Origin of the sequence: Mangrovihabitans endophyticus (assembly GCF_014646155.1) — a bacterium.
GTDB classification, from domain to species: domain Bacteria; phylum Actinomycetota; class Actinomycetes; order Mycobacteriales; family Micromonosporaceae; genus Actinoplanes; species Actinoplanes endophyticus.
The window spans coordinates 695,363-810,705 of sequence record NZ_BMMX01000001.1 but is presented as its reverse complement, the minus strand read 5'-3'; the positions used below and the strand labels follow the sequence as shown (position 1 = coordinate 810,705).

Annotated in this window: 66 protein-coding genes (2 of these 66 running past the window's edge); 15 read left to right on the top strand and 51 right to left on the bottom strand. The window is 73.2% G+C overall.

The genetic code is table 11. From position 1 onward, the window contains the following. Nucleotides 1-837, bottom strand: partial view of a tetratricopeptide repeat protein gene (locus tag IEY73_RS03195; RefSeq protein WP_189077445.1) — the 5' end (the start) only. It extends 1,776 nt beyond the left edge of the window; the window shows 837 of its 2,613 coding nt (coding positions 1-837); the start codon lies at nt 835-837; the stop codon falls past the left edge of the window. A 139-nt stretch (nt 838-976) separates the two neighbouring features. Between IEY73_RS03195 and IEY73_RS03190 the strand changes: the two genes are divergently transcribed. After that, nucleotides 977-2,398: a sulfatase family protein gene (locus tag IEY73_RS03190; protein ID WP_189077444.1), complete on the top strand. Its 1,422-nt coding sequence runs from the start codon at nt 977-979 to the stop codon at nt 2,396-2,398. Here the strand turns inward: IEY73_RS03190 and IEY73_RS03185 are convergent. Then, complete coding sequence (locus IEY73_RS03185; RefSeq protein ID WP_229715523.1) at nt 2,383-3,606, bottom strand: FAD-dependent oxidoreductase; 1,224 nt, start codon at nt 3,604-3,606, stop codon at nt 2,383-2,385. The genes IEY73_RS03190 and IEY73_RS03185 overlap by 16 nt on opposite strands. Before the next feature lie 117 nt (nt 3,607-3,723). Between IEY73_RS03185 and IEY73_RS03180 the strand changes: the two genes are divergently transcribed. Continuing rightward, nucleotides 3,724-4,305, top strand: a complete 582-nt coding sequence (locus tag IEY73_RS03180) for a TetR/AcrR family transcriptional regulator (protein WP_189077442.1) — start codon at nt 3,724-3,726, stop codon at nt 4,303-4,305. A gap of 134 nt (nt 4,306-4,439) precedes the next feature. On the opposite strand, the gene IEY73_RS03175 is transcribed toward IEY73_RS03180, so the two are convergent. Beyond that, nucleotides 4,440-5,387, bottom strand: coding sequence for an SDR family oxidoreductase (locus tag IEY73_RS03175; RefSeq protein ID WP_189077441.1), 948 nt, complete (start codon nt 5,385-5,387; stop codon nt 4,440-4,442). Between the two features lie 106 nt (nt 5,388-5,493). Between IEY73_RS03175 and IEY73_RS03170 the strand changes: the two genes are divergently transcribed. Continuing rightward, entirely contained in the window at nt 5,494-6,069 is a 576-nt protein-coding gene (locus tag IEY73_RS03170) for a TetR/AcrR family transcriptional regulator (RefSeq protein ID WP_189077440.1), read from the top strand. A 60-nt stretch (nt 6,070-6,129) separates the two neighbouring features. Here the strand turns inward: IEY73_RS03170 and IEY73_RS03165 are convergent, their stop codons facing one another. Further along, nucleotides 6,130-6,708 (bottom strand): TetR/AcrR family transcriptional regulator, encoded by a 579-nt coding sequence (locus tag IEY73_RS03165; RefSeq protein WP_189077439.1) that lies wholly within the window; start codon nt 6,706-6,708, stop codon nt 6,130-6,132. A gap of 89 nt (nt 6,709-6,797) precedes the next feature. Here IEY73_RS03165 and IEY73_RS03160 point away from each other — a divergent pair, with 89 nt between their 5' ends. Then, a complete protein-coding gene (locus tag IEY73_RS03160) occupies nt 6,798-7,679 on the top strand; it encodes an SDR family oxidoreductase (protein WP_189077438.1) in 882 nt (293 codons plus the stop codon). 22 nt (nt 7,680-7,701) lie between these two features. Here IEY73_RS03160 and IEY73_RS03155 read toward each other — a convergent pair whose 3' ends face one another. From IEY73_RS03155 to IEY73_RS03135, 5 genes are all read right to left on the bottom strand, one after another. After that, the gene (locus IEY73_RS03155) at nt 7,702-8,892 is read right to left on the bottom strand and encodes an RNA polymerase sigma factor (RefSeq protein ID WP_229715423.1); all 1,191 of its coding nucleotides are present in this window, start codon (nt 8,890-8,892) and stop codon (nt 7,702-7,704) included. Continuing rightward, nucleotides 8,889-9,266 carry a YciI family protein gene (locus IEY73_RS03150; protein WP_189077818.1) on the bottom strand — a complete coding sequence of 126 codons (378 nt, stop codon included), beginning with the start codon at nt 9,264-9,266 and terminating at the stop codon, nt 8,889-8,891. Before IEY73_RS03150 ends, IEY73_RS03155 begins: the two co-directional genes overlap by 4 nt. Before the next feature lie 105 nt (nt 9,267-9,371). Next, nucleotides 9,372-10,436, bottom strand: coding sequence for a hypothetical protein (locus tag IEY73_RS03145; RefSeq protein WP_189077437.1), 1,065 nt, complete (start codon nt 10,434-10,436; stop codon nt 9,372-9,374). 53 nt (nt 10,437-10,489) lie between these two features. After that, on the bottom strand, nt 10,490-10,864 hold the full coding sequence (locus IEY73_RS03140) for a cupin domain-containing protein (RefSeq protein WP_189077436.1): 375 nt from the start codon (nt 10,862-10,864) through the stop codon (nt 10,490-10,492). Further along, nucleotides 10,861-11,385: a YbaK/EbsC family protein gene (locus IEY73_RS03135; RefSeq protein WP_189077435.1), complete on the bottom strand. Its 525-nt coding sequence runs from the start codon at nt 11,383-11,385 to the stop codon at nt 10,861-10,863. Before IEY73_RS03135 ends, IEY73_RS03140 begins: the two co-directional genes overlap by 4 nt. A gap of 81 nt (nt 11,386-11,466) precedes the next feature. Between IEY73_RS03135 and IEY73_RS03130 the strand changes: the two genes are divergently transcribed. From IEY73_RS03130 to IEY73_RS03105, 6 genes are read left to right on the top strand one after another with little or no spacing between them, the layout of a single operon-like run. Beyond that, nucleotides 11,467-12,375, top strand: a complete 909-nt coding sequence (locus IEY73_RS03130; protein ID WP_189077434.1) for a LysR family transcriptional regulator — start codon at nt 11,467-11,469, stop codon at nt 12,373-12,375. Between the two features lie 56 nt (nt 12,376-12,431). Then, nucleotides 12,432-13,346, top strand: coding sequence for a 3-hydroxyacyl-CoA dehydrogenase family protein (locus tag IEY73_RS03125; RefSeq protein ID WP_229715421.1), 915 nt, complete (start codon nt 12,432-12,434; stop codon nt 13,344-13,346). Continuing rightward, complete coding sequence (locus tag IEY73_RS03120; RefSeq protein ID WP_189077433.1) at nt 13,343-13,612, top strand: acyl carrier protein; 270 nt, start codon at nt 13,343-13,345, stop codon at nt 13,610-13,612. Before IEY73_RS03125 ends, IEY73_RS03120 begins: the two co-directional genes overlap by 4 nt. Then, nucleotides 13,605-14,726 (top strand): acyl-CoA dehydrogenase family protein, encoded by a 1,122-nt coding sequence (locus IEY73_RS03115; RefSeq protein WP_189077432.1) that lies wholly within the window; start codon nt 13,605-13,607, stop codon nt 14,724-14,726. The genes IEY73_RS03120 and IEY73_RS03115 overlap by 8 nt, the downstream gene beginning before the upstream one ends. Continuing rightward, nucleotides 14,723-15,832 carry an HAD-IIIC family phosphatase gene (locus IEY73_RS03110; RefSeq protein ID WP_189077431.1) on the top strand — a complete coding sequence of 370 codons (1,110 nt, stop codon included), beginning with the start codon at nt 14,723-14,725 and terminating at the stop codon, nt 15,830-15,832. Before IEY73_RS03115 ends, IEY73_RS03110 begins: the two co-directional genes overlap by 4 nt. Further along, nucleotides 15,817-16,482 carry an O-methyltransferase gene (locus tag IEY73_RS03105; protein WP_189077430.1) on the top strand — a complete coding sequence of 222 codons (666 nt, stop codon included), beginning with the start codon at nt 15,817-15,819 and terminating at the stop codon, nt 16,480-16,482. The genes IEY73_RS03110 and IEY73_RS03105 overlap by 16 nt, the downstream gene beginning before the upstream one ends. A gap of 76 nt (nt 16,483-16,558) precedes the next feature. Here IEY73_RS03105 and IEY73_RS33305 read toward each other — a convergent pair whose 3' ends face one another. The 12 genes from IEY73_RS33305 to IEY73_RS02890 form a co-directional block, all read right to left on the bottom strand. Beyond that, on the bottom strand, nt 16,559-57,787 hold the full coding sequence (locus tag IEY73_RS33305; protein WP_229715420.1) for a type I polyketide synthase: 41,229 nt from the start codon (nt 57,785-57,787) through the stop codon (nt 16,559-16,561). A 92-nt stretch (nt 57,788-57,879) separates the two neighbouring features. Continuing rightward, complete coding sequence (locus IEY73_RS02940) at nt 57,880-59,478, bottom strand: ArnT family glycosyltransferase (RefSeq protein WP_189077429.1); 1,599 nt, start codon at nt 59,476-59,478, stop codon at nt 57,880-57,882. Nucleotides 59,479-59,482: 4 nt separating this feature from the next. Then, on the bottom strand, nt 59,483-61,117 hold the full coding sequence (locus IEY73_RS02935) for a fatty acyl-AMP ligase (RefSeq protein WP_189077428.1): 1,635 nt from the start codon (nt 61,115-61,117) through the stop codon (nt 59,483-59,485). After that, nucleotides 61,114-61,965, bottom strand: a complete 852-nt coding sequence (locus IEY73_RS02930) for an SDR family NAD(P)-dependent oxidoreductase (RefSeq protein WP_189077427.1) — start codon at nt 61,963-61,965, stop codon at nt 61,114-61,116. The genes IEY73_RS02935 and IEY73_RS02930 overlap by 4 nt, the downstream gene beginning before the upstream one ends. Continuing rightward, nucleotides 61,962-62,549 (bottom strand): methyltransferase family protein, encoded by a 588-nt coding sequence (locus tag IEY73_RS02925; protein WP_189077426.1) that lies wholly within the window; start codon nt 62,547-62,549, stop codon nt 61,962-61,964. The genes IEY73_RS02930 and IEY73_RS02925 overlap by 4 nt, the downstream gene beginning before the upstream one ends. Next, entirely contained in the window at nt 62,542-63,426 is an 885-nt protein-coding gene (locus tag IEY73_RS02920; RefSeq protein WP_189077425.1) for a phosphopantetheine-binding protein, read from the bottom strand. Before IEY73_RS02920 ends, IEY73_RS02925 begins: the two co-directional genes overlap by 8 nt. Continuing rightward, nucleotides 63,423-64,010: a ferritin-like domain-containing protein gene (locus tag IEY73_RS02915; RefSeq protein ID WP_189077424.1), complete on the bottom strand. Its 588-nt coding sequence runs from the start codon at nt 64,008-64,010 to the stop codon at nt 63,423-63,425. Before IEY73_RS02915 ends, IEY73_RS02920 begins: the two co-directional genes overlap by 4 nt. Continuing rightward, nucleotides 63,994-65,121 carry an SDR family oxidoreductase gene (locus IEY73_RS02910; protein ID WP_189077423.1) on the bottom strand — a complete coding sequence of 376 codons (1,128 nt, stop codon included), beginning with the start codon at nt 65,119-65,121 and terminating at the stop codon, nt 63,994-63,996. Before IEY73_RS02910 ends, IEY73_RS02915 begins: the two co-directional genes overlap by 17 nt. Beyond that, nucleotides 65,118-65,990 carry an aminoacyl--tRNA ligase-related protein gene (locus tag IEY73_RS02905; RefSeq protein ID WP_189077422.1) on the bottom strand — a complete coding sequence of 291 codons (873 nt, stop codon included), beginning with the start codon at nt 65,988-65,990 and terminating at the stop codon, nt 65,118-65,120. The genes IEY73_RS02910 and IEY73_RS02905 overlap by 4 nt, the downstream gene beginning before the upstream one ends. Then, nucleotides 65,987-66,244 carry a hypothetical protein gene (locus IEY73_RS02900; protein ID WP_189077421.1) on the bottom strand — a complete coding sequence of 86 codons (258 nt, stop codon included), beginning with the start codon at nt 66,242-66,244 and terminating at the stop codon, nt 65,987-65,989. Before IEY73_RS02900 ends, IEY73_RS02905 begins: the two co-directional genes overlap by 4 nt. After that, nucleotides 66,234-67,148, bottom strand: a complete 915-nt coding sequence (locus tag IEY73_RS02895) for a diiron oxygenase (RefSeq protein WP_189077420.1) — start codon at nt 67,146-67,148, stop codon at nt 66,234-66,236. Before IEY73_RS02895 ends, IEY73_RS02900 begins: the two co-directional genes overlap by 11 nt. Next, nucleotides 67,145-68,104: a 3-oxoacyl-[acyl-carrier-protein] synthase III C-terminal domain-containing protein gene (locus IEY73_RS02890; protein WP_189077419.1), complete on the bottom strand. Its 960-nt coding sequence runs from the start codon at nt 68,102-68,104 to the stop codon at nt 67,145-67,147. Before IEY73_RS02890 ends, IEY73_RS02895 begins: the two co-directional genes overlap by 4 nt. Nucleotides 68,105-68,330: 226 nt before the next feature. Here IEY73_RS02890 and IEY73_RS02885 point away from each other — a divergent pair, with 226 nt between their 5' ends. Then, nucleotides 68,331-71,183, top strand: coding sequence for an AfsR/SARP family transcriptional regulator (locus IEY73_RS02885; protein ID WP_229715418.1), 2,853 nt, complete (start codon nt 68,331-68,333; stop codon nt 71,181-71,183). 34 nt (nt 71,184-71,217) lie between these two features. On the opposite strand, the gene IEY73_RS02880 is transcribed toward IEY73_RS02885, so the two are convergent. The 13 genes from IEY73_RS02880 to IEY73_RS02825 form a co-directional block, all read right to left on the bottom strand. Next, a complete protein-coding gene (locus IEY73_RS02880; protein WP_189077418.1) occupies nt 71,218-72,168 on the bottom strand; it encodes a hypothetical protein in 951 nt (316 codons plus the stop codon). 133 nt (nt 72,169-72,301) lie between these two features. Further along, a complete protein-coding gene (locus IEY73_RS02875; protein WP_189077417.1) occupies nt 72,302-73,999 on the bottom strand; it encodes an ABC transporter substrate-binding protein in 1,698 nt (565 codons plus the stop codon). Nucleotides 74,000-74,033: 34 nt separating this feature from the next. Continuing rightward, the gene (locus tag IEY73_RS02870; RefSeq protein ID WP_229715417.1) at nt 74,034-74,948 is read right to left on the bottom strand and encodes an ABC transporter permease; all 915 of its coding nucleotides are present in this window, start codon (nt 74,946-74,948) and stop codon (nt 74,034-74,036) included. A gap of 9 nt (nt 74,949-74,957) precedes the next feature. Next, nucleotides 74,958-75,908 carry an ABC transporter permease gene (locus tag IEY73_RS02865; RefSeq protein ID WP_189077416.1) on the bottom strand — a complete coding sequence of 317 codons (951 nt, stop codon included), beginning with the start codon at nt 75,906-75,908 and terminating at the stop codon, nt 74,958-74,960. Continuing rightward, complete coding sequence (locus IEY73_RS02860) at nt 75,901-76,950, bottom strand: ABC transporter ATP-binding protein (RefSeq protein WP_229715415.1); 1,050 nt, start codon at nt 76,948-76,950, stop codon at nt 75,901-75,903. Before IEY73_RS02860 ends, IEY73_RS02865 begins: the two co-directional genes overlap by 8 nt. Next, nucleotides 76,947-77,996: an ABC transporter ATP-binding protein gene (locus IEY73_RS33300; protein ID WP_229715413.1), complete on the bottom strand. Its 1,050-nt coding sequence runs from the start codon at nt 77,994-77,996 to the stop codon at nt 76,947-76,949. The genes IEY73_RS02860 and IEY73_RS33300 overlap by 4 nt, the downstream gene beginning before the upstream one ends. Before the next feature lie 242 nt (nt 77,997-78,238). Then, complete coding sequence (locus IEY73_RS02855) at nt 78,239-79,006, bottom strand: MBL fold metallo-hydrolase (protein WP_229715411.1); 768 nt, start codon at nt 79,004-79,006, stop codon at nt 78,239-78,241. A gap of 16 nt (nt 79,007-79,022) precedes the next feature. Further along, nucleotides 79,023-79,835 (bottom strand): SDR family NAD(P)-dependent oxidoreductase, encoded by an 813-nt coding sequence (locus tag IEY73_RS02850; protein ID WP_229715409.1) that lies wholly within the window; start codon nt 79,833-79,835, stop codon nt 79,023-79,025. Nucleotides 79,836-79,837: 2 nt separating this feature from the next. Then, entirely contained in the window at nt 79,838-81,358 is a 1,521-nt protein-coding gene (locus IEY73_RS02845) for an MFS transporter (protein WP_229715408.1), read from the bottom strand. 6 nt (nt 81,359-81,364) lie between these two features. Further along, a complete protein-coding gene (locus tag IEY73_RS02840; RefSeq protein WP_189077413.1) occupies nt 81,365-82,480 on the bottom strand; it encodes an acyl-CoA dehydrogenase family protein in 1,116 nt (371 codons plus the stop codon). A 15-nt stretch (nt 82,481-82,495) separates the two neighbouring features. Next, nucleotides 82,496-83,383: an SDR family NAD(P)-dependent oxidoreductase gene (locus IEY73_RS02835; RefSeq protein ID WP_189077412.1), complete on the bottom strand. Its 888-nt coding sequence runs from the start codon at nt 83,381-83,383 to the stop codon at nt 82,496-82,498. Then, nucleotides 83,380-84,609, bottom strand: a complete 1,230-nt coding sequence (locus IEY73_RS02830) for an acyl-CoA dehydrogenase family protein (RefSeq protein WP_189077411.1) — start codon at nt 84,607-84,609, stop codon at nt 83,380-83,382. The genes IEY73_RS02835 and IEY73_RS02830 overlap by 4 nt, the downstream gene beginning before the upstream one ends. A 100-nt stretch (nt 84,610-84,709) precedes the next feature. Further along, nucleotides 84,710-86,917, bottom strand: a complete 2,208-nt coding sequence (locus tag IEY73_RS02825) for an acetate--CoA ligase family protein (protein ID WP_189077410.1) — start codon at nt 86,915-86,917, stop codon at nt 84,710-84,712. A gap of 176 nt (nt 86,918-87,093) precedes the next feature. Between IEY73_RS02825 and IEY73_RS02820 the strand changes: the two genes are divergently transcribed. The 4 genes from IEY73_RS02820 (at nt 87,094) to IEY73_RS02805 (ending at nt 90,370) form a co-directional block, all read left to right on the top strand. Further along, complete coding sequence (locus tag IEY73_RS02820; protein WP_189077409.1) at nt 87,094-87,945, top strand: MaoC family dehydratase; 852 nt, start codon at nt 87,094-87,096, stop codon at nt 87,943-87,945. Between the two features lie 20 nt (nt 87,946-87,965). Then, nucleotides 87,966-89,153: a thiolase C-terminal domain-containing protein gene (locus tag IEY73_RS02815; protein ID WP_189077408.1), complete on the top strand. Its 1,188-nt coding sequence runs from the start codon at nt 87,966-87,968 to the stop codon at nt 89,151-89,153. Between the two features lie 4 nt (nt 89,154-89,157). Further along, on the top strand, nt 89,158-89,577 hold the full coding sequence (locus IEY73_RS02810) for a Zn-ribbon domain-containing OB-fold protein (RefSeq protein ID WP_189077407.1): 420 nt from the start codon (nt 89,158-89,160) through the stop codon (nt 89,575-89,577). Between the two features lie 109 nt (nt 89,578-89,686). Continuing rightward, nucleotides 89,687-90,370 (top strand): TetR/AcrR family transcriptional regulator, encoded by a 684-nt coding sequence (locus IEY73_RS02805; RefSeq protein WP_189077406.1) that lies wholly within the window; start codon nt 89,687-89,689, stop codon nt 90,368-90,370. 9 nt (nt 90,371-90,379) lie between these two features. Here the strand turns inward: IEY73_RS02805 and IEY73_RS02800 are convergent, their stop codons facing one another. The 17 genes in view from IEY73_RS02800 to IEY73_RS02720 are tightly spaced (at most 36 nt apart) and all read right to left on the bottom strand, a layout consistent with a single transcriptional unit that may run on beyond the window. Next, nucleotides 90,380-91,693 carry a DUF6519 domain-containing protein gene (locus IEY73_RS02800; protein WP_189077405.1) on the bottom strand — a complete coding sequence of 438 codons (1,314 nt, stop codon included), beginning with the start codon at nt 91,691-91,693 and terminating at the stop codon, nt 90,380-90,382. 30 nt (nt 91,694-91,723) lie between these two features. After that, nucleotides 91,724-93,874 carry a hypothetical protein gene (locus IEY73_RS02795; protein ID WP_189077404.1) on the bottom strand — a complete coding sequence of 717 codons (2,151 nt, stop codon included), beginning with the start codon at nt 93,872-93,874 and terminating at the stop codon, nt 91,724-91,726. Beyond that, nucleotides 93,871-97,521, bottom strand: a complete 3,651-nt coding sequence (locus IEY73_RS02790) for a putative baseplate assembly protein (protein WP_189077403.1) — start codon at nt 97,519-97,521, stop codon at nt 93,871-93,873. The genes IEY73_RS02795 and IEY73_RS02790 overlap by 4 nt, the downstream gene beginning before the upstream one ends. Then, entirely contained in the window at nt 97,518-100,352 is a 2,835-nt protein-coding gene (locus IEY73_RS02785; protein ID WP_189077402.1) for a putative baseplate assembly protein, read from the bottom strand. Before IEY73_RS02785 ends, IEY73_RS02790 begins: the two co-directional genes overlap by 4 nt. Continuing rightward, nucleotides 100,349-100,723, bottom strand: a complete 375-nt coding sequence (locus tag IEY73_RS02780) for a GPW/gp25 family protein (RefSeq protein ID WP_229715406.1) — start codon at nt 100,721-100,723, stop codon at nt 100,349-100,351. The genes IEY73_RS02785 and IEY73_RS02780 overlap by 4 nt, the downstream gene beginning before the upstream one ends. Continuing rightward, nucleotides 100,720-101,052 carry a hypothetical protein gene (locus IEY73_RS02775; RefSeq protein WP_189077400.1) on the bottom strand — a complete coding sequence of 111 codons (333 nt, stop codon included), beginning with the start codon at nt 101,050-101,052 and terminating at the stop codon, nt 100,720-100,722. Before IEY73_RS02775 ends, IEY73_RS02780 begins: the two co-directional genes overlap by 4 nt. 8 nt (nt 101,053-101,060) lie before the next feature. After that, the gene (locus IEY73_RS02770) at nt 101,061-101,567 is read right to left on the bottom strand and encodes a phage baseplate assembly protein V (RefSeq protein WP_189077399.1); all 507 of its coding nucleotides are present in this window, start codon (nt 101,565-101,567) and stop codon (nt 101,061-101,063) included. A 36-nt stretch (nt 101,568-101,603) separates the two neighbouring features. Beyond that, nucleotides 101,604-102,731: a hypothetical protein gene (locus IEY73_RS02765; protein ID WP_229715404.1), complete on the bottom strand. Its 1,128-nt coding sequence runs from the start codon at nt 102,729-102,731 to the stop codon at nt 101,604-101,606. Continuing rightward, nucleotides 102,724-103,041, bottom strand: coding sequence for a LysM domain-containing protein (locus tag IEY73_RS02760; RefSeq protein WP_189077398.1), 318 nt, complete (start codon nt 103,039-103,041; stop codon nt 102,724-102,726). Before IEY73_RS02760 ends, IEY73_RS02765 begins: the two co-directional genes overlap by 8 nt. Before the next feature lie 14 nt (nt 103,042-103,055). Next, complete coding sequence (locus tag IEY73_RS02755) at nt 103,056-103,700, bottom strand: CIS tube protein (protein ID WP_189077397.1); 645 nt, start codon at nt 103,698-103,700, stop codon at nt 103,056-103,058. Then, entirely contained in the window at nt 103,697-104,296 is a 600-nt protein-coding gene (locus IEY73_RS02750) for a hypothetical protein (protein WP_194505927.1), read from the bottom strand. The genes IEY73_RS02755 and IEY73_RS02750 overlap by 4 nt, the downstream gene beginning before the upstream one ends. Before the next feature lie 17 nt (nt 104,297-104,313). Beyond that, entirely contained in the window at nt 104,314-110,484 is a 6,171-nt protein-coding gene (locus IEY73_RS02745; RefSeq protein ID WP_189077395.1) for an eCIS core domain-containing protein, read from the bottom strand. Further along, nucleotides 110,481-110,807 carry a hypothetical protein gene (locus IEY73_RS02740; RefSeq protein ID WP_189077394.1) on the bottom strand — a complete coding sequence of 109 codons (327 nt, stop codon included), beginning with the start codon at nt 110,805-110,807 and terminating at the stop codon, nt 110,481-110,483. Before IEY73_RS02740 ends, IEY73_RS02745 begins: the two co-directional genes overlap by 4 nt. Further along, on the bottom strand, nt 110,798-112,747 hold the full coding sequence (locus tag IEY73_RS02735) for an ATP-binding protein (RefSeq protein WP_189077393.1): 1,950 nt from the start codon (nt 112,745-112,747) through the stop codon (nt 110,798-110,800). The genes IEY73_RS02740 and IEY73_RS02735 overlap by 10 nt, the downstream gene beginning before the upstream one ends. Nucleotides 112,748-112,750: 3 nt before the next feature. After that, nucleotides 112,751-113,995, bottom strand: coding sequence for a Pvc16 family protein (locus IEY73_RS02730; protein WP_189077392.1), 1,245 nt, complete (start codon nt 113,993-113,995; stop codon nt 112,751-112,753). Further along, complete coding sequence (locus tag IEY73_RS02725; protein WP_189077391.1) at nt 113,992-114,681, bottom strand: hypothetical protein; 690 nt, start codon at nt 114,679-114,681, stop codon at nt 113,992-113,994. Before IEY73_RS02725 ends, IEY73_RS02730 begins: the two co-directional genes overlap by 4 nt. Then, nucleotides 114,674-115,343, bottom strand: partial view of a T4 family baseplate hub assembly chaperone gene (locus IEY73_RS02720; RefSeq protein WP_189077390.1) — the 3' portion only. The gene runs 56 nt beyond the window's last position; only the last 670 of its 726 coding nucleotides appear in the window; the start codon falls outside the window, past its right edge; the stop codon is at nt 114,674-114,676. Before IEY73_RS02720 ends, IEY73_RS02725 begins: the two co-directional genes overlap by 8 nt.

Genomic DNA, 115,343 nt, shown 5'->3' with positions numbered 1-115,343 from the left:
GCCGGTGCTCCGGCAATAGGCCGCCGCCTGTTCCAGGGCCAGGGGCAGGCCGCCCAATTCCTGAGCCAGCTCGGTCGCGGCGCCGACATCCTGGCCACCGGTGCGTTCCATGAGGAGACGAGCCGCCGAGTCATCGTCCAGCGGCTGCACCTCGATCGCGGTGCCCAACCGGCCGAGATTCGGGTCGCGGGACGTGATCAGCACCTGTCCCGATCCCGCGGGAATCAGGTGGGAGACATCCTTCTCCCGGATCACGTCGTCGAAGACCAGCAGCCACCGGCCACGGCGGCCGAGTTCGTGCATGGCTCGCAAGGCCGCGATCTCCTGGTCCCCATCGCTCACCCCGAGGCGATCCGCTAGCTGTGCGAGGCTGGCAAGCACGGCGAGGCGACTGTCCGCAGCCACCCACCAGCCGATGTCGTACGACCCGCGACGGGCAGCCGCATGCGCGCACGCCAGCTCCGTCTTTCCCACACCTGCCAGCCCCGTGAGCACGGCGATGCCCGGTTCCGGGCGCATAGACAGGATGTGCAGTTCATGCAACGCCTGGACGCGGCCCGTGAACGACGGCACCCCGCCGGGGATGTTCCACGCCGTGCCGTCTCGCGCGGCGGCGGGCACGACGCGCCCGGCCGCCCGGCCGCGCATCGGCCAGCGGTGCCGCAGCTCGGCGATCACGACCAGCGCGCACAGCAGCGCCGCCGCAGGCCAGGACAGCCAGAGGTACGGCTGCCAGGCCACTGGCAGGGTTCCCGTCGCGACGTTCGTGGCCATCGGCAGGAGCAGGGCAGCCGTCACGGAGAGGAGCAACGTCACCGACCGCGACGCTTTGCGCATGCGAACCCCCGCTCCTCCATGAGCCCCGCCACCTGAGGATATCGACTTAGGGCAACCGGATGCGCACGCTGAGTCCGCTTGCCAAACCCTTACCTTCGCCGAACGACTTGCCGTGGGCGGCCGCCCTAGCGTCCGCGTCATGATTCGTCGATTCCTCGCCGCCGCACTCACCGTGCCGCTGCTCGGCGCCTGCACGATCATGGCGGGCTCCGCCGGGGATGCCCCGGACCGTACGAACATCGTCTTCGTGCTGACCGATGACCTGTCGATGAACCTCGTGCCGTACATGCCGCACGTGCGAGCGCTGGCCAAGGCGGGGACCACCTTCGCGAACTACACGGTGACCGACTCGCTGTGCTGCCCGTCCCGATCCTCGATCTTCACCGGCAAGTTCCCGCACGACACGGGTGTCTTCACCAACCGCGGCCGGGACGGCGGGTACGCCACCTTCAATCGCCGCGGCAATCCGGCGTCGACGTTCGCCACCGACCTGCAGAAGGCCGGCTACCGCACCGCGATGATGGGCAAGTATCTCAACGGCTATCAGCCCACGGACATGACGGTGCCGCCGGGCTGGACCGAATGGGATGTGGCCGGCAACGCGTACGCCGAATACAACTACAACCTGCTGGAGAATAATCAGGTCAAGCACTACGGGAAGGCGCCCGGCGACTATCTGACCGATGTGGTCAGCGGCAAGGCGTCCGCCTTCATCACCGCCTCCGTGGCCGCCAAGAAGCCGTTCCTGGTGGAGGTCGCGACGTTCGCGCCGCACGGCCCGTACACCCCGGCCGCCCGGGACAAGTCGGCGTTTCCCGGCCTGACGGCACCGCGGACCGCCGCGTATGACACCCTGCCGTCCGCCGCGCCCGCCTGGCTTGCCGCGCGTGAGCCGCTCACCGACGCCGAGAAGAAGGCGATCGACCGCGACTTCCGCAAGCGGGCCCAGGCGGTCCAGTCGGTGGACCGCATGATCGGCTCGCTGCAGCAGACCTTGGACAAGGCCGGCGTCGCCGACCGTACGGTCGTGGTCTTCAGCTCCGACAACGGCTACCACATGGGTGAGCACCGGCTGAATCCCGGAAAGCAGACGGCCTTCGACACCGACGTGCACGTGCCGCTGGTGATGGCCGGCCCGGGGGTGCGCGCCGGCGCGACGGTGACCCAGCCGGCCGAGAACATCGACCTGCGCGCGACCTTCGCCGACCTGGCCGGTCTCGGCACCCCGGCCGGGGTGGACGGCCGCAGCCTGCGTCCCTTCCTGACCGGCCGGCCGCCGGCGACCTGGCGCAGCGCTGCCCTGGTCGAGCACCACGGCCCGGACACCGACCCGTCGGACCCCGACTATCCGGCCAAGAACAGCGGCAACCCGCCCACCTACACGGCGATCCGGACGCCGGACTACACCTATGTCGAGTACGCCGACGGCGCCAAGGAGTACTACGACCACCGGACCGACCCGGATCAGCTACACAACACCGCCGCGCAGCTACCCGAGTCCGAGGCCGCCGCCATGCACCGGACACTGACCACCTTGGTCGCCTGTCACCGCGCCTGCTGACGATTCGCCGGCGCCTGCCCGACTGTCGCCTCGACCGAGGAGGCGGTCCGCGGAACCGGCAGCGGATCGAGGTCCTTGGCGCGCAGGAACGCCTCGACGCCGGACATCATCTTCTCGTCGTCGCTGTTGGCGAGCAGGGCCTCAGCCTCCGCCCGCGGCAGCATGCCCTTCTCGTACGCGGCGACGGCGTCGTCGATGCCGGCATGCGTGTCGCCGGTGAGCGCCTCCACGAGTTCCACCGCGTCCAGGAGGCCGTGGTTGACGCCCTGGCCGGTGAACGGCGGCATGACGTGGGCGGCGTCGCCGACCAGGGTCACACCACGGTGGTCGTGCCAGATCTGGCGCGGTGGAAGCGTGTAGATCGGCCAGTACTCGAAGTCACCGGTGACCGCGTCGATGACGCCGGTCAGTTCAGGGGCCCATGTCGCGTACGTGCGGTGCAGCTCGGCGACGATGCTGCCGCGGTCCGCGATCGCACCTCGGCCGGGCAGATCGGTGGCCGGCTTCTGCACCATGAAGTAGACGCGGACGGTGCCGTCGCTGTGGCGTTGCAAGCCCATGCTGCGCCCGTCGCCGATCGCGAAGGCCGTGCCGTGCCGCACCAGCCGGGACACGTAGCCGTCGGGGTCCGGTCCTTCGATGTCGCCGTGCACGAAGGTGATCCCGATGTACTCCGGAACGTGACCGGTGACCAGGGACCGGGCGCGTGACCAGATGCCGTCGCAGGCGATCACCAGGTCGGCGGCGAGTGTTGCCCGCGCCCCGTCCGACGTGCGGACATCGACCTGGTGGCCGGTGCGAGAGGGCCGCACGGCCAGCACCTGGTGTCCCCATCGGACCGTGCCGCCGGGAAGGGCGTCGAGCAGCATGCGCCGCAGGTCGGCGCGATCGATCTCCGGCCGCGCCGTGCCCATCGACTCGGCGGTCATCTCGACGAGGATTCTCGCGCCGGAGTCGAGGATCCGGCCCTGCTGCCCTTCCGGGCGTGCCACCTCATCGAATCGCGACTGCAATCCCATGGCCTCGATCGCCCGCAGGCCGCGGCCCTCGGTGAGGTCGAGGCTGCCGCCTTGGGTACGCGCGTGCGGTCCGGCATCGCGTTCCAGAACCGTGGTCCGCACGCCCCGCTGGGCCATGAGTCGCGCGACAGCGAGCCCGGTCGGGCCCGCCCCGAGGACCACGATCGTCGTGCCGCTCAGATCCGGCATGGTCACCACCTACACCCTCAAATTTTGGCAGTTGAATGTCAAATGGCAGACTACTGCCATAAGGCATGATGGTGTCAAGATGGCTTGGTACTGTCAGCGAATGAGGACGGCAACCCGGTGAGCGTCGGCCCGGAGGGCCTGCGCGTGGCCAAGAAGCGCCAGGCTCGTGTGGCGATTCGTCGTGAGGCGCTGCGGCTGTTCCTGGCGCAGGGCTTCGCCGCGACCACGGTGGATCAGATCGCCCGGGCGGCGAACGTCTCACCGCGGACACTCTTCCGCTACTTCCCCACCAAGCAGGCGATCGTCCTGGCCGATTCCGGCGGCGACCAGTTCGCGCAGGCGGTACGGCACCAACCGGCCGGTCTCAGCCGCATCGAAGCCCTGCGGGGCGCCGTGCATGAGCTCTTCGGGGCGCAGAGCCCCGATGAGCAGTGGGAAGATCTCGCCCAGGAGCGGCTCGTCACCAGCACCCCCGAGCTGGCGGCAGTCGCCCTCACCCAGGTCCGCACCAACATCGACGCCCTGACCGAAGCCCTGACCGACAGGGCACCCACGCAGCCGCACACCAACAGACAACTCGCCGGCGCCCTGGTCGGGCTCCTCCTCGCCCTGGACGTGCCGGACCAGCCCACCGGCACCGCCTTCGCGGCGCGCGTCGACAACGCCCTCGACGTCCTCCGGCCGTCCTTCCCCGAGTGACAGCATTATTTCCACGACACCGCGCGGCAGGATGCCCGCCGCTCTGCCCGACAGGACGACTCCTCGCGCTCCCCGGCGCCACACATGACCACAATCGCCACGGCCGGGGCGGGAGGGGTCGCGGGACGGGCGGGTCACCCGCGGCGCGGGGCCCAGATCTCCTCGGCGCGGATGCTGGCCTGCGGCGTGAAGTAGTCGCCGGATTCCAGGTCCGCCAGCAACGTCGGGTGCCGCGGCCGCCAGCCCAGCAGCTCCTGCGTGTGCTCGCTGGACACCGGCACGTCCAGGGAGAAGAACGTTGCCAGGAAAGGGTTTCCGAGATGCTCGCGAGCCTGATCCAGGGTCAGTGACGCGACCGGGATGCCGAGGATCCGCCCGATCCGCTCCGCGACGGCCCCGATCGGCACGGCACCCTCCGCGGCGCCGTGCAACACGCTGCCGGCTGGGGCCTTCTCCAGGGCCAGCCGGAAGAGCGCGGCGGCGTCGAAACGGTGGACCGCCGGCCAGCGGTTGGCGCCGTCGCCGATATACGCCGAGACGCCCACCCGTCGGGCGGCCGCGATGAGGGCCGGGACGAACCCGTAATCACCGGGGCCGTGCACGGTCGGCGCGAGCCGCACCACGCTGCACCGGACTCCCCGGTCGGCGAAGCGCAGGCATTCCCGTTCGCCTGGGATCCGGAACGCGGCGACCGAGCCGGGGTCCGCCGCGTCCCGCTCGGTGCTGACCCGGCCGGCCCTCGTCACCAGGGTGCCGGAGGTGCTGACGAGCGGTTTGCCGGATCCGGCCAAGGCGTCCCCGAGCGCCGCGATCGCCGCACAGTCGCGGCGGATGAGGTCGTCCGGATCGGCGAAGTCACCGCCGAACGCCATGTGCACGACGCCGTCGGCGTGCGCGGCACCGGCCCGCAGGCTGTCCAGATCCTCCGTCGAGCCGCGCAGCACCGTCGCGCCGAAAGCACGCAGGCGCGCCGCCGAGGCGTCGGAGCGCGCCAGGCCGGTGACCCGGTGCCCGGCCTCGATCAGCTCCCTGACGATGGCAGGCCCGGTCTGGCCGGTGCCGCCGGTGACAAAGACATGCATGACTTCTCTCCTTTATCGCACACCGTCGTAGTGTCACAATGTGACACTACGATAGTGTCATAGACTGACACTACGCAAGCGATACCCGAGGACCCGAGGAGAACGAATGCCCCGCAGCGGCGCCGCGGCGCGCGACCGGCTGGAGCGCGCCGCCCTGGAGCTCTACCGCGAGCGCGGCTACGACCAGACCACCATCGCGGAGATCGCCGCCCGCGCCGGCGTCACCCAGCGCACCTTCTTCCGGCACTTCGGCGACAAGCGCGAAGTGCTGTTCCACATCGAGCTCCGGCAGCAGCGAGCGCTGGCCGCGGCCCTCGCCGACGTGCCCGCCGCCGCGCCACCGCTGACCGCGGTGCTGCTGGCGTTCCGCTCGATGGCGCCCGGCATGGAGATCAACCGCGCCCTCGCCGAGGCCCGCCACCACGTCATCGCCGCGACACCGGCGCTGCGCGAGCGGGAACTCGCCAAGGCCGCGGCGCTGAGCATCGTCGTGGCCGACGCACTGCGCGGACGCGGCCTCCCACCATGGCGCGCGACGCTGCTGGCGGAAGTCAGCACCGCCGCCCTGGGACACGCCGTGCACACCTGGGTGGCCGACGCCTCCGCCGACCTGGACGCCCTCATCGTGCGGGCGTTCACCGAGCTACGCGCCTTCGCCGATGTCACGGTTCCCTCGGCTTGACGCCGAGCACACTACTCTCGCCGGGCCGTCCACCAGGCGAGATGCAGGCCGGCGGATCGATCAGCCCAGCGCCGCGCTCGCCGCCCGCAACTCGTCCAGCGCCGCCAGGGCGTACCCGGCGAAGTCGTCCTGGGCGCTCCGGTCACCCTCGGACCACTGGGCGAATCCCCGCTTGAACGCCAGCACGCCCAGCTCCCCCGCGACCGCCGCGGTCGGGCCGGGCACGCCGCGCTCCACCAGCGCCGCGGTCATCGCCGCCGCGAGGCCGACACTCTTCAGCGCGTCGCGCTCCTGGAGCTCCGCGCTGGCCGCGACCGCCGCCTTCAGCCGGGGACCGAGCTCACGGTTCACCGGACCCATCGCGCCGGAGGCGCGCTCCAGACCGGCCGCGACCGCCTCCAGCGGGCTGACACCCGCAGGCGCCTCGGCGATCCCCTCGGCAAGCAGCCGGCTCAATGTCTCCTGCCCGGCCACCAGCAGCTCTCGCTTGTCCGGGAAGTGCCGGAAGAACGTGCTCTTGGTGACTCCCGCGCGTTCGGCGATCTGCGCCACCGTCGTGGCGTCGTACCCCTGCTCGGTGAACAGGTCGACGGCGGCCACGACGAGTCGTTCGCGTGCTCCTGGTTCCCACCGGCCCATGACCTCATCATAGGCGACGGGACCTTTATCCCATCACCGTGGTAGCGTCTGACGGGACAAGAGTCCCATCACTTGCGGGAGAGCTTCCCATGCGCGTCTTCGTCACCGGCGGCACCGGCCTGATCGGATCCGCCGTCCTCGCCGAACTTCTCCGTCACGGCCACAGCGTCCTCGCCCTCACCCGCTCCGACGCGTCCGCACAGGCCGCCATGCGGGCCGGCGCCGAGCCGGTCCGCGGCAGCCTCGCCGACCTGGAAGTCATCCGCAGCGGCGCCGCCCAGGCCGACGGGGTGATCCACCTGGCCTTCGCCAACGACTTCAGCGGCCCGGACGCCCTCGCCGCCGCGGTGGCCGAGGAGACCGCCGCCCTCACCACCCTCGGCGAGGAACTCCTCGGCAGCGACCGCCCGCTCGTCACGGTGTCCGGCACGCCGTGGGTGGAAGGCCGGCCCTCCACCGAGGCAGACCCGGTGCCCACCGAAGGGCCGGTGGGAGGTCGCGGCCGCACGGTCACCGCCATCCTGGAACTGGCCTCGCGCGGGCTCCGCAGCACCGCCGTACGCATGCCGCGCACCGTGCACAACAACGGCGACGGCGGGTTCGCCGGCCTGCTCACCGGCATCGCGCGGCGCACCGGCGTGTCCGGCTACCCGGGCGACGGCACCCAGCGCTGGCCCGCCGTGCACGCCCTCGACGCGGCCGTGCTGTTCCGCCTGGCATTGGAACAGGCACCGGCCGGGACCGCCTGGCACGCCGTCGACGACGAGGGCGACCAGGTACGCGACATCGCCGCGGTGATCGGCCGGCGGCTGGGCCTGCCGGTCCAGGAGGTGCCGGCGGAGACCTTCGGCCCGCTCGGCGCGATCTTCGCCACCGACCAGCCCGCCTCCAGCGCACACACCCGGCAGACACTGGGCTGGGAGCCGAAGCACCCGAGCCTGCTGGAGGACCTGGAGAACGTCCAGCCCTGACCGGTGCCGATCGCCGCACAGGTCAGGGCTGGGCCCGCCGGCGCAGGTACGCCGCCACGGCCGGGTCGGCGCTCAGCGCGGCGGCCCGGCCGTACGCCGCCGCGGCCTCGGCCGTGCGCCCGGCGAGATCCAGCAGGTCGGCCCGCGCCGCGTGGTACGGCTGGAACTCGCCGGCACGCCCGTCGTCGCCCACCGCGGCCAGCGCGGCCAGGCCGGCGGCGGGCCCGTCGAGCCGGCCGGTCACCGCCGCCAGCGCCACCCGGCCGCCCAGGCTCGGCTGCACCCGGTCCAACGCCGCATAGAGCGTCCGCAGCGCCGGCCAGTCGGTGACGCCGGTCCGTGCGCGGTCGCAGTGCACCGCCTGGATCGCCGCCTCCAACTGGAACCGGCCCGGTGTCGCCGAGCTGCTGGCCCGCGCCAGGTACGACTCTCCCGCCGCGATCAGCCGCGCGTCCCACCTCGCCGGGTCCTGCTCGTCGAGCGGCACGAAGCCGGCGCCGGTATCCCGCCGCGACAACGACAACGTGATCAGCGCCGCCAGGCCCCAGGCCTCGGTCTCGTCGCCCAGCAGGGCGGCCAGCGTCACCGCGAGTTGCTGCGCCTCGTCTCCCCGGCTGATCGCGTACGCGCCGTACACCGCCTCCAGCACCGCCGGAAGCCGCTGCGGCATCGACCGCCGGTCCGGCACGGTGAACGGGATGCGCGCGTTCTTTATCTTGCGCTTGGCGCGGACCAGGCGCTGCGCCATCGCCGCCGGTGGCACGGCCAGCGCGGTCGCGATCCGGGCGGACTCGAAGCCCAGCACGGTCTGGAGCATCAGCGGTGTGCGTACGGCCGGATCGATGCCGGGGTGGGCACAGACGAAGAGCAATCGGAGCCGTTCGTCCGGTATGGCGTCCGGGTCGGGACCGTCGAACGGCGCGTACGCCTCCGCCGCGGTCTCCGTGGCGGCCTCCAGCGGAACGCTGGTGCGGTGCACCGCCGATTTCCACACGTCACGCAGGCGGTTGCGGGCCACGGTGAGCAGCCACCCTTCCGGATTGTCCGGCACACCCGTCCGCGGCCACGTTGCGAGGGCACGCTCGAAGGCCCCGGCCAGAACATCCTCGGCCAGCGCCAGATCGCCGGCGGGCGCGGCCAGCAGGGCCACGAGCCGGCCGTACGCGACGCGGGCGACCCGTTCGGCGGTCGCCCACGCCGCCTCGGCCGTCACCGATTCGGCTGCCAGACGCCGTCGACCACGTGGACCGCACCCGGCCGGATCTCCACCGAACCCCAGCCGATCGACGGCGCCTGTTCCGCATAGCCGATCGCGGCGTCCAGGTCGGCGACGTCGATCACGAAGGTGCCGCCGAGTTGCTCCTTCGTGTCCGCGAACGGGCCGTCCTGCACGCGCACCTGCCCGTCGGCCATGCTCAGCGTGGTCGTGTCGGCCGACGGTTGCAGCACCTCGCCGGAGATCAGCACACCGGCCTGGTGCAGCGTCGCGGCGTAGCTGGCGAACGCCCGCCGTCCCTCGGCGATCGCCTCCTCGCCGAGCGTCGACGCGTCGGCCTCGGGATAGTGCATCAGCAGCGTGTACCGCATGGTCGGATCCTCTCACTGGATGTTCGCCGTCACCACGATGACGAAACACCCTCGCCCGGATCGACACCTCGCCGGAAGACCACTCGCCCATTCCCGCCGGGTTGTTCAGACGGTGCGCAGGTCCAGCGTGTGACGGATGAAGTCGTCCTGGTTGCCGGTCGACCACCACAGCACGCCGTTGCGGTACGACACGTCGGTGGCGTCCGGGCTGATCTCGATGCTGGTGCGGGTGGCGATCTCGTACACCAGCAACTGGAAGTGGCCGGTGAGGTCGGAGTTTCCGGTCAGCCGGGAGAACACCTCGAACCGGTCGAGAACGGCGGTGTCGGTGAGGACATTGGACACGGTGCCCGTGCCGATCTTCCGGCGGTCCGCCCCGCCGGGACGCATGAGCTCCAGTTGCGGGTCGCCGTCGGGGTTGAAGGAGACCACGCGGCACCAGAGCGGGCTGCAGGCGATCACGCCCCGGCCGTGGCGGGCGACGACGCGATCCCGGCCGGTGCTCAGATTGCGCAGCCGCGTGGTGCCGCCGGCCGCGGTCACACCGTCGGCCAGCCACGGCCAGGCTGCCAGCGACCACGTTCCGGGCTGGGTCCGCACGTCCACCTGGCCACCGGCCAGCCGCACCGAGCGGACCTCGGTGGTGTCGCCGGTACCTGCCGCCACCCAATGCACCCGGCCGCCCGCGACGACGAGGTCGTACTGCGACTGATAGAAGCGCGCGTCACCGAGGTCGCCGGTCACCCGGCGCGGAACCCCTCCGGGGCTCAGATCGAGCGCCCACATCTGTTCGTCCGATCGGGTGGTCTCCACCCATACCAGGGTCTGCCCGGCGACCGTCGGGGCGTCGAACGACGCACCCTGTCTCACCGGGAGCTCGCGGAGCACCCGGACGGATCCGTCGCCCGCGCGCAGAACCAGGCGCACGGCGTGACCGTCGGTGGTGAGGGCGGTGCCGACGGAGCGGCTGGCGTCGAGGAAGACCGCCGGCTCGTAGCCGGCGCCGTCGGCGAGCGTGGCGGGCAGTGCCGCCCGCTGCGCGTGCGGCCAGGCGGCCCGGGCGGTGACCGGCGGGGCGGGCGTGCGCCGGGCGGCGGACGGCTCGGCCAACATGGCCGCAGCGGCCAGCAGCGCCACGCCCAGGCTCCCCCACCGCCGCACGTCCGCCACGCTCGCACTCCGTCCGTCGCTTCGGCGACGATGCTAGTGACCCTCCGGCGTGGCTAGTCGCCCGCGGGGACCACGTCGGCGCGTTCCATCATGAGCACCGTGCTCGCGACGACCGCCGTCGGGCAGTGGCGCAGGCCGGCGGGCACGCTGAACGCCTGCCACGGCCCGAGGTCGACCGGGTCGTGGCCGTCCAGGTCGATGCGCAGCCTGCCGTCCAGCACGAGGAAGAATTCGTCCTGCTCGTCGTGCTGGTGCCAGTGGAAGGTGCCCGGCTGGAAGACACCGAGCCGGACGAGCACGTCGCCCACCTGCACGAGGGTCTGGTTGAACCACGGGTGATCCGCCCGGTCGATCACCGGCTGCAGGTCCATCCGCTGGAGCGTGGCGAACAGGGGCGCCAGCTCGGCATGGTGGTCGCTCCCGGTCACGGGCACTCCCGGCTGGTGGCATCGTCCCGGATCGCGATCGGCGCCACGCGAGGCTGGGCGATGGTCGTGTAATCGTCGGTGTCGAGGCTGATGGAGCGGTCCAGGCGGGCGGCGTTGAAGTACAGCCGGGGCTGGGTCAGCACTCGCGGATCGACCAGCAGCTCCACCTCCGGGCTCATGGGAAAGGGCAGCACCGTGCCCGGCACGCTGCGTGCGAGCCGCTCGGCCGTCGCGGGGTCGGCGAAGCCGACGTAGCGGGCGGCGAACAGGCCGGCCACCGCCCTCAGGTCGACCTTGCTGTCGCCGGGCACCACGGCCAGCACGTGCCGCCGGGTGCGGCGGTCGAGCTTGACGACCAGCAGGAGGCACTTCGCCGCTTGTTCGAGCGCATTGCCCCGCAGCCGGCTCACCACCTCTGTCGTGCCGACCGGCTCGTGGGTCATCACCGAATAGTCGGCGCCGCGCCCGTCGAGGAGAGCGAGCAGGTCGTCGTACGCCGCGGCGGTGCGAGGAGCAAGCATGCCACCAAGTGTGGGCAACCACGACGTTGTAGCCAAGCCCCAATCTCTTCAGCGATGGTGAAGCAGGGCTACATTGAAGGCATGGACGTGCAGCAATTGCGGATGCTCCGCGCGCTCGGCGCCCTCGGCAGCGTGAGCGCGGTCGCCGAGTCGTTGCGGATCACCCCGTCGGCCGTGTCTCAGCAACTCCGCCTCCTGCAGCGCGGCACTCCGGTGCCGCTGACCCGCCGGGAGCGACGCCGGCTGGTGCTCACCGAGGCCGGCCGGCGGGTGGCCGCGGCGGCGGTGCAGGTGGAGGCCGCCCTGACAGTCGCGGACGAGACGGTGCGATCGCTCGCCGCCAGCACGCGCGGGACCGTCTCGGTGGCCGCGTTCAGCAGCGCGGCGCTGGCGTTCTTCCCCGCCCTGGTGCAGGACTTCCCGCCGGACGGACCGGTGTCGGTCAGCCTCGCCGACGAAGACCGGCCGCAGACCGAGTTCCCGCGCCTCACCAGCCGGTACGACGTGGTCCTCGCGCACCGCTTCGAACACACCCCGCACTGGCCGGACACGGTGAGCGTGACGCCGCTGCTGGAGGAGCCGCTCGACGTCGCCATGCCGGCTGGCTCGCCCCTGGCGGGCAAGGCAACGCTGGACGCGGCGGACGTCGCCGGTCACCCGTGGATCACGACCCACGAAGGCTTTCCGGTCGGGGCCATCGTGGACGCCCTCGCGGCCGTGTCCGGGCATCCGGTGCGGGTGCGGCACCGCGTGAACGAATTCACCGTCGTCGCCGCCATGGTGCGCGCCGGGGCCGGCCTGGCGCTCCTCCCGCGGTGGACCATCCCGCCGACTCCCGGTGTCGTCCTGCGGCCCCTGGGCGGGGTCCGCGCCGTCCGCCGCATCGATGCCCTGTGCCGCCCGGAGAACGTCGCCCGGCCCGCGGTCGTGTCCACGCTGGACGTGCTGCACCGGATCGCCGCCGCGATCCACCGGCGACCGCAGCGGTGAGCATGGCACTTTCCCTAGAACCGGCCGGGATGCATTGACCTTCGCCGGGCGGTTCGGTGAGCCTGAGTGCCCTCGGCACCGCCGGTTCGACGAGAGGCGCGGCGACGACAATGGATCCGGCTCCGGACACTATCGCCATCATCGGTGCCGGCGTCATGGGCTGCGGCATCGCGGCCATGGCGCTCGGCCAGGGCAGCGACGTGCTCCTCGTGGACATCCATGACGAGGCTCTGACGCAGGCGCCGGCGAGGATCACCAAGCAGGTGCGGCACGGCCGACTGATGGAGGCCTTCCCGGCCTCGCTCTCCCCGGGCCGGCTGACCACCAGCTCGTCGCACGAGGACGCGGCCGGCGCCGGCGCGGTGATCGAGGCGATCACCGAGGACGCGGCGCGCAAGGCCGACGTCCTCGCCCGGGTCTGCGCCTCGCTCGCGCCGGGCACGCCGCTGATCTCCAACACGTCCGGCATCCCGATCGCCGAGCTGGCCCGATCGGTGCGCCGACCGGCCGAGTTCGCCGGGGTCCACTTCATGAACCCGACGTATCTCATCGCGATGGTGGAGGTGATCCGCGGCGCGCAGACCAGCGCCGCGACCATCGACGCCATCGTCGCCCTGCTCGCCCGGCTGGGACGCAAACCCACCGTCGTCAACGACGCACCGGGCTTCGTCACGAGCCGGCTGCTGCATCCGATGATCAACGAGGCCGCCCGGATGGTCGCCGCGGGCACCGCCGACGCGGACTCCGTCGACGCCCTGATGCGGGGCTGTCTGGGGCATCCGACCGGCCCGCTGCGCACCGCGGATCTCATCGGCATCGACAATCTGGTGGACGCCCTCCGCGCTCTCGCCGAGCGTACCGGGAACGCCGGATACGCGCCCTGCGAGCTTCTCGTCGAGAAGGTGCGCCGCAACGAGCTGGGGCAGAAGACCGGCCGCGGCTTCTACGACTATCGGAAGGTGCTTTCATGAGCAGCGACGGCACGGCGGACATCGAAGCGACGATCGGCCGTTTCGTCGCCGATCGCGTCAACGACGACGTTCCCACCGACCGTGACCTGTTCGCCTCCGGGTTGGTCTCGTCGATGTTCGCGATGGAACTCGTCGTCTTCCTGGAGCAGGAGTTCGACCTGGAGATCCAGGGCGACGACCTCAAGCGCGACCACTTCCGCACCGTCGCGTCCATGACGGACCTCGTGCTGCGGTTGCGGGCCGCGCAAACGCCTGCCGATGCCTGACCCGCTGGCCGGCGCGCGAGATCTGGTCGACCGCCTGGTCGGCGACCGGGCGGCGGACTGGGACCGGGACGCGCTGCTCCCGGACGATGTGCCGCGCCGGCTCGCCGCCGCCGGGCTGCTCTGCGCGCAGGTGCCCGCGGAGTACGGCGGCCTCGGCGCGACAAGCCTGGCCAACGGGGCCTTCACCGCCCACGTGGGCAGCCGGTGCTCGTCGCTGCGCAGCGTGATGACCTCGCAGGGCATGGCCGCGTGGACCGTGCAGCGTCTGGGCAGCCGCAGCCAGCGCGCGGAATACCTGCCCCTCCTGACCGGCGGGCGGCTCGCCGCAGTCGCCTTCAGCGAACCGGAGGCGGGCAGCGACCTGTCGGCGATCACCGCGACCATCGAACCGGACGGTGACGACGTCGTCGTCTCCGGCCACAAGGTCTGGACGACGGCGGCCCGCTACGCCGACCTGATCCTCGTCGTCGGCCGCTACCAGTGCGGGGCGGCCGCCGTCGTGGTGCCCGCCACCGCGCCGGGCGTGACGATCCGGCCGGTTCCCCAGCCGTCCGGATGCCGGGCCGCCGGGCACGCCGACATCCGGTTGGACGGCGTACGGGTACGCAAGACCGCCGTGCTCGGCGGCGGACAGCCCATCGGCATGCTCGTGACGGCGGCGCTCGCGTACGGGCGCATGTCGGTCGCCTGGGGGTGCGTGGGCATCCTGCAGGCCTGCGCCGAGGCCGCGGCCGACCATGCGCGCACCCGCACCCAGTTCGGCCGGCCGCTCGCCGAGCATCAGCTCGTCGGCCGCCATCTGGCGAATCTGCTGATCGCCCGGCAGGTCGCGACCCTGGTCTGTGAACACGCCAGCCGGTGCTGGGACGACGCCTCCCCGGACATGGTCGTCGCCACCGTGCTGGCCAAGCAGGTCAGCGCGGGGCAGGCGGCGCAGGGCGCGGCCACCGCGGTGCAGGTGCTGGGCTCGGCCGCCGCACACGACGGTCACGTGGTGGCGCGCGGATACCGCGACGCCAAGCTCATGGAACTCATCGAAGGCAGCACCGAGATCTGCCAGCTCATCCTCGCCGACCACGCGGTGGCGTCCGCCCGGAGGAAGGTGACCTCGTGACCGAAGCCGCCAAGGTCGTCAAATGTCTCGTCTGGGACCTCGACAACACCCTGTGGCAGGGCACCCTGGCCGAGGACGGCGAGGTCGTCCTGCGCCCCCGCGTCCGCGACCTGATCGCCGAGCTGGACCGTCGCGGCATCCTGCAGTCGGTGGCCAGCAAGAACGACCACGACGAAGCCTGGGCGAAGCTGGAAGCGCTGGGCGTGGCCGACTACTTCGTGCTGCCCCGGATCGGCTGGGGCCCCAAGTCGGCGTCGGTCGCCCAGATAGCGGACGGGCTCAATTTCGCGCACGACGTCATCGCCTTCGTCGACGACCAGCCCGCCGAGCGTGCGGAGGTGACGTACCACCACCCGCAGGTGCGGTGCTACCCGGCCGAGCGACTCGACCAGATCGCCACGCTGCCGGAGTTCTCCCCCGCCACGGTGACCGCGGACGCGCGTGACCGGCGCCGGATGTACCGGGCGGGGTTCGCGCGCACCGCGGCCCAGGCGGAATTCCGCGGCCCGAGCGATGACTTCCTGCGCAGCCTCGACATGGTGATGCGCATCGACCGGGCCGGCGAGGCGGACCTGGCCCGGGTCGAGGAGCTGACCCTGCGCACCAGCCAGATGAACGCCACCGGCGTGCACTACGGACACCCGGAGCTCACCGCGCTGCTCGCCGACCCGGAGCACGAGGTGCTGGTCACCACGCTGACCGACCGGTTCGGACCGCACGGCGCGGTCGGCCTGGTGCTGATGGGCAGGCACGCCGCCGCCTGGCACCTCAAGCTGCTCGCCACCTCGTGCCGCGTGGTGGCGTTCGGGGTGGGCGCGACGCTGCTGAACTGGCTCGGCGCCGAGGCCACACGGGCCGGGGTCCACCTGCTCGCGGACTTCCGGCCGACCGCCCGCAACCGGATGATGGACGTCGCGTACCGTTTCGCCGGCTTCACCGACGACCCGTGCGCGTGCCGCACCGACCTGTCACCGCCCGAGCTGAGCGAGCTCCGGCGGCTCCACCTGGTCCCGTCGCCGGCCAGCCCGCCGTCCACGATGACCGTGCGCGCGGTGCCCCTCGCCGGTCCGTTCCCCGAGGGAGGCGACGCATGGCACAGCAGGTAGACACCTCCGCGGCGCTGGCCGGCTATCTCCGCGACGTCTCGCTGCGTGAGGACGACATCCTGCGGAGGCTGCGGCAGACGACGCACGAGCTGCCGATGGGCGCGGCCATGCAGGTGATGCCCGAGGAGGGGCAACTGCTGGCGCTGCTGGCCGGGATGACGCCGGCCCGCAACATCCTGGAGATCGGCACGTTCACCGGGTACAGCACGCTGTGCCTGGCGCGCGCGCTGGCACCCGACGGCCGCCTGGTCACTTGCGACATCACCAACCGCTGGCCGCGCATCGGCGCCGGCTATTGGCAGCAGGCCGGCGTGGCGGACCGGATCGACGTCCGCATCGGCGACGCGACCCAGACCCTCGCCGAGCTGATCGCGGACCGGCGCGCCGGAACGTTCGACTTCGTGTTCCTGGACGCCGACAAGCAACGCTATCCCGACTACTACGAGCTGGCGCTGACCCTGGTGCACGACCGGGGACTGATCGCGGTGGACAACACGCTGTTCTTCGGCCGGGTCGTCGATCCGCAGGCGCAGGACGCGGACACCGTCGGCATCCGGACGTTCAACCTCATGGTCCGCGACGATCCGCGGGTGGACGTGTCGCTGATCCCGATGGCGGACGGCATCACCCTGATCCGCAAGAAGCACTGACCGGCGGCGGGGCCCGCGCACCTGCCGCGCCGGCCCGCCCGGCGACGCCGCGGGCCCGGCCGGGCCCGCGGCGTCGTCACTGGCGATCCGCCGGGCCCGCCACGTCACCCCCGCTCAGCCACGCCCGGATCGCCGCCGCGGTCGCCGCCACGTCCGCGTGGACGAGCGAGAAATGGTCCCCCGCCAGCGTCGTGACGTCGTGCGGCACCGGCCACGACGACTGCCACTCGCCCGGCTCCAGCTCGTCGGCGCCGTCCGGTCCGTCGATGGGCCGGTCCGGGCGTACCACCAGGGTCGGCGTCCGCAGCGCGGCCGGCCGCCAGCCCTGCAGCATCAGGCTGTACGCCGACGCCGCGGTGATCTTTTCGAAGTCGTAGTCGCCGGCGCCCTGCTGGGTCGCGTAGCGGTGGGTGAGGAACCGCAGCAGGCGGGACGGCACCTGGTCGGGCACATAGGTGTCGACCAGGACGACGGCTTGCGGCGACGTCCCGGCCCCTTCCAGCAGGGCCGCCACCGAACTGGCCAGCACCCCGCCCGCGGACACGCCCAGCAGGATGAACGGGCGGTCCTCGGCGCACCGGACGACGGCGTCGGCCAAGGTCGCCATCAGCACGTCCCAGCCGGAGGCGAGCGGCTCCCCGGAGGCATAGCCGGGCGTGTTGACCAGGGTCATGTCGGCACTGCCGGCGAACTCGTTGGCGAGCCGGCTGAAGTTCATCACCGCGTCCATCGCGGCCAGCGGCGCGAAACAGATCAGGTGCGGGACCTGGTCGCCCTTCGCGAGCGTGACCGTGCGTACCGGTACGGCGGTCGGGGTGTCGAACGTGTCGCGCGTCGCCGCCGCGCTGACGCCGAGCATCTCCATCTCCCTGCCCTTGCCCTGCAGGAGCAGGGTCCGGTAGAGCGCCGTCAGACTCCGGCCGCCCGGCGCCGCGGTCGTGTCGTTCGCGGGCTCGGCGCGCTCGTGCACGGCTTGCAGGTGACGGGCGAGCAGGTGCGGTGTCTCGTGGTCGTAGACCAGCGTGGCCGCCAGCCGCAGGCCGGTGACCGTGGCCAGGCGGTTACGCAACCCGACCGCGGTGAGCGAGTCGAAACCGAGGTCCCGGAACGACCCGTCCGGTCCGATCGCTTCGGTGCCGTCGTGGCCCAGTTCCGCGGCCACCTCCTCGCGGACGAGGTCGACGAGGGCGGCGAGCCGGTCGTCCGGATCGGCCACCGTGAACGGCGACGGGCGGGCGGCGCGCTGCGGCACCGCGCGGTGTACCGGGGGGACCAGCGCGCGCAGCAGGGGCGGCACGGTGCCACCGCGGCCCGCGGCGGCGCGGATGTCGGCCGGGCTGACGTCGATCGGCACGACCAGGGCGTGCGGGGCGGTCAGCGCGGTGTCCAGCAGGCGCATGCCCCGCTCGGCCTCCATCGGGCGGATCCCGGTCCGGGCCATCCGGGCGGTGGCGCGCTCGTCCAGGTGCGCGGTCATGCTCCCGGTTCCCGCCCACGGTCCCCAGGCGAGCGAGACGGCGTGCTGCCCGGCTCCCCGGCGGCGGGCCGCGATCGCGTCCAGCATGGTGTTCGCCGCGGCGTAGTTGCCCTGGCCGGGCGCGCCGAGCAGACCGGCCGCGGAGGAGAACACCACGAACGCCGCCAGGTCCCGGTCGCGGGTCAGCGTGTCGAGGTGATCCGCCCCGTACGCCTTGGGCGCGAGCACGGTCTCCAGGCGCCCGGCGGTCAGCGCGGTGACCACGCCGTCGTCGAGCACACCGGCGGTGTGCACCACCGCGGTCAGCGGGGCGTCCGCGGGCACCCGGTCGAGCAGCAGGCGCACCTGGTTCCGGTCGGCCACGTCGCCGCTGACCACGTCGACACGGGCGCCGCAGGCGGTCAGTTCGGCGGTCAGCTCCGCGGCGCCGGCGGCGGCCGGGCCGCGGCGTGACACCAGGATGAGGTTGCGAATGCCGTGGGCGGCCACCAGATGCCGGGCTACGACGGCTCCGAGCAGGCCGGTGCCGCCGGTGATCAGCACGGTGCCCGCCGGGTCGAGCGGCCGGGCGCCGGGAGCCGGCGCGGTGCCGGCCGGCGCGGCGGCGTCCCGGACGAGCCGGGGCACCAGCACCTGGCCGCCGCGCACCGCCGCCTCGGTCTCCCCCGCGGCGGCCAGCGCCGCGGGCAGCCCGGCGGGCAGCGCGCCGTCGCCCACGTCGATCAGCACGATGCGCCCCGGATTTTCCGACTGCGCGCTGCGCACCAGCCCCCACAGCGCGGCGGCGGACGGGTCGGGCTCGTCCCGCGCCCCGGTGGCGGCCCCGTGGGAGACCGTCACCGCCAGCCGATCCTGCGCGCGGGCCGGGTCGTCCAGGAAGGACTGCAGGGAGCGCAGGTGCTCGCCGAGCGAGGTGCCGGGCTGGTGCCGCAGCAGCGTCCACTCCGGACTGTCCGGGGCCGGATCATCGAGCGTGGCCGCCACCCAGTCCACGCGGTAGAGGACCGTGCCGCCGTCGAGCTGCGTGACCGGCACCGGGCGTGTGGTCAGGGAGCCGATCGACGCCAGGGGCCGGCCGGAGCGGTCGGCCAGCTCCACCCGTGCGCCGCCGTCCGGGCCGGCGACGATCCGCACCCGGGCCGCGCGAGCGCGGGCGCCCCCGGTGCGCGCGGCGACCCGGTTGAACGCGAACGGCAACGACACGGTGCCGGGGTCGGCCTCCGGCCCACGGTGCAGGAACAGCGCGTGCAGGGCGGCGTCGAGCAGGGCCGGGTGCACCGCGAACCCGGCCGGGTCGGCGGTGCCGGGCAGGGTCACCTCGGCCAGGATCTCGTCGCCGTGCGCCCAGGCGGCGGACAGGCCGCGGAAGACCGGACCGTACGCGAAGCCGCGCTCGCCGAGCCGGTCGTAGAGCCCGTCCAGGTCGATCGGGCGCGCGTCCGGGGGCGGCCACGACGCCGGCCATGGGTCGCTCGCCGGGGTGTCCGCGACGAGCGCGCCGGTGGCGTGCCGGGTCCAGGTGCCCGGGCCGGCCGGGCGGGAGTGGACCGCCACCGCGCGGCGGCCGTCCGGCCCGGCGGCGGCGACCACCGCCTGGATGTGCAGGGCGCCGGCCTCGGGCAGCACCGCTGGGGCCTCGATGACCAGTTCGTCGAGGACCGGCACGCCGGCTTGCTCACCGGCCTGCAACGCCATCTCGACGAGCGCCACGCCGGGCAGCAGGACGGTGTCCCCGACCGCGTGATCCGCCAGCCACGGATGGGTGGAGCGGGCGATCCGGCCGGTCAGCACGACACCACCGGACTCCGGCTCCTCGACCACCGCGCCGAGCAGGGGATGCGTCAGCGGGGACTGGCCCAGCCCGGCCGGGTCGCCGGCACGCGCCGGGGTCAGCCAGTAGTGCGACCGGCGGAACGCGGTGGTGGGCAGGTCGGCGGCGGGCGCGGCGGGTGCCGGCAGCAGCGCCGGCCAGTCGACGTCGGCGCCGCGGACGAACAGCTCGCCGAGGGCGGTCAGGGCGGCCGCCCGCTCGGGCAGCCGCCGGATCAGGGCGACCGCTTCCGGCACGTCGTCCAGCGCGTTCGTCATCACCGTGAGGGCGGGGCCGGGGCCGACTTCGAGGAACACCGACGCGCCGGCCATCGCGCGGACCGCGTCGGCGAACCGCACCGGCTGCCGGACCTGCCGCACCCAGTACTCCGGGTCGCTCACGTCCGCGCCGGGTTCGATGGTCGACACCATGGGCACTTCCGGCGCCCGCAGGGTGAGCCCGGCGACGATCTCCCGGAGGTCGTCGAGCATCGGCTCCATCAGGGGTGAGTGTCCGGCCAGGGACACCGGCAGCCAGCTCGGCTGGTGGAACCGGTCGGCGATGTCGCGTACGGCGTCCGCCGCGCCGGACACCACCACCGACTGCGGCCCGTTCACCGCGGCGATCGACGCCCGGTCGGTGAGCAGCGGCAGCACCTCGTCCTCGGCGGCCTCGATCGCCACCATCGCGCCGCCCGGCGGCAGGGCCCGCATCAGGCGTCCCCGGGCGGTCACCAGCGTGGCGGCGTCCGCGAGCGACAGGACACCCGCGGCGTGCGCGGCGGCGATCTCGCCGAGCGAGTGCCCGGCGACCATCCGCGGGCGCACGCCCCACGAGGTGATCAGCCGGTACGCGGCGACCTGGAACGCGAACAGCGCGCTCTGGGTGAACAGCGTCTCGTCCAGTCCGGTTCCGTCGAAGGCCGCCGCGCGCACGCCGTCCACGCCGAGCGCCGCGCAGGCCGCGTCGAAGGCTTCGGCGAACACCGGGTACGCCTCGTACAGCTCGCGTCCCATGCCCGGACGCTGCCCGCCCTGACCGGTGAACAGCAGGGCGACGCCGCAGTCGCGCCCGGCGGCACCCCGCACGCCGCCGCCCTTGCGCAGCAACCGGGCCGCGCGGCCCGGGTCCGCGGCGACGACCACCGCGCGGTGGTCCCAGACGGCGCGCGTGTGCACGGCCGCGGCGGCCGTGGCCGCCAGGTCGTGCCCGGCTTCCAGGTAGGCGGCGGTGCGCGCGGTCTGTTCCCGCAGCGCGTCCGCCGACCGGGCGGTCACGACCAGCGGCACCGGGCCGGGCGCGGACGGGTGGGGGTCCGCCTGCTCGACGATCACGTGGGCGTTGGTGCCGGAGACGCCGAACGACGACACCGCGGCGCGCCGAGGCCGGCCGGTCTCGGGCCACGGCACCGGCTCGGTGAGCAGCCGGACCGTGCCGGCCGACCAGTCCACCTTGGACGATGGCGTGTCGACGTGCAGGGTCCGCGGGAGCGTCCCGTGCCGCATCGCCAGAATCATCTTGATCACGCCGGCCACCCCGGCGGCGGCCTGAGTGTGCCCGATGTTCGACTTCAGCGAGCCGAGCCACAGCGGCGCTCCGGGGTGACGCTCCCGGCCGTACGTGGCGATCAGCGCCTGCGCCTCGATCGGGTCGCCGAGCGTGGTGCCGGTGCCATGCCCCTCGACCGCGTCGATGTCGGCGCCGGTGAGCCCGGCGTTCGCCAGCGCCTGAGCGATGACGGCCTGCTGTGCGGGCCCATTCGGGGCGGTGAGACCGTTGGAGGCGCCGTCGGAGTTGGTCGCGGTGCCGCGCAGGATCGCCAGGACCCGACGGCGGTCGCGGCGGGCGTCGGAGAGCCGTTGCAGCACCAGCATGCCGGCGCCCTCGGCCCAGCCGGTGCCGTCGGCGCCGTCCGCGTACGACTTGCAGCGGCCGTCCGCGGACAGCGCGCCCTGGCGGGAGAACTCGACGAAGGTTCCCGGGGTGGCCATCACGGTCACCCCGCCGGCCAGCGCCATCGAGCACTCGCCGGAGCGCAGCGCGCTCGCGGCCAGGTGCATGGCGACCAGCGAGGAGGAGCAGGCGGTGTCGACGCTGACCGCGGGCCCTTGCAGGCCGAGAACGTACGAGACACGGCCCGCGGCCACGCTGCTCGCCGAGCCGGTGCCGAGCAGCCCGGCCAGGTCCGGGCGCTGCGCGCCGACGCCGTACCCCTGGTACATCAGGCCGGTGAAGACGCCGACGTCGGTGCCGCGCACGGTGGTCGGGTCGATGCCGGCGCGTTCCAGGGCCTCCCACGAGGTCTCCAGCAGCAGGCGCTGCTGAGGGTCCATGGCCAGCGCCTCCCGCGGGTTGATGCCGAAGAAGCCGGCGTCGAAGACACCCGCGTCGTGCAGGAAGTTGCCGGTACGCGTGACGGATGTGCCCGGCCCGTCCGCGGCGGACAGGGCGTCCAGATCCCAGCCGCGGTCCGTGGGGAACGGCGTTGCCGCGTCGCGGCCCTCGGTGAGCAGATCCCACATCTGGTCCGGGGTGGCGACGCCGCCGGGCAGCCGCAGGCCCATGCCGACGATGACGATCGGGTCGTCGGTGGTCGCCACGGCCGTCGGCGCCGCGCGCACCGGTTCGCCCGGTGCGCTTGCGGTGTCGCCGACGAGCTCGGCGAGCAGGTGCTCGGCCAGCGCGGCCGGGCTGGGATGGTCGAACACCACGGTGGCGCTCAGCGTGACACCGGTCGCGGCGGTGAGCCGGTTGCGCAGTTCCACCGCGGCGAGCGAGTCGAACCCGGCGTCGCGGAACGCCCCGGTGACGGCGATCGGCTCGCCGCCGCCGAGCACCACCGTCGCTTCGGCGCGCACCACGTCGGTGAGCAGGCCACGCCGGGCCGCGGCGTCCAGTCCGGCCAGCCGCGCGGCGAGGCCACCGTCGGACGGTCCGGCGGCCGGCGTGGCACGCCGTACCGGCCCCACGATCCCGGACAGCATCGCCGGGAGCGCCCCGGCGCGGGCGTGCTCGCGCAGCACCGGCACGTCGAGCGCCACCGGGAGCAGGACCGGACGGTCCGCGCCCAGCGCCGCGTCCAGCGCGGCCAGGCCCTGCGCGGTGTCCAGGGGGCGGATGCCGGAGCGGGACATCCGGGCGGTGTCGGTGTCGCGCAGCGCGCCGGTCATGCCGCTGGCGTGCTCGCCCCACAGGCCCCAGGCCAGCGACACGGCGGGCAGCCCGGCGGCGCGGCGGCGCACCGCCAGGGCGTCGAGGAACGCGTTGGCCGCCGAGTAGTTCGCCTGCCCCGCGGCGCCGAGCGTGCCGGCCACCGAGGAGAACAGCACGAACGCGGCGGGCCGCAGGTCGCGGGTCAGCTCGTCGAGGTGCACCGCCGCGTCCGCTTTGGGCGCGAACACGGTGTCGATGCGCGCCGCGTCGAGGCTGCCGACCAGGCCGTCGTCGAGGACGCCGGCGGTGTGCACCACGGCGGTCAGCGGGGCGGCGGCGCTCACCCGGGCGAGCAGCGCGGCGACCTGGGCGCGGTCGGCGACGTCGCAGGCGACCACGTCGACGGTGGCGCCCCGGTTGCGCAGCTCCTGCACCAGGTCGTCGGCGCCGGCGGCGGCCGGGCCGCTCCGGGATGCGAGCAGCAGATGCCGCACCCCGTGCGCGGTGACGACGTGGCGGGCCACGGCGCGGCCGAGCGCGCCGGTGCCGCCGGTGATCAGCACCGTGCCGGCCGGGTCGAGGACGGCGCCCGGAGGGTCGGTGGGCATCCGCGACAGGCGCGGGCCGCGCAGACCGCCGTCGCGCACGGCCACTTGCCATTCCCCGGCTTCCGCGGCGGCGACCAGCCGTGCGAGAACGTCGGGTCCGGGGGCACCGGTGGTGTCCAGGTCGGCCAGCAGCACCCGGCCCGGGTTCTCGGTCTGCACGGCGCGGACGAGACCCCAGACGGCGGCCCCGGCCGGGTCGATGTCCCGGCCGCCCGGGTCGACGGCGGTGCGGGTGGCCACGATCAGCCGGGCCGCCGGGTCCGCGTCGGTGAGCAACGCCTGGACGACCGGGAGGACGGCGCCGATCGCCGCGCGCGCGTCGCCGTCCGGCACCGGCAGCAGGTGCCACCCGCGCGCGCCGGCGATCTCGGCGGGCGTGTGCACCGTGCCGGCCGCGACCGAACCGGCGGGCGATGCCAGTCCGGTCTGGTCCAGGTCGGTCTGGTCCAGTCCGGTCTGGTCCAGGTCGGTCCAGTCCAGGCCGTACAGCACGGTGCCGGTGTCCCCGCCGGTCAGTTGCTCGGGCCGGACCGGCCGGCTGATCAGCGACCCGACGGTGGCCACCGGGGCGCCGGACGGGTCGCTCAGGTGCAGCGACGCGCCGCCGTCGCCCGCGGGCGCCATCCGCAGCCGCAGACGGCGTGCGCCGCCGCGGTGCACGGTCACGTCGTTCCACGCGAACGGAAGGCGGACGCCGGTCTCGTCGCCGGTCTCCTCGTCGGGGCCGGTCAGCAGGCCCGCGTGCAGGGCCGCGTCGAGCAGGGCCGGGTGCAGGGCGACCTGGTCGACGGCGACGTCGGCGGGCAGTTCGAGATCGGCGTACACCTCGTCCGCGCGCCGCCATGCCGCACGCAGACCGCGGAACGCCGGGCCGTACTGGTAACCGCGCTCCGCAACCGCCGGATAGAACCCGGTGACGTCGATCGGGTCGGCGCCCGCGGGTGGCCACGCGGCGTTCGGGCCTGCACCGGCGACAGCGGCAGCGGCGGCACCGAGGAAGCCGGTGGCGTGCCGGGTCCAGACCTCGCCGCCGGCTGGCCGCGCGTGCACCGCCACGGACCGGCGACCGTGCTCCGGCGGGCCGACCGACACCTGCACGTCGGCGGCGAAGTCGCCGGGCAGCACCAGCGGGGCCTCGATCACCAGCTCGCTGACCGTGGGCAGACCGACGTGATCGCCGGCACGGACGGCGAGTTCGACGAGGGCGGCGCCGGGCAGCAGGACGGCGCCGCGCACCGCGTGGTCACCAAGCCACGGCTGCCGGGTCGGCGAGAGGCGTCCGGTCAGCACGGCACCGTCGGACGCGGACAGCGGCAGGGCGGCGGTGAGGACGGCGTGCTCGGTGGGCAGCAGGCCGTAGTGGGCGGCGTCGGTGGGCCGGGCCGGGCGCAACCAGAACCGGTGATGCTGGAACACCGTGGTCGGCACGCCCACCGCGGCACGGCCGGGCGGCAGGAGCGCAGCCCGGTCGAGGTCGACGCCGTGCACGAACAGTTCGGCCGCCGCGTGCAGGAAGCGGCGCCGTCCGCCGTCGTCGCGGCGCAGCGTGCCGGTGACCACCGCGGCGTCGCCTGCCGTCTCCTGCATGCTCGCCGTCAGCACCGGATGCGAGCTCGCCTCGACGAAGACGCCGTGGCCGGACGCGGCGAGGGCGGACACCGCATCGGCGAAGCGCACCGGGCAGCGCAGGTTGCGGGCCCAGTACCCGGGCCCCGCGGGGTCGTGCACCCATTGTCCGTCCACGGTGGAGAACCAGGGAATCCGCGGTGCGGCGCCGGTCACGCCGTCCAGCACCGCGACGAGCCGGTCGGCGGTCTCGGCCACTTGCGTGGTGTGCGAGGCGTAGTCGATGGGGATCGTCCGGGCGTGGACGCCGCGGTCGGCGAACCGGGCCCGGAGGCGGCGCAAGGTCTCCGGGTCGCCGCCGAGGGCGACCCCGGTGGCCGAGTTGACCGCGGCGAGTTCGACGCCGTCGATGCCGAGTTCGGCCACCGCGGCCAGCGCGTCCGCCTCGGGCAGCGGGACGGACAGCAGACCGCCGCGGCCGGACAGTTCGGCGCGGATCAGCCGGGCGCGCAGCGCGACGACCGCGGCGGCATCGGTCAGCGACAGCGCCCCGGCGACCGCGGCGGCGGCGATCTCGCCCTGCGAGTGTCCGAGGACGGCGTCGGCGCGCAGCCCGACGGACTCCCACAGCGCGGCGAGCGCGACCGAGACGGCCCAGGACACCGGCTGGACGACGTCGACCTCGTCCAGCGAACGGCTGCCGTGGCGGACCACATCGGACAGTGCCCAGTCGACGTGCGGGGACAGCGCGGCGGCGCATTCGGCCATCCGGGCGGCGAAGACCGGCTCGGTGTCCCAGAGCTGTGCGCCCATGCCGGCCCACTGCGCGCCCTGGCCGGGGAACACCAGCACGGTGCGGCCGACCGGGGCGGTGGCGACGCGACCGCGGACCAGGGTTGTCGCGGGCTCGTCGGCGGCCAGCGCGCGCAGGCCGCGGATCGCCTCGTCGGGGCCGTCGGCGATCACCACCGCCCGCCGCTCGCGGACGGCACGGGCGGATCCCAGGGTGACCGCAAGCCCGGCCACGCCCCCGGTGTCGTCGCCGTCGCCGGCGGTGCGCTCGGCGTACCCGGCCAGGCGGGCGGCCTGGGCCTGCAATCCGGCGCCGGTGCGGGCGGACACGAACAGCGGCAGCACACCGGCGTGCCGCGGCACGGGCGCGGCCGGCGCGGTGTACTGCTCCAGGATCACGTGCGCGTTGGTGCCGGAGACGCCGAACGAGGACACCGCCGCCCGGCGGGGACGGTCCCGGCGCGGCCACGGCGCCGGCTCGGTGAGCAGCCGCACCGTGCCGGCGGACCAGTCCACCTTGGTGGTCGGCTGGTCGGCGTGCAGGGTGCGGGGCAGTTCGCCGTGCCGCATCGCCAGGATCATCTTGATGATGCCGGCCACGCCCGCCGCGGCCTGGGTGTGCCCGATGTTCGACTTCAGCGATCCCAGCCACAGCGGGTCGGCCGGGTCGCGGTCGCGGCCGTAGGTGGCGATCAGGGCCTGCGCCTCGATCGGGTCGCCCAGCACGGTGCCGGTGCCGTGCGCCTCCACCGCGTCGACCGCGGTCCCCTCGATGCCGGCGGTGGCCAGCGCCTGAGCGATGACCGCCTGCTGCGCCGGTCCGTTCGGGGCGGTGAGACCGTTCGAGGCGCCGTCGGAGTTCACCGCGCTGCCGGTCACCAGGCCGAGGATCGGCCGGCCCTCGCGCACCGCGTCGGACAGGCGTTGCAGGACCAGGACGGCGGAGCCCTCGGCCCAGCTCGTGCCGTCCGCGGTCGCGGAGAACGACTTGCAGCGCCCGTCGGCGGCCAGGCCGCGCTGGCGGGAGAAGCCGATGAAGGGGCCGGGCGTGGCCATCACGGTGGCCCCTCCGGCCAGCGCCATCCGGCACTCGCCCGCGCGCAGAGCCTGCGCGGCCAGGTGCGTGGCCACCAGCGAGGACGAGCACGCGGTGTCCACGGTCACCGAGGGGCCTTGCACACCGAGCACGTACGAGACACGACCGGCCGCCGCGCTGCCGGACCCGCCGGTGCCCAGCATGCCCTCCAGTCCCTCGGTGTCGGCGCCCATGCCGTAGTCGTAGTACATCAGGCCGGTGAAGACGCCGACCCGCTCGCCGCGCAGCGCGGACGGATCCACCCCGGCCCGTTCCAGGGCTTCCCAGGAGGTCTCCAGCAGGAGCCGCTGCTGCGGGTCCATGGCCAGCGCCTCGCGATGGCTGATGCCGAAGAACTCCGGGTCGAACAGATCGGCGTCGTGCAGGAATCCGCCGTGCCGCGAGTAGGACTTGCCGGGTGCGTCGGGGTCCGGGTCGTACAGGTCGTCGATGTCCCAGCCCCGGTTCACCGGCCAGGCGGTGATGCCGTCGCGGCCGGAGCGCAGCAGTTCCCACAGGTCGTCCGGGCCAGTGATCCCGCCGGGCAGGCGGCAGCCGACGCCGACGACGGCGATCGGTTCGTCCGAGGTGCTCGCCGCGACCGGCGCCGCGCCGGCCGGCTCGGCGTCGCCGAACAGTTCGCCCTGCAGGTGGTCGGCGAGGTCGTGCGGGCTCGGGTGGTCGAAGACGACGGTGGCGCTCAGCGTGACGCCGGTCGCCGCGGTGAGCCGGTTGCGCAGTTCGACGGCGCTCAGCGAGTCGAATCCGACCTCCCGGAACGCCTGGCGGGCGGCGATCGCGCCGCCGTCGCCGAGCACCGTGGCGGCCTCGGCACGGACCAGGTCGAGCAGGGCGGCGGTGCGCGCGGCCCGGTCACGGTGGGACAGGCCGGATCGCAGATCGCCGGCCGCGCCGGACGCGACGGAGGTGCGCCGGCTGCGACCGCCGATCTGCCACAGCACCGGCGGCAACGCGCCGGACCGGGCCAGCCCGCGCAGCACCGGCACGTCCAGGACGGCGGGGACCAGGGCGGCGGCGGGGTGCGCCCAGGCCGCGTCAAGCAGGCGCATGCCCGCGTCGGCGTCGATCAGGGTCATGCCGGAGCGGGCCCTCCGGGCGTCGTCGGCGGCGCCGAGGTTCGCGGTCATGGCGCTGGCCGGGGCCCACATGCCCCAGGCGAGGGACACCGCGTGCTCCCCGGCGGCGCGGCGCCGGACGGCAAGGGCGTCGAGGTACGCGTTAGCCGCCGCGTAGTTGCCCTGCCCGGCGCTGCCCAGCGTGCCGGCGATCGAGGAGAACAGCACGAACGCGGTCAGGCCGCGACCGCGGGTCAACTCGTCGAGGTGCGCCGCAGCGTCCGCCTTGGGCGCGAACACGGTATCCACCCGGTGGTCGTCGAGCGACCCGATCAGCGCGTCGTCGAGGACGCCGGCGGTGTGCACCACGGCGGTCAGGTCGGTGATCGACGCGAGCAGGTCACGCACCGCGTCCCGGTCGGCGACGTCGCACGCCACGACGTCCGCCGGGGCGCCGGCCGCGGCCAGGTCCGCGATCAGCCCGGCGGTGTCCGCGGCCGGTCCGCGGCGGGACGCCAGGACCAGCCGGGTGGCGCCGCGCTCGGCGAGGCGCCGGGCCACCAGGGCACCCAGCGTTCCGGTGCCGCCGGTGATGAGCACGGTGCCCCGGACCGCCGCGTCGGTGAGCACGGTGCCCGCGTCTGCGGGTGCCGATGCGGCGCCGGTGGTGGCGTCGTCGCGGACCAGGCGAGGGACGAGCACCCGCCCGTCGCGCACCGCGACCTGTGTCTCGCCGGCGTCGGCGGCGGCGAGCACAGCCGCGAGGTCGGCGGGCGCCGCGGCGAGGTCGGCGGGCGCCGCGGCGAGGTCGCCGGGCGTGTCGGCGAGGACCACCCGGCCGGGATGCTCCAGGTGCACCGAGCGGATCAGGCCGTGCACGGCGGCAGCCGCCGGATCGATCTCCGCCGCGTCGGCCGCCTCCGTGCCGGTCCCCACCGGCCCGGTGTTCTCGGGGCCGGCCCGGTCGCTGCCGGGTTCCAGCGGGTCGGTGGCCACGCCGTGGCGGGTGGCCACGATCAGGCGGGTGTCGTTCCAGCGCGGCTCGGCCACCAGCGCCTGCACGACGGCCAGGACACGTCCCACGGCGGCGCGCGCGGCCACCGGGCCGGTGCCGCCGGTGTCCGGGACCGGCAGCAGCAGCCACGGCGGCGGCGCGGTGATGTCGCGCAGGTCGCCGGGGCCGGCGATGACGGTGGCCGCCGGGGCGCCGGGGGCGCCGGAGGCCGCCGGGACGCCGGAGGCCGCCGGGACGCCGGGGGCGGTGGCCAGGGGGGTCCAGCGCATCCGGTAGAGGGCCTCGCCGGGAGTGGTGGGGGCGGCGGCCAGCCGGTCGGCGGTGATCGCCCGGCTGACCAGGGAGCCGACGGTCAGCACGGCGGCCCCGGCCGGGTCGCTGATGGCCACCGACGCGCCGCCGTCGTGTCCGGGGGCGACGTGCACCCGTACGGTGGTCGCCCCGGTGGCGTGCAGGGCGACCCGGTTCCAGGCGAACGGCAGGAGGATGGCGTCCCCGGCGTCCCCGGAGCCGGCGGTGAGCAGGGCGGTGTGCAGCGCGGCGTCGAACAGGGCGGGGTGCATCATGTGGCCGGTGACGTCGGCACCGCTCGGCAGGGCGACCTCGCCGTAGAGGTCGCCGTCGCGGCGCCACGCGGCGGTGAGGCCCCGGAACATCGGGCCGTATCCGTATCCGTGGCCGTGCAGGGCGTCGTAGAAACCGTCCAGGTCGACGGGTACGGCGCCGGCCGGAGGCCACTGCTCCGCGGCGGGCGCGGCGGGCTGGGTGGTGCCGAGGAACCCGGCGGCGTGCCGGGTCCACGGGCCGGCGTCGGCCTCGCCGCCCTCGGGGCAGGAGTGCACGGCGACCGGCCTCCGGCCGAGGTCGTCGATGTCGCCGACGGTGACCTGCAGGCGTAGCACCACATCCGGGGCGGGCAGCGCGACCGGCGCTTCGACAACCAGTTCGTCCAGGACTGGCGCGCCGGCCAGGTCGCCCGCGTGCAGGGCGAGGTCGACCAGGGCGGTGCCGGGGACCAGGACGGCGCCGCCGATGGTGTGGTCGCGCAGCCACGGCTGCAGGGCGGTCGAGATCCGCCCGGTGAGGGTGACGCCGCCGGTGCCGGGGGTGTCGACGACAGCGCCGAGCAGCGGGTGCTCCGCGGCGCGCAGGCCCAGGGCGGCGGGGCTGCCGGTCGGGCGGGGTTCGAGCCAGAAGCGGCGGCGGTGGAACGCGGTGGTGGGCAGGTCGATGACGCGGGCGGGGGCGGGTGTGAGGGCAAGCCAGTCCACGTCGGCACCGCGCACATGCAGTTCGGCGAGGGCGGTCACCGCAGCGGTCGCCTCCGCCCGGTTGCGGCGGGTCAACGGCACCGTCGGCACCGCCACCTCGAAGCCGCTGAGGATCCCGTCCGGCCCCAGTTCCAGCAGCATCGACACGTCACCGGCCATCGCCGCCACCGCATCGGCATACCGCACCGGCCGACGAACCTGCTCCACCCAGTACTCCGCGGTGGCCATGTCCCCCGGCGCACTCGCCACCACCGGGATCCGCGCCTCGTCAAAAGTCAACGACCCCGCGACCACACGCAGCTCGTCGAGCATCGGCTCCATCAACACCGAATGGAACGCGTGACTCACCGTCAACCGCCGGGTCCGGCCGAAGGAAGCAGCCACCGCCTCGACCGCCGCCGCCTCACCCGAAATCACCACCGACCGCGGACCATTCACCGCCGCGAGACAGACGCCCGCAGTGAGCAACGGCGCGACCTCCTGCTCGGACGCCTCGATAGCAACCATCACCCCACCGGCCGGCAACGCCTGCATCAACCGGCCCCGCGCCGCCACCAACCGGGCCGCGTCCGCCAACGACAAAATCCCCGCCACATGCGCGACCGCGATCTCCCCCACCGAATGCCCCGCCAACACGCGCGGACGCACACCCCACGACCGGACCAACCGATACGCCGCCACCTCAAACGCGAACAACCCGGTCTGCGTGAACACCGTCTCGTCCAGACCGGTCCCGTCGAACACCGCCTCCCGCAACCCCTGCACACCCAGGGCAGTGAGAGCCTCATCGAACGCCGCCGCAAACACCGGATACGTGTCATACAACTCCCGGCCCATCCCCGCCCGCTGCGCACCCTGACCCGTGAACACCACACCCACACCCGCAAACCCCGGATCGACCTCGCCACGGACGCCGCCGCCGCGCAGCGCGGATGCGGCGCCGGACGCGTCGGTGGCCACCACGACGGCCCGGTGTTCCCAGGTGCTGCGGAAGGCCGGCAGGGATGCGGCCACGGCGTGCAGGTCGGCGCCGGTGTCGAGGTGCTCGGCCAGCCGCCGGGTCTGCTCGGCGAGGGCTTGCGGACTGCGGGCGCTCACCATCACCGGCACCGGACCCGCCGGTGCCGCCTGGACGGTGACCGGCGCGGGGTCGGGCTGTTCGAGGATGACGTGCGCGTTGGTGCCGGACACCCCGAACGCCGACACCGCCGCCCGCCGTGGACCCTCCCGCTCCGGCCACTCCACCGACTCGGTCAGCAGCGACAACGCACCCGCACTCCAGTCCACCTGAGACGACGGCGCCTCCACATGCAACGTCTTCGGCAACACCCCATGCCGCATCGCCAGAATCATCTTCACCACCCCGGCCACACCCGCCGCCGCCTGCGTATGCCCGATATTCGACTTCACCGCCCCCACCAACACCGGACGGCCCGCGTCACGCTGCCCATACGTCGCCAGCAACGCCTGCGCCTCGATCGGATCCCCCAACCGAGTCCCCGTCCCATGCGCCTCCACCACATCGATGTCAGCCACGCCCAGCCCCGCCACCGCCAGAGCCTGCCGGATCACCGCCTGCTGCGCCGGACCATTCGGCGCCGTCAACCCATTCGACGCCCCGTCCTGATTGACCGCCGACCCCTTCACCACCGCCAAAACATCCCGGCCATCAGCACGGGCCTGCGACAACGGCTGCAACACCAACACACCCGCACCCTCAGCCCACCCCGTACCATCCGCCGCATCCGCGAACGCCTTACACCGCCCGTCCGCAGCCAACCCACCCTGCCGAGAAAACTCCGCAAACACCCCCGGCGTCGCCATCACCGTCACCCCACCGGCCAACGCCATCGAACACTCCCCCGCCCGCAACGCCTGCGCCGCAAGATGAAGAGCCACCAACGACGACGAACACGCCGTATCCACCGTCACCGCCGGACCCTGCACCCCCAACACATACGACACCCGACCGGACAACACACTCGGCGACGTCCCCGTCAGCGCATAGCCCTCGGTGCTGCCGCTGTTTTCGTGCAGGCGAGGGCCGTAGTCCTGACCGGCGCCGCCGGTGAACACGCCGACGCTCTGACCGCGCAGCGACACCGGGTCGATCCCGGCCCGTTCCAAGGCCTCCCACGACGTTTCCAACAGCAGCCGCTGCTGCGGATCCATCGCGAGGGCCTCCCGCGGACTGATCCCGAAAAACTCCGCATCGAACAAGCCAGCGCCCGCCAGGAAACCACCCACCTGAGCGAACGGCGTGTCCTGCGGCAAATCCCAGCCACGATCCACCGGGAAACCACCGACCGCGTCACCACCGGACGCCAGCAGATCCCACAACTGCTCCGGCGACTCCACCCCACCCGGCAGCCGCACACCCACACCCACCACGGCGATCGGGTCGCCGTGCACCGTCACGGCCGGGGCCGCGGGGGCGGGGAGGTGCGCGCCGGTGAGTTCGGCGAGCAGGTGCGCGCCGAGCGCCGCCGGGCTGGGGTGGTCGAACACCACAGTGGACGGCAGGGCCAACCCGGTCGCACCGGCCAGCCGGTTACGCAGATCCACCGCGGTCAACGAGTCGAACCCGACGTCACGGAACGCCCGCTGCGCCTCCATCCGGCCACCGCCGCTGCCCAGCACGGCCGCGGCCTCGGCGCGGACCAGGGCGGTCACGGCGGTGAGGCGCTCGGCAGCGTCGAGGCCGGCCAGGCGGGCCTGCAGTCCGGTGGCGGTGGCGGCGTTGGTCGCGGCGCGCCGGACCGGTCCGACGACCTCGCGCAGCAGCGGCGGCACCGGGGTGGTGCGGGCGCGCCGCCGCAGCGTTGCCAGGTCCAGCGCGATCGGCACGACCATCGGGCGGGAGGCGGCGACGGCGGCGTCGAACAGGCGCAGGCCCGCGTCGAGGGTGAGCGCGGCGACACCGGCGGCGGCCATCCGGGCGAAGTCGGCGTCGGCGAGCGCGCCGGTCATGCCGCTGGGCTGCTCCCACAGGCCCCAGGCGAGGGAGACGGCGTGCTCGCCGGCCGCCCGGCGGCGAGCGGCGAGCGCGTCCAGGTAGGCGTTGGCCGCGGCATAGTTGCCCTGGCCGGGGGTGCCGAGGACGCCGGCCGCGGAGGAGAACAGCACGAACGCGGCGAGGTTGCGGTCGCGGGTGAATTCGTCGAGGTGCCGGGCGGCGTCCACCTTGGGTCGCAGCACGGTGTCGAGCCGTTCCGGGTCGAGCGCGCCGATCAGGCCGTCGTCGAGGACGCCGGCGGTGTGGATGACGGCGCTCAGGTCGGTGATGCCGTCGAGCAGTTTCCGCACCGCCGTACGGTCGGCGACGTCGCAGGCCAGGACGGTGGCCGTGACGCCGGCGGCGGTGAGTTCGGTGACCAGGTCGGCGGCCCCGGCGGCGGCCGGTCCGCGGCGGGACACCAGGATCAGGGACCGCACGCCGTGGGTGGTGACGAGGTGGCGGGCCAGGGCCGCGCCGAGGGTGCCGGTGCCGCCGGTGATCAGGACGGTGCCGTCGGGGCCGAGCGCCACGGCCGGGTCGGCGTCGAGGCGGGTGAGCCGGGGTGCGTGGAGTTCGCCGTCGCGCAGGGACACCTGGTTCTCCCCGGCGGCGGCTGCGGCGGTGAGCAGGCCGGTGACATCGTCCGGGTCGGTGCCGGCGGTGTCGGCGAGCAGCAGGCGTCCGGGGTGTTCCGACTGGGCGGAGCGGACGAGTCCGCCGACGGCCGCGGCGACCGGCCCGGTGCCGGTGGTGGCGACGATGAGGCGGGTGTCGTCGGCGAGCGCTTCCTGGACGGCGGTGAGGACGGTGGTGAGGGCGGCGCGCGGGTCGTCGTCGGGGGCTTCCGGTACGGCCAGCAGGTGCCAGGTGTCGTCGGCGCCCGCCGGGGTGACCGGGACGGGTGTCCAGTCGACGGCGTAGAGCGCGTCGGGCGTGGGCGCGTCCGCGCCGAGGTCGGCCGGGGCGGCGTGCACGGCGTCGGCGGTGAGCACGGGTTCGCCGGCCTGGTCGTCGATGCGCAGGGTCGCGCCGCCGTCGGGGGTGACGGTGAGGGTGACCCGGATGGTGGTGGCGCCGGTGGCGTGCAGAGCGACGTTGTGCCAGGCCGAGGGCACCGGGATGGTGTTCGGTGTGGCCGTGCCGAGGGGTGTGGCAGGGAAGAGCGGCGCGGCGGTGATGAGCGGGTGCAGGGCGGTGTCGAGCAGGGCCGGGTGCAGGCCCCAGCCGTCGGCGCGCAGGTCGCCGGGGAGGGTGATGTCGGCGTACGTGGTGGCGCCGCGCCGCCACACCGTGGAAGGGCCGTGCGGGGTGTCGACGCCGCGGGCGGTGAGCGCGTCGAGCAGGTCGTCCGGGTCGACGCGGCTCGCACCGGCGGGCGGCCAGGTGGTGCCCGGTTCGGGCCGGGTCGTGGTGCTGGACAGGGTGCCGGTGGCGTGCCGGGTCCAAGCCGTGTCGTGGTCGGTGCGGGCGTGCACGCTGACGGTGCGCCGGCCGGCGTCGTCCGGGGCGGTGACGGTGACCTGCAGGCGCACCGCGTCGCCGCGGGGCCGGGCGAGTGGCCGGTCGATGTCGAGGTGGTCCAGGTGCGGGCAGCCGACGTGGTCTCCGGCGTGCAGGGCCAGGTCGACGAGCACGGCGGTGGGGACGACTGCCGCTTCGGCGAGCCAGGGCTGGGCGCCGCGGGCGATGCGGCCGGTGAGCACGACGCCGCCGGTGGCGGGGGTGTCCACCGCGGCGGACAGCAGCGGATGGCGGACGGCTTGTTGCCCGCTGCCGACCGGGTCGCCGGTGGCCGACGGCAGCAGCCAGTAGGGCTGGTGCTGGAAGGCAGTGGTAGGCAACGCCACCCGCCCCGCATCCACCGGGATGAACGCCCCCAAGTCGACCTCGACACCCCGCACGAACAACTCCACCGCCGAAGCCAGCAACCGCTCCCGGCCCCCCTCACCCCGACGCAACGTGCCACCCACCACCACACCCGGCAACACCTCCGACACCGCACCCGTCAACACCGGATGCGAACTCACCTCCACAAACACCCCGAAACCCTGCCCACCCAACGCCGCAACAGCATCAGCAAACAACACCGGACAACGCAGATTCCGCACCCAATACCCAGCATCCAACGGCCCCTCAACCCAACAGCCATCCACCGACGAAAACCACGGAATCCCAGGCGCCCGCGTACCCACCATCACACCCGCCAACTCACCAGCCACCACATCCACCAACGACGAATGCGACGCATAATCCACCGGCAACACCCGCGCCCGCACCCCCGCCGCCTCAAACCCCTCCCACAAACCAGCAAGCACCACCGGATCCCCCGCCAACACCGTCGACGACGGCGCATTCACCACCGCCACCTCAACACCCTCAGGCAACACCAACTCCCCCACCGGCAACGCCACCGACAACATCCCACCCCGCCCCGCCAACGACCCCGCAATCACCCGACTACGCAACCCCACCACCCGCGCACCATCCACCAACGACAAAGCACCCGCCACCACCGCCGCCGCGATCTCCCCCTGCGAATGCCCCACCACCGCATCCACCCGCAAACCCAACGACTCCCACACCGCCGCCAACGACACCATCACCGCCCACGACACCGGCTGCACCACCTCAACCCGATCCAAACCACCCCCCGACCGAATCACCCCCAACAAATCCACAAACGGCTCCAACACCACCGCACACTCAGCCATCCGCTCCGCGAACACCGGCACCGACAACAACTCCGCACCCATCCCCACCCACTGCGCACCCTGACCCGGAAACACCAAAACCGTCCGACCATCCGCAGACGCCCGCACCCCAGCAATCGCCTGCAGGCCGGCAACCGCGGCGGCGCGGTCGCCGGCGGTCACGACGGCACGGTGCTCCCACCGGCTCCGCGAGGCCCAGAGCGAGGCGGCAGCCGCGGCCAGGTCATCGGGCAGGTTCGCGGCGAGCCGGTGCGCCTGCGCCGTGAGAGCCTGCGAGCTACGGGCGGTCACCACCAACGGCACCGCCGCCTCGACCGGTGGGGCCGGCACGGGGGCCACGACCGGGCCCTGTTCCAGGATCAGGTGCGCGTTGGTACCGGACACCCCGAACGACGACACCGCGGCACGGCGCGGACGATCGGTGTCCGGCCAGGGTTGCGGGTCCGTGAGCAGCGCGACGGCACCGGCCGACCAGTCCACTTTCGACGATGGGGTGCCGACGTGCAGGGTGCGCGGCAGCACCCCATACCGCATCGCCAACACCATCTTCACCACACCAGCCACACCCGCCGCCGCCTGCGCATGACCGATATTCGACTTCAGCGACCCCAACCACAACGGCCGCGCAGGGTCACGGTCCCGCCCGTACGTGGCCATCACCGCCTGCGCCTCGATCGGATCCCCCAACGTGGTCCCCGTACCATGCGCCTCCACCGCATCCACCTCGGACGCACCAAGCCCCGCATTGGCCAACGCCTGAGCGATCACCGCCTGCTGAGCAGGACCGTTCGGGGCAGTCAACCCATTGGACGCACCGTCTTGGTTGACGGCGCTGCCGCGCAGCACGGCGAGCACATCCCGGCCCTGCGCGACGGCCTCGGAGAGGCGTTGCAGCACCACCACGCCGACGCCCTCGGACCAGCCGGTGCCGTCCGCGTCGTCGGAGAACGACTTGCACCGGCCGTCGGCGGCCAGGCCGCGCTGGCGGGAGAACTCGGTGAACACCTGCGGGGTGGCCATCACCGTGGCGCCGCCGGCCAGCGCCATGCCGCATTCACCGGACCGGATCGCCTGCGCGGCCAGGTGCATCGCGACCAGCGAGGACGAGCAGGCGGTGTCCACGGTGACCGACGGTCCCTGCACGCCCAGCACGTAGGAGACCCGGCCGGTGGCGACGCTGCCCGTGGTGCCGGTGGCGAACAGTCCTTCCAGGTCGTCGACGTCGGCGCCGGTGCCGTAGTCGTGGTACATCAACCCGGTGAACACGCCGACCTGTGCGCCGCGCAGCGACGCCGGGTCGATGCCCGCCCGTTCCAGTGCCTCCCACGAGGTCTCCAGCAGCAGCCGCTGCTGCGGATCCATCGCCAACGCCTCCCGCGGGCTGATCCCGAAGAACTCCGCGTCGAAACCGGCCGCGTCGTGCAGGAAGCCGCCGTGCCGCGTGTACGAGGTGCCGGGGGTCGCCGGGTCCGCGTCGTAGAGCCGGTCGAGGTCCCAGCCGCGGCCGGTTGGGAACGTGCTGATCGCGTCGCCGTCGCGCAGCAGCAGGTCCCACAGGTCGTCCGGGCCGGTGACCCCGCCGGGCAGGCGCAGGCCCACGCCGACGATGGCGATCGGGTCGTCGCCGGTGGCGCCCGCCGGATTCGCCGGCAGGGTGGCGGCGAGCGCACCGGTGAGCTGCTCGTGCAGGTGCGCGGCGAGCGCCGCGGCGGTGGGGAAGTTGAAGACGACGGTGGGTGCCAGCGTGACGCCGGTCGCGGCGGTGAGGCGGTTGCGCAGGTCGACGGCGGCGAGGGAGTCGAAGCCGGCGTCCCGGAACGGTTGCCCGGCGCCGAGCGTGTCGCCGCCTAGCACGACCGACGCCTCGGCACGGATCAGGTCGGTGAGCGCGGCGATGCGGCGGGCGGTGTCCATCGCCGCGAGCCGGTCGATCATGGTCGGTGCGGACGATGCCGCCGGCGCCGGTCCCGCCGGGGCGGCGGGCCGCACCAGGTCGCGCAGCAACGCCGGGACGAGGGCGCCCGGCCGGCGCAGAGCGGCCAGGTCGAGCACCAGCGGCGCCAGCACGGCCCGGTCCGCGGTGGCCGCGGCGTCGAGCATGCGCATGCCCGCGGCCACGTCGATCGGGCCGAGGCCGGTGCGGGCGAGCCGCGCCGTCGCGGCGGCGTCGAGGTGCCCGGTCATGCCGGTGCCCGGCTGGTTCCAGATTCCCCACGCGAGGGACACCGCGGGGTGTCCGGCGGCGCGGCGTCCGGCGGCGAGCCCGTCGAGGTACCCGTTCGCCGCCGCGTAGTTGGCCTGGCCGGCCCCGCCGAGCATGCCGGACACGGAGGAGAACAGGATGAACGCGTCCAGCGGCAGGTCGCGGGTGAGTTCGTCGAGGTGCCGTGCCGCGTCGGCCTTGGGCCGCCAGACGGCGGCGAGCCGCTCGGCGTCCAGGGCGGTGGCGGCGCCGTCGTCGAGGATCCCGGCGGCGTGCACGACGGCGGTCAGCGGGGCGGCGTCCGGTACCCGGGCGAGCAGGTCGCGGACGGCGTCGCGGTCGGAGACGTCGCACGCCACGATGTCCACGGCCGCGCCGTGCCCGGTCAGGTCGGCGCGCAGCCGGTCGGCGGAGTCCGCGGCCGGGCCGCGGCGGGAGGCGAGCAGTACGCTGCGCACGCCGAGGTCGGCGACGACGTGCCGGGCGACGGCCGCGCCGAGCGAGCCGGTGCCGCCGGTGATCAGCACGGTGCCGGCCGGGTTCAGCCACGGCCCGTCGCCGCCGGTGGTGCGGCGCAGGCGGGGCGCCCGGACGGCGCCGTCGCGCACGGCCAGGTGCGGCTCGTCGCCGGCGACCGGCACCGGTTCACCGCTCGCGACGCCGTCGACCAGCAGGATCCGGCCCGGGTGCTCGGTCTGCACGCTGCGCACCAGTCCGTGCACCGCCGCGGCGGCCGGCTCGGCGGCGGCGTTGCGGGTGGTCACCGCGAGGCGGTCGGCCTGCCGCGCCTCGTCGCGCAGGAAGCCCTGCAGGCGTTCCAGGACCTCGGCCGTGATGGCGAGGGCGGGGCCGTCCGGGACGGCCAGCACGGACCAGGGCGACGAGGTGGCAGCGTCGGCGCGCAGCGGCGGCATGGCGACGAACTCCGCGCCGGCCACCGGCCGCTCCTCGATCGCGTAGAGCGGCGCGGCGGTGTGCAGCCGTCCGCGGGGGGTCTCGCGCAGGGTCAGCGATTCGATGGTCAGCACCGGGGCGCCCGCCGCGTCGGTGATGTCCACCCGGTGGGCGCCGTCCGGGGCGGGGCTCATCCGTACCCGGACGTGGTCGGCGCCGGTGGCGTGCACGGCGACGCCGGCGAAGGCGAACGGCATCCGCAGGCCGCCGATGCCCGGCGCACCGCCCGGACCGGACAAGCGCGGACCGGACAAGCCCGGATCCGACAAGCCCGGATCCGACAGGCCCAGGCCGGCCAGGTGCAGGGCGGCGTCGAGCAGGGCCGGGTGCACGGTCATCGCGTCGGCGACCGGGCCGGGCAGCGTCACCTCGCCGTACCGGATGTCGCCGTCGGACCAGGCCGCGGTGAGCCCGCGGAACACGGGTCCGTAGTGGTAGCCCCGCTCGGCGAGGTCCGGGTAGAAGCCGTCCAGGCCGGTTTCGGTCGCGCCGGCCGGCGGCCACGCGGACGCGGTTCCCGGTACGGGCATGGTGGCGGTCAACCGCCCGGCGGCGTGCCGGGTCCACTCGCCGTCGTCGCCGCCGCGGGAGTGGACAGTCACGTCGCGTCCACCGTCGTCGTCCGCCGCACCGAGCACCACCTGCACTCGCCGGTTCTCGCCGGTGGTCAGCGGCAGCGGCGTCTCGACGACGAGTTCACCGATCGCCGGGGTTCCGGTGTGCCGGCCCGCCTCGATCGCCCATTCGGCGAACGCGGCGCCGGGCACCAGGACGGCCCCGTCGATGACGTGGTCGGCCAGCCACGGCTGCGCGGCGGTGGACACCAGCCCGGTGAGGGTGAGGCCACCGGAGCCGGGCGACTCCACCAGCGCGCCGAACACGGGGTGGGCGGAGCGTTGCAGGCCCACCCGGGCCACGTCGGCGACCGGGGCGGGGGCGAGCCAGTAGCGGCGTGTCTGGAACGCGGTGGTGGGCAGTGGCAGCGGGCGCTGCGGCGCGGGCGCGAGCGCGGCCAGGTCGACGTGGTGGCCGCGGACGTGCAGCGCGGCGACGGCACGCAGGGCGGTGACCGCCTCGGGATGTTCGCGGCGGGTCAGCGGCACGGCGTTACGGTCCAGCGCGGCGGCCATCGGGGTGAGGGCCGCGTCCGGGCCGATTTCCAGGAGGGTGTCCGCTTCGGCGGCCCGCACCGCGGCGGCGAACCGGACCGGCTGGCGGACCTGCCGCACCCAGTGTCCGGGGTCGGTCAGGTCCGCGTCCGGCTCCACGGTGGACACCACCGGGATGGCCGGTGGGCGCAGGCGCAGACCGGCGACGACGGACCGGAAGTCCTCCAGCATCGGCTCCATCAGCACGGAGTGGAACGCGTGGTCGACGCTCAGCCGCCGGGTCCGGCGGAAACCCGCCGCCACGGCCAGCACCGCGTCCTGCGCCCCGGAGATGACGACCGCTTCCGGGCCGTTCACCGCGGCGATCGACACCTGCGGGGTCAGCGCCGCGGCGACGTCGTTTTCCGGCGCGGCGATCGCCACCATCGCGCCGCCCGGCGGCAGGGCGGCCATCAGGGCGCCGCGCGCGGCGACCATGGTGACCGCGTCGCCGAGGTCCAGCACCCCGGCGACGTGCGCGGCGGCGATCTCGCCCAGCGAGTGCCCGACCAGCACGCGCGGGCGCACCCCGAGGGACCGGACCAGCCGGTACGCCGCAACCTCGAAGGCGAACAGCCCCGCCTGGGCGTACGCGGTGCCGTCCAGGTCCCGTCCGGTACGCACCGCCGTGCGCAGACCGGCCAGGTGCGGTTCGAACGCGGCACAGACCGCCTCGTACGCGTCCGCGAACACCGGGAACGCCGCGGACAACTCGCCGCCCATCCCGGCGCGCTGCGCACCCTGACCGGTGAACAGCAGGCCGACGCCGCCGGTGCGAGCCGGGTCCAGCACGCCGCGGACGGCGCCGCGCAGATCCCGCAGGGCGGCGCAGGCGTGCGCGGCGTCGGCGGCCACCACCACCGCGCGGTGTTCCCAGCCGGGCCGGGACGCGACAAGCGCGCCGGCGAGCGCGGGCAGCGACTCGCCGGCGTCCAGGGCGTCGGCGATCCGGGCCGCCTGGGCGTCCAGGGCCGTCGCGGAGCGGGCCGACACCGCGACCGGCACCAGCCCGGCGGGCGGCATCGGCGGCTGCGGCGACGGGCCGGCGGGTGGGCCCTGCTCGATGATGACGTGGGCGTTGGTGCCGCTGATACCGAACGATGACACCGCCGCCCGGCGGGCCCGGCCGGCCGGTTGCCACGCCTGTTCCTCGGTGAGCAGCCGCACGTCGCCGCCGGTCCAGTCCACCTGGGACGTCGGCGCGTCCACATGCAGGGTGCGGGGCAGGATCCCGTACCGCATCGCGAGGACCATCTTGATCACACCGGCGACACCCGCGGCGGCCTGCGCGTGCCCGATGTTGGATTTGAGCGAACCGAGCCACACCGGTCCGGACCCGTCGCGGTCCTGGCCGTAGGTGGCGAGCACCGCCTGCGCCTCGATCGGGTCGCCGAGCCGGGTGCCGGTGCCGTGCGCCTCCACGGCGTCCACATCGCAGGTTCGCAGGCCGGCGTTCGTCAGCGCCTGTGCGATGACGGCCTGCTGCGCGGGGCCGTTCGGGGCGGTCAGCCCGTTGGACGCGCCGTCGGAGTTGACCGCGCTGCCGCGCAGCACGGCGAGGATCTCCCGGCCCTGCGTGCGGGCCTGTGACATGCGCTGCAGCACGAGCACGCCGACGCCTTCGGCCCAGCCGGTGCCGTCGGCGCCCTCGGCGAAGGACTTGCACCGGCCGTCCGGGGCCAGGCCGCGTTGCCGGGAGAACTCGACGAACGGCATCGGGGTGGCGAGCACGTTGACGCCTCCGGCCAGCGCCGTGGTGCATTCTCCGGCGCGCAGCGCCTGCGCGGCCAGGTGCAGCGCCACCAGCGACGACGAGCAGGCGGTGTCGATGGTGACGGCCGGGCCCTGAGTGCCGAGCACGTACGCGACCCGTCCGGAGACGACGCTGGCGGAGGTCCCGGTCAGCACGTAGCCCTCGGTGCCGGGATCCGCGTCCCCGCCGTACCCCGGTCCCCCGCCGTATCCCTGGGCGAGCGCGCCGAAGAACACGCCGGTACGGCTGCCGCGCAGCGACACCGGGTCGATGCCGGCGCGTTCCAGGGCTTCCCACGACGTCTGCAGCAGCAGGCGCTGCTGCGGGTCCATCGCCATCGCCTCGCGGGCGGAGATGCCGAAGAACGCGGAGTCGAACAGGGCCGCGTCGTCGAGGAAACCGCCGTGCCGGGCGTACGACGTGCCGGGCGCGTCCGGGTCCGCGGCGAACAGGGTGTCCAGGTCCCAGCCGCGGTCGCGGGGGAACTCGCTCATCGCGTCGGTTCCGGAGCGCAGCAGGTCCCACAGCTCGTCCGGGCCGGTGACGCCGCCGGGCAGCCGCACCCCGAGACCGACGATGACCACCGGGTCGTCGGCCGGGACCGCCACCGCTGCCGGGTCGCTGTCCGGCGTGACACCGGTTCCGTACAGCTTCTCGTGCAGGTGCTCGGCGAGCGCCGCCGGGTTGGGGTGGTCGAAGGCCACGGTGGCGGGCAGGGTGAGGCCGGTGCGCGCGGCGAGCCGGTTGCGCAGTTCGACCGCTGTCAGCGAGTCGAAGCCGACGTCCCGGAAGGCTCTCGTGTCGGCGAGCCCGGCACCGCCGCCGAGCACCACCGCGGCTTCGGCGCGGACGAGGGCCGCCAGTTCGCCGATCCGCTCGGCGGGGGTCAGGCGCGCCAGGTGGTGGATCCGGGCATCACCGGCGGCGGCCGGGGCGGTCCGCGCGGTGCGGCGAACCCGCCCGGCGAGCCCGCTCAGCATCGGGGCGAGCGAGCCGGCGGCGGCCTGCTCGCGCAGCGCCGCGGTGTCCGGCACGACCGAGGTCAGCGCCGGGTGCGCGCAGCGCAGGGCCGCATCGAAGGCGGCCAGCGCGGCGGCGGTGGGCAGCGCGCCGATGCCGGTGGTGCGGGCCATCCGGCGCAGGTCGGCCTCGCCGAGGTGGCCGGTCATGCCGCTGGCGTCGGCCCACAGCCCCCACGCGATCGAGGTGGCCGGCCGGCCCGCGGCGCGGCGGCGCTGGGCGAGGCCGTCCAGGAAGGCGTTGGCGGCGGCGTAGTTGCCCTGCCCGGCGTTGCCGAGCACCCCGGCGGCCGACGAGAACAGCACGAACGCCGCCAGGTCGAGGTCGCGGGTCAGGTCGTCGAGGTGCACGGCGGCGTCCACCTTGGGGCGGAACACGGTGTCCACGCGGGCGGCGGTGAGCGCGGTGACGACTCCGTCGTCCAGGATGCCGGCGGCGTGCACCACGGCGGTCAGCGGCGCGTCGCCGGGCACCGCGGCGAGCAGGGCACGCACCTGGTCACGGTCGGCGGTGTCGCAGGCCATGACGGTGACCCGCGCGCCGCGGGCGGTCAGGTCGTCGACCAGTCCGGCGGACTGTGGTGTGGCGCCGCGCCGGGACGCCAGCAGCAGGCGCCGGACGCCGTGCGACTCGACCAGGTGGCGGGCGACGATGCCGCCGAGGGTGCCGGTGCCGCCGGTGATCAGCACCGTCCCGTCCGGGTCCAGTGGTCGTGGGACGGTCAGCACGTTCTTGCCGATGTGCAGGCCCTGGGCCATGTGCCGGAACGCCTCCGGCGCGCGCCGGATGTCCCAGGCGGTGACCGGGCTGAGCCGCAGCACGCCGTCGTCGAACAGGGCGACCAGGCCGGCCAGCATCGCACCGATCCGCTGCGGGGCGAGTTGCAGCAGGTCGTACGCCTGATAGGCGACTCCCGGGTGGGCCCGCGCGACCTCCCCCGGGTCGCGGATGTCGTTCTTGCCCATCTCCAGGAACCGGCCGCCGCGGGGCAGCAGGCGCAGCGTCGCGTCGACGAACTCGCCGGCCATCGAGTCGAGCACCACGTCCATGCCGAGGCCGCCGGTGGCGTGGTGGAATTCGGTCTCGAACGCGAGGCTGCGCGAGCTGGCGATGTGCGCGTCGTCCAGGCCCATGGCGCGCAGCACGTGGTGCTTGCCGGGGCTGGCCGTGGCGTACACCTCGGCGCCCCGGTGCCGGGCGATCTGCACGGCCGCCATGCCCACCCCGCCCGCGGCGGCGTGCACCAGGACCCGCTCGCCGGGTTGCAGCGCGGCCAGGTCGACCAGGCCGTGCCAGGCGGTCAGGAACACCGCCGGCATGGACGCCGCCTGCTCGAACGACCATCCCGGCGGGACCGGCACGAGGCTTGCCGCGTCGGCGACCGCGATGTCGCCGAACCCCCGCACGAACATGCCCATCACCGGGTCGCCCACCGCCAGGCCGGTGACGCCGGGGCCGGTCTCGACCACCACGCCGGCGCCTTCGCCGCCCATCCGGGCGGTGCCGGGGCGCATGCCGAGGCCGGTGAGCACGTCGCGGAAGTTCAGCCCGGCCGCCCGCACCGCGAGGCGGACCCGGCCCGGTGCCAGCGGTTCGGCGAGTTCCGGGCAGGGTGCCAGCACGAGGCCGTCGAGGGTGCTGCTGCCGGTGGTGTCCAGGATCCACGGTTCGCCGGCGCCGGGAAGGGACAGTTCGTCGCGGTCGGCGGGCGTCATGCGCGGCACCAGCAGGGCGCCGCCGCGCCGGGCCACCTGTGGTTCGCCGACGGCGAGCACGCCACCCACATCGGCGGCCTCCAGACCGGCGGCGGGGGCGTCGAGGTCGGCCAGGACGATCCGGCCGGGATTCTCGCTCTGCGCCACCCGGACCAGGCCGCCGACAGCGGCGGCGACCGGGTCGGTGTCGTCGCCGGCCGCGGTGGGCACGCCGTGCCGGGTGGTGACCAGCAGCGTGGTGTCCTGCCACGCCGGGTCCGCGAGGTACGCCTGCAGCACCGCCAGCACATGCGTGACGGCGGCGCGGGCACGCTCCGGCTCGTCGCCGCCCGGTTCCGCGCCGCTCGCCGCGGGCGCCGACACGTCGAGGTGCAGGACGGCGACGTCCGCCGGGGCGAGACCGGCCAGATCGGCGGCGGCGTGCACCCGCCGCACCACGCCTGCGGGGGCGGTCGGGGCAGCCGGGGCGGACGACGGTGCGGGTTGCCAGCTCAGCGCGTACAGCGGGGCCGGGGCCGCGGCGGGTGCGGCGGTGAGCGGCCCGGCGGGCCGGGTGACGACCGAGCCCACGGTGAGCAGCGGCGCGCCGGTGACGTCGAGCATCTGCACGGCGCTGCCACCCTCGGGGGCGGGCGCGACCCGCACGCGGGCGGTGTCGGCGGCGGTGGCGTGCACGACCACCCGGTTCCAGGCGAACGGCAGCAGGATCTCGTCGACGCCGTCGATCAGCAGGGCGTGCAGGGCCGCGTCGAGCAGCGTGGGCGCGACGGCGAACCCGGCGGGGGCGGTAGGCACGGCTAGTTCGGCGTAGACCTCGTCACCCCGGCGCCAGGCCGCGGTCAGGCCCCGGAACGCGGGCCCGTACTGGTAGCCGGTCGCGGCGAGGCGTTCGTACAGGTCGTCCACGGGCATGGCGACCGCGCCGGCGGGCGGCCATGCGGCAGTCTCCTCCTCGGGTGCGGCCGGGGCATCGGCGGCGGGGGCGTCGGCGAGCACACCGGCGGCGTGCCGCGTCCACGGGTGGTCGCCGTCGGCGGGCCGGGAGTGGATGCCCACGGCCCGGCGCCCGGTGTCGTCGGCCGGGTCCACGACGACCTGGAGGCGGAGCGTCCCGGCGGCCGGCAGCGCCAGCGGCGCCTCGATCACCAGTTCCTCCACCGCCGCGCAGCCGGCCTGATCACCGGCCTGCACGGCCAGCTCGACAAGCGCGGCGCCGGGCACCAGCACCACACCCGCGACGGTGTGGTCGGCCAGCCACGGCTGGGTGGCCACGCCGAGCAGGCCGGTCAGCACGACCGTGTCCGAGCCGGCGGTGTGCACCGCGGCGCCCAGCAGCGGATGCGGCAGCGCGGACTGCCCCACGGCGGCCGGGTCGCCCGCGGCCGACGGCGCCGCCCAGTAGCGGTCCCGCTGGAACGCGGTGGTCGGCACGTCGGCCAGGCGCGACACGGCCGGGGTGAACGCGGCGAGTCCCGCCGGTGCGCCGTGCACGTGCAGCGCGGCGGCCGAGCGCAGGAACCGGGCCCGGTCGCCGTCGTCGCGGCGCAGCGTGCCGCCGACGAACGCGCCGGTTGTCGCGGTGGTGTCCAGGGTCTCCTGCACCGCGGCGGTGAGCACCGGGTGCGAGCTGATCTCCAGGAAGACGTCGTGGTCCCGGGCGGCCAGTTCGCGTACGGCCTGCTCGAACCGGACCGGCGCGCGCAGGTTGCGGAACCAGTACCCGGCGCCCGGCGGCTCGCTCACCCAGGCGAGGTCCACCGTGGAGAACCACGGCACGGTGGGCGCGGTCGCGGTCACGCCGTCCAGCGCCGCGATCAGCTCCGCGCGGACCGACTCCACGTGCGCGCTGTGCGAGGCGTAGTCGACCGGCACCCGCCGGGTCCGCACGCCGCGGTCGCGGTGGGCGGCCTCGATGCGGGCGAGCGCGTCGGGGTCGCCCGCGAGCACCGTGGCGGCCGGGGAGTTGACCACGGCGATCTCGACCCCGTCGGGGAGGTCGAGGTCGGCGGCGGGCAGCGCGATCGACAGCATGCCGCCGCGTCCGGCGAGCGACCGGGCGATGATCTGGCTGCGCAGCGCCACGATCCGGGCGCCGTCGGCCAGCGACAGCGCGCCGGCGACGACCGCGGCGGCGATCTCTCCCTGCGAGTGGCCGACAACCGCGTCCGGGTGCACGCCGCCGGACTGCCACAGCGCCGCGAGGGACACCATGACGGCGAACGAGGCGGGCTGGACCACGTCGACCCGGTCCAGGGCCGGGGCGTCCGCGGCGCCGCGCAGCACGTCGGTCACCGACCAGTCCACGTGCGGCGCGAGCGCTTCCTCGCACGCGGCCAGCCGCGCGGCGAACGCGGGCGCCTCGTCGAGCAGGCGCGCGCCCATGCCCGCCCACTGTGCGCCCTGCCCCGGGAAGACCCACACCGAGCGGCCGGCCCCGCCCGCTCGTGCCTCGCCGGTGACCGCCGCGGCGACCGGTTGCCCGTCCGCGAGCGCGCGCAGGTCGGCCGCGGCGGCGCGGGCGTCGTCGGCGAGCACCACGGCGCGGTGTTCCCACGCCGCCCGGGTGCGCAGCAACGCGTCGGCGACCGCCCCGAGGTCCACGTTCGGGTCGGCGTCGAGGTGGTCGGCGAGGCGGGCGGCCTGGGCGGCCAGCCCGGTGGCGGTGCGCGCGGAGACCGCCAGCGCGACCACCCCGGGCGCCGGCCCGGCGGGCGCGGGATCCGCCGGTGCGGGCGGCTCTTCGAGGATCACGTGCGCGTTGGTGCCGCTGATGCCGAACGACGACACCCCCGCCCGCCGCGGACGCCCCACCGCCGAAGGCCACACCACCGCCTCGGTCAGCAACCGGACCGCCCCCGACGACCAATCCACCCGCGACGACGGCACACTCACATGCAAAGTGCGCGGCAGCACCCCATGCCGCATCGCCTCAATCATCTTGATCACACCGGCCACACCCGCCGCCGCCTGGGTATGCCCCAGATTCGACTTCAGCGAGCCCAGCCACACCGGCGCACCCTCACGACCCCGCCCGTACGTGGCCAGCAACGCACCGGCCTCAATCGGGTCACCCAACCGAGTACCCGTGCCATGCGCCTCCACCGCATCCACATCGGAGGTTCGCAGGCCGGCGTTCGCCAGGGCCTGCGCGATCACCGCCTGCTGCGCCGGACCGTTCGGGGCGGTGAGCCCGTTGGACGCGCCGTCCTGATTGACCGCGCTGCCGCGCAGCATCGCGAGGACCGGCCGCCCGGCCGCGACCGCGTCGGACAACCTCTGCAGGACCAGCACACCGGCGCCCTCGGACCAGCCGGTGCCGTCGGCGTCGTCGGAGAACGCCTTGCAGGTGCCGTCCGGCGACAGGCCGCCCTGCCGGTCGAACTCCACGAAGATGCCCGGCGACGACATCACCGTGACACCACCGGCCAGCGCCATGGCGCATTCGCCCGAGCGCAGCGCCTGCGCGGCCAGGTGCAGGGCGACAAGCGACGACGAACATGCGGTGTCCACGGTGACCGCTGGGCCCTGAGCGCCGAGCAGGTAGGAGACCCGGCCGGACAGCACGCTCAGCGACGACCCGGTCAGCCCGAAACCCTCACCGTCGCCGGAACCCTCGGCCAGCCGGGCACCGTACTCCTGCGCCATCGCGCCCAGGAACACCCCCAGCGAGGCCCCCGCCAACGACGACGGGTCAACCCCGGCCCGCTCCAGAGCCTCCCAGCACGTCTCCAGCACCACCCGCTGCTGCGGATCCATCGCCCGCGCCTCACGCGGCGAGATCCGGAAGAACCCGGCGTCGAAGTCGGCCGCATCGCTCAGGAATCCACCGCCGCGCCCGGACTGCAGAATCGCCGGATCCCAGCCCCGGTCCGACGGGTACGCCGACATCACGTCGCGACCGTCGGACAGCAGCGACCACAGCGCCGCGGGCGAATCCACGCCACCCGGATACCGGCAGCCCATGCCCACCACCACGATCGGGTCGTCGGCATCCGGCGCGGACGACGGCGCCGGGGCGGGCGCCGGAGATGTCTCACCAGTCGCGGGAGTCGTCTCGCCGATCAGGTAGGTGGCCAGCCGCGCCGGGGTGGGGTGGTCGAACACCACGGTGGCCGGCAGCCGCAGCCCGGTGGCGCGGGCCAGCCGGTTGCGCAGTTCGACCGAGGTCAGCGAGTCGAATCCGGCTTCCCGGAATTCGCGGTCCACCACGATGGCCGACGGGGACGGGTGGCCGAGCACCGCGGCAGCCTCGGCCCGCACGAGCTGGCGCAGGTCGGTGCCCGCCGCGGCGGCTGCCGGCGTTGCGGGGGCGGCGCCGGCGGCCGTGGCCCGCACGGCCGGTGTGCGCGGTGCCGGGGCCAGGTCGTGCAGCAGCGCCGCCGCGCCCGCCCGGGCGCGGATCGCGGCGCGGTCGACGTGGGCGGCCACGACGTGCGCATCGTACGCGGCGAGGGCGGCGTCGAACATCGCCAGGCCGTCGGCGGCGGTGTGCGGCGGCAGCCCGAGGGCCCGCATGCGCCGCACGTCGTTGCCGGACAGCGTGGCCGCCATCCCCTCCGGCCCGGCCCACATGCCCCAGGCCAGCGAGGTCGCGGGCAGGCCGAGGCCCCGCCGGTGCTCGGCCAGCGCGTCCAGGAAGGTGTTGGCGCCCGCGTAGTTGCCCTGTCCGGCGCCGCCGAGGACACCGACGACGGAGGAGTACAGCACGAACGCCGCGAGGTCGTGGTCGCGGGTCAGGTCGTGCAGGTGCCAGGCGGCGTCCACCTTGGGGGTGAGCACGGTGTCCAGGCGCCCGCGGGTGAGCGCGGTCAGCACGCCGTCGTCGAGCACCCCGGCGGCGTGCACCACCGCCGTCAGCGGATGCGCCGCCGGGACACCGGCGAGCAGGGCGGCGAGGGCGGCGCGGTCGGCGATGTCGCAGGCGGCCACCCGGACGTCGGCGCCCAGCGCGGTGAGCTCGGCGGTCAGCGCGGCAGCGCCGGGAGCCTCCGGTCCGCGGCGCGAGGCCAGCACCAGGTGCCGGACTCCGCGGGCGGCGACGAGGTGGCGGGCGAGGCCGGCGCCCAGCCCGCCGGTGCCGCCGGTGATCAGCACGGTGCCGGCCGGGTCGAGTCCGCGCGGCAGCGTCAGGACGATCTTGCCGGTGTGCCGGGCCTGGCTCATGAACCGGAACGCGTCACCGGCGCGGCGGATGTCGAAGGTGCGGACCGGCAACGGGGTGAGCACCCCGGCGGTGAACAGCCGCAGCAGGTCGGCGGTCATCTCCGCGATCACGTCGGGGTCGACGTCGAACAGGTCGAACGCCCGGTAGTCGACGCCGTCGACGTCGTCACGGACGTCGGTCTTACCCATCTCCAGGAAGCGGCCGCCGTCGCTCATCAGCGACAGCGACGCGTCGATGAACTCGCCCGCGAGGGAGTTGAGCACCACGTCGACCGGGCGCCCGCGGAGCGCCCCCGCGAACGTCCGGGCGAACTCGGTGGTCCGCGACGAGGCGATGTGGTCGTCGGGCACACCGAGGCCGCGCAGCACGTCCCACTTGCCGGCGCTCGCGGTGGCGAACACCTCCGCGCCCAGGTGCCGGGCGATCTGGACGGCGGCCATGCCCACCCCGCCGGCGGCGGCGTGCACCAGTACGGTCTCGCCCGGCCGCACCCGGCCCAGGCGGGTCAGCGCGTAGCAGGCGGTGAGGAACACCGACGGAACCGACGCCGCGGTCTCGTCGGTCCAGCCGGAGGGGCGTACGGCGAGGTAGCGCTCGTCGACGACGGCGTGCGAGCCGAGCCCGGCGTCGGTCAGGCCGAAGACCCGGTCGCCGGGACGCAGCACGCGGACGTCCGGTCCGGTCTCCTCGACCACGCCGGCGACCTCGATGCCCAGCGGCGCCGCGGGTCCCGGGTACATGCCGAGCGCGTTGAGCACGTCTCGGAAGTTCAGCCCGCCCGCGGTGACCCGGACCCGGACCTGCCGGCCCTGCGGCGGCGTTGCCGCTGACGGCGTCAGCGCGAGCGCGTCGAGCCGGCCCTTCTCCCGGGTGTCCAGGCGCCACGGCGCCCCGGCGGGCACCGGCAGCGCCGGGCCGGAGGCGGCCGGGCGCAGCCGCGCCACGAACAGGTCGCCGCCGCGCACCGCGAACTGCGGCTCGCCGCTGTCGTCCGCGGCGGCGACGATCTCGGCGAGCGGCGGGTCGGCACTGTCATCGGCGTCGAGGAGCAGGAACCGGCCGGGGTTCTCGGTGGCTGCGGTGCGCACCAGCCCCCACACGGTGCCGGCGGCGACGTCGGTGACCGTGTCGTCGGCGGTGGCGGCGATCGCGCCGCGGGTGACGAACAGCAGCCGGGAGTCCGCCCACCGCTCGTCGGTGAGGGCCTGCTGCATCAGGCGCAGTGCGCGGGCGGCGAGCGCGTGCGCCGACGCGGGGACGTCGTCCGCGTCGCCGTGCACGTCGACCAGCACGACGTCGGCGGCGCCGGTCAGGTCGTCACCGGCGGTGGTGCACGAGGGCGCTTCGGGCGCGTCGCCGAGCGGCGGGACGGGTTGCCAGGTCACCCGCAGCAGCCCGTCCGCGGCGGAGGGGACGGCGGCCGGGCGCATCGCCAGCGCGCCGACCGAGACGACCGGCATGCCCGCGGCGTCGGTGGCGGTCAGCGCGACGGTGCCGGGGCCGGTGGTGGTCAGCGCGACCCGCAGGGTGGTGGCGCCGGACGCGTGCAGCGCGACGTCGGCCCAGGAGAACGGCAGCAGGCCGCTGCCGAGGTCCACGCCCGCGATCACCGAGGCGTGCAGGGCGGCGTCGAGCAGCGCCGGGTGGATGCCGAAGGAACCCGCGTCGCGCGCCGGGCCGGGCAGGGTGACCTCGGCGAACACGTCGTCGTCGCGCCGCCAGGCGCGGTGCAGCCCGCGGAACTGCGGGCCGTAGCGGTAGCCGGTCCCGGCGAGCGCGTCGTAGAAGCCGTCCAGACCGACCTCGGCGGCGCCGTCCGGTGGCCACATCTGCGGCGCGGCGGCGGGCGGTTCGGCGTCCGCGACAAGCGTGCCGGTGGCGTGCGTGGTCCACGGCTGCGGCGCGTCGCCGGCCGGGCGGGAGTGCACCGAGACCACCCGCGAGCCGTCCTCGTCCGCGCCGGACAGCAGCACCTGCACGGTCACCGCGTCGTGCTCGCCGAGCACCAGCGGGGCGCCCAGGGTGAGTTCCCGCACCCCGGCGCACCCGGTCTGCTCGGCGGCGTGCAGCACGATCTCCAGGAATCCGGTCGCCGGGAACAGCACGCTCCCGCCGATCAGGTGGCCGGTCAGCCACGGGTGGGTGTGCCGGCCGAGGCGCCCGGTGAACAGCGTGCCGCCGGTGTCGGCGAGGGAGGTCGCGGCGCCGAGCAGCGGGTGCCGGGCGGTGGTCAGGCCGATTCCGGCGGCGTCCGCGGCCGGCGGGTCCTGCCAGTAGCGCTGCCGCTGGAACGGGTACGGCGGCAGCGCCACGGTCCGCGCTCGCGCGCCGGCCACCCCCGCGCCGGCCAGCAGCGCGGCGAGGTCCACCGGGACCCCGGCCACGTGCAGGGCGCCCAGCGCGGCGGCGACCGCGGCCGGCTCGTCGTGGTCGCGGCGCAGCACCGGCACCACGGGCACGTCGTCGCCCAGCGACTCGGTGGCCATCGGGGACAGCACCGCGTCCGGCCCGAGCTCCACGAACACCCCGGCGCCCTCGGCAGCCAGCGTGGTGATCCCGTCGGCGAACCGGACCGCCGCGCGCGCGTGCCGGACCCAGTGCTCCGGGTCCGCCCACTCGCCGGTCACCGGCCGCCCGGTCAGGGTGGACACCGCGGGCAGCCGCGGCGGGTGGAACGTGAGCCCGGACAGCACCGACCGGAACTCCGCCAGCATCGGGTCCATCAGCGCCGAGTGGAACGCGTGACTGACGGACAGCCGCCGGGCGTGCGGGAACCGGTCGGCGACCGCCCGCACGGCGGCCTCGGCGCCGGCGATGACGACCGATTGCGGCCCGTTGACCGCGGCGATGCCGACGTCCTCGGACAGCAGCGGCGCGACGTCGGCTTCGCTCGCCCGCAGCGACACCATCGCGCCACCGGCCGGTAGCGCCTGCATCAGGGCGCCACGGGCCGATACGAGCGTGGCGGCGTCGGCCAGGGACAGCACCCCGGCGACGTGCGCGGCGGTGATTTCCCCGATCGAGTGGCCCGCGACGTGAGCGGGGCGCACGCCGAACGACTCGGCGAGCCGGAACAGCGCCACCTCCAGCGCGAACAGCGCGGGCTGGGCCGCCGCGGTGCGGTTCAGCGCGTCCGGGTCCGTGCCCCACATCACCTCGCGCAGGCCCGGCTCCAGGACGGCGAGCGCCTCGTCGAACGCGGCGGCGAACACCGGGAAGCGCCGGTGCAGTTCGCGGCCCATGCCGAGCCGCTGCGAGCCCTGACCCGCGAACATCACCGCGGTGGCCGGCGGCGTGGCGGGCGCGGCGCCGCGGGCGATCTCGGTGACCGGTCCGTCGGCGCGGGCCAGCAGGGCGGCGCGGTGCCGGTAGGAGGCCCGGCCGGTGAGCAGCGTCGCCGCGGCGTCCACCGGCGCGATCCCGCCGGTGACCGCGTCGCTCACCCGGGCGATCTGCGCCCGCAGGGCCTCGGGAGTGCGCGCGGACACCACCAGCGGTACGGGTCCGGCCGCAGCGTCCGCTGGTGCCGGGTCGGCCGGTGCGGGCGGCTCTTCGAGAATGACGTGCGCGTTGGTGCCGCTGATGCCGAACGACGACACCCCCGCCCGCCGCGGACGCCCCACCGCCGAAGGCCACACCACCGCCTCGGTCAGCAACCGGACCGCCCCCGACGACCAATCCACCCGCGACGACGGCACACTCACATGCAAAGTGCGCGGCAGCACCCCATGCCGCATCGCCTCAATCATCTTGATCACACCGGCCACACCCGCCGCCGCCTGGGTATGCCCCAGATTCGACTTCAGCGAGCCCAGCCACACCGGCGCACCCTCACGACCCCGCCCGTACGTGGCCAGCAACGCACCGGCCTCAATCGGGTCACCCAACCGAGTACCCGTGCCATGCGCCTCCACCGCATCCACGCCGGACGCGGGCACGCCTCCGTCCGCGAGGGCCTGCGCGATCACCGCCTGCTGCGCCGCGCCGCTCGGCGCGGTCAGGCCGTTGGACGCGCCGTCGGAGTTCACCGCGGAACCGCGGACCACGGCCAGCACCGGCCGCCCGGCCGCCACCGCGTCGGAGAGCCGTTGCAGGACCAGCACACCCGCACCCTCGGACCAGCCGGTGCCGTCGGCATCGTCGGAGAACGAGCGGCACCGGCCGTCCGGCGACAGGCCGCCCTGCCGGTCGAACTCCACGAAGATGCCCGGCGACGACATCACGGTCACGCCGCCCGCGAGCGCCAGCGCGCATTCGCCCGAGCGCAGCGCCTGCACCGCCATGTGCAACGCCACCAGCGACGACGAGCACGCGGTGTCCACCGTGACCGCCGGGCCGCGCACACCCAGCACATAGGACACCCGGCCGGACAGCACACTCAGCGACGACCCGGTCAGCCCGAAACCCTCACCGTCGCCGGAACCCTCGGCCAGCCGGGCACCGTACTCCTGCGCCATCGCGCCCAGGAACACCCCCAGCGAGGCCCCCGCCAACGACGACGGGTCAACCCCGGCCCGCTCCAGAGCCTCCCAGCACGTCTCCAGCACCACCCGCTGCTGCGGATCCATCGCCCGCGCCTCACGCGGCGAGATCCGGAAGAACTCCGCGTCGAAGTCGGCCGCATCCGCCAGGAATCCACCGCCGCGGCCGGTGGCCAGCACACCCGGATCCCAGCCGCGGTCGGTCGGCAGGTCGGACACCACGTCGCGACCGTCGGACAGCACCGACCACAGCGCCTCGGGCGAATCCACACCGCCCGGGTAGCGGCAGCCCACCCCGACCACCACCACGGGGTCGTCGACCTGGGCCGTGACGGCCGTTGCCGCGGAAACGCCGGAGGACGGCACGGCCGCCGGGCCCCCGCGCAGATGGGCGGCGAGCCGTGCCGGGGTGGGGTTGTCGAAGACCACGCTGGTGGTCAGCGGCACCCCGGCGGAGGCGCCGACCCGGCCGATCAGGTCGACCAGCATCGCGGAGTCGAAGCCCAGGTCGTGGAACGTCTCGTCGATCGCCACGTCGCCGACGCCAAGGACTGTCGCGCAGCTACGGCGCACGAGAGCCTCGTGGTCCACGCCGGACGCGACCACCGCAGCGGGGACGGCCGGCGCGGGCCCGGCCGGGACCGGGACGGACGCGACGGCCGGGACCGCGTCGTCCGGCCAGTACCGGGCACGCTGGAACGCGTACGTCGGCAGGTCCACCCGCCGCCCGGAGGGGTGGACGGCGGCCGGGTCGACGCCGCCGGTCGCGACGCCCAGCTCCGCCACCGAGAGCAGGAACCGGTCCGGGCCGCCGTCGCCGCGGCGCAACGTGCCGACGGCGCTGACCGGGACGCCCGCCGCGGCGGCGCTGTCGCGCACCGCGCCGAGCAGCACCGGATGCGCGCTGACCTCGATGAATTCGGTGAAGCCGTCGCGCAGGAGGGCGGCCGTGGCACCGGCGAAGTCCACCGTCTCGCGCAGGTTGCGGGCCCAGTAGACGCCGTCGAGCGCGGTGGCGCCGAGCAGATCCGCGGTCACCGTGGAGTAGAACGGCACGGCCGCCGGCCGCACGGCGACGTCGCCCAGTTCCGCGATGAGCGGTTCGAGGACGGGCTGCACCATCGGCGAGTGCGAGGCATACCGGATCGGCACCCGCCGGACGCGGATCTGCTCGGCGGCGCAGGCGTCGGCGAAGGCGTCGAGCGCCTCGACGTCACCGGAGACGGTGACCGCGCCCGGACCGTTGACCGCGCCCACCCCGAGCCGCCCGCGCCACCCCGCGAGACGCGCGTGGACGGCCTCGGCGTCCAGCGCGACCGACAGCATGCCGCCGGCGGCGGTCGGCTCGGCGGCGGCCACGAGCCGGCTGCGGATCGCGGTGATCCGCGCGCCGTCGGCCAGGCTGAGCACACCGGCGACGCAGGCCGCGGCGATCTCGCCCTGCGAGTGCCCGACCACTGCGGCGGGTTCCACGCCGCGCGCGCGCCACACCGCGGCGAGGGCCACATTGACCGCCCACAGCACCGGCTGCACGACGTCCGTACGGTCCAGGTGTGCGGGGTCCGCGGCCCGCAGCACGGCCCGCACGGAGAAGCCGGTCCATGGCGCGAGGGCCTCGTCGCAGGCGGCGAGCGCCGTCGCGAACGCCGGATCGTCCAGCAGACCGGCCGCCATGCCCGGCCATTGGGTGCCCTGGCCGGGGAAGACGAAGACCGGCCGGGCCGGTTCGCCGCGGCCGGTCGCGCCGGTGGCCAGGGTGATCCGGGGGTCGGGTGCGCCGGTCGCGAGCGCCCGTAGCGACTCGACCAGGCCGGCCCGCCCGGTGCCGACGACCCCGGCCCGGACACCGAGGACGGCACGGGTGGTGGCCAGGGACGCCGCCACGTCCGGCAACGTCTGGTCGGTACGGGCCTCGACGTGCTCGGCGAGCCGCGCCGCCTGTGCCCGTAGCGCGGCCTCGGTGTGCCCGGACAGCGTCAGCAGCACCGGCCCGTGCCGCACCGGCCCGTCAGGGGCGGGGGCGGCCTCCGGGGCGGGCGCGGCCGGGGCCGCGGCGACGATCACGTGGGCGTTGGTGCCGCCCAGGCCGAACGAGGACACCCCGGCCAGCGGGCCGTCCGGGCGTTCCGGCCAGGGCATGAGTTCCCGGACCACGCGCAGCCGCCAGTCGTCGAAGCGGATGCGCGGGTTCGGCGTCGCGAAGTTCAGGCTCGGCGGCAGCGCCCGGTGGGACACCGCCAGCACCGTCTTGAGCAGACCGACGATGCCGGCCGCGCCCTCCAGGTGGCCGACGTTGGTCTTCGCCGAGCCGACCCACAGCGGATCTCCGGCCGCCCGGCCGCCGTGCGCGGCGCCGAGCGCGGCGGCTTCCACGGGGTCGCCGACGCGGGTGCCGGTGCCGTGCAGTTCGACGTACTGCACCGCGGCCGGGTCGATCCCGGCGCGGCGGGCGGCGGCCCGGACCACCCGTTCCTGAGCGGCGGCGCCGGGCGTGGTGAGCCGGGTGGTGTGTCCGTCCTGGTTGACCGCGCTGCCGCGGATCACGCCGTACACGTGGTCGCCGTCGCGGACCGCGCCGGCCAGCGGTTTGAGCACCAGCAGCACGCCGCCCTCGCCCCGGACCATGCCGTTGGCCCGCGCGTCGAACGTCCAGCAGCGCCCGTCGGGCGACAGCGCGCCGAGTTCGGCGATCGCCGCCGTGCTGTCCGCCGCGAGGTTCAGTTGCACGCCGCCGACCAGGGCGGCGGCCGATTCGCCCTGGCGGATGCTCTCGCAGGCCAGATGCACGGCGACCAGGCCGGAGGACTGGCCGGTGTCCACCGTCATGCTGGGCCCGGACAGGCCCAGCCGATGCGACAGCCGGTTCGCCACGATGCTGCGGTTGCCGCCGAGCAGCGCGTGGTGCCCGGCCGTGGCGCCGGAGCGGTGACGCAGCACCGACCAGTCGTCCGCGGTCACGCCGACGTACACCCCGACGGCGGCGTCGCGCAGCGAGTCCGGGGCGATCCGGGCGTGCTCCAGCGCCTCCCAGCCGAGCTCCAGCATCAGGCGCTGTTGCGGGTCCATGGCGTGGGCCTCGGCCGCGCCGATGCCGAACAGGTCCGCGTCGAAGCCGGCCACGTCGTCGAGGTAGCCGCCGCGGCGGGGCAAGCCCGGCGTGGCCGGGTATTCCCGGCCGCCGGGCACCGGGGCGACGGCGTCCACACCGTCGCGCAGTAGCGTCCAGAACGCGTCCGGCCCGTTGGCGCCGGGCAACCGGCACGCCATTCCGACCACCGCGATGGCGCCGGGGAGACCCCGATCGACGCGTGCCATGAAGATCTCCCGCCGTCGCCACGGATCAAGCGACGATCAGGCTGACACCGGCCTTTCCAGGAATTCCCTATAGATCCATTCGAATTTATGTCTTACCAGGTCAACGGCGCAGTGTCGGCGTGCCGAAGACCCGGCCAGAGACGCGCCCAGGAGACCGTCCGGCCGGTGCACCACCAAACCGGGACAACGCCATTCTGCTCCACAAAACCGTCCGGATTGGACATTTTCGCGACCTGTCGTACGTCCGTGAACGCGCTCCGCAGCGCACCGGGATCCACCCCGACGTAGAGCGTGTTGCGGGCCCGTTCCGGCGGTTCGCCGAAATACCCGTAGCCGCGGTTCGGGCTGTACGGACGCGGCAGGCCGCGGGCCGGTCCGTACACCTCAAGCGCGGAAGCCTGCCAGAACGTGTCCGCCACCAGGCTCACCCGGGACCGTTGCCCGGCCGGCAGGTCCGCGTACGCCCTCGCCACCGTGTCCGCCAGCCGGGGCCACCCGGTGCTGCCGCGCGCCACATAGTCCACCTGGACCTGCTGCGCCACCGGCCGTACCGGAAGCGCGGCCAGCACGGTGACCACCAGCGTCAGCGCGAGGCTCAGCGGATGCGTGAGCCACCGCCACGCCCGCGACGCGGGGCGGCCGTCGAGCCGGGCCGGGTACGCATCGAGCCGGACCGCGCCCGCCGCCCAGCACACCGGCAACAGCCCGCTCGCGTACGTCTGCCGCCCACCGCCGATCAGGAAGAGCGCGAGCACGCCGACCACGGTCAGGCCCAGGAAGTGGTACGGGCCGCGCAGCAGCCGCCACAGCCCGAGCCCGGCCAGCACGGCGCCTGCCGCGATCCCGGCCATCACGACCGTCAACGGCAGGAACGCGGCCCGTCCCCCGGCGGTCTGCTGCTGCTCGGCGGCGATCACCGAGGCCATCTCCAGTTGCGGCCACCCATGCCGGGCCTGCCACACCAGCCCGGGGGCCAGCGACACCACCGTGACCACCCCGCCGAGAAGGAGCAGCGGCCGGCGCAGCATCTCGCGCGGCCCGGCCACGAGCACGGCCACGATCAGCACCAGCCAGAACCCTCCGATGAGGAACTTCACCTGCACGGCCAGCGCGGTGAGCAGGCCCGCGGCCAGCAGCAGGCGGTCGTCGCGCAGCCGCAGCCAGCGCACCAGCAGCCAGGTCACCAGGATCCACAGCACCGGATCGACGGTGGACGTGGCCAGCACATGCCCGGTGGCCAGCAGGCCCGAGGACACCCCGGCGACCGCGGCGGTGAGCACCTGCGCACGTCGGCTGCCGCCCATCTCGTACGCGATCAGCCCGGCGGCCACTACGGCGAGCGCGGTGAGCAGCGTGGCGGGCAGGCGCAACACGACGAGCGAGCCGCCGGACACGTCCCACAACAGGCGGGCCAGCAGCGGCACCAGCGGTGGCTGGTCCACGTAACCCCAGTCCGGATGGCGGCCGGCGGCCACGAAGTACAACTCGTCGCCGAACGCGCCCACCCGGGAACTGGTCGCGGCGAGCAGCACCGCGACGGCGCCCGCGACGAGAACGAGCGGGCGGTACGCGGGCCGGGCCGCCGCGGTCCCGACGGGCGGCGCGGTCCCGACGGGCGGCGCGGTCCCGACGGGCGGCGCGGTCCCGACCGGCGGCGCGGTGGCCTCGCGCGGCGCGGATAAGGCTTTCACGCCGCTATCCGAGCAGAAGCGCAGCCGAGGATCGCCTGAGTTTGCCCGACGGGGTCTTCGGCAGGGATCCGGGCGGCACGATGGCGATCCTGCTTGGGCGGGCTCCGACGACGTTCACCACCCGGCTGGTGATGTCCTGGATCAGGCGCTGGATGTCCGCGTCGTCGTCGAGTTTGGATTCGGCGACGACGGCGAAGCTCTCCCGTCCGGTGCCCGCGTCGATCCGGACGGCGACCGCGTTGCCGCTGCGCACGCCCGGCACCGAGGTGACGACGCGTTCGATGTCGGTCGGGTAGAGGTTGCGGCCACCGAGAATGATCACGTCCTTGGCGCGCCCGCAGATCACCACCTCGCCGTCGACCAGATAGCCGAGGTCGCCGGTGTCCAGCCAGCCGTCCGCGTCCTGCGCCCCCACCGGACCCTGCGCGGTGAGATATCCGGGGGTGACCGAGTCGCCGCGGATCCACAGCCGCCCGATCGCCCGGTCGCCGAGCGGGGCGCCGTCCACCCCGACCGCCTTCACCTCGATGCCCGACAGCGGCGGGCCCAGCTTCACCAGGGGCCGCGCGGCCACCGTCCCGTTCGCCGGTTCGGCCCGGTCGCCGGTCTCCATCGGGCCGGCCTGCACCACGTCGACGCTCAGCCCGCCGCCGAGGGGGCGGGCGGTGATGGCGACGGTGCATTCGGCCATGCCGTAGGAACAGACGAGGCTCTCCGGGCGCAGGCCGAACGGCGCAGCGGCGGCGATGAAGCGGCGCGCCACGTCCTCGTCGATGGGCTCCGCGCCGTTGAGCGCGGCGCGCAGCCGGGACAGGTCGTAGCCCTCGCCGCCGGTCAGCCGCCGCATGGCGCGGCCCGTCACCGCGTACGCGAAATTGGGCGCTCCGGTGATCGTGGCGCGGTAGCGGCTCAGCAGGTCGATCCACAGCAGCGGGTTGTTGACGAAGTCCACCGGGGTGACCTGAACCGTCTCGATGCCCAGCAGCATCGGCAGGGCCAGGAACGTGACCATGCCCATGTCGTGGAAGAGCGGCAGCCAGGAGACGATGACCTCGTCGTCCGGGTCGAGCCGGCCGTGGCCGGCGATGCTGGTGAGGTTCGCCAGCAGGTTGCGATGTGTGATCCGCACGGCCTTCGGGTCGTCCGTCGAGCCACTGGTGAGCTGGAGCAGGGCGACGTCGTCCTCGCCGACCGGCGCCGGGAGGGTGGCCGCCGGAGCGCCGGTCAGCTCCGAGATCAGGCGGTGCGCGATGGTCCGCTCGGCGAGCATCGGCGCGACGATCCCGAACGACTCCCCCAGCAGCACGGTGCGGGCGCCGATCAGCCGCAGCACGCGCAGCGTGTGATCGCCCCAGTCCTGCAGGTCGGTGCGCGCGGTCGGCTGGTGCAGCATGGTGACGCTGGCACCGGCCAGCCAGGCCGCCTGCACCACGGGCGCGATGAGGACCGGCTCCGCGGCCAGGACGGCGACCGCGTCACCGGGGCGCACCCCGTCGGCGATCAGGGCCGCGGCCATCTCCCGCGCCCGGCGGTGCAGCGCGGCCCAGGTCTGCCGGTGCGGCGCGCCGGGTTCACCGGTGACCAGGCCGCGTTCGGTGCGCGCGGCCGTCACGATCACACGGTCGAGGAATTCACTCACGACGACACCGCCTGGGGACCGGGGAACTGGGTACGCATGATCAGGTCGACGACGGCGTCCGGGCACAGCCGGGCGACAAGCATCAGGCCGCGGGCCATCACGCCGGAGGCGTAGCGGGCACGGGGCCGCCGGGTGAGCGCGGCGCGCTCGACGACCCGGGCCACCTGGTCGGCGCTCTGGGCGAAACTCACCGCCTTGTCCGCGTACGCCTTCGCGACACGCTGCTCGACCGAGCGGTGGAAGTCGTCGTACACACCGCCGGCCGGCGGGGGCAGGGTCGCGTTGATCTTGCCCGGGAACGCCGTGTGGATCGGTCCCGGCTCGACGACGACCACCGTGATGCCGAAGCCGCGCACCTCGCGGCGCAGCGCGTCGGAGACGGCCTCCACGGCGTACTTGGAGGCGTGCAGGTACCCGGCGCCGGGCAGCGAGAACTTGCCGCCCATGGCGGACAGGTTGACAATGCGGCCGGCGCCGCGCTCACGCATGGCCGGCAGTACGAGCTGGCTGAGCCGGGCCTGCCCGAAGACGTTGGTCTCGAACATCTGCCGCACCCGGTCCAGCGGTGCCACCTCGATGGCGCCCTGGATGCCGTACGCGGCGTTGTTGACCAGGATGCCGACCGCCCCGTGGTCGGCCTCCACGCGTTTGACCGCGGCAACCCGGTCCGCCTCGTCGGCCACGTCCAGGGTCAGCGTCACGGCGCCCGCGGCGGCCAGGTCGCGCAGCGCGGCGACGTCGCGGGCGGTGGCGTAGACCGGGAATCCGGCGCGCAGGAACCGCCACGCGACGGCATTGCCGACACCCGTCGAGCACCCGGTGATGAGAATCGCGGGCCGCGCCGTCACGAGGTCACCTCCGGCTGCCCGGCGGGTGTGAGCCGGGGCAGAAACCGGCCGGAGCGCTCGACGTACTCGCGGTATTCCGCGCCGAACTCCGAGTCGCTCAGCCGCCGTTCCTCGCGGGCGGCGACGGCGTTGAGCATGACGGTCATGTAGACCAGCGCGGCGGCGGTGAGCCAGTGCGGGAAGGCCAGGAACGCTGCCGCGAACGCGAGCAGGAAGGCCGCGTAGAAGGGATGCCGGATCAGCCGGTACGCCCCCCACGTGACGAGATGCCGTGGGGCGTCGTCGTTCTGGTGCCACAGCGCGATGGGGATGCGGTGCGTGCCGAGGGTCAACGCGATCAATCCGATGGACAGCGCCGCGGCGGCGACCGCCACCAGCCCGGTCATCGCCAGCCAGCCGGCCGGCACGATCGGGTCGAGGGGCAGCGCGCGGCCGAGGACCAGCACGACGGGTGTCGCGCCGACCGGCAGCGCCGTGGACCACCATCGCGCGTTGAAGCTGCCGTCACGGCGGAAGAAGATCCGCGGCAGCGCCGCGATGAGGCCGAAGTCGAGCAGCAGAAGCAGCAGCACCGGGTCAGCCACGGACCGGCTCGTTCCCGGCGGCGCCCGGCAGGCGCGACCAGATCAGCTCGGCCAGGTCGCCGAGGGTGGCGCAGGATTCCAGGTCCGCACGGGACAGCAGGATGTCGTAGTCCTCCTGCAGGTCGACGACCATCTCGACGGCGGTCATGCTGTCCAGCGCCAGGTCGTTCATCGTCAGGTCCGGGCTGATGGTGGCGGCCGGCCGGGAGATCAGCGGGGCCAGCTTCGCCGCCAGTTCGGAGAAGTCGCGGTTTGCCATCGGGGGAACGCTCCTTGTGGGGTCGAGAGCCAGGGCCACGCTCAGGTAGCCCCGGCGCAGCGCGAAACTTCGGTACGAGAGGCCGGCACCGCACCGGCCGGCCGCGCGGCGGGCGACGCCACCGCCGCCCGGCGGGGTGCCGAGGACATAGCGCCGCAGGCCGCCGAGGTGGTTGTCCGGATCCGCCTTGAACAGCGCCTCCTTCACCGTCCACCACCGCAGCAACGCGCCCGGCTGTCGCGGCGGCGGCAGCCGCCGCAGCATCCGCAACTCGCCGTCGCGCAGAAAGACCCGAGCCGTCTCGATGTCCGGTGGCGGACCGGTTTCCACGTCCACCCCGATCCCGGCGACGGCGCCGTCGGTGGCGGCGACCACCGCGATCGCGCCGGAGTAGGACAGCGACACCGCGTCGTGCGGGAAGGTCACCCGCGACGTGTCGGCCGGGCGGCCGGTCCAGACCAGCGCCCGGCGCAGCGCGTGCCGACCGGTGAGCCAGGCGCGCCGGCGCGGCCCGTGTGGCGGCAGCGCGGCGTACTGCGCGGCCTCGCCGCCGGTCAGTTCGGCGACCGGCAAGGGTTCACGCCCGAGGAAGAACCGGACGCCGGGCACTCGCGTCACAGGTCGTCCGGGCCGCCGAGGAATTCCGGGCGGACGCCGAGGAAGTCGACGCGTTCCCCGTACTCCGCCAGGGTCTTGGCGTAGACCTCCTGGTCGGCTCGGGTGAACTTGTCCAGTGTCGCCTCGATGTGATCGGCGCCGTAGCGGTCCTTCATGTCTTCCAGGGCGTCGCGCACATACTGGATGTGCCAGCGCTCGTCGAGCATGATCTGGTCGAGGGTCTGCTTCACGCGCGGGTGCAGGCCGGGCACGCGTAGCTGCCGACGGTACTGTCCGATCACCCGCTTCTCCAGCACCTGGGTGATGGCCATGACCTCCATCAGGTTGCTCGGCATGCCCACCGCGTCGAGATATTGGTCCTGATAGGACTCACGCATCTTGATCGGATACGCGTCCAGGTCGTTGATGCATTGATTCCAGTACTTCGCATGGTTGGCCTCGTCGGCGAAGTGGTGCGTCACCTCGGCTTGCAGTTCGCCCGGCTTGACCATGCGGGAGACGCGGCCGAAGAACAGCGCCGCGTTGATCTCGGAGCTGCGGTAGTAGCTCAGCAGCCAGCGGTCGTTGTCACTGAGGGACGGCATCGGGTGTCACTCCGTTCGGGGCAGGGTTTCTCCCCCAGCGCGTGCCGACGAGCGTGGCGCACGTCGCCGCGACCAGCGGGAGACCGGATGCGGCCGGGGCGTCCGGCCAGGACGCGCGCAGCCGGGAGTTGTCGAAACGCTTGGGGCGGAACATCTGCTCGGAGAACGGGGCCACCGAGCGCAGCGCGCCGGCCGCCGGGCTGGCGCCGAGACCGCGGGTGGCGTCGACCATGAACGCGAAGGTGCCGAGGTCGCAGAACTCCGGGCGCAGCAACCGCCGGCGTACGAAGGCCGGGTCCCGTTCGAAGATGTCGAAGACGGTGTTCATCACGTCGCCGAGCGGGACCGCCTCGTCCGGCGACGGCGCGAGGTGGTAGACGCCGCCGACCGTCTCCGGCCGGGTCAGCCGCACGATGCCGCGAGCGGTGAACTCGGCGGTCGCCAGGTACAGCGGGGTGTCCGGCAGCCCCGGCATCAGGCTGAGCAGGCCGTAGAACAACATCTTCAGCGTGTTGTGAAAGGCGTTGTACTGCGTGACCCGGCCGGTGTCGTCGTCGGCCACGATCGTGGACAGGCGGGCGATGGACCACGGCAGGTGCGCGAAGCGCTCCGCGAGGCGGCGTTCGGCCTGTTCCTTGGACCATTCGTAGTGGTTGGCGTGCTCGACGTCGCCCTCGGTGACCGTCTCGGCGATGTCGCCCGTCCGGCAGCCCACGCTGACCAGGGTCGACAGGAACAGAAACCGGTCCAGCCGGGGGCAGGCGGCGGCGAACTCGGCAACCCGGGCGGTCGCGTCGGCGTTGACCCGGCGCGCGGTGTCCCGGCCGATGTCGAAGTTCGTCCGGGCGGCCGCATGCACGATGCATGCCAGGTCGGTGGCGACCCCGGCCAGCGGCGCGTCCTCGGTGAGGTCCGCGGGCACCACCTCCACCCGGCGGTGTGCCGTGGTCCCGGTTTCCCGCTCCAGGCGGGACTTCTTGTCCGCCAGTTCGGTGCGGTCCGCCGCCCGCACGCTGAGCACCAGCCGGTCGTCGGTCTCGGCCAGCAGGCGCTGCACCGTACGCAGGCCGAGATAGCCGTCCGCGCCGGTGACGAGCACGCGGCGGGTCACGCGAGGACCTCCGCGAGCGCGTCTCGCGGGTCCGGCCAGCCGGTGTGCTCGGTCCCCCAACGGTCGACGAGCGCGAACAGCCAGCGTTCGATGCCGAAGGCGATGCAGCCGCTGCTGACCGCCCGGCCGTCGCGGCGCATGTGGTAAGCCGATCCGAAGTGGTCCTCGTGCAGGTTGACCGAGGCGACCGCGAGATCGCCGTACCGGGCCTCGTGCTTCGTCGGCTGGAGCTTCTGCGCGAGGTAGCCGGGGTGATGTGCGGGATCGAAGAACGGATCGGTCGCGGCGACCCAGTCGTCCGGCAGGCCGAGCGCCGTGAGCAGACGTGTAGTGAGCCGCCGGTTCTCGTCCAGGAACGCCGTCACCTCCTCGCGGGTGCCCAGACAGACGATCTCCCGCATCCGGAAGCTGTGCTGGCGGCGCAGCGGCTGGTAGTGGGACTCGCGGCGGAAACAGGTGTTCTGCGTCGTGATGTAGCGGGGGCCGGTGAACTCCTCGCCGCGGTGCTGGATGTAGACGTGATAGCAGGCCGCCGGGGTCAGCACGCCGGTCGTGGCGGCCAGGCCGGTCAGCCGTACCGCGCCGGTGCGGGCGTCGGACGGGTCCGCGGCGAAGGCGCTCAGATTGTCCCCCTCCGGGTCCAGCGCGGTCGCGAAGGTGGCCAGGTGCGGGAACGACCGCAGATATCCGATCGGCGCCAGGTCGGCCGCCGCGACCACCGCGGCGTGGTCCTCGGCGTCGGCCGACCAGCGCGCGGCCATCCCTCGGAACGCCTCGTCGCAGGCGTGTGCCAGCTCCCGCAGCGGTCCGCTGAACGCCGCATGGCCGAGGTCGCTCCACCGCAGTCCGGGCGGACGGTGGCCGGTCATGCGAGCTCGCCCGGCTCGGCGTGCAGGAACCGCGCCCGGATGGTGGCGAGGTCGCGGAAGTCTCCGGCGCACAGTTGCTCGACGTCGATCGGTCGCCGGCGCAGCCGTTCCAGCAGCAGGATCAGCTCGGGGATGTGCAGCGAGGTCAAGTGCCGCCCGGCAAGCAGCGGAAGGTCGTCGGTGAGTCCTTCCGGCGGCAGGTCCCGCGCCTTGCGCAGCACCCAGGAGTGCAGCTCGTCCGGATCAGAAGGCATCGGCGGGCTCCTCGGTGAGAATGCCGTGGGACAGGAAGAAGCGCAGGCACTTGTCCGACATCTCGCGGCGCTGCCGCCGCTGTCGCGGATGGGCCCACGCGTCCTCGGCGACCTGCCAGGGGTCGTCGAGGCCGGATGCGGCGTACACGTCGGGGTTGTAGTACTCCCGCCACGTGGCCACGAAGAACTGGCCGAGGCGGGCGCGGATCTCGGCGCGCTGCCGGTCGTCCCAGTCGGGCGCGTCGGTCTGCCACAGCGCGTCGACGATGGCCCGGTTGAAGACCAGGTGCCGGGTCTCGTCGGCGTGGTGGGCCTGATTGATGAACCGGGCCAGCGGGTGCAGCCGGTCGTCGCGGCCCTGGATGACGTTGTAGCGGTCGGCGTGCTCCTCGAAGATGAGCGCCTTGGCGAAGAACAGGAAGTCGGCGACGGCCCGGTCCGGGCCCTCCTGGAACGGGACGTGCCGGCTGCGGTAGAGGGTGGCATAGCGCCGGCAGAAGCCGCCGAAGTAGACGCTGTGTTTGTTCTCCTCATCGAGGAAGTGATGCAGGTAGTCCGAGATGTCCACCAGGTCGCTGCGGTAGAGGCGCTTCGCCAGACCCTCCATCAGCGACTTCTCGCCGTGGATGTTGAGGCTGAAGAAGTTGGCCGACTCGTGGAACGCCAGCACCCGCGACTGCCGGTCACTGAGCCGCTCCATGACGGCCGTCCCGGCCGGCGACAGCAGTTCCGGGGTGAAGAACCAGTCGGCCTCCGGGTCCACGGCGTCCGGCCAGCTCAGCGCCGCGTAGGGGTTGCTGTACTTGACGCGGGACTGCTCGGTGAGCCGATCCACCGTGCCGGACATGGCTTCGATCGCGGAGCGGAGCCGGACGCCGCGAGCGGCGAGATGCGGGGATGTCATGCCAGTCCTTCCGTCGCTTCCAGGACGACCGCCTGCCAGTTCAGGCCGTGCCCGGCCATCACCAGCAGGATTCGCTCGCCGGGCCGGATCCGCCCGGCGTTCCGCAGCGACTTGAGGTTGATGATGTTGTCGGCCGAGATGGCGTGCGCGGTTTCCGGCAGGGACTTCTGCCAGACCTTCGACGGATCGACCCCGAGCAGCCGGGCGAGGATCTGCCAGGCGTTGTGATTGGTGTTCTGCGGCACCACCCAGTCGATGTCGCCGATCGTCAGGCCGGCGCGGGACAGGCAGTCACGCACCAGCCGGGGGACGTACGAGAAGAAGGTGCCGACCGATTCGTCGTCGGTCGCCGCGTGCAGGCCACCGTTGGTGATCTGATGCGCCGCGACCAGCCGGAGACCCGGGGGCGCGGCGGAGACGACACACGCGGCTGCCCCGTCCGAGATCAGGTTGTAGGACTGCTCGTACACGGCGTCGGCCGGAAACCGGTCGGCGGCCACGCACAACACCCGCGACCACCCGGACTCGCGGGCCAGCAACGCATCCGCCAGGCGCAGCGCGCCGAGCATCCCGGTGCAGCCCTGCTGGCTGAGCCCGAAGACCACCGCGGAGCCGAGCCCGAAGTCGGCCTGCAGGCGGCTGGCCGGGAACTCCATCAGATGCTTCACGTCCCGGTCGGCGGCGAACGCGGCGGGATCGCCCACCGAGCCGTTGCCCGGCAGGCACGTGCTGTAGATGATGGCGTCGACCCCGTCGGCCACGTCGAGGCCGGTCACGGCGGCGCGGGCCAGGTCGTACGCGGTCTCGTCCGGCGGGCAACGATGATGCCTGTCGAAACCGGCCGCCGCCAGGTCGTCGGCGCTGGAACGCAGCAGGCCCTCGCGTTCCGCGTCCTTGACCGAGCCGCCGATGGCACCCAGCGAAAAGGCCAGGTCTTGCAGATAGGTCGACTTCACCCGCAGCACCCCTCACGGTGCGGCGCGCGCGTGCGCGCCGTTGCGAACCACCCCAGTCCTCTCCGGCCCGGACCACCGTCCTCGCGCCGCCGAATGCCCGTTATTAACCTCTTAATGCGCTAACAACCTAATGTCGCGCCATGTAGGGCGATCGCTAGATATCGGCCAACAGGCGGCGTCTAGCTTCAGGCATCTCGCGGGCGAGACATTGTGTACCGTCAATGCCGTGGTGGCCTCTTTGTCCCCGGCAGTGGCGAATGTGGAGGTACGTCTGCTCGGCCCGGTGCAGGTCAGCGCCGATGGCCGACCGCTTCCGTTGGGGCGCGCGCAGATGCGCGCCGTGCTGGCCATCCTCGCGGTCGAAGCCGGACGGCCGGTGCCGACGGAGGCGCTGGCCGCCCGGGTCTGGGACGAGGACCCGCCCCGGGCCTGGCGCGAGGTGCTCTACTCGCACGTGGCCCGGATCCGCCGGGTCCTCGCGGCGGCCACCGGCGGCGGGCCGGTCCGACTGGTCCGGCAGCCCGCCGGCTACCTGCTCGACATCCACACCGAGCTGATCGACCTGCATCGGTTCCGGCGGCTCACCGCCGCCGGCATCGCCGAACACTCCGATCCGGCGCGCGTGGCGCTGCTGCGCCCGGCGCTCGATCTGTGGCAGGGGGTTCCCCTCGCCGACGTGCGCGGCGGCTGGGCGGACCGCAGCCGCACCGCCTGGTATCAGCACCGCCTGGACGCGGTGGTGGCGTGGGCCGACGCCGAGTTGCGGCTGGGCCACGGCGACCGGGTCACCGTCGTGCTCCGGAACCTGGTGGGCGAATACCCGATGGCCGAACCCCTGGCGGGTGCGCTCATGCGGGCACTCGCCCAGGCCGGACGGGTCGCCGAGGCGCTGGAACACTACGCCGCGCTGCGGGCCCGGCTGGCCGAGGAACTCGGTGCCGAGCCGGCACCCGAGCTGCAGGCCCTGCACCAAGCCGTGCTGCGCGACCAACTGCCCCGGCCGGCTTCCCCACCCACCGCCGCACCGGCCATCGCACCGCCGCGCGGGGCCGCCCGGACGCCCTTCCCGCGGCCGGCCCAGCTACCCGCCGCCGCCGCCGGCTTCGTCGGACGCCGGGAGGCGCTGCGCGACCTGGACGCGCTGCTCGACACGCCGGGACACCCGTCCACGGCGATCGTCTCGGCGGTCTCGGGCACGGCCGGCGTCGGCAAGACCACGCTCGCCGTGCACTGGGCACGGCGGGTCCGCGAACGCTTCCCCGACGGGCAGCTCTACGCCGACCTGCGCGGCTTCGACGGCTCCGGCCTGATCGTGCCGCCGTCCGCCGTGGTGCGCCGATTCCTGCTCGCCCTGGGCGTGACCGGGGAACGCGTACCGGACGACCCGGAGGCTGCTGCGGACCTCTACCGGAGCCTGCTGTCCGGCCGCCGGGTGCTGATCCTGCTCGACAACGCCCGCGACGCCGCCCAGGTGCGGCCGCTGCTGCCCGGCGGCCCGGCGGCGTTCTGCCTGATCACCAGCCGCAACCGGCTGACCCCGCTGGTCGCGGTGGAGGGGGCGCACGCCATCGCCCTCGACCTGCTGTCCACGGCCGAGGCGCACACGTTGCTGGAGTCGCGGCTGGGCGCGGACCGGGTGGCGGCCGAGCCCGAGGCGACCGACCGGGTCATCGTGCACTGTGCCCGGCTGCCGCTGGCGCTGGGCATCACCGCGGCCCGCGCGAGCCAGTCGGGATTCCCGCTCGACGTGCTGGCCCGGGACCTGGCCGACGAGCGCCGTCGGCTGAGCGCGCTGGACGCGGGCGATCCGAGCTCGGACGTGGCGGCGGTGTTCTCCTGGTCCTGTCGCGCGCTCAGCGACCCGGCCGCGCGCCTGTTCCGTCTGCTCGGTCTGCACCCCGGCCCGGACATCGACGCGGACGCCGCGGCCTGCCTCGCGGGGACCGCAGCGTCGCGGGCGACCATCCTGCTGTCCGAGCTGACCGCGGCGAACCTGCTCACCGAACGTTCGCCGGGACGCTTCGCGAGCCACGACCTGCTCCGGGCGTACGCGACGGATCTGTGCCGGGAGACCGACCCGGCGGCCGAACGCGACGCGGCGACCCGGCGGCTGCTCGACCACTACCTGCACACCTGCCTCGCGGCAGACCGGCTGTTGGACCCGGCCCGCGATGCGATTCCGCTGCCGCCCGGCGAGCCGTCGCCGGGCACGACGGTGCACCGGCACGGCGACGACGCCCAGGCGCGCGCCTGGCTGACCGCCGAACATCAGGTGCTGCTCGGGGTGGTGCAGCTCGCCGTGGACACCGGCCACGACCGGCGGGCCTGGCAACTCGTCTGGGCGCTGGACACGTTCCTGCACCGACGGGGATTCTGGCCCGATCGCTCACGCATGTGGCAGGTGGCCGTGGACGCCGCGGGCCGGCTCGGTGATCCGGTCGCCGCCGCTCACGCGTACCGCGACCTGGGCCGGGCCGACAACCGCAGGGGACACTACACGCACAGCGACGAGCATCTGCACCGCGCGCTCGACCTGTTCGGCCGGGCCGGCGATCGCGCGGGGCAGGCGCACACCCACCGAGCCCTGGCCTCGCTGTGCGAGCGGCTGGGCCGCCCGCGGCAGGCGTTGCGCCACGACCGGGAGGCGCTGGCGCTGTTCGAAGCCGCCGGCAGCCTGCCGGGCCAGGCCGACGCGCTCAACTCGATCGGCTGGGATCATTGCCTGCTCGGCGACTACGCGCAGGCGCTGCGCTGCTGCCGGCGGGCGCTGGACCTGCACCGGCGCACCGGGGACGTCTGGGGAGAGGCGACGACCTGGGACAGCATCGGGTACGCGCATCATCACCTCGGCAACCATCCGGACGCGGTCGAGTGCTACGCGCGGGCCCTGGAACTGGTACGGGCGCTGGGCGACCGCTACTTCGAGGCGGACACAATGACCCGGCTGGCCGACACGCACGAGGCAGCCGGAGATTCCGGGGCGGCCCGCGACTCGCTGCGGACCGCCCTGGACATCCTCACCGACCTGGATCATGCCGACGCGGAGGAGATCCGCGCACGCCTGAAGGCCCTGATCTGAAGGCCCTGACCTGATGACCCCCGTTCCTGTCCGATCAGCCCGGGCTGGTGCCGGCCGCCAGGACGTACCCCAGGTCGCGGCGGGTGTCGTTCTCGCTCATCGTCTGCAGGTGCCCGTTCGCCCCGTGGAAGGCCATCCGGGCCCCGTCGGAGGAGACCGTCGGGCTGGTGCCGGCCATCATGTCGAAGCCCCAGTCCTTGTTGAGGCGGTTGACGCTGGCCGCCGTGGTGTGCAGTTGACCGTCGTCGCCCTGGAACGCGATCCGGGTCAGGTCCCAGTCCTTCGACATGGTGGACATGCCGGGGCTGGTGCCCGGCGCCATCCGGTAGCCGGTGTCCGTGGTCGCGCCACCCACCCGGATGATCCACAGTGTGCCGGTGGCCCCTTGGAAGGCGATCACACCATCCTGGGAGATGGCCGGGCTCGTGCCGGGCGCCATGGCGTAGCTGGTCCGGCCGCCCGACAGGGTCCAGAGGAATCCGTCCGCGCCCTGGAAGGCCATCCGGCTCGCGGTGCCGGCGCTCGGGCTGGTGCCCGGCGCCATGGCGCGGCCGGTGTCCACGGGCGACCTGCCGTCCGTCGTCCACAGATCGCCGTTGGCGTGCTGGAAGGCGACCCGGGCGCCGTCGGTGGTGATCGACGCGTTCGTTCCCGGCGCCATCGGCACACCGTGGTCCTTGCTCGCCGTGCTGCCGGCAGCCGCCGCCCAGAGGTCCCCGTTGCTGCCCTGGAACACCACGGTGCCGGTCAGGACGGTGGTCTGGCCGGTGCCGGGCGAGATCGCCGGGCTGGTTCCCGGCATCATGTCAAGGTTCAAGGACTTGCCGTTCGCGGTGATGCCGGTGACCCAGAGCCGGTTGTCGGCCGCTTGGAAGGCCACGGTGCCCTTCGCCGAGATCAGCGGATCCACCGTCGCGGCTCGGGCCGGCGTCGTCATCCCGGCGGCCAGCAGCAGGCCGAGTGCGACGGTCAGCGACTTTCTCATCGTCGTCCCCTCTGCGGAAGCGTTCGCTCCCGCGACGCTGCCAGCCTTCCGCGGGTGCTTGGCCGCAACCTTGACGCTTCCTTGACGTCCCGCGCCTGACGGGACGGAGGGTCCCGCCGGGATGCGGCGCGGGTCATCCGCCGGTGCGGCCGGGGGCGTCCTTGTCCATCCACATGTTCATGTAGTCGCGGGAGCCGTAGTCGGGCTGCGGATGGATGTCGTGCATGTACCCGCCGTACAGGACGATGCTTTCGTAGATGTACAGCGGCAGCGGGTTGGAGACCTTGTCGATGATGTAGCGCTGGATGTCCTTCAGCGCCTCCAGCCGCCGCGCCGGGTCCTGCACCGCGCGCTGCGCGAGGATCATCTGATCAAGGTGCGGGTCGTCGATGTTGAACCAGTTCCGGGTGCCCCGGGAATACCACTGGCTGATGAGCATGTCGTCGGCGGTCAACCACGGGGTCTGCAGCCCGGCGCCGATCGCGTAGTCCTTGCCCGCCCAGCTCTTGGTGAAATAGGTGGCGTAGTCCTGCATGTCGATCTCGACCTTGATACCCACCTTGCCGAGGTCCTCCTGGACCCACTGCGCCTCCCGGACGACGGTGTCGCTGTAGCCGTTGGTGACGATCATCTTGGTGGTGAATCCGTTGGCGAGGCCCGCCTCGGCGAGCAGCTTCCTGGCCCGCTCCGGATCATAGGGTTGCAGTTCGCGCACCTCCGCCGGGGACAGCGCGCCGGCCACCTTAGGGGTCACCGGGCCCGAGATCAGGCCACCCGGCCGGATCGAGGTGAGCATGTCGGCCCGGTCGATGGACATCGCCACCGCCTTGCGCACCCGCAGGTCGTCGAACGGTTTCACCGCCTGGTTCATATAGACGATCGTCGGCTGATAGGCCAGTTCCTTGGCGACGTAGATGTCCGGATCGCTCTTCACCAGCGCCCGCACGGAGGCCATGTCCGTGACCGTCGCCACCAAGTCGACCTTCTTGGTGCGCAGCGCCGCACTCGCCGCGGCGGTGTCCGGAATCACGATCACGTGCAGTCCGTCCAGGTACGGTTTGCCGGCGACGTAGTAGTCCGGGTTCTTCGCGTACGTGCGTTCCTTGTCCTTGTTCCACTTGGTCAGCATGAACGGACCGGTGCCGATCGCCCGCGTCGCGAGATCGAACCGTCCCTCGGTGCCCTCGCACGGCAACATCCACAGGAAATGCCCGGCGAACTTGGCCGCCAGGTCCGGGTACGGCGAGGCGAGCGTGAACACGACGGTGTACGGATCCGGTGTGTCCCACGACTGAATCATGCCGATGTCGCCACGCTGCTGTCCGCGCTCGCGGACGGCGTCCAGCGTGCAGGCCACATCGGCCGAGGTGAACTCCCGCCCGTTGACCGGCGCGACGTTCTGGAATCGCACGCCGTGCCGGAGATGGAAGGTCCAACTCAGCCCGTCCGGAGAGGTCTCCCATGCCTCGGCCAGGTCGCCCTCGAGCTGGTGGGTGCCGAACGGCGTGTCCTTGCCGACCTTGTAGTCGACCAGCTTGCTGTAGACGTAACCGACCGCGATGTGAGTCGAGTTGGCCGATTCCTTGAGCGGATCCAGCGACGGGGCGTCGGCGCGGGCCGCGATCCGGAAGACGCCGCCCGGCACCGCGGGCAGCGAGTCGTCGGGGTGCACTCCCGGCAGCGCGCCCTGCCGGGTCTCGTCGTCCTGGGCCGCGCCGCCGAAGCAGCCGGCAAGCACCAGCAGGCAGGCGATGAGGGCGGCGACCGGGCCGTTGCGCGCCGGGTGAGCGCGCGTGCCGTCTCTGCTGACACCCTCGCTGCGCTCGACCATGTCGATCCCTTCTTTCCTTGTCCGATAAGCGCGTCTAACGGCGGTGCTTGGGGTCGAGGAAGTCGCGCAGGCCGTCACCGAGCAGGTTGAAGGCAAGCACCGCGAGGGTGAGAGCGCCGCCGGGAAAGACGACCATCCACGGCGCGATCTCCAAGAACTTGGTCCCCTCGCTGAGCATCCGGCCCCAGGAGGCGGTGGGTGGCGGGGTTCCGACACCGAGGTAGCTCAGCGCCGACTCGGCGATGAGCACGCCCGCGAACAGCAGGCTGGCGATGACCATGAGCGGCGCGAAAAGGTTCGGTAGTCCGTGCCGGATGAGGATTCTGGGCAGCCCGCAGCCGTTGGCACGCGCGGCGTCCACATAGGGTTCCTCGCGGATCCGCAGCATCTCCGCGCGCGCGACGCGGTTGACGGCCGGAATCACCAGAAGGCTGAGCGCGATGATGCTGTTGCGGATGCTCGGCCCGAGGAGCGCGGCGATGAACAGCAGCAGGACCAGTCCCGGAATGGCCATCAGCGTGTCCATGATGCGCTGGAACAGCGAATCCGCCCACCGCCCGCCGAAATAGCCCGACACGATGCCGATCGCCACCCCGACGGCGCCGCCGGCCACGACCGTGACCACCGATACCAGCATGGAAGTACGAGCGCCGTAGAGCACCCTGGTGAACACGTCCCGGCCGAGGTCGTCGGTGCCCATCAGAAACCGCCCGCCCGGAGGCTGCTGGATGGCACTTCGGTTCTGCTCGGTCGGGCCGAAGGGGGTGATCAACGGTGCCAGCACGGACAGCAGAACCAGCACCACGATGACGGCGAGCGCGGCGGCCGCGAACGGTTGCTCGCGGACAAACCGCCAGAGCGCGCGCCCCGCCGGCCGACGGACCGTCCCCGGCACGGTTGTCTGCGCCGCGAGGGACGCGGCCGAGGACGGTACGCTTCGATCGGTCACCGTGGGCTCCTAGCGGTACCGGACGCGCGGGTCGATGACCCCGTACATCAGATCGACGACGATGTTGACGACCACGAAGACCGCTCCGTAGACGATGACGCAGCCGAGGACCACCGGGTAGTCACGCATCTGCACCGCCTCGAAGGTGAGCGAACCCATTCCGGGGATCCCGAAGATCGACTCCAGAATGACCGTGCCGCCGAGGATGCCGCCCGCCTGAAGGCCGAGCACGGTGAAGACGGGCAGCAACGAGTTGCGGGTGGCGTGCTTGAACAGCGTGGTTCCGCGGCCGGCGCCGCGGGCACGGACGGTGCGGAGGTGGTCGGACTGCAGGACCTCCAGCAGCGACGAGCGCAGCATCCGCGCGATGCTCGCCATGGCCGCCGCGCCCAGTGCCAGCGCCGGCAGAGTCATCTGGGCGAGGTTGCCGCCCAGGTTCTCGGCCGGTCCCTGATAGATCAGCGGGGGCGACCACCCGGCGTAGACGGCGAGGTAGGTGACCAGCAGCAGGCCGAGCCAGAAGCTCGGCACCGACAGACCGCTCACGCTCACCAGTCGCAGCGATTGGTCCAGCAGACCGTTGGGTCGCACCGCCGAGGCCATGCCGATCACGACGCCGAGCACCACGCCGATGGCCAGCGCCATCAGCCCGAGCTGGCCGGTCACCGGAAGCCTGTCGGCGATCAGGCCGCCAACGCTGCTGCCGTCGGAGAACGAGGCTCCGAAGTCGCCGGTGATCGCCCCGCCCAGGAAGTGGAACAGTTGGGTGAGCACCGGCTGGTCGAGCCCGAGCGCGGCGGTGCGCTCGGCGATCTGTTCCTCGGTGACGCCGGGCGCGTCGGCCAGTTGGATCCGCACCGCGTCGCCGGGAACGGCGCGCAGCGCGAGGAAGACGAACACCGTGACCATAAAGATGACCAGGACTCCGTACAGCGCCCGGCGCAGGGCGTACTCAACCATCGCGGACGCCCTCCGCCTCGCCGGCGCGCAGATGGCATGCCGACAGCCGGTCGCCCGTCAGGCGGTATGCCGGCGGCTGCTGAACGCGACACAGGTCGAACGCCTCCGGACAGCGAGGGTGGAAGCGGCATCCCGGGGGTGGCCGGCTCGGGCTCGGCACCTCGCCGCGCGCGACGACCCGGGACCGCCGGAACCCGCCCGAGCTGGTGGGTGTCGCCACCGATCCGATGAGCGCGTCGGTGTACGGGTGCGCCGGCCGCTGCATGATGCCGGCGGCCGGACCCACCTCCACGATGCGGCCGAGATACATCACGAACACCCGATCGGAGAGGTAGCGCACCACGTTGAGGTCGTGGGCGATGAACAGATAGGACAAACCCAGTTCGCGTTGCAGCTTCTTGAGCAGGTTGAGCACCTGCGCCTGGATGGAGACGTCCAGCGAGCTGACCGCCTCGTCACACACCACCAGATCCGGGCCGGTCGCCAGCGCCCGCGCGATGCCGATGCGCTGCGCCTGACCGCCGGAGAACTGGTGCGGGTACCGGTCGATGTGCGCCGGCGACAGACCCACCAGCTCCATCAGCTCGCAGACTCGCCGACGTTTGGCCGCGCCGGTGGCGATGCGGTGCGCGACCAGCGGCTCGCCGACCGACTCGACGATCCGCAGGCGCGGATCCAACGAGCTGTAGGGGTCTTGGAAGACGATGTGGAAACGGCGCCGGAACTCCCGCAGTTCCCGCGCACGCAGCCCGGTCAGCTCGGTGCCGGCGAAGCGCACCGACCCGGAGGTGGGCTGCACGAGCCGGGTGACCATCTTGGCGACGGTGGACTTGCCACATCCGGATTCGCCGACCAACCCCACCGTCTCACCCCGCCCGACGGTGAACGACACGCCGTCGACGGCCCGCACCGAAGCGACCGTGCGCCGCAGCAGCCCCTTGGTGATCGGATAGTGCTTGACGAGGTCGGTGACGGCCAGCAGCGGTTCGCGCCCGCCCGGCACCGGGACGCGTGGCTGCGTCGTGGTCGCCGGCGTGTTCATCGGCGTCGCCTCGCCGGGCCCGGCACCGACGCGGAGGTGACCACGGTCCGGTCGGCGCGCCCACTGGCGGCGTCGCCGGACAGCCAGCAACGGCTGTGCCGGGCGCCGCCGTCGAGCGGGAACAGCGGCACCTGGCCGGTCACGCACCTGTCGAAGGCGACCGCACAGCGGGGATGGAACCGGCAGCCCGGCGGGAGTTCGTGCGGGCTCGGCACCGCGCCGGGTATCGCGGTCAACGCGGCCGACCGGTCCGTCACCGGGGTGGGGATGCATTGGAACAGCGCGGTGGTGTAGGGGTGCTGCGGCTGCCGCAGGATCTGCTCGGCCGCGCCCGATTCGACCACCTGCCCGGCGTACATCACCACGACCCGGTCGGCCATCTCCGCCACCACTGCCATGTCATGGGTGACCAGCAGCAGCGACATCCGGTACTCGCGCTGCAGACCCCGGATCAGTTCGAGGATCTGCGCCTCGATCGTGACGTCCAGCGCCGTGGTGGGCTCGTCGGCGATCAGCAGGCGCGGCGAACACGCCAGCGCCAGCGCGATCATGACCCGCTGCCGCTGGCCGCCGGACAGTTGATGCGGGTAGGCACGCAGCCGCCCGCGGGGGTCGGCGATGCCGACCTGGTCGAGCAGTTCGGTGGCCCGCTCGACCGCGCGGGCCCGGCTCATCCGGTTGTGCAGCCGGACGGTCTCGACCAACTGGTTGCCCACCGAATACAGCGGGTCCAGGCTGCTCATCGGATCCTGGAAGATCATCGTCATGGCACGGCCGCGGACGGAGCGCATCTGTTTCTCCGTCAGGCCGGTGATGTCCCGGCCGTCACAGGTGATCTGCCCGCGCAGGGTGGCCCCGCGGCCGAGCAGGCGCATCATCGCCAGCGCCGTCACCGACTTGCCCGAGCCGGACTCACCGACCAGCGCGACCGTCTCGTTCGGTTCGATCTCGAAGCTGACACCGCTGACCGCCGCGACCGGGCCCGCCGGAGTGTCGAAATCCACGTGCAGATCGTGCACGGCCAACAGTGGCGCGGCGTTCCTCACGGAGCCCTCCCTCCGGCACCGTGCACGCCGGCGGCAGGCCCCTCACGTCGCCCGAGGCGGACGGAGTCGGCCGCGCCGTCACCGGCGGGGTGGACCGCCGAGTGCCCGCTCGCGTCCTCTCCGGGTCGAGGGTGCTTCCGACGTCGATGCCCATCAGCAGCGCTGCGGCTGACCGATCCGAACAGTCAGGCGATCTAGAATCGCGTTCTAAAGTATCTGTCGATTCGGGAATGTGTCAACGGTCACATCGCTGACGGGTTCTCCAGGTACGCCAGGTACGCGCGGACCGTCGCCAGCGCCGCCCGGCGCAGCTTCGGGTCCAGACCGGCGTAGAGAAGCTCAGTGATGCATTCCGCCGTGTCGCAGCCCTCGTCGACGGCCGCGGCGATCTGCGCCAGCCGTCGGCGGCGGGCGGCCAGCGCCCCGTCCAGCATCGCGAGCGGATGACGAATCGGCGGACCGTGTCCGGGAAGGAGCACCGAGCCCGTGCGGTCGCAGACCCCGGACCGCAGCGCCGAGAGCGAGGAGATCATGTCGGACAGCCGACCGTCCGGGTGCAGGATCGCCGGGGCTCCCCGGCCGAGCACGGCGTCACCGGTGAGGACCGCGCGGTCGGCGGGCAACCGGAACGACAACGAGTCGCTGCTGTGGCCGGGCGTGGCCAGCACCTCGATCCGCAGCCCACCGGCCACGAGCACCTCGCCGCCGGCGAGAACGACGTCGGCCAGCGCCGGGTCGTATCCGGCAACCGGCGCGTCGACGGTCGACGCGAACGCGCGAACCCCCGCCGCGTGATCGGGATGCCGGTGGCTGAGCAGCACGGTGGTGATCCGCGCACCGCGCACCGCCGCGGCGGCCGACAGGGCGTCGAAATGCGGCCCGTCCTCCGGACCGGGATCCACCGCGACCGCCTGCGCGGAGCCGGGCTCGTGCAACAGCCACGAGTTGGTGCCCTCGAACGTCATCGGGCCCGGATTGCGGGCGAGGACAAGGGTCGCACGGGTGGTCACCGGTCCGGAGGGCACCTCAGCCCGCCGCCGGAAGGGGGACACCGAGTTCGGCGAGCAGGTCCTGGGAATAGGCCACACGTCCGGTGAGTCCGCAGCCGCCGTCGGCCGCAACGACCGGTCCGGTGCACAGCGCGAGCGCCGCCTCGGCCATCACGTCCGGTTGCTCGGCAGCCGGATCATCCATGGTGGTCAGGTGGTGGAACAGCGTTCCCGCGGTGGGCACCACCCGGTTCGGCGACAACGCGTTGACCGCGACCCCGTCGGCGAACACCTCGGCCGCGAGGCCCGTGGTGAACCGCTCCAGGGCAGCCTTGCACATGCCGTACACCGTGCCGCCCGGCCGCCGGGCCGGCGGAATCGCCGGATGGATCGCGGCTCGCGAGGAGATGTTGAGGATCCAGCCCCGTCGTCGCTCCCGCATCGACGGCAGCACCAGTCGCGCCAGGTGCAGCGGCGCGTACACCTGCACCTCGAACATCAGATGCAGGTGCCGGTCCGCGAAGTCCGCGACCGGGGCGAAATACGTCACCGCGGCGTTGTTCACCAGGATGTCCACCGGACCCAGCCGGGCCGTCGCGTCGGCCACCACGTGCGCGCGGTCCGCCGGCCGGCTCAGGTCCGCCCGGATCGCGACCGCCCTGCCACCCGCGGCGGCGATGGCCGAGACGGTCTCCGCCAGGCTGCCGGCGAAGCGGGACGAGCCAGGATCGGTCGTCCGCGCGGCCACCGCAACCGCCGCTCCCTCGGCCGCGAAGCGCCGCGCGATCTGCGCACCGATTCCGCGGCTCGCTCCGGTCACGACGGCCACTTTCCCGTCCAGCCGACCCATGGTCACTCCTCCACTGCCGAATCCACCGTTGACGCCGGCAGCAGCCGCGCACGCGGATCCGCCGGGCCGTTCACCCTCCGGCCGACGAGCGAGGTGGCCAACGCCAGCAACGACAACACGACCATCAGCCCGAGCGCCCACCGGTAGCCGGTCACCAGCTCGGGCACCGCGTCGCGGGACACCCGCGACAATGTGCCGTGGAAAATCTCCTCCTGGTACTCCACGGGAAGCGGGGCGCTGATGATGGTCAACGCGACCGCGGTGCTCATCACCCCTCCGGCACTCTGCGCCATCGTCCGCACCGCATTGGTGATGCCCAGTCGCTCCGAGGGCACTCCGGTGAGCATCGCGGTGCTGTTGGCCGGGATGAAGCTGCCCGACCCCAGACCCATCACCACGCAGGCGACGACGATGAGCCAGTACGGCGTCGTCGCGGACAGGCTCGCCGTCAGGACCAGCAGCCCCAGCGCGGAAACGGCGTTGGACGCCACAGCGACCGTACGGGCCGCGGTGTACCGCAGCATGAGCCCCACGCTGGGCGAGGTGACGATGGAGGCCACCGCGAGCGGCAGAATCTTCACGCCCGCCTCCGCGGGAGTGTCGCCACGCACGGCCTGGAAGTAGAGGCCCATCAGCAGGACCACGGCGAAGCGGGACATCATGGCCAGGAACCCGGCGAGCACGCCGAGGCCCACGACCGGATCCGCGAACGTCGCCAGGTCGACCACCGGGTGTGCCGTTCGGCTCTCCACCAGCAGGAAGGCGGGCACTGCCAAGGCGAACACGCAAAGACCGCCGAGGACCAGCGGACTGGTCCACCCGAGCGCGGTGACCTCGGACAGGGCCAGCAACAGCGAACCCAGGCCCACCAGCACCAGCAGATTGCCCACCGGGTCCAGCCGTGCCGCGCCGCCACGCCGCGGCACGCGTTCCAGCACCCGCATCCCCCACAGCAGGCAGGCCACGCCGAGCGGGGCGTTCAGCCAGAAATTCCACCGCCAGCCGACGCCGGTCGCGATCACCCCGCCGAGCGTGGGGCCCACGAGCTGGGCCAGCCCGAATGAGGACAGATAGATGCCCAGCCCTTGCCCCAGCATCCGGCGCGGGAACGCGCCGGACACCAGAGCCGCGCTGTTCGTGACGAGCATCGCGCCGGCGGTTGCCTGCAGCACCCGGCAACCGATCAGGAACCAGACCGTCGGCGCGAAGCCCGCCGCGACGCTTGTCACCGTGAACAGCACCATGCCCGCGAGGTACATCTCGCGCCGGCCCAGCAGATCGGCCAACCGCCCGAAGAAGATCATCAGGACGGTGCTGGTGAGCATGAACGACAGCAGCACCCAGTTGGCTTCGAACGCGGACGCGGCGAAGTGGCGCACGATCGTGGGCAGCGCGATGGTGATCGAGCTGTTGTTCACCCCGGTCATGAACGCGGCGAGGCAGACCAGAGACAGCACTCGCCAGGCGTAGCGCTGCTCCGCCACCCGGCGTGCCGTCCCCGGATCCGCCTCGGCGCCTGACACCCGCCGTCATACGCCGATCCGTTGAAGCAACCGCTCCCGGTGGAAGGTCCCGTCGCCGAGGAACATCTGCGACGACTTCGCCCGCTTGAAATACAGGTGGGCGTCATGCTCCCAGGTGAATCCGACCCCACCGTGGATCTGGATGTTCTCGGCCGCCGCGAAGAAGTAGGCCTCCGAGCAGTACGCCTTTGCGAGGCTCGCCATCGCCGGCACCTCCTCCGAGTCGTCGGCCACCGCCCAGGCGCCGTAATACGCCGCCGCCTTGGCCGACTCCACCCGCAGCAGCATCTCCGCGGCCTTGTGCTTGATCGCCTGGAAGCTGCCGATCGGCCGGCCGAACTGGTGGCGGACCTTCGCGTAGTCGACGGCCATCTCCAGCACCCGCTGGGCCCCTCCGACCTGTTCGGCGGCCAGCGCCAGGACCGCCTTGTCCAGGGTGCGCGTCAGCGCCGCCGCCGCGCCCCCGTCGGCACCGACGAGCCGGGCCGGCACGTCGTCGAAGACGATCCGGGCGAGCTTGCGGGTCTGGTCCAGGGTGGGCAGCGCGGTCCGGCCGAGACCGGGCGCGGACCCGTCGACGGCGAACAGGCTCAACCCGTTGGGCGTACGAGCGGCCACCACCAGCAGATCGGCGGCGTGCCCGTCGACGACGAAGGACTTCACACCCGACAGGCGCCAGCCCGCACCGTCCGCGGTGGCCGGCAGGGTCAGCGCGCCGAGGTCCCACTGGCCGCTGTCCTCGGTGCAGGCGAGCGTGCCGATTCTTGTTCCGTCGGCGATGCCGGGCAGCAGTTCCCCGGCGGCGGCCTCGTCGCCGGAGTCCAGAATCGCGTACGCGGCGAGCACCGCGCTGCTGAACAACGGCGCGGCGAGCAGTGCCCGGCCGGCCTCCTCCAGGACGACGGCGAGCTCGACGAACGAGAAGCCGCTGCCGCCGAACCGTTCCGGGATGGCGATGCCCTGGACGCCGAGCTGGGTGGCCATCTGCTTCCAGACGGCGGCGTCGTAGCCGGTCGCATCCTCCATCAACGCCCGAACGGCCGCGCTGGAGGACTTCGCGGCGAAGAACCGGCGCACCGCCTCGCGCAGCTCCTCCTGCTCAGGGGTGAACACGAGTTGCATGACCATCCTCCTCGACTACCGTGCCGGCCTCGTGACAACGGGCTTGAAGACGCGCTCCACCTGTGCGGCCAACGCGTCCACGCTCCACCGCTGCGCCGCGGACAACACCCGCATCGGTTCCGGGTTCTGGTACAGCGTCACGTCGTATCCGCTCGCGCCGATGACGCGCCCGGTCAACCAGTCCGACTGCTCGCCGGCCAGGTAGGCCACGATCGGCGCCACGTTGTCGGGCGAACGTTCCAGGTCGGTGCGCACCCCGGCCCGGCGCCGGTCGTCCGGCACCGATGCCGTCATGCGGGTGGCCGCCCCCGGCGAGATCGCGTTCGCCGTGACCCCGTATCTGGCCAGACCGTTCGCGCAGGAATAGGTGAGCCCGACGATGCCCATCTTCGCGGCTGCGTAGTTCGGCTGGCCGGGCGCGCCGAACAGGCCGGAGCTGGACGTAAAGTTGATCAGCCGGTAGTGACCGTTCTCGTTGCGCTGCTCGTGCCAGAAGGCGGCGGCCGGCTTGATGGTGTTGAAGTGGCCCTTCAGGTGGACTCGGATCACGTCGTCCCATTCCTGCTCGGACATGTTGAAGATCATCCGGTCGCGCAGGATTCCGGCGGCGTTGACGAGCACGTCGAGCGTGCCGAACGTGTCGATCGCGGTCCGGATCAGCCCTTCCCCCGCTTCCGCGTCGCCCACGTCCGCGCCGTTGGCGACCGCTTCCCCGCCGGTCGCCACGATGTCCTTGACGACCTGAGCCGCGGGCGTCTCGTCCGAGCCGCTGCCGTCCAGGGCACCGCCCAGGTCGTTGACGACCACGCGCGCCCCCTGCGCCGCCAGCAGGCGCGCGACGGAGGCGCCGATCCCGCGGCCGGCGCCGGTGACGACGGCGACCCTGCCACTCAACGGGGTCATGACGGCGCTCCCTTGGCGGGAGCCGGTTCCTTGGGCAGGCCCAGCGCCCGTTCGGCGATGATGTTGCGCTGGACCTCGCTGGTGCCGGAATAGATGGTGCCGGCCCGCGCCGCCAGGAACACCTCCTGCCAGTGGCTCAACGGGTAGCCCTCGCCCGCCGGGCGCACCATCCCCTCGGCGCCGAGCAGGTCGGCGGCGATCTCACCGAGACGCTTCTCGTATTCGCTCCAGAACAGCTTGGACGTCGACGCCTCCGGCCCGGGTTCGCGGCCCTCGGCGAGCTGCGCCATCGTCCGCATCCCGGAGATCCGCATGATCTGCACGTGGGTGTACGCCCAGGCGAGCTGCTGCCGCACCACCGGTTCCCGCTCGCGACCCACCTCGCGGGCGAGGTCCACGAGGTTCCAGAGCTGCCGCTCGAAGCGCAGATGCGCGGTGGAAGCCCCGCCGCCGCGCTCGAACCCGAGCGTGGTCATGGCGACCCGCCAGCCGTTGTCCAGCCCGCCGATGACGTTGAACAGCGGCGCCCGCGCGCCGTCGAAGAACTCCTCGCCGAACTGCTCCGCACCGGTCATCTGCCGGACCGGGCGCGCCTCGATGTGGTTGTCCAGGAAGGGCACCAGGATGTAGGACAGGCCGCGATGCTTGGGCACATCCGGGTTGGTGCGGCACAAGATGAAGATCATGTTTGCCCGGTAGAAGCCGGAGGTCCAGAGCTTCTGCCCGGTGATCACCACCTCGTCACCGTCCACCACCGCGCGGGTCTCCACCCCGGCGAGGTCGGAGCCGTGGTCGGGCTCGGAGAACCCCTGGCAGTACACGTCCTCACCGGACCGGATCCGAGGCAGGAAGTATTCCTGCTGCTCGGGTGTCCCGTGCGCGATCACCGACGGTCCGACCATCCCCTCACCGAACCCGCGGTAGACCAGCGGAAGCCCCGCCCGGCGCAGCTCCTCGGCGTAGATGGCGCTGTGCAACGCGGTGAAGCCCCGGCCGCCGAAGCGCTGCGGCCACCGTGGGCAGATGAGGTTCGCGTCGAGCAGGCGTCGGTCCCACTCCGCGTACAGCTCGCTCTTCATCGCGTCGGCGTTGACGCTGTAGCCACCGGTCATCCCGGTGGCGGTCCAGTCCGTGAGGGCGGCCAGGCCGTCCGGTGCGTTGGCGTCGATCCAATCTCGGATCGACCTGCGGAACCGGGCCGCTTCCGGCCCGAGATCGATGTCCATCGGCTCTCCTCTGCTACTGGTTCGGTGCCGCGTCGTCGTCGCCCCGGGTGCCGTCGGGCACAGGCGTGGCGGCCACGGCACGTACGGCAGGTATCGATCGTCAGCCGCCGCGCGTGACCACCAGGACGTCCAGCGCCTCGACCTCGGATCCGTTCACCCACAAGGGATTGACTTCAATCGTCTGCAGTCTCGGCCCGAGGGCGAGTGCCGCCTCGCCGAGGGCGCCCACCGCCTGGGCGACCGCCGCGAGGTCGACCGGCGGGGTGCCGCGGGCGCCGCGCAACACGGCCGCGCCGCGCAGCTCGCCGAGCATGCGTTCCACCTCGTCGGGCGGCACCGGCAAGGCCCGCAGGCTGACGTCGTGCAACACCTCGACGAGAACTCCGCCCAACCCGACCGCCACGACCGGCCCGAACGACGGATCGACGGTGACGCCGGCGAACAACTCGACCCCTCGGCCACGCATGGCGGTCACCAGCACGCCGTCGACGGCGGCGGCATGGGCGCGTCCCGCGGCCTCGACACGATCGAACGCGGCGGCGACCGCGGCCGCATCGGGCAGATCGAGGGCGACCCCGCCGTGGTCGGACTTGTGGGTCAGCGCCGCCGCGCAGATCTTGAGGGCGACCGGATATCCCAGCCGGTCGGCCGCCGCGACCGCACCGGCGGCCGTGGTGGCCAGTTCGCCCGGCACCACACGCACGCCGTGCGCCGCGACCAGGTCTCGCGACGCGGCCTCCGACATCGGGCCGGACGGCAGGCCGGCATGGGCGGCCGGGACCGCGTGCCGCTCCGGTGCGGGCCTGAGCGCGGCACGGGACCGGGCCGACGTCCAGCGCAGCGCGTGCCCGAGCGCCCGGATCCCGAACTCGATGCCGCCCAGGGCGTGCAACCCGTACCCGGCCAGCAGGTCGCGGCCGTAGGGCGAGATGTCCGTGCAGGTGGTGGTGAAGTGCACGATCGCCTTGCCGGTCCGGTTCTGCGTCGCCACGATGCCGGCGTACCGGCGGTGCCAGGGAGCCGGGTCGGGCGGCGGATCGACGGGCACGGCCACCGCGTTGAAGACGAAGTCGACGCCCGGGTCGTCGACGACCGCGTTGAGGGCGACATCGCCGACGCCGCTGGCCGCCGCCTTCGCATCGGCAAGCGTGAAACCGGTGATGTCCAAGGGATTGCGCACCGCCGCGAACGCGGGCAGCGCCTCGCTCAGCCGGGACACGGTGGACGGCGCGAAATCCGGGATCTCGATGCCCTCGTCGGCGCACCGGTCGGCGATGATGTCGCAGGCCCCGCCGGATGCCGTCACCACACCCATGCGGGAACCGGACGGCGGCCGGCCGTACCCGAACAGCCCCGCGGTGATCAGCAACTCCTCCAGGCTGTCGACCCGGATGACGCCGTGCTGGCGCAGCACCGCGGCGACCACCGCGTCGTCTCCGGCGATCGCTCCGGTGTGTGCGAGCGCGGTGGCCCGCCCGGCTGCCGTGCGGCCGACCTTCAACACCACGAGCGGCTTGCCCACCGTGAGCGCCTTGTCGGCCAGCGCCAGGAACCGGTGCGGATCGCGGATCGACTCCAGGAACAGGGCGATCACCTTGGTGGCGTCGTCGTCGAGCAGGTAGTCGACGACGTCGGCGGCCGTGATGATCACCTCGTTGCCCATCGAGGACAACAGGCTGGTCCCGATCGCGCGAGCGCGGGTGAATCCCATGACGTTGCTGGCCAGCGCGCCGCTCTGCAGCACGATGCCGACCGGGCCGGGCAGCACCGGCGGGACGATGTGCAGGCCGAACGGGGCGGCGTGCGCGTGCGCGTTGACGAAGCCGAGACAGTTCGGGCCGAGCACGGTCAGGTCGTGGTCGATCGCGATGTCCGCCAGCCGGCGTTCGCGGCGGCGGCCCGCCTCGCCTCCCTCACCGAAACCGGCCGCGAGCACGATGACATTGCGGATGCCGACGGTGGCGGCGTCGTCCAGGACGGATTCCACCGCGTCGGTCGGCACCAGCGCGAACGCGAGATCGACCGGCCGATCCAGGTCCGTCAGGCGACGGATCGTCGGTGTGCCGAACGCGGACCGATGGCGGCGGTGCACCGGCACCATCGGTCCGGGAAGCCCGGCGGTGCGCAGACTCTCCACGATGAAGCCGGCCCAGCCCGAGGAGTCCGAGGCGCCGACCAGCGCGACCGACCGTGGCGCGAAGAAGGAACGCAGCCGCTGCGGCGTCACCAGGCGGAGCCGTGCTCGTTCCCGATCGGGGTCTCGGCCCGGCGTGAGGTCGGGGCGGATGAGCTCGTCGGTGGTCCCCATCCCGATTCTCCTCCCCGGTAGTGCCGGTTCGGTCCTAGAATTCGGTTCTGAAATGACATGACACCCGAGAGCCGTTCCCTCTGTCAATGGTTGACAGCGTGACATCGGCGCGAAACGATACTAGAACTTCGTTCTAAATCCTGACCGGATCATCGATCTTCCACGGAAGGGCTGCGATGACCCTCGACCACAGCCTGGTCGGCGTCGCCGGGGAGCCGGTGGCACGCTCATGGACGTCCACCGACACCATCCTCTACGCGCTCGGCGTGGGCGCCGGAGCCGCGGACCCGCTCGCCGAGCTCGAGTTCACCACCGAGAACACCGAGGGCGTCGCACAGCGCGTGCTGCCCACCTTCGCCGTGCTCGCCGCCCAGGCACGAGGTGGCCGCCGACGCAAACTCGGTGACTTCGACCCGGCTCGCCTGCTGCACGCCGAGCAGGCGTTCGAGCTGCACCGGCCGCTGCCACCGGCCGGGGAGGTGACCGTGACCTCGACGATCACCGGCATGTACGACAAGGGAAAGGGCGCGCTGGTGACGACCTCCAGCGTGGCCACCACGGCCGACGGTGAGCCGCTGGTCACCGCGCACGGCGGCATCTTCGTCCTGGGCGAGGGCGGATTCGGCGGCGATCCGGGTGTGAAGGACGCCTGGAAGCTGCCCGACCGGGAGCCGGACCACCGGGTCAGCTATCCGACGAGACCCGATCAGGCCCTGCTCTATCGGCTGTCCGGCGACCGCAATCCGTTGCACGCCGATCCGGCGTTCGCGGCTCGCGGCGGCTACGACCGGCCGATCCTGCACGGGCTGTGCACCTATGGATTCACCGGGCGGGCGCTGCTGCACACCTTGTGCGGCTCCGACCCGGCCCGCTTCCACACCATGTCCGGGCGGTTCAGCCGGCCCGTGCTGCCGGGACAGTCCTTGACCGTGTCCATCTGGGTGGACGGTGACGGGCAGGTCTTGTTCCGGACCACCACCGACGACGGCACCGTGGTGATCGACCGGGGCGTCGCCACCTTCTCCTGAATTCGGACGGGAGTCCGCTCATGTCCGACCAACGCGCCGCCATCGCCGGAATCCACGAGTTCCCCGACCGCCGGGTCGACGGGATGAGCAAGCTGCAGATCAAGGCCGAGTCCGCGGCGCGGGCGCTGGCCGACGCCGGGCTGTCATGGCGCGACGTCGACGCCCTGTACGACGCCGGCGAGACCGGGCCGATGTCCGGCCTGACCATCGCGGAGTATTTCGGCATCGATCCGCGGGTCGTCGACACCACCGCGGTGGGAGGCAGTTCGTTCGAGTTCCATGCCGCGCACGCGGCCCGCGACATCGCCGCGGGCCGGGCCCGGGTGGCCCTGCTGACCTACGGATCCACCGCCAAGAGCGACGCCCGCGCCATCGGCACCGGCGCGCGCCGCCCACCGGCCGAGCCGATGCCGGCGGCGAACATGGAGACGCCGTACGGGCTGACGCTCATCGGAAACTACGCGCTCGTCGCTCGGCGGCACATGCACCAGTACGGCACGACCCCGGAACAGCTCGCCGAGATCGCCGTGACCACCCGCGCCCACGCCGCCCGCAACCCGGACGCGGTGCGCGGGCTTTCCGCCATCGGCATCAAGAACACCGGCGACATCACCATCGACGACGTGCTGACGTCGCGTCTGGTCGCCGATCCGTTGCACCTGTTGGAGTGCTGCATCGTGTCCGACGGCGGCGGCGCGGTCGTCATCGTGTCCGCCGAGGTGGCCCGCGACATCCGGACCCGCCCGGTCTGGATCCTGGGCAGCGGCGAGGCAATCGGCTACCCGGGAAACGGCCGGGACATCACGACCAGCGCGGCCGTACTCAGCGGACCGGCGGCGTTCGACCAGGCCGGGGTGACCCCGGACCGGATCGACGTCGCGATGATCTACGACTCGTTCACCATCACGGTGCTGACGATCCTGGAAGATCTGGGCTTCGCGAAGAAGGGCGACGGCGGGCCGTACGTCCAGGGCGGCCGGCTGCGCTGGGACACCCCCGGCGGCCCGGCCCTGAACACCGACGGCGGCGGCCTGTCGTCCAACCATCCGGGCATGCGGGGCATCTTTCTGTTGATCGAGGCGGTCCGGCAACTGCGCGGCGAGTCGACCGCACAGGTGGACGGTGCGCGCCTCGCGCTCGCGCACGGCAACGGCGGACAGCTCGGCACCCGCCACGCCGCCGCCACCGTCATCCTCGGAAGGGAGTGACGTCATGACTCAGCCGGCGCGACCGCTGCCCTCCCTCGACGAGCCGGACACCGCACACTTCTGGCGTGCGACGAGGGAGCATCGACTGCTGTATCAAGCCGATCCGGAAACCGGCGACACGGTCTACTTCCCCCGCCGCCACGGCGTCCACACTCTCGGCGCAGCACCGCGGTGGCGGGAGTCCGCCGGGCTCGGAACGGTCTACACGGTCACCGTCATCCGGCAGCACGGCCATCCGTACTTCAGATCCCGCACTCCGTACGCGGTCGGCTTCGTCGACCTGGACGAGGGGTTCCGGATGCTTGCCGAGATCGGCGGCGATCCGGACGCGGTTCGCGTCGGGCAACGGGTGCGTGTCGGCTGGGAGGACCACGAGGACCTCAGCGTGCCGATCTTCCAGGCCGTGGAAGACAGCCGACGATAGCCGAGGAATGTTCTAGAACGCCGCACCATGTTGTCGTAACACCACCGTCACGTCCCACGGATACACGGCCACGCATAATGAACACTGAGCCGTGTGGAAGGGGGACCCCATGCCGTCCAAGGCGACACCGCGGACGATCGATGTCAAGCAGCCGTCTGCTCGTCGCTGGAGCACCACCGACGGCGTGCGTGCCGACCTTCTCGACGCCGCCCGCGCGGTGTTCGCCAAGCGCGGGTTCACCGACGCCAGCGTGACCGAGGTGGTCGAGCGCGCCGGTTCCAGCGTCGGCAGCCTCTACCACCACTTCGGCGGCAAGACCGAGCTGTTCCTGGCCCTGTGGGAGCGGCACTACGAGGAACAGCGGCAGATCGCCCGGGCCGCCGTCCTGGCCGCCCGGGAAGGCGGGGTCACCGATCCGTACGACCTGTTCCTCGCCGGAGCCCGCGCGTACCTCGAAGCGACCTGGAGCCGGCGCGACCTGGTCCGGATCTTCCAGGTCGGTGACACCCCACCCGGCTTTCCGGAACTGCAGCGCCGGGGCAGCCGCGCCTGGCTCGGCGCCAATGTCAAGCTGCTGGCCGGCGAGAACGACGCGGTGCACCGGGTGCTCGCCGGGCTCGTCACCAGCTTCGTCGGCGACGCGCGGCGGGAGATCGCCAAGTCGCGGTCCGCGCGGGCGGCGACCGCGCACGTCGCCGCGATGATGGAGGTGCTGGAGCGGATGCGTCCCATCATCACCGGCGACTTCGGCATCGAGGTGAGCTACGACGAGGACGCCGTTCCGGCAGGCTGAGCGGGCTCGTCAGACCGGCCGCGAGATCGGTTCGAACCGCATGCGCAGATCCTGGGCCTGGCGGTCGCGCCGGAACCAGGTCAACGGGGCAAGGTGCTCGTCCGGGCCGGCCGGCGGCAGCAGCACCCGCTCACCGTCCGCTTCGGGCCATTCGACGTCGCCGTCGAGCGTACGGGCGGCGGCCGTCCAATACTCGCCGGTGCGGTACGTGCCCTCCGCACCGAACTTCACCTGCACGCCCTGCTCCAGCGCGATCCACTCGTCCTCCACGATCGGCACCGCGCCGCCGGACAGCTTCGGACCGCCCCGCCCGCCCGCGCGCTGGTCCCAGCGCCGCAGGTAGGGGTGCCGCGCCGGGTCCCGCCCGACCTCGTCGGCGGGCACTGCGGACAGCCGCACCCGGCGTCCGCCGAAGTCGACGTCGACCACCTGCAGCAGCGGCCCCGGCTCGCCGCCACGGACCGCCGTGTCGTCGACCACCTCCACCCAGTCCTCCACCTCGGGCAGCATCTTGTCGTCGGTCGACCCGGTGACGGTCACCCATTCGCTCTCGAACCCGCCGATCGCGTAGACCGCCGAGCCGTTGTCCCGCGACCACTTGAACGTGGCCGTGCCCGCCGCGCCGCCGCGATGCACCTCGATGCGGTAGAGCTGGTTCTCCGGCCCGCGATAGGCCGCGTCGGGGTTGGTGATGCAGGGGTCGTCGTTCGCGTTGCCGGGGCGCTCCACGCCGACCGAGGCCAGGCTGTGATGGGTGCGCTTGTCCTGCGCCCAGGCCTCGAATGCCTCCGGTATGGTCTCGAACCCGCCGGTGTCGAAGTCGGTGGCCACCAGCACCTGCCAGGCCACGCGTAGCCGCAGCGTGGTGCCGGGCAGCGCCGGGCCGAGCGCCTTCTCGTGCAGGTCGGGATCCTCGATGGCGTTCACCACGACCTCACGCGCCCGCAGATAGACCAGGAAGCCGTCGTCCGGCAACCCGTCGGTGTCCGGGTCGATGAACGCGTCCGGCTGTGTCAGGTAGGTCCAGGCGCTGCCGTCCGGCCGGGTCGCGTCGCACAGAATGCCGTCCACGTAGTAGCGGCCCGGCCCGATGGTCAGGTCGGGATGGTCGCCCTCGTCGGTGCGGACGAGGGCGAAGCCGAGGTCAGCCGCCGGGCCCGCGTGCGGTCCGAGCAGGTCGGCGGTCAACCGCCGGGTGCGGTACGCCTGGATCGCGGTGTGCTCGTTGTCCTCCGCGTCGAGGCGGAGCCGGCCCTGCTGGCTGAGGACCGCGGTGTGGTGCTTGCCGGGCCGGAAGGTGAGACGCGAGAAGTCGCCGTGCATGGTGGGTCCTCCGAAGTTCGGACGCGGTGGTCAGTCGACGAAGACGAGGCCGGCTGCGGCGCCGGCGGGAGTGAACTCATCGAGCCGGCGGCGTAGGTCGTCCTCGCGCTGCGGCTGGAACAGATGGTGGTAGACGCCCATTTCGGAGCGGTCCTCGGCGCCGCGCCGGATCTCGTCCGGGCAGGACTGCGCCAGTTGCAGGTAGCCGGCCATGCCGTACCCGCGGGCGGTGAATCGTGGGCGGACCCGGTTGAGGATCAGCCGGCGCTCGTCCGCGTCGCCGGCGCCGCGCAGCGCGGTGTCCGGCTCGCAGTGGAACCGCCGCGGCGTTCGCGAGCCGGCCGGCAGGTAGCAGAACCGGATGCAGCCGACCGCCCGGCGGGCCACCCGGACCTTGCCGTCCAGGATGCAGTTCTCGGCCAGCCGGATCGCGTGGGTGCAGATCCGGCCGATCACGGTGCAGCGTTCCACGTTCAGCACGGCGTGGGCCAGGCGCCCTTCGGGCCCGGTCAGCGCCTCACGGTCGGTCGCGGTGGCGTCCAGGATGCTGTCGGTGATCCGGATGTCGAGCGGGTCGGTGTGCACCTCGTCGGCGACGACCACGATGGTGCCGAGGATGCTGCGGGTGATGTTCAGACATGCGCGGGTCTCCTCCAGCACCAGGCTGGGTTCGGCCGGGTGGGTCGGCGCGCAGTGCGACTCCAGTGACCAGCCCGGCACCAGGGTGCAATGCCGGATGTCCACCTCGGCCAGCGGCCCGGCGACGCTCACCCCGCGGCCGGTGATCAGCAGTCCGTCCAGGACCATCCGGGCGCCCTTGCCGACGCCGCGCAACTGGAGCGCGTCCGGCCGGTTGGAATACCAGTTGAGCAGCCGCAACGTCGGACGTTTACCCTCGGCCGCCCGCAACGTCAGCCGCTGCCCCTCGCCGACCTCGAACTCGAGCTGCTCCTGGTAGGCGCCGTTGTCGGTGATCTCGATGATCGCCTCCGCGGGCTGGTCGGCCTTCCATCGCTCGTACGCCTGGTTGATCCGTTCGAAGTCCGCGCCGTCGCCGACGCGATAGGTCGGCACGGCCTGCGGCGTCACCGGCAGTCGCGGATACTCGCCTCCGCCCAGGTCGTCGGGGAAGGCGTGGTGGTAGGACACCCACACGCCACGGCGGGGCAGAGCGCGCCGGCCGAACGCGATCCGGCCGAGCACCGGATCGACCACCACCTGGTTGGGTCCGGGCCGGTAGCGCCAACCGGACAGGTCAGCGACCACGATGGCGGACAACGGAACCGGCGTGGGCGGGGCGTTGCGCGCGCCGGCCCAGATGGTGAAGCTCCTGCCCGGCCCGTAGAACTCGGGCAGCCGGTCCCGCGCCGCCCGGCGGGAGATCGCCACCGGCAGGTTCTCGGCTCCGGCCAGGTGTGTGCGCACCGGCTCGGGGACCGGATTGGTGATCAACCCGGTGTCGTTGCCGAGCACCGAGAACGTGTAGAGGTTGCGGGCGCTGTCGATGCAGTTGGCCGGGGCCCGGGTGACCGGCTGTGCGGTCCGCCGCCAGACGAACACGCCCACCGCCTGCGGGTTGTGCCGACCGGTACGGCGGCCGGGGGCGCTGATCCGCGGCGCCTCGGCCAGATGCGTGGACTCATCGAACGGCGTGCCGAGCAGGTCCAGTGCGGCACCGTCGCGCACGTCGATCAGCCGGCCAGGGGTGCGGCCGGCTCGACGGACGATGGCGGCGGCGTCGCCGTACAGGCGCACCGGCTGGGTGATGCCGAGGGTGCGACGGAACTCCACCGCCCGGGCCGGCCAGTCCGCCACCGAGCGGGCCAGATCCTCCAGCACCGAGAGGGTGCCCTTGCGCCGCCGGGCGGACACCGTGTCGGCGACGTCGCGGCGCGGCGCCAGCCGGGCGGCCAGCAGCCGGGCCGATTCGTCGCCCGCGGCCAGCGCCGCGGTGTAGCCGCCGGCGATCCGGTAACCGACCAGACCCCCGATGTAGTTCACCGCCCACGGGGCGCACGTCTCGATGAACCAGTCCTCGTACAACTGGGCGACCGCGTCCTCGGTGAGTCCTAGCTGCTCGCCGACCACGGCGAGCAGCGCGCTCAACGCGGCGCCGGTTTCCGCGTCGCGGCGCTGCACGTGCACCGGCAGCAGCGCGGCGAGGTTGGGCTGGCTGGTCACGACGTGGCCTCCCGCAGGATGAGGGTGTCGCTCAGATCGGCGGAGAACATCACGAGTTGCGCGGGACGGATGCCGCGGAACACCACCACCTCGGTGCCGGCCGGCACGTCGGCGTCGCCCGGCACCGCCGGATTGAGCGCGAGCAGCCGCGCGACGGTGATGCCGTTGGCGGCGGCGATCGCGGTGAGCGTCATCGCCCCGTCGTCCGGCACCGTGTAGGTCGCCTCGTGGAACTCGGCCAGCCGAGCCGGCACCACCGGCTGCGGGGTGGCCACCTGGGCCGGCAGGTTCTGCAGGTCCTCCGGGGTCAGCGAGCCGGGCACCCCGGTGAACACGTCGACGTCCACGTAGTCCACACCGGGCACGTTCTGGATCGCCGCCACCAGTTCGGAGCGGTACGCAGGCTGGCCCAGGTCGCGGGCCGCGAAGCCCAGCCGGTCCAGCACGGCCGCCCGGATCACCGGTTCGACCAGCTCGAACGAGTAGTCCGGCAGCACCCGCACGGTCGCCGCGGCCAGCAGCAGCACCGCCTCACGCACCGCAACCTCGGTGGCCAGGCGCGGGTCGCCGAAGGTCACCAGCGACGCGCGCAGCGCGGTGACGATGCCGGAGTCGTCGGCCAGCGGGATGTCTCCCGAGCCGGCCACCGTCACGTGCACCAGCTCGCGATTCCCGTCGCGGACCTGCCGGGCCGACGCCCGCCCGATGCCGGCCCGCTCACGCGCGAAGTCCGCGTAGTCGCTCACCCCGACCAGGCGGTCCAGCGCGGCCACCGCGACCGGGATGCCGCGGCGCAACTGATGCTGGTCGTCGGGGTCGGCGCCGCCGTCGGCGGCCACCGGGTTGGTCACCGCGGACACCCCCGCCGGGCGGGACACCAACTGGGTGATCTGCCGCTCCCGGACGTTGCCGGCGGCACCGACGCCGACCCGGTACTCGGCCCGCACATTCTCCACTCCGGTGGGCAGCCGGGCGCCGTTCACCCCGTCGCCGAACGTCACCCGGGTGCGCCCGTCGTCGCCGACGGAGGTGACATAGACGCGCTCCTGCGGCCCCCGGCCGGCGAAGTTGTCCACCTCGTGCCAGCGCGTGCCGTCGACCCGCACCACCAAGGTGTTCTCGGCACCCAGCGGGGTGTCCGCGGCCATCCAGGTGAGCGGGCCTAGGAACAGGGTGAAGGTCTGGCCCGGCCGGCTCGCGTCGCCGCTGCCGATGACCTCCGCCCGGCTGGCACCGTGGGTGGCCCGAGCCACGTTGCCGAGGCAGTGCACGGTCGGCCGCCGGTAGGTGAAGTTCAGCGGCACGGCGAGCGTCAGCACGGTGTGGATCAGCGCGGTCGGCCGGGTGGGGTCGACGAACTGCTCGACCGCCGCCACCATCACCACCTCGGTTCCGGTGACGCCCGGTGCGTCCACGTCGGTTCGCTCGCCGGTGACCACGATGAGCCGGCCGGGCCGGATGCCCTCGTACAGCGCGGCCAGCTCGATGCGGTCGCCGCCGACGTCGCTCGGATCCGGCTCGGTGGCCAGATCGAGCCGCTCACCGCGGGCATAGACGATGGTGTCGCGGATGTGGTTGAGCGACGTGTCGTCCGGCAGGAGCCAGTCGTCGTCCAGCTCGAGCTGGGTCACCTTGCCGGTGATGCCGAAGTCGGCCAGGGCGACCGTGCGCACCTCGTTGACCGTGGTGAACAACAGCATCGGCTTGCCGGGCCGCTCGACCACCACCCAGCTATCCCGGGCGATGCCCTCATAGACCGCGTCCAGCGCGATCACGTTGCGGGCGAACGGCGCCGACGTCGCGGAGGTGAGCGAGAACACCGGGTTCTGCAGGTCCCCCGCAGTCCGGCGGACGGACACCGTCCGATCGCCATGGACGCCACTCTGCGGCTGGGAGATCACTTCCAGCGACAGCGATGTTCCGTTGTGGACGGTGACCGAGACCGCGCCGGTGGCCGGCGACTGCGGCAGCGTCAGCCCGAACGCCGCGGCCTCGTTGACGGTGAAGGTGGCCTCCACACCCGGATCCGGGCCCTCTTCGCCCGCGGCGGCCACGTCGGGGCCGCCCCGCTCCGGTTGCGTGACGACCAGCGACACCTGCCACGGCCCGAGGTCGACACCGTCGTCTCCGTCGCCGATGTCGGCGTGCGCGGTCCAGCTCATGCCGTCCGGCGCGGTGTAGCGGAACTGGATCACCGACGGCATCCCGTCGGCGTAGGTGACTCCCAGGAACAACTGGTCGGCCCGGCCCAGCGGCCATTCGATGGTGCCGGTGACCGTGCCCTGGCTGTCGAACACGAGCCGGTCGGGCGCGGTGGCCCCGAACGGCGGCGCGGTCACCCGCATCGCCTGCAGGCCCTTGAGCGCCTGATCCTGGGCGACGTTGATCTGCCGCCAGGCGGTGTAGAGGTCACGCAGCCGCGGGTCGACCGCGGTGAGGAGCTGGGCGCCGAAGTCGGAGCCCGGCGCGAAGATGTCGGCCGGCTTGCGGTCCAGGTCACGGGCGCTCGCCGGGGGTCGCGACGGCGGGCGGCGCAGCGGGCCGAGCAGCGCGGCGAGACCGGCCAGGGCGGGGTTGGGCGAGGCGGTGGCGGCCAGCGCGAGCTCGGTGAACAGTGAGGGCGCGGGCGGCGGCGCCGGGGGCGTGGCCGCATCACGCAGGTCGACGAGGCGGTCGCGATGTGCCGCGAACCAGCCACGGACGCTGTCGTACGCCTCACCCGCGGTCGCGGCGGTGTCCGCCCGCGCGATGGCCTCGGCCAGCGCGGCCCGCGGATCGGTCGCGGCGGCGAAACCCTCCGGCAGCCGGGTCAGGTCGGTGTCGACGTAGCGGCGGACGATGCGGCTGCGCTCGTACATCGGATCGGTCTTGGCCTGCTCGACGGTGGCGCGGATCCGGGCCGGCAGCGGGTCCGGCGCGGCTTGGGCGGTGAAGCCGACGACCGTGCGGCCGGCCGCGGCGTCCTCACTGACCGCGCTCAGCACCAGCAACTGCGGCGAACCCGCGACGCCGGGGCCGAAGTCGAACAGCAGCCGGTCGGCCGGCTTCAGGTTGAGGTTGGCGCCGGTGAGGGTCAGCTCAAGAAGGCCGCCCAGGTCCCCCGGCGTGACCTGGATCGGACGGTTCACCTGGACCCGCATGTCGTTCAGCGACCAGCGCGCGATCAGGTCCTCGCCGGTCTCGAAGGCCTGGGCGTCCTGGCCCGGCGCGGGCACGCTCTGCGCTCGCATCCCGGCCGGGATCAGCACGTCCACGTCGCGCTGGGCGGCGTCACGGTCGGCGGTGAACGCGAGGTAGGTGCCGGCCGCGACGCCGGGCCGCGGCGCGTACCCGACGAGCCGGCCGAGCAGCCGCAGCGACCGATCCTCGGTGGCGGTGCGCAGATAGCCCTCGTTGGCGATCCGCTCGGAATAGAAGGTCAGCAGGTCGCCCAGCACGGCGGCGTCGTCGAGAAGGGCGATGGCCGGGTCGTCCGCGGTCCGTGCGGTGAACCGGGCCAGCTCCGGCACCGACGACAGCCGCGCCAGCATGGCGGCCAGAAACGACCCGTGGTCGCCGGCCCGGTACGGGATCGCCGGCAGCCCCGGCGGCGGGCCGGGTGAGCGGACGTCCGCGCAGCCGCCCCCGCAGCCACATGTGCAGTTCATCGGCCACCTCCGGCCACGTGGAGGGACAGCCGGCCGTCTTCGGGCCGGTCGGAAGCGTTGTCGAGCTGGGCGATCTGCAGCGGGCCGAGCGGCAGCAGGCCGGTCTCGACCTCGCCGTCGTCCGTGCCGAAGAGCCGCCGCAGGCCGGTGACCTCGGCACCGGTGACGCCGGGGACGGCGACCGCCGCGGCGACCAGGCGGCTGGCACGCACCGGCTCACCGAACGACACCGCGTCCGGCCGGAACAGTTCCAGCAGCCGGCCGGTGACCGCCTCGACGACCTGCCCGCGCGGATAGCCGTCGTCGACGCAGATGGTCACCTCGACCAGCAGCGGGACCAGGTCGGCCGGGCCGGCCACCACGTCGTGCCCGATTCTCCGGTACGGCTCCAGTGCGGCGTTCACCGCGTCGATGAGCGTGTCGGTGGGCGAGTCGGCGCCGAACGGGTCGATCGCCACGTGCACCTCGGCCGAACCGGCGACGTACCGGAAACTCGCCGCCGCCCGTTGCACGCCCGGCACCCGGGCGGCCAGGTCGGCGTAGTCGGCTGCGGTGACCGCGCGCAGGCGGGTGCGATGCGGGGCCAGCGGCGCCATGGTGCGCACCACGTCGACCGGTTCGGGATCGGTGCCGCCGGTGGCCGGCATCGGGTTGCGCACCTGTTCCACTCCGGGCGCCTCGGCCCCGCTCGCCAGCACCAGGTGGGCGACCGCCTCGGCGCCGACGTTGCCGGCGGTGCCGTTGCCGACCCGGTACCACGCCCGCAGCGTGCCGCCGGGATCCGGGATCCGGCCGTGCACGCCGTCGCCGAAGCGCAGCGTCAGCCCTCCGTCGTTGCCGACCTCGCCGACGAAGGCGGCCGAGCGCGGGCCTTCGGCAAGCAGGTCGCGCCGGGGTGTCCAGTCGCCGTCGGTCAACCGGACCGCGGGCAGCGCGGCGCGCGGGTCGGGCGCGCCGATCTGCGATGCCGGTCCGGCCAGCGCGGGATCGTCCGGTTCGAGGTGTTCGGCGTAGGCCGGGCCCCACGAGTGCCGGATCTCCCACGCCACGTCACGGCCGAGGACCCGGCCGTCGGCGGCGAGCGCGACCAGCCGGGCGATGCGGGTCAGCTTGGCCGCCAACAGCGTGTCGAACCGACCGGCCAGCACCGCCAACGCGCGGACCCGGTGGCGGTCCGGCCGCAGCGCGGCCACGGTGGCCGCGCCGAACAGGCGGATCAGCTCCTCGTTCTCGTCCGGCTCCGGGTGGTGGCCGGCGCGGGCGTTGCGCCACAGATCCGCCAACCGCTCGCGGGCCCTGCCGGGCACAGACGCCAACAACCGGGACTGGGCCGCGGCGACCTGCGCCGGGGCCGGGAACGGAGCAGCCTGGGTCACCGGGATGTGGGACAGTCGGGGCCGGTACGGCGTGGGGGTGCCGCAGCCGTCCCACTCCGGCGCCGTCAGCTCTTCCGGGTCGCGCCCGTCAAAGGTCAGCGAGCGACCGTGGTCGACCACGACGGTGTTGCCCCGCGCCACGGTCAGGTCCTGTTCCCCGCAGGCGGACAGCACGGCGGTGAACCGCAAGGCGTCCTCGGGCGCCCACGTCACGTCGAGGATCGGCCGGCGGTAGAGGCGATCCACGCCGGGCTCGACGCCGATCACCCGGACCGCCTGCCGGTGATTCGGGTCGCTGTCGGCGGCGGCGCCCGTGCCCGGGCCGCGCACCTCCTCGATGATCAGGATGTCGCCCGGCTCGATGTGCAGCGCGCGCGGGCGTTCGTGGTCGTGGTCCTCGTCGTCGTCGCCGTCGACGTGCTCGTCGGTCCAGTCGTCGCGCAGGGTGGCCGTGGTGGCGCCGGCCGGGATCCGGCAGTCGGTGTCGCCCCACGTCCAGAATCTGATGCAGTCGTGCTCCGGGCGGATCGTCACGTCGTCCGCGCTCATCGGTTCGAAGACCTCGACCGGCACCGTCCGCATCAGCCGCAGCAGTTCCTCGTCGGCCAGCACGGGGCCCGGCGCCGGGCGGTCGCGCGGGTCGACCGCGCTGACGTCGATGGCCGCGAACCGGAACCGGCCGGGGCACAACGTCACCGTCTCCGTGCTGCGCACCGTGACGATGGCCCGCGCGTTGCCGCCGTCGTGCATCGCGTAGTCGACCAGGCGCACGTGGCGGCGCACCGACTCGCGGAGCCGGGCGGTGTCCAGGTACGCCTCGGTGGCCACCGCGTCCTGGGCGTACGAGATCTGGTCACCCCGGTACGCCAGCAACTCGACCAGCGTGAGCGGCAGATCGGGCACGTGGCGTTCCACCCATCGCGGCGAGGTCAGCGTCATCCGGTCCAGCAGCAGCCGACGCAGCGCCGCGTAGTCGCGGGCGGTGTAGTCGATGACCGGCGGGGGCGGCCCGTCCCCCGGGGCAGGCTCGGCCGGCCGGCAGTCCAGATCGGCCGGGCAGTCCGGGCGGAACGTGAAGTCCGCGCTGCCGTAGCGCTCGTCGAAACCGTAATAGGGCACGGTGCCGGGCCGCCCGTACGGTCCGGGCAGGACCACGGAGAGCGTGTATGTCGACGCGTCGCCGATCCGGTCCAGTTCCACGTGCATGTGGTCGTCGAGGTCCGGGTCCTCGGCCCGCTCGATGGTGACGCCGAGCGCGACGATGCCGGTGATGCGCCGGCCGCCGTCGATCCGGATGTTCTCCGGTTTCAGATCGTGTCCGGGTGCCTTGCCGAGGAAGGTGACGATGAGCGTACGTCCGTCGTCGCCGACCTCGATCTCGTCGATGCCGTTCCAGTGATGCCGGCGCACCCGCTTGCGGCGTTCCGGCGTCGCGCATTCGATATCGGCGCTCATGTCGCCGTCCTCCCCGTGAACACGTCGTCGCGAGCCGTGCCGGTGGCCCGCACCGTGTACCTGATCCGGATCGAGAGCGTGCCCTCGTCCCGGTCGATCTCGATGGCGCCGATGTCGATGACGTCACCCAGCCAGCGCTGCAGGCTCGCCTGCACGGACACCTGCAACGTGGCCACCAGTTCGATGCTGTTCGGTTCGAAGACCAGGTCGCCCAGGCCGCAGCCGAAGTCCGGGCGCATCACCCGCTCCCCCGGGCTGGTGAACAGCAGCAGCTCGATCATGTCGGCGACATGGTCGTCGTAGCCCGCCTCCGCGGTGCGCCCGCGCCCGTCGATCGCGAACGGGAACGCCACGTCCAGCCGCCCGCTCACTGCGCCACCGCCCGCGGTTGCACGCCCGGCACCGACGGCGGGCCCTGCGGCGCCTGCTCGGCGCTCTGGCACACGCCGGTCGAGGTGGACAGCACCACCGGGCTGCCGTTGACGGTGACCCGGACCGCCGGTCCCGGCCACCGGATGGTCACGCACGGCTGCGGTTTGCCGGAGACGTTGAGGGGACAACCGGTCACCGTGTACGTGTCGGCCACCGTCGCCGCGGCGTTGCCGGACACGGTGACCCGTGCCTGCGTGGACTGCACCGTCCCCCGCCCGCCGTGCGGGCACATGATGGTGGCCGCGACGTGCAAGATGTTTCCTGGCATGGATCCCCCTACTTGACGGTCAACGCGCCCTTGTTGATGTCGACCTGCGTGGCGGACAGTGAGATGACCGCGCCCTTGCCGTTGTCCAGCGTGATGCCGGAGTCGTTGATCTCGATCTTGGCGCCGCTCGCGTGGGTCACCGAGATGCCGGGACCACCGGGCAGATCGGAGAGCACGACGCGGTGCCCGCCGCCGGTCTGCACGACGATGTTGGGCGAGCCTGGAGGACCGGTCAGCGCCTCATCGGGCACGTCGGCGGCGGTGTCGTAGAAGCAGCCGGTCCAGATCGGGGTGTTGATGTCGCCCTGCTCGAACTCCAGCCAGACCCGCGCGCCGACCCTCGGCACCGCGAAGACACCCAGTTGCGATCCGGCCAGCGGGAAGGCCGGCAGCGCCCACGACGACGGGTCGTAGTCGTGCACACCTGTCACGTTGACCCGCAGGCGGCCACGCAACTCCGGGTCCGCGTTGTCCGCAACCGTGCCACGGAACTTGCCGAGCAGGGCATCCGCCACGGCGCTGCCTCCGTTTCTGTGCGTGTTCTCGGCCCGCTAGGGGACGACGACCGGGGTGAGCGGGATCAGGCCCTCGCGGGCCAGGGTGAAGTTCTGCGTGTACGCGCCACGCCGCAGGTTGTGCGTGACGCTCTTGACGAAATACAAGCCGTCGTAGGTGATGCCGGCGCCGCGCACGCCGACCAGTTCCCGCGACCGCAGCACGAAGCCGTGGCGCAGCACGTCGAGCTGCCCGGATCCGGTCACCGCATCCGCCGACTCGGCCACCTTGGCCAGCGTCTCGGCCAGCACCTGAGTGGCGTCCTTGTTCGCGGTGTCCTTGAGCGTCCGCTTCTTCAGCGCGGGCGCGGGCTTCAGCGCCAGCGGCGGGCGCAGCACGCTCACCTCCGGCACCGGCAGCACGGTGGACACGCGCGTGCCCGGAATCTCCACCCGTGCCTGCAGGTCTTCCTTGGCCGAGCCGTCGAAGCTGAACGTCAACTCATCCACCGTGGACAGACCGTCCATGTTGACGTTCAGCGCGTGCTGGGGCACGCCGAGGCGGACTTCCGGACCCCAATAGGCCCTGCTCACCCCCGGCGCCGGGCCGGGGTCGAGGTAGAAGACGAAACCGTTGGCCTTGGCCAGTTCGTTCAGGTAGCCGAGGTCGGTGCCCTGCTGGAACGGGATGCGGTTGGTGGGCATCGGGGTGTCCGGGAACAACTCGGGGATGACCAGCGGGACGATGCCCCACTGGGCGTATCCGCCGATGATCTCGGCGACCTGGGCGGCGTGCGGGCGGGCGGAGAACGACGTGCCGGTCTTCTCCTCCAGGTCCATCAGGATGGTCAGGTCCTCGCCCGTGACGGTGAGCGTCGACTGCCCCGCCTGGTTGCTGATCCCCACCTCCTGGCGGGTGATGACCCCGTCGATGAGCACGGTGGGCACGCCCCGCACGGTGGCAACCAGGATGACCCGGATCTGCGGGTCGAAGAAACCGGCCGGCAGCAACGCGGTGTTGATCAGAGCGTTCTTCGCCAGATCGAAGCCGAGCTGGAAACCGCTGCGTTGGCCCGCCGTGATCGTCACCTGCGCGGACAGCAGCGCGTCGGTGACCGGCTGCGGCACCGGCACGGCAAGGCGCGGGCCCATCAGCAGGCTCAGGTGCGTCGGCGAGTCAGCCACCGGTGCCTCCCGGCACACCGTCGGGAAGCGTGATGCGCAGCCGGCGCCCCGGCGTCGCGGTCAGCTCGTCCGGATCCAACACCGGGTTGGCGTCGGCGATCCGCCACCATTGCTCGGCGTCCCCGAAATAGCGGTATGCCAGCAGGTCGGGCCGGTCCCCTTCGGACACCTCATGCTCGCTGAGCACGGTGAGCCGCCCGGCCGGCGGCAGCAGGCGGCGCCGCAGGTAGGGAATCTCGACGCCGTCGGCCCGCACGTGCACGGCCGCGTCGATGCCGAAATAGCGGCTGGTCCTCGGCACTTCCGCCATGTGGTATCCCCTTTTCAGATCCTGGTCAGGCCCAACGCGGAGATGCCGGCCGCCTTGGTGCCGGCGGCGAGGTTCTCCTTCTGCACGAGGTGGGCCAGGTAGAGCTCGGCGCCGCGATGCCCGGTGGGCAGGTCGTTGACGGTCAGCACCCGCAGCCCGACGCTGACCGTCGCCCGGATCGGGTTCAGGTTCGCGTCGAACGCGTCCTCGGTGATGGAAAGCTGGGTGAGACGCACCGGGAGCACCCGCCGCCCGCCCCAGACGAACAGGGTCAGCGGCGCCTCCACCGGCAGCACTTCGAGCGTGCCGACGGCGGCCAGCGCCTGGTTGGACCGCAGCAGCCCGCTGGGCGGCTGGATCAGCAGTTCCAACAGGGCGAGCTGCGGATGAATCCCGTCCGGGGCCGGCTGATCGGCCTGGTCGGTGGCGTCGATCTCGGCATCGAAGGTCCACGTCTCCACGGCCGGCCCGGTGAGGCGCAGCGCCTCCGTCCGGTCTCCCTGCCCCTCGGCCGCGGTCGCCTGCGGCGCAAGGCTGCGTTGCAGCGAGTCGGGATTGAACTGCATGACCACGACCCGCCGCGGCGCCCCGCTGACCGGATCGACCGTGACCAGCCCAGACCGTACCGGCCGTCCCAGATCCAGAAACCCGACAGTCATGACTGCGCACTGTTCTCGTGGAGCCAGTCGGTGAGCGCCTGCGCCTGCCGCCGGATCGCCTCAGCCGGATCGTCCGCGGCCATGCGGCGGACGCTCGTCATGAGCGGCGGCCACAGGGCGTACGCGGCGCCGTAGAGCGCCCCTTCCCGGACGCTTTCCGCGTTGTCGTGCAGCCCCTCGTCGAGCCGGCTGGCGAAGCGCGTATCAACGGTGAGCGGTGCGCCCATGCCCAGCACGATCAGGGCCTCACGACGCTCGTCCACGGTGCGCGCCGCGTCCGCGGCGCTGATCAGCGCGTCGTCATCGGCGACGTCGAGGTATTCGGAGACGATTCCGCTGAACTCCGCTACCGCTTCATCCTCGCTGCCGGTGACCTGCACGTACGACCGGTGAGTGGGGGCGTCGAGGCCGTAGTGCAGAAAGTTGCTCGGTGACAGCCGCCAGGTGACCTCGCGAATCAACCCGGCGACGGCGACGGGAGACGCATCCCGCACCTTCCCCGCCCCGACGTCGTCGGCCAGCCCGTTCACCGTGTCGAAACCGGACTCCGCCGGCAACACGAAGCGTCGGCTGTGCACCGACCCCCACTCCATCATGGCAATCCTCTCGCGCTCTACGGTGTCCAGAGTCTCGGAAGGTGCTGTTCCAGATCCGGATTCTCGTCGACGATCTGCTCGGCCAACCGCCGGATCTTCTCCACATATTGCTGATCCAGGCCGACGATGATGAAAACGTCATCGACCGTGAAGCGTCTAGACCACAGCGCCAAGCGGTTGAGCCGCCCGGTCGGTGTTTCCACCGACCGATGCGCCTCCATCTCGCTCGGCATCCGGACACCGGCGCGCGCAGCCCACGTCTCCTCCTGTTCGCGGACGTTCTTGAGAACCGACGGCGTCGGGTCACGCAGGAGCCGCTGCACCTCCGGGCTCTGCACCGCATCGAAACGGGCGCTGACGCTCGTTTGGGAGAAGACCAGATCAGTTGCCGAACGCACCCGTGAGGCGACACCCACCGATCGGTTCAGAACCATGCTGCCCCGGGACAGGATCTCGTCCAGCCGCTTGCGCACCCCGACCTCGTTCCCTGCTGCCAGCGCCCATTTGACTTCGGCCGGGCCCATGATGGCCATGAGCGGATCTCGACGGCGTTCGAAGATCCCGCGCAGGTAGGCGAAATGGAGTGTCTCGTTCAGATGCGCTCCGACAGCCAACGCACCGCCGAGGTCGCCGGAGTTCACCGCGTCCACGCCGCGGAGCAACGTCGTGGCGCCGATCCGGTCCGGCGCGCCGAGCCGGATGTCCTGGTACCGACCGCCACTGGCGCCGGCCGGCGGCACGACGTATCCACCGGGGTCGAAGCGGAATCCACCCCGCCATTCGACCTCGCCCCCGGTCTCTCCGTGCACGAGCCGAGTGGATTGACCGGCCGCCTTCGCTGCTGTCGCCTCCGCGCTGATCCGCTGGAACTGTGGAGCCAGCCGCTGCTGCGGGTCGACCCGCACTGATCGCGGCGCGCCCGGCTTGGGCGCGGGTTCGGGACGCCGTGTCGCCTGGCCCTGCTGACGTCCTTGCCGTTCCAGGTCGCGTTGGGTGTATTTCTGCATCGCCTCGGTGAGCGTCTGCTGAAGCTCCAGCTTTCGCAGCAGCTTGGCCGGACCGCCTGCGGGTGCCTTGGGGTTCAGCGTCGCCGTGAGGACGGCCGGTGATCCTTCGGGTGCCAGCGAAGTGAGCCGATACCAGGCACGCAATCCAGCGAGGACCGGCCGCAGAACCATCCGGCGGATCCCGCGACGCAGCAACGGGTCCACCGTCCGCTTGATCCGGGCGGCCGCGAGGGTGACGCGCTGCTGTTTGTCCGGCGGCGGCTTCTTGTTCTTCGTACGCTTGTCGCGCCAGGACTGATGCTTCGCCTTGGCTTTCCGGTAGCCCGTCTTGAGCTTGTTGCCGACCTTGGTCAGGGTCTTGCCCAGCTTGGTCTTCGCGAACCGCGCCCCCAACCTCCTGGCGCCGTTGCGGGCGGCGCCCAATGCCTTCTTCGCGCCCGCCCTCGCCCTGGCCAGTCCCCTGCGGCCGAGTGCGCCCGCCCGCTGCGCGCCGCGCCGCAACGCACCGGCGGTCGCCTTCGCCCCCCGCTTGGCCGCGTTGATGACCCGTCCGGCGCCCTTGCGCACCGCGGAGGCACCGCGCTTCAGCGCCGCCATGATCTTCTTGGCGATGCCCTTGAGCTTTGACGCCACGCCCTTGGCCGCCGACACCAGGCGCACCAACAGGAAGTTGGTGATGAAGTCGAGCAGCGCCACCACGCCCGCCGCCACCGCCTGGGCGAACAGGCATGCCGCGGTCACGCCGCCGGCCTTCACCGCCTTGAGGAAGGCGAAGAACTTGCCGAACGCGGCGATGATTTTGCTGATCGACCCCCAGGCCGCGATCACGCCCTGAACGATCGTCATGATGGCGCCCGCGGCCGGGATGATCATCGAGACGACCTTCTCGATGACGATGGTGATGATCATCATGGGCAGGGCCTTGATGAGGGCCTGCCAGGCCATCCGCACGATCTTGGCCATCGAGAGGCAGCCCTTGACCAGAACGTCGTAGATCGCCCTGCCGAGGCCGAGGACGGACTCGACCTTCTGGTTGAACCACTGCTTCACGGCGGTCTTGATCGCGGTCCACAGATGGTCGCGGATGCCCGCCTTGGCCGCCGCGGCGAACTTGCCGAGCCAGCCGAGCGGATCCGGCGCGATGTCGGCCACCAGCGCCGCGAACTGACCGAACATCTTGATCGCGTTCTCCACGAAGGCGATCGCCTTGTTCACCGCCGCCCGGGCCAGCTCGATCGCGGCCAGCATGCCCTTCTCAAGCACATCGAGCAGCTTGGTCAACCCCGCCGCGAGCGCATCGAGGAGCTTCTGCACGCCCTGCTTGAGCTTGTCCGCGAGCTCGTTCACCTTGTTGATGGCCGCATCGCGGCGATCCTCGATGAACTTGCGGAACTTGTCCCGCAGCTCCGGGAACGCGGCCAGCAGCACCCCGCTGATCGCAATCAACGCGGTGGCGACCGCCTTGATGAAGCCGACGATCGCCTTGCGCGCCGCATCGATCAGGCCGGTGACGAACTTCTTGAACCCCTCGATGATTCCGTTGATCGCCTTGCGGGCCAGGTCGAAGATGCCCTTGACGACGCTGACGAGCGCGTCGAAGGCAGACTTGATCTTCGACTTGGCCCATCCGAGCCAGCCGTCATCGTCCTTCTTGTTGTCCTTCTCCTTCTGCGCGTCCTCCTCGGCCTTGCGCTTCTTCTCGCCGATGTCCTTGTCGTCGGCCTGCCGCCGGGTCTCGATGTCGCCGTCGGTCGAGGTCTTCTTGTCGGAGATCTGTTTGAGCTGCCTGGTGTGCTCGTCGCCGGCCTTCTGGCCGTTCTCGGTGAGCAGCTTGTCCTGCTCGGTGCGCCACTGCGCGCGCTGCGCGGTCGCCATCTCGCTCAGCGACATGCGTTCGCCGCTCTGCTGGGCGCCGTTGGCCTGGATCTCCGTGTCGACGGCGGCGGCGTTCTCGGTGCGCGCGGTGGTCTCGCCGGTCTGCTGGGCCTGCCGTTCGGTCGTGATCGCCGCCCGGCCCTCCGTCACCCCGGCCTGCACCTGCGGCCCACGCTCCTGGAGCACAACCGCCGAAATGGCGTTCGGCGGCGTACCGCTGCCGCCGGCCGCGGGTCCGGAGGCCGCTGCCGGCCCGGCGGCCGGACCGCCCTTGCCGGCTTCCGCCGGGGCCGGGCCGCCACCGGCCACCGAGCCACGCAGAGTCTCGGGCCGCACGTCGGGGTAGATCCGGTGCTCGCCCAGATCGGTGGCGGCATCGGTGCGACCGACCTTCTGCAGATCCGCGGCCTGCCGATCGAGCCCGCGCTTCTGCTCGTCGGCGAGCGCCGGATCGGCATCGCCGGACAGTGACACCTTCGGGGCCGCGCCGACCGTCTGGTTCAGCGCGGGATCGGTGGTCGGCACGTTCTCCACCGCGTTCTGCAGACCGCGCACCTCGGCCTCGCTGAGCTGGTCCTGCCCGGTGTCGGCGAAGTGCGGCGCCGCCACCCGATCGGTCGGTGCCGGGCCGGACGGTGCCGGACGGCCGTCCGGCAGCCTCTGCTCGCCGAGCGTCTCCGGCGTGACCTCCTGCAGCTTGGCCAGCTTGGACGCGGCCGGTGCGCCGGATTCCGGCGTGCCGTGCTGGGTCTGCGGCGCCCCGACCGGCCGTGCCATGGTCGGCGGTGCGTCCGCGAGTTCGGTGCGCTGCACACCCACCGAACGGTTCACCGAAGCATCCACGCCGGCCAACGAGTCGCGCATCTGCGTGGCTGGCATCGCCCCAGCGGCGGCAAGCGCGCCTTCCGGCTCCTGCGCGGACAGGTCGGGGGCCTCCGCCGCCGGTTCCTCTTCGGCTTTCCCGCCGACCGGAGCGGCCCCGCAGGCGCCGCCACCACCGTCCGCTGCCGGGGCCGGTTCGGGGGTCGAGCCGCACGCTCCGCCGCCGGCTTCCAGCGAGGCGTCCGTCGGCAACGCGTTTCCCGGTACGCCGGGCGCGGCCCCGTTCACGTCCGGCGCCGCCTCCGGGCCCCCGATGCCTGCACCGTCGTCCGCCGCCCCGCCCGGACCACCGGCCTCCGGACCACCGGCCTCCAGACCGCCAACGCCGGGGCCGCCGACGCCCGGCCCACCGAAATCTGGCCCACCGAAATCTGGCCCGCCGAGGTTCCGGTCGGCGGGACCCGGCACCGTCATCGAGCCGGTCGGCGCGGCACCCGGCAGGGCCGGATCGAAGCCCGGACCGCCCACGTCGCGGACGTCCGCGGCGGTGTCCGGCTCGCGGTCCAGCGCGTCCGGCGAGACCTGGCCCGGCGCTTCGCCGATCTCGGCGGGCTCGGCGCGATCGCGTTCCCGCTCACGCTCGGCGGCCTCGGCCACACCCTTGACCGTGCCCGGCCCGCCGCTCGGGTCGTCCACGATCGCCGGTTTCGGCGGCGACGGGAACGACGGCACGGCCGGTGGTGGCGGGGGAGAACCGCTGGACGGCAGCTCAAGCGCGTCCGCGGTGGGCACCGCGGACACGTCGAGGTCCTCCGTGGGCAGGTACGCCTCCGGGCCGGGCGGCTCGGCCTCCCGCACGGCGGCGGGCAAGTCGGGAGTCGCGTCCGGGTCGGGCACGTCCTCGTCGGACAGCGGTTCGGCGTCCAGTGGCTGCTGGCCCGGCGGGATCTCGTCGACCATCGCCCCGCGCGGCCGGTCACGCAGGCCGTGATGCGCCAGCGGCCCCTGTGGATCTTCCGCGATGGCGTCGACCTGGCTGAGATCGACCATGCCGCCGCCACCGGCCGCACCCGCGCCGCCCATCGCGCCCCCGCCGCCGGCCGATCCCGCACCCGCGGCGGCGCCGGGCGCGGCAGCACCGGGAGAGCCTTCCTTCTTCTCGCCGTCCTGACCCGCCTCGGCCTGGTCCTGCTCGCCCTGGTCCTTCTTGTCTTCGCCCTTCTTTTCCTCGCCCTTCTCGCCGTCGCCCTTCTTGTCTTCGCCCTTCTCGTCCGTGCCGCCGTCCTCGTCCTCGGACTTCTGATCCTCGGCTTTCTTGGCCTCGGCGTCCTTGCCCTCGGCGTCGGCGTCCTCGGCCGCCTTGTCGTCGTCACCCTTGACGCCCTCCGCCGCGGTGCCCGCCTCGGACTCGCCGTCCGCCGGACTCGTCTCGCCGTCCGCCGGACTCGTCGTGTCCGTCGCGCCGGTCGCCTTCTCCCCATCGGCGGCCATGCCGCCGTCCTGGGCCATGCCGCCGTCGGCGGCCTCGCCCGCGAAGGGCGCGGAGCCAGCGGAAGGGGCGGCGCCAGCGGAAGGGGCGGAGCCGGTAATGGGGGCGGAGCCGGTAATGGGGGCGGAGCCGGCGGAAGGGGCGGTGCCGGTCGCGGGCCCGTCGTCCGTGCCGGGCACCGAGGACGGCACCGGCATCGGGGTGGTCGCCGAATCCACCGCGCTGCCGTTCTCCGCGTCCGCTCTCCCCCGCGCGGCCAACTCGCACACCTGCTGGTATTCGGCCGACGGCAGCCGCACCTCAAGCCGCGCCAGCACCGCCGTCTCAAGCTCAGGCGAGAACCGTCCGAACTGCAAACGGATCCGGCCGGCCGCGTCCGCCGGGTCGCCGCGCAGGTTCCGCAGCACGCCGGCCACGAGCCGGTCCACCAGCGTCGCCGGGTCGAGCTGCTCGATGCGCAACTGGGCCGGATTCACCGTGGCGTACCGCATCCAGGCCGGCGTGCCACCGGACCGGCCGACCTCGGCCGCCTCGGACGCGGAGTCCGCCGCGCGCTCGGCCTCATGCTCCAGCGGCTCGGTGGGGCGGCTCACCGCGCCCGGCTCCCGTCCCGGCCGGGTCACAGGTGCCGCGTCCGGCATCTGGATGGTGTGCATCATCTCGTGCACCAGCAGGCGCCGGCCCGCGACGGTGTCCGGCCGGTAAGCCCCCTCGGCGAAGAAGATGTCGGTTCCCACGGCCACCGCGTCGGCTCCGGCCAGTTCGGTCAGCGCCGCCGCGTCCCGGTCGGCGTGGATGCGTACCCGGCCGAAGTCGTGACCGAGCCGCTCCTCCAGCTCGCGCCGCACGGACGGTTCCAGCGGCCGGCCGGCCGATTCGACGATCTCGCGCGGTTCGGCGGGGGCCCGCTTACGTCGCGGGCGTACCCGCTGGTGTTCCCGGTTCTCCCGCCGCACCTGCGCCTTCGCCGGCGGCACGGCGGCCGGCCCGGTCACAAGGCTCTCCCGCCGGGTACCGCGACGGCCGTCCCGGGGCCCGGCGAAACCACGGACGCGGCGGCCTCAACCGCTCCGCCGGTCAGCGTCTCGTGCACCGACCGCGCCAGCAGACGTCCGAGTCGGCGCGGCGATCCGGCCGGTGGCACCGCCGGGCGGGTCACCGCGTCGCGGTGGGCGTCCACGGACGGAATCTCGTCGAGGGCGAGCAGCCGGGAAAGCTCACGGGTGAACGCCTCGGCCACCCGTTCGCGATCGGCCGGGCGCACCCCGTCCAGCACGATCGCGTCGATCTGCACCAGCACTCGCTCGGTCATTGCCATCCGGCCACCTCCGCCGAGGTGACCGAGCGTTCGAGCTTGAGATATTCGGTGCGGGTGGCCGCCAGCACGTGCCGCATCTGCAACGGCACGCCCTCGTCCGCGGCCAGGAACGCGGCCGACAGCGCGATGTTGCGGATGCTGCCGCCGCTGACCGTGAGCTGGGCCAGCCGTGCGGTGTCGAGGCCCTCGGCCGGCGCGCGGCCGGGAATCACCCGCCGCCAGATCTCGGCCCGCTCGGGTGCGTCCGGGAACGGGAAGTCGACCACGAACCGCAGGCGACGCAGGAACGCCGAGTCCATCGACTTCTTCATGTTGCTGGTCAAGATGGCCAGTCCCCGGTACGCCTCCATGCGCATCAGGAGATAGCTGACCTCGATGTTCGCGTACCGGTCGTGGCTGTCCTTGACCTCGCTGCGCTTGCCGAAAAGCGCGTCGGCCTCGTCGAACAGCAGCACCGCACCGCCCCGCTCGGCGGCGTCGAAAACCCGGCGAAGGTTCTTCTCGGTCTCTCCGATGTACTTGTTGACCACCTGGGAGAGGTCGATGACGAACAGGTCGAGGCCGAGTTCGCTCGCGAGCACTTCGGCGGCGAGCGTCTTGCCGGTGCCGCTGCCCCCCGCGAACAGCGCGGTGACCCCCAGGCCCCGGCGCAGCACGTCCTCGAAGCCCCAGTCGTCGTGCACGGTCGAACGGCGGCGGACGTGGGCGACGATCTCACCCAGTACGGCGCGCTGCGCGGCCGGCAGCACGAGATCGTCCCAGCTCGCCCTGGGGGTGATGCGTCGCCCCAGGTCGTCCAGCGCCATCCGGGCGTGATCGAGACCGGCCTGCCACGCCAGGCGGTACCCGGAGCCGCGGCGGCCCGCGACCGGATCGCCGGGCGCGTCGGCGCCGGCCGAGGCGCCCGGGGCGGACGACGGGGCGGACGGGCCGGCCGACGACGCGCGGCGGCGGGCGTCCGAGGCAGCCGCGCGAATCACATGGCCGGGCAGGGTGAACTGGGCGACCAGGCGGTTGAGATCGGCCTCGGCGAGCGGGACCGCGCCGTCCAGCGCCGCCGCCCACAGCTCGCGCTGCTCGTGCGGGAGTGGCGCGGCGACCGGGATCCGCTCACCCACCCGGTCGTTCGAGGTCACCTCGGCGGCGGACAGCACCACCGGAGCGGCCGTGGACCGGCAGAAGGCGGCGGCCACCTCTCGGCGCTCCGGGCCGGCATCGTCCACTTCAACCACCAGCGCGCCGGGCAGCAGGATGGCCTCGCGGTCCCAAAGCCTGGCCAGCGCCTCCCGTTCCACGGCGTCGGTGGGCAGGTCGGCGGCGCGGGCGGCGTAGGCGCGTACCCCCGCGTCGGTGGCCGCCGCGGCCACCACCTCCCGGCGGGTTTGATGGTCCGCGCCGACCAACGTGGCCCTCGCCGATCCTCGGGCCCACACCGCGGACAGGGCCGCCGCCACGACCTGTTGGGTGCCCGGCAGCGGCGGGGCCGGATCCAGCGGGGTGACCAGACCATGCAGACGGGCGTCGAGGTACGGCATTCCGGCCAGCAGGTGCAGGATCCGCTCGTCGATGCGCAGACGGGCGGTGGTCACCGCGACGTCCGGCTCCAGTTCGATCAGGTGCCAGCGGCGCAGCGGCGAGACCGGCGCCAGCGCGCTCCAGTGCGGCTCGGCCAGTGTGGTCAGGGCCAGGGAGAACGTCGGATATGCGCGCCCGCCGACGGTCTGCAGGCAGCTCTCGGCCGCGGCCGGGTCGATCTCCACGGCCGCCGCCAGCACCAGCACGTCGCGTTCGAACGGGGTGAGCCCGAAGCAGGAGCAGACGAGGTCGAGCGCGCTGCCGTGCGACGGTTCGGACGGTACACCGACGGGGCGGCCCGCGATGCGCGTCAGCACCCGCGCCACTGCCGTCGTCAGCGCCTCCTGATGCACGTCACCGGCCATGGCTCACGGCACCTCGGGCAGTGTCGTGACCGGTCCGGTGATCTGCCCGGCGGCGTCCCGCACGATCGGGCTCTGCGCGCCGTCCACTTGCACACGGACCAGGTAGGTCCCGGCCGCCATCGGTCCCAGCGGCACGGTCACCTGCTCCGGCGGCCGGGCGTCGGACAGCGGGAACGGCGCGTCGAACTGGTACGCCCGCGGCGCACGCTCCGCCGGCGAACCGAACTCGTCGAGCAGCAACTGCACCCGCTGTTCGGCGCCCACCGGCAGATCGAGGCTGATGGTGAGCGCCTTCGGCGCGTTCTCGGTGGCGGTCACCCGGGGCATCCGCACGAACGGAGCGACATTGGACTGCAACACCTTGACCAGGGTGGTCGTCTGATCCGCCGCCACGTTCTGCAACACCCGCAACGGATGCACGCCGGGCGGCAGGTCGTCGGGCGGCCGGACCAGGATCCGGGTGTCGGTGACCGCGTCGGCCGGCACCGCGACGTCAACCGGGCCGAGCCGGGCGAACACCGCGTCCGCCGCCAGTGCGTTGCCTTCGATCACCAGGTCGTTGTCGCGTGGCGCAGGACCTTCGACCGGTGGGGCGTCCGGGTTGTCGCGGGGCCGGGACAGCACCCGTTCGACGCTCGGACGGCCGCCGGGCAGCACCGTGACGGTGCGCCGCTCCACCGGTTTCCCGGGCGGCGCGCCGGTGCGGCCCTCGATGAACACCAACGAGGCCTGATAGCAGACGGACAGGGCGTACGGCGTCTGGGACAGCATCGTCCAGAGCTTGTACTGATCGTCGATGTCCAGGGTGGACGGCGTGAAGCGCACCCGGTCCGGCGCTGCGGCCAGATCGCTGCCGCGCAGGAACGGCTGGGTGGCTGCGGTCTCGATGTCGGCCCGCGCCAGCACCGGTTGCACGTACAGCGCGCGGATCACGGCGCCGAGCAGCTTCTGCGGCACCACCTCGGTCTCGTTGCCGTAGCAACTGATCAGATAGTGCAGGTCGAGCGCGGCACGGGGCCGGGTGAGCAGCACCCCGTCGGCGGTGCGGGTCGGCGCGTCCCGGTTGCGCTGCGCCGGGTTGGGTGTCACTTGGTAGCAGAACACGCTGATGGTCGGGTCGGTCGGCGGCTCGGTGAACGGCTTGCGGGCGGTCACGTCCACCGCGAAGGTGATCTCCGGCAGCAGGTTGGCGGCCAGGAATCCGCGCAGCGCCTCGGTGACGGTCGCGACGGCGAGGGCGTTGCTCATCGCGCGGCCTCCGCACCGAGGTATTCGTCGAGGGCCAGGGCCGGTCCACGCCGCTGGACTCGCTCCGGCTTGGCCTCCCGGTCGACCGGAGCGGAGACCTCAATGCGTCCGATGTGGACGTTGACGGTGCGGCCGACCGGGTCGGCGCGGCGGCCCCGCCCGTCCGGCTGGGGCCCGGCCACCGGCGTGACCGGGGTCGTCCTCGACGGCGCCGGGACCACCCGGGGCGTGGCCGGCGCGACCAGTTGCGGCGCGGCGGCGATGGGTGCCGCGACGGCCGCCGGGGCCGGCAGCGATGCGTCCCGCGGCGTGGGCGGGGGCGCGAGCACGGGCGGAGGGAGCACCGTACGAGGCGCCAGGGCCGGCGCCTGCCCGGACGGCGACCCGATCGCGGCCGCGACGGCGGCCGGTCCGGATTCCGTCGCGACGGCTTCGCGCGGGCCGGCCAGCGCGGGCGGCTCCGGGGCGGGTGGCTCGGCTGCGGGCACCGGCGGGGCGGCGGGCGGCGACGGTGGTGCGACGACGACGGGCGGTGCGGACGCCGAACGCTCAACGGAGATCTCCTCCAGCTCGGCGGCCGCGGGCCGCTCGAACAGCGTCGGCACTCGCGGGCGGGCCCGTGTCACGGCGCCCGGGTCGTCCAGCGGTCGCTGGCGGGCCAGCAGCCGATCGAAGAAGTCAGTCATGTCCGGCCAGCTCCAGGTAGTAGCGGCGGCGTAGCGGGCTCAGGGCGAAGACCTCCGCCTCGGTCCAGCCGTAGGTGCGGGCGAGCAGATGCACGTCGAGCAACAGGCTCCGGGCCCAGTGGTCCAGCTCGGCCCAGAGCACGGCCCCGATGTCCAGCGCGGCAGCGGTCTGCTGTCCGCAGGCCACGCAGGTGGTGGTGAGCGTGATGTCGGCCTGCGGGTCGGCTGCGGCGCAGGCCTCGGCGACCCGCCGGCACACGTCGGCCGGCAGGTCGCCGGCGTCGGCGGGGCGCCCGCCTTGGGCGGCCTCGACCACGCACGCGGCCAGCAGGACCCGCCGGGCCTGTTGGGGCGGCGCGGCGCCCACGGCGAGCAGGTCACCGGTGGTGGGCGGGCGGACCAGCACGGTCCAGTCGCCCGAGGCGACACGTTGCTCGCCGGCCGGCACGGCCCTTACCGGGATCACGGCCAGGTCGAACGTGAACTCAAGTTCCTCGCCGCACGCCGCGCATGCGCACCGCAGCGGTACCGCGTCGCCGAACAGCCGGCGACGCAGCCTCACCAGGTCGGCGTCGCGCTCGCCGACCGACACGCCGAGGAGTCCGTCGGCCGGCTCGCCCGGGCGGGCCAGCGAGTGCAGCAACACGGCCCGCCGGCTCTGA

Bases quoted from the DNA above. Each gene is read 5' to 3' on its own strand.
- IEY73_RS03190 (WP_189077444.1), top strand. From the start codon at position 977: ATGATTCGTCGATTCCTCGCCGCCGCACTCACCGTGCCGCTGCTCGGC.
- IEY73_RS03185 (WP_229715523.1), bottom strand. From the start codon at position 3,606: ATGCCGGATCTGAGCGGCACGACGATCGTGGTCCTCGGGGCGGGCCCG.
- IEY73_RS03175 (WP_189077441.1), bottom strand. From the start codon at position 5,387: ATGCATGTCTTTGTCACCGGCGGCACCGGCCAGACCGGGCCTGCCATC.
- IEY73_RS03170 (WP_189077440.1), top strand. From the start codon at position 5,494: ATGCCCCGCAGCGGCGCCGCGGCGCGCGACCGGCTGGAGCGCGCCGCC.
- IEY73_RS03165 (WP_189077439.1), bottom strand. From the start codon at position 6,708: ATGGGCCGGTGGGAACCAGGAGCACGCGAACGACTCGTCGTGGCCGCC.
- IEY73_RS03160 (WP_189077438.1), top strand. From the start codon at position 6,798: ATGCGCGTCTTCGTCACCGGCGGCACCGGCCTGATCGGATCCGCCGTC.
- IEY73_RS03150 (WP_189077818.1), bottom strand. From the start codon at position 9,266: ATGCGGTACACGCTGCTGATGCACTATCCCGAGGCCGACGCGTCGACG.
- IEY73_RS03135 (WP_189077435.1), bottom strand. From the start codon at position 11,385: ATGCTTGCTCCTCGCACCGCCGCGGCGTACGACGACCTGCTCGCTCTC.
- IEY73_RS03130 (WP_189077434.1), top strand. From the start codon at position 11,467: ATGGACGTGCAGCAATTGCGGATGCTCCGCGCGCTCGGCGCCCTCGGC.
- IEY73_RS03120 (WP_189077433.1), top strand. From the start codon at position 13,343: ATGAGCAGCGACGGCACGGCGGACATCGAAGCGACGATCGGCCGTTTC.
- IEY73_RS03115 (WP_189077432.1), top strand. From the start codon at position 13,605: ATGCCTGACCCGCTGGCCGGCGCGCGAGATCTGGTCGACCGCCTGGTC.
- IEY73_RS03105 (WP_189077430.1), top strand. From the start codon at position 15,817: ATGGCACAGCAGGTAGACACCTCCGCGGCGCTGGCCGGCTATCTCCGC.
- IEY73_RS33305 (WP_229715420.1), bottom strand. From the start codon at position 57,787: ATGGCACGCGTCGATCGGGGTCTCCCCGGCGCCATCGCGGTGGTCGGA.
- IEY73_RS02915 (WP_189077424.1), bottom strand. From the start codon at position 64,010: ATGCCGTCCCTCAGTGACAACGACCGCTGGCTGCTGAGCTACTACCGC.
- IEY73_RS02905 (WP_189077422.1), bottom strand. From the start codon at position 65,990: ATGACCGGCCACCGTCCGCCCGGACTGCGGTGGAGCGACCTCGGCCAT.
- IEY73_RS02900 (WP_189077421.1), bottom strand. From the start codon at position 66,244: ATGCCTTCTGATCCGGACGAGCTGCACTCCTGGGTGCTGCGCAAGGCG.
- IEY73_RS02895 (WP_189077420.1), bottom strand. From the start codon at position 67,148: ATGACATCCCCGCATCTCGCCGCTCGCGGCGTCCGGCTCCGCTCCGCG.
- IEY73_RS02880 (WP_189077418.1), bottom strand. From the start codon at position 72,168: ATGAGAAAGTCGCTGACCGTCGCACTCGGCCTGCTGCTGGCCGCCGGG.
- IEY73_RS02875 (WP_189077417.1), bottom strand. From the start codon at position 73,999: ATGGTCGAGCGCAGCGAGGGTGTCAGCAGAGACGGCACGCGCGCTCAC.
- IEY73_RS02865 (WP_189077416.1), bottom strand. From the start codon at position 75,908: ATGGTTGAGTACGCCCTGCGCCGGGCGCTGTACGGAGTCCTGGTCATC.
- IEY73_RS02860 (WP_229715415.1), bottom strand. From the start codon at position 76,950: ATGAACACGCCGGCGACCACGACGCAGCCACGCGTCCCGGTGCCGGGC.
- IEY73_RS02850 (WP_229715409.1), bottom strand. From the start codon at position 79,835: ATGGGTCGGCTGGACGGGAAAGTGGCCGTCGTGACCGGAGCGAGCCGC.
- IEY73_RS02840 (WP_189077413.1), bottom strand. From the start codon at position 82,480: ATGCAACTCGTGTTCACCCCTGAGCAGGAGGAGCTGCGCGAGGCGGTG.
- IEY73_RS02835 (WP_189077412.1), bottom strand. From the start codon at position 83,383: ATGACCCCGTTGAGTGGCAGGGTCGCCGTCGTCACCGGCGCCGGCCGC.
- IEY73_RS02830 (WP_189077411.1), bottom strand. From the start codon at position 84,609: ATGGACATCGATCTCGGGCCGGAAGCGGCCCGGTTCCGCAGGTCGATC.
- IEY73_RS02825 (WP_189077410.1), bottom strand. From the start codon at position 86,917: ATGGGGACCACCGACGAGCTCATCCGCCCCGACCTCACGCCGGGCCGA.
- IEY73_RS02820 (WP_189077409.1), top strand. From the start codon at position 87,094: ATGACCCTCGACCACAGCCTGGTCGGCGTCGCCGGGGAGCCGGTGGCA.
- IEY73_RS02815 (WP_189077408.1), top strand. From the start codon at position 87,966: ATGTCCGACCAACGCGCCGCCATCGCCGGAATCCACGAGTTCCCCGAC.
- IEY73_RS02810 (WP_189077407.1), top strand. From the start codon at position 89,158: ATGACTCAGCCGGCGCGACCGCTGCCCTCCCTCGACGAGCCGGACACC.
- IEY73_RS02805 (WP_189077406.1), top strand. From the start codon at position 89,687: ATGCCGTCCAAGGCGACACCGCGGACGATCGATGTCAAGCAGCCGTCT.
- IEY73_RS02800 (WP_189077405.1), bottom strand. From the start codon at position 91,693: ATGCACGGCGACTTCTCGCGTCTCACCTTCCGGCCCGGCAAGCACCAC.
- IEY73_RS02790 (WP_189077403.1), bottom strand. From the start codon at position 97,521: ATGAACTGCACATGTGGCTGCGGGGGCGGCTGCGCGGACGTCCGCTCA.
- IEY73_RS02785 (WP_189077402.1), bottom strand. From the start codon at position 100,352: ATGAGCGCCGATATCGAATGCGCGACGCCGGAACGCCGCAAGCGGGTG.
- IEY73_RS02775 (WP_189077400.1), bottom strand. From the start codon at position 101,052: ATGCCAGGAAACATCTTGCACGTCGCGGCCACCATCATGTGCCCGCAC.
- IEY73_RS02760 (WP_189077398.1), bottom strand. From the start codon at position 103,041: ATGGCGGAAGTGCCGAGGACCAGCCGCTATTTCGGCATCGACGCGGCC.
- IEY73_RS02755 (WP_189077397.1), bottom strand. From the start codon at position 103,700: ATGACTGTCGGGTTTCTGGATCTGGGACGGCCGGTACGGTCTGGGCTG.
- IEY73_RS02750 (WP_194505927.1), bottom strand. From the start codon at position 104,296: ATGATGGAGTGGGGGTCGGTGCACAGCCGACGCTTCGTGTTGCCGGCG.
- IEY73_RS02740 (WP_189077394.1), bottom strand. From the start codon at position 110,807: ATGGCAATGACCGAGCGAGTGCTGGTGCAGATCGACGCGATCGTGCTG.
- IEY73_RS02735 (WP_189077393.1), bottom strand. From the start codon at position 112,747: ATGGCCGGTGACGTGCATCAGGAGGCGCTGACGACGGCAGTGGCGCGG.
- IEY73_RS02730 (WP_189077392.1), bottom strand. From the start codon at position 113,995: ATGAGCAACGCCCTCGCCGTCGCGACCGTCACCGAGGCGCTGCGCGGA.
- IEY73_RS02725 (WP_189077391.1), bottom strand. From the start codon at position 114,681: ATGACTGACTTCTTCGATCGGCTGCTGGCCCGCCAGCGACCGCTGGAC.